Source organism: Paenibacillus sp. FSL P4-0127 (assembly GCF_038007325.1).
Classification (GTDB): Bacteria; Bacillota; Bacilli; order Paenibacillales; family Paenibacillaceae; genus Fontibacillus; species Fontibacillus macerans.
Genome location: NZ_JBBOWY010000001.1, coordinates 3,950,603 through 4,065,945 on the forward strand (window position 1 = coordinate 3,950,603; position 115,343 = coordinate 4,065,945).

Sequence of the window (115,343 nt, forward strand, 5' to 3'; positions counted from 1 at the left end):
AAATCAAACCGAACGATATCATTTTAGGAGGAATACCCGATTGAATTTGACCAATTTAGGATGGAATCATGAGCGGGAAACCGCATTAAAAGGGCTGAGCCTTGGGCAGGTATGGCCGGGCAGAGTCGTGGCCGACCACGGACGCAAATACCGCGTGGCTACGGAGCGGGGCGAAGGCTGGGCGGAAATGTCCGGCCGCCTGCAGCATGAGCTTGGCGAGCGCAGCGAATTTCCGGCGGTAGGCGACTTTGTGGCGCTCCGTTTTCTGGCGGACGACAGCCAGGATGCGGTGATACACGGCCTGCTTCCGCGTACCAGCCGGATCTCCCGGCGCGCCGCCGGTTCGGTACCGACCGAGCAAATCGTCGCGGCCAATGTCGATCTGTTGTTTGTGGTGGCCGCGCTGAATCTGGATTTCAATTTGCGGCGTTTGGAGCGCTATTTGATTATGGCGTGGAACAGCGGGGCGTCGCCGGTGATCGTTCTGAGCAAAGCGGATCTATGCCCCGATCCGGAGCGTTACGTCAGCGAGACGGAGGGAATCGCGCCCGGGGTGCCGGTTATCGTGGTCAGCGCCATGGAAAACCGGGGGCGGGAGCAGGTGGATGCGCTGCTTAAACCGGGCGTGACGGTCGCCTTGACCGGCTCGTCCGGCGCCGGAAAATCGACCATCCTTAACTGGATGGCCGGAGAGGAGATGCAGCGGACCCAGAGCGTGCGCGAGGACGACAGCCGCGGCCGGCATACGACGACGCACCGGGAGCTGTTCGTGCTGCCCCAGGGCGCGGTCATGATCGACACGCCGGGGATGCGCGAGCTGCAGCTGTGGGACGATGACGGCGGCTGGGCGGAAGCGTTCAGCGACATCGAGGAGCTGGCCAAGGCGTGCCGCTTCAGCGATTGCCGGCACCAGCAGGAGGCCGGGTGCGCGGTCCGGGAAGCGCTGCGCACCGGACAGCTTGAGCGTAAACGGCTGGACAATTACCTTAAGACGCAGCGGGAGCTTAAATTTCAGGCCGCCAAAGAGCAAAGCCGGCAGCGCGCGGCCAAGGCCGGGGCCGGCAAAAGCGCCGCCAAGGCCGGTTCCGGCAAAGGCGGCGCTCCCCGCGGCAAAGGGGAGCAGCGCCGGCGGTTTGCGCAGGAGTGGGAGTAGTCGGGAGTTGGCTTATGGGTGGGATTGATTTCCGGGAAATCTCCCGACAAAGTCAGTTAGCCATCCATTCGTATGGAGTTAACGACCCTGCGTCTCTGCGTCCCGGATCTCCAGTCTTTCGCTAGACGGTTGTGATCGGGCTTATTTCGTCGAAAAGACGCGGATTCAATTTCTAACGGTTATAATCCGCCCCTAGCGTTGCATTAACTTTTGCCAAAGATTTCACGTAAAAGCTTCTCGGAAATCTAACGGTTGCAGCAGCGGCTATTTTACGAAAAAAGACCTTTTCTAAATTGTAACGGTTGTGAGCGCCGTTATTTGCCTGAATCTGAGCAAAATAGCCGGATTTAAGTGAAATAAGCGCCATGGCAACCGTTACAATTTGAAATCAACGTTTCATAGAACAAATAGCGCTTGTGGCAACCGTTAGAATAGTTGTGTGGCTAGAACATGTATCTAGTCAGATCAGATTTAATGCAACGCTTGTGGCAACCCAACATTAAAATGACGGGGCCCGCAGCGGCAGCCATTGCAGCACGTCTTGGATTTTGGCGTCCCAGTATCCCCACTCATGTTCGCCGGGGCCTTCCTCATAGGTCAGGGGGATTCCCAGCCGGACGCAGGCTTCGCGGAACGTCCGGTTATCCGCGTACAGAAAGTCTTCCGTGCCGCAGCACTGGTACAGCCGGGGCACCGGCTTGCCGTCTTTGCCGGTCTGCTCGAGCAGCGCCAGCAGGTCGTTTTCGCTGTTCTGCGGACCGGCATCTCCAAAGATGCGGCGCAGCAGCGCAAAGTTCGCGTCGTCCAAACGAAATCTTGCATTCATGTCCAAAGCCCCGGATAAGCTGGCCGCCGCGGCGAACATCTCGGGTTTTCGCAGGGCCAGCTTAAAGGCTCCGTATCCGCCCATCGACAGGCCGGCGACAAACGTGTCCTCCCGGCGTCCGGACAACGGGAAAAACGAACGGCAGAGCCGCGGCAGCTCCTCGCTGACGAATGTCCAATACCGGTTGCCTTCGGCCATATCGGTGTAGAAGCTCAAATCGACCTGAGGCATGACGACGGCGAGCCCCATGCCCGATACATAACGTTCGATCGACGTCCGGCGCAGCCAGACGGTGTCGTCGTCGGACATGCCGTGCAGCAGGTAGAGGGCCGGATAAGGACCTTGAGCTCCTTTGGCGGACATTCCGATTTGCGACTTGGCGGGCTCAGGCAAAATCACGGTCATCGACGTGCTGAGCCCCAGCACTTCGGAATAAAAGCGGCATTGAAACAGTGCCATTTAACATGCTCCTTTGCTTATGCGATTCGGAAAAACGCCGTGCCGCTTCGCGTAAGCGTTTTCCTGAACGCATGATTGGAATGAAGCCATACCTGGCCAACTCTCGTCTGCCTTTCATGGCTATAGCTCAATTATAACGCCGGACAGGATTAATTTCTTCATCTTTCCAAACGTTCCGCTGAAATCGTGCTACAATAAGAAGGACGGGTTAGTTCCAGGGTATCGAGGTGACAACGCTGGGGGTGGGAAGATGAAATTCCCCTGGAAAAGAAATCTGTACGTGCTGTGGATCGGGGTGTTTTTTTGCAGCACTGCTTATTCCATGGTCATTCCGTTCATGTCTTTGTTTATCGCGCATGATCTCGGAGTGACGAAGAATTTGACCCTTTGGTCGGGCTTTGCGTTCGGCATTACGTTTTTGGCCGGGGCTTTGATATCTCCTTATTGGGGATCGCTGTCGGACAAATACGGACGCAAGCCGATGCTGCTGCGCTCGGGTTTTTCCTTGTGCGCCGTATATATACTTAACTCATTGGTTCAGGATCCGTACCAGCTCATCGCCGTACGCATCCTCTCCGGGTTATTGGCCGGGTACGTGCCGTCGGCGATCGCGCTGGTGGCGACGAATACGCCGGAGAAGCAGGTGGGCTACTCGCTAGGAATCATGTCGACGGCGGGGGCGGCGGGCGGCATTATCGGACCGCTGGTCGGGGGCTCGCTCAGCAAATTTATCGGGTACCGCGAATGCTTTCTGGTTGCGGGAGCGGTGGTGTTGTTTTCCGCCTTGATCGCTTTGATTTTTGTGAAGGAAGAGAACTTCGACCGCAACCGCGAACGCTCCCATGTGCTGGACGACTTAAAGGAAGCTTCGGCGAACCGTCCGTTTATGGGCCATCTGCTCGTGGTGATGCTCGTCACGGCTTCAGTCATGGTACTGGAGCCGCTGCTTTCGCTTTATGTGCTTGATCTTGGCGCCTCGGCGTCCGACGCCTCCTTCAGTTCGGGCATTATCTTCTCGGCGGTGGGCATCGCGACCGTGATCGCCGCGCCGATTTGGGGTAAAATCGGCGGCCGTATCGGCTACAAGAATACGCTGATGATCGGCCTGATTGGCGGCGGTCTGGGCAATATTCTGCAGGTTCTTTTCCACAATCAGGTTGGCTTCGGGGCGCTTCGTTTTGTGTACGGCCTGTTTTTTGCCGCGGTGTTCCCGGCTTTGAACGCGCTGATCGTTGAGGTGACCAAGCCGGAGTTCCGCGGCCGGGCCTTCAGCCTGAACCAATCGGCCAGCCAGCTTGGCAATATGGTCGGGCCGATCGCAGGGGGCGCCCTTGGCGGCTGGATTTCCATTCCGCTGGTTTTTGTGCTAAACGGCGCATTGCTGGCCATCACCGCGGTGACGCTGCGCCTGAAGCCGCTGCTCCAAGCCAGACATGCCGGCAAAAGCCCCGGCTCAGCCGCCGGCAGATCGGGATAAGATAAAAGAAACTCCCCCTCTTAGCGTAATGAGCTAACGAGGGGGAGTTTCTTTTGCCGCGGCTTCCGCCAGATTAATAGAGTGAAAGCGCCAGCGTGTCGAATTCGCTTTTGCTGTGAAGGATCGCTTCGGAACCTTCGATTTCAATGCTGATCAGCGAGCTCAAACATTTTTTCAAAGCTTGTTTGCCGTTATAATATTTGTACTCGAGCGCGCTGGTCAGCAGTTTTAAAGTACGCTGTACAGGTTGCTTGCTGTCGACGTTAAAGTAAACGGGTACGAGATTGTTTTGGAAGTTAATGAGAATTCTCATAGTAATCACCTCTATACAGTGGTTTCATAGTACAATACTATAGTAAGAAACTTAAAAAAACATTAAGAAAACATTATAATTCGATTAATGTTTGATGACATAATATCACCGGGGAGGGACGGAAGTCTCTCTTTTTTGCGCTTACCTTAATTACGAATTCAGGATTAAAAAAGTTTCATCTCGCTCAAAAATATGCTTCATGCCCTATTTTTGTGGGTATATTGTAATAGAATGGGAAAAATTTCCGCGCATTGCAAAATTAATAAGTGTTATGATTACACCAAAGGAACGAAAATGAAGCTTTGATCCTAATGAGGAGGTGGACAGATGTTGGTCTCAAGTGCTGTGCGGAAAGGCACAGTGAAGCTGGATGCATACTCTTGGTTTTATTTGACGAAGACTTTAGGACCAGGAGATCTGCTTGAAGCGGACCATCCTTTTTTAAAATATTTGCATAGAGGGCTGCGCAAAAACGAAACCCCCACACCGCTGATCGAGAATCTGCCAAGCTTGCCCCTGCACGTATCGACCTGTCTGACTGCTGCGTTTCTGGCGGGCAAAGCCTGCTGGCTAAATTTTCGGGCCGGGACGAAGAAATATGAACAATATTTATATTTGGCCGGAAAACAAATGGTTAAAGTAGAGCGGCTTCACGAGGAATCGCCGCGTTTGCTGCTGGAAAGCGCTGGCGGGATGCAGCAGTGGTGCGAGGACCTGACTTTGAAAATGAGATGGAATTCGCGAACGCTCCGCGTCGAGCTCCCCGCTTTAATGATGTCCAGACGCCGGTTTGAAGAGATCGCCGGCCAAATGGACAAGCTGGATCTGGAGAAGTTGACCGGCGCGCTTACCGCGCTGACGAATGACGAGGAAGGCAGCATCGCGCTTGCCCGCTGTCTGAAAGCTCCCTTGGCGCAGGGAGAAATGCGTTTTTACGCTAAGGCGGGGGATGCTTGGGAGCTGCAGACGGTACATTTTCTGAACAATGAACATATTAACTGGCTGATCCGATTCAGCGCCAATGAGGAAGAAGACTGGCTGATCGCCACGCCGACCCCGCGCCATCAATTTCAGGACATGCTGCACATGTGGTTTCGGCAACCGCCGGAAGCCCAAAAGGAATCCCGAGAGGAAGTCCGCGCCAAGTCCAGGTGATTCGTCCGGCCGGAAATAAGATCAGAACGTCCCCGCGGGGACGGCTTTATAAGACGAGGTCAAACGGGATAATCCCGGTTGGCCTCTTTTTGTCGTTTTTAAACTCAGGGGTTGATTTTTTATGTGTGAGTGTATATATTGTATATATACATTGTTGACAAAGTATACAACAAAGGAAAGATGTACAATGGATATTTTGCTATCCCATTCTTCGGGCGAACCGATTTACTTGCAGATCGTCCGGCAAATCCGGGAGAGCATCCTGCAGGGGAAGCTTCCCCCCGGTACGGCGCTTCCTTCCATACGCCAGTTGGCCAAAGATTTGCAAATCAGCGTCATCACGACGAAAAGGGCCTATAACGAGCTGGAGCAGGAGGGCCTCATCGATTCCGTGGTGGGAAAAGGCTCCTTCGTTGCCGGCGGAAATCAGGAATTTATCCGCGAACAGCGGCTGAGAGCGCTTGAGAACAAGCTGAGGGAGGTCCTGGAGGAATGCCGCAGCATACCGGTGAGCATGGAGGAACTGATCGAATGGATGAAGCTTTTGGACAGCGAAGGAGGAGCAAAGAAATGAACGCGATACAGGTTGATGGATTTTCGAAACGGTACGGAAGCTTTGCATTATCGGACGTGAGCTTCGGAGTGCCGAAAGGCTACATTACCGGGCTGATCGGTCCCAACGGAGCCGGAAAAAGCACGCTGATCAAAGCGGTCATGGGCATGGTGCTGCCGGATCAGGGCAAAATTTCGGTGCTCGGTGAAACGGCGGGTTCGGAGCATGCCGGGTACAAGCAGCATGTCGGCTATATATCAGACGAAAATATTTTTTATGATTATTTGACGATGGAGCAAATGAAGCGGATCGTTGCCCCGTTTTATCCCGGCTGGGACGAGGACGTTTTCGAGCGGTACATGGACCGGTTCGAACTGCCGAAACGCAAGAAGATCAAGGATTGCTCCAAGGGGATGAAAATGAAGTATGCGATCGCGCTCGCTTTGTCGCATCATCCGGCGCTGCTTATTATGGACGAACCGACGGCGGGGCTCGATCCCGTTTTCCGGCGCGAGCTGCTGGATTTGCTTGCGGAGTATATCTTGAGCGGGGAGAATACGGTTTTGTTCTCCACGCATTTAACGGCCGATCTCGATCGGGTGGCGGACTACGTTACCTTTTTGAACCGCGGGAGCCTCGTATTTTCCGATACAAAGGACGATGTGCTTGAGCGGTATGTGCTCGTCAAAGGCAGCCGCGGCTTGCTCGATGCCGATGTGCGCCGGGCCCTGATCGGGGTGCGGGAGACGGAGGTTGGATTCGAAGGCTTGGCGCCGGATCGTGAACAAGCCCGCGAGCTGTTCGGCGGCGAGGTGCTGTACGACCGGCCTACGCTGGAAGAAATCATGTATTTTACGGTGAAGGGTGGAAAAGCAAATGTCTAGCATCGTTCGATTGCTGCACAAGGATCTATTGCTGATGAAGCGTTATATCGGAGTGTTGGCGGTTTATGCCATCGTGTTCTCCGGTTTTATTCAGGCGAACAATTCGTTTTTGTACGGAATGCTGCCGGGGATGGTGCTGATTTTGACGCTTAGCGCCGACATGCAGCTGCCGGTTCAGCAGTTTCTGGTCAACCTGCCGGTGCGCCGCAGCCTGCTCGTTTTGTCCAAATATGCCTCCGCGTTTATTTTCATGCTGGCGGCGTTCCTCTTGAGCGTTGTGCTGGATAAAGGAGCCGCTGTGCTGCAGGGAGGTTCGGTTAGCTGGGAGCCTTCATATTTGCTCGGCGTGTTTGCACTCCAGATTCTGGTCATGTCTGTTTATATTCCGCTTTATTTTTGGCTTGGTCCGAAAGGGGCCCAATTTTTGAACATCGCCATGATGATCTTCTTTTTTGGAGTCAGCTTTACCGTGTACAACGTACTGGGCAGCGAAAGAGCGATGGGGATGATCGCCCGGATCGGAGCGCACCCCTATGTCGCCGGCCTGATGGGGATCGGCGTTGCGGCGCTTGCCGTATTCGTTTCCTATAAAGTATCGTGTCTGATTTTCGCAAAACGGGACCTGTAAGAAAAACATCGTGACTAAATCACACCCCTAGATGGGCAATCTGGAAAGAGGCAGAAAAATGACTTTTTGAACTACCTCTGATAGGAGTGTGAGCAGATGATGGAAGGACATCAAACAAACAAGCGCGGGCGTTTTGAGGGAAAAACGGCGATCGTGACCGGAGCCGGCTCCGGCATCGGCAAAGCGGCGGCCGTTAAATTGGCTGCCGAAGGCGCGAAGGTGGCGCTGTTCGATCTGCTGGATGAACGGACCGGGCAGGCGGAGCGGGAAATCAACGGCCTCCACGCCGGGGCGGCCCGGGCCTTCGATGTGGATGTGGCCGATCCGGCGCGTATGGAGAAGGCGGTCCGCGAGGCGGCCGGGCATTTTGGGGGCATCGATATCGTCTTCGCAAACGCCGGCATTAACGGGAGACTGGCCCCGGTGGAGGATTTTAGCTTTGAAGAATGGGAAAAAACGCTCAGCGTCAACTTGAACGGCACTTTTTTGACGGTAAAAAACGCGGTCCCGTATTTGAAGCAGCGCGGCGGCGGCAGCATTATCATCACAAGTTCCATTAACGGCAACTATAAATTTTCCGGTTTCGGCATGTCGGCATACAGCACCACCAAGGCCGGGCAGGTCGCTTTTGCCAAAATGCTCGCCCTGGAGCTTGCCAAGTTCAAAATCCGTGTCAACGCGATTTGCCCTGGAGCGATCGCCACGAATATCGACGCTTCCACGGAAAAAAGCAAGGAGCTGCAGGAAATCATCATTCCGGTCAAATATCCTGAAGGCTCGCAGCCGCTATCCGATGGGCCGGGGCAGCCGGAGAACGTCGCCGATTTGGTCGCTTTTTTGGCCTCCGACGAAGCGATTCACATCACCGGCGCCCAAATCGTCATCGACGGCGCGGAATCGCTGCTGTAGCCAAAAATTTAAAATGGCATTTCAGGCGTTTGCTTCCGTCCTTGGGGCGGAAGCTTTTTTTTGCTATCCCCACTTTGGAAAAAATCCAATAGATTGATGCTGATCGCCCGTAATTGGGGCAGAAGGCAAGAAAGGGAAAGGGGTTAATACTCCGAATTAAGGCGGCGGTGATAGGGGATGACGCTTTTCCTGGCGCGCCTTTCCGTATACACGGCGGCTGGCCGGACCGGAGCTGGTTTTCAGCGGGGCCGAACCAATGTATAATCGCAAGTAAAACCGGTGTTTAGCGTGAAATCAACTTTGCTAATTAAGACTCAACCTAATAACCAGCGCTTGACAGGGAGGGCGGTAACCGATCGTGGCAAGAAATATCGGCAGATCAATATCCGCTGTCCGGACGCTTTGCACGATTATCCCATTTGATCCGGAAGCAGAGAGGAAGAGAATTTAGGAGAAGAAAAAAGGTTTGGGAGCAGCAGGCATGTTCGAGATCGTTAGTTCGAGATCGTTAATTTCGAGATCGTTAGACAGGCTTGTGAGAAGGAGGTTGGAGAAGTGAAACAGACCTGACGGAGGAATGGGGCAAGACGCCGGGAAAAATGAAAGGACCGTGATTAGCCCCCACCCTTTCCCCCTGAACAAAAGGGAGAATCGTGCAAAGCGCATGCAGGGATACCTAAACACGAACGCAGATGTGCGAAACTTGTTGGTATAGAAGGGTATTGGCAAATAGGTGCGAAGGAGGAGAAGAAAATGTTGTCTTGGCTCGCTGAGCAAAAAATAGCCGAAGCGATGGCGCGCGGGGAATTCGATCATCTGCCCGGGAACGGGCGGCCGCTGCAAATTGAGGATTTGTCGTCCGTTCCGGAAGATTTGCGGATGGCCTACAAATTACTAAAAAACGCCGGATGCGTTCCGGAAGAATTAAATCTGCACGGCGAATGCCTGCGGTTGGCCGATTTGATCGCGGCCTGTCAGGATGAGGAAGAGAAGCGGGAGCTGAAGAAAAAGCTGTCAGAGCAGCAGCTGCGGCTGAACATGCTGGCGGAACAGCGGGGGCTGACACACAGTCCGGCGTTCCGCCAGTATGAAGATGCGATCCGTCGGAAGCTGGAGTAAACTCGCGCCGCGGCTGGAGACATGGGCTCGGCCGGAGCGGCCGGAGGCCGGTATGCTGCTCAAGGCAGCTCAAGGCTGCGACACGGCAGCGGTTAGGGCAGCAGCTTACGCACCATCGCCTCCGTTAGAATAAACGGCTCGCGGGTGATGTTGTCCAGCCGGAACTCGCGGACCAAATCGCCCGCGGCGGCGGGTTCCGGCCGATCGGTCAGGCCGCTGATGTACGCCAGCCAGCCGATGACGGTCTCCGGCCGCGTACCCGCCTGGCGCAGCGCGCCGATGCCGAGGTCGCCGTGCCGCTTGGCCAGCCGCCGCCCGTCTTCGCCAAGGATGAGCGGGGCGTGGGCGAAGGCGGGCGGCGTCCATCCGAGCGCGGCGTACAAGTGGAGCTGGCGGGGCGTGGAGTCCAGCAAGTCGTCGCCGCGCAGCACGTCGGTGATGCCCATCAGGCAATCATCGACGGTGACGGCCAGCTGGTACGAGAACAGCCCGTCCGCCCGCCGCACCACAAAGTCGCCGCCGCTGCCCGGCGGGAACGACTGCGGCCCGGCGATGCCGTCCACGAAGGCGAGGCCTTCGCCGCCCAGCGCGAAACGAAGCGAAGGCGATTTCGCCTGCGCTTTGATCCGGCGTTCCGCCGGGGTTAAATGGCGGCACGTCCCGGGGTACGGCGCGCCTTCCGAGCTTAACCCGTGCGGCGCGCCGGCCACGGCTAGCAGCTCCGCGCGGCTGCAATAGCATGGATACAGGCGGCCGTCTTGGTCCAGCTTGGCCAAAGCCTCCTCGTACATCGCCGTCCGGCGGCTTTGCCAATACGGGCCGTACGGACCGTCCGCACCGGGGCCCTCGTCCCAATCCAGGCCAAGCCAGCGAAGATCGGCGATAATCCGTTCGGTAATTTCCGGTTTTGAGCGCTGGATGTCGATATCTTCAATCCGCAGCACAAACGCTCCTCCGGCCGCCCGCATTTGCAGCCACGACAAAAGCGCGATTTTGGCGTTGCCCAGATGCATGTCGCCGGAAGGCGTCGGCGCAAAGCGTCCGCGTCTCATGGTGATCACTTCCTTATGATGTTGTGCATGATGTTGTGCATGATGTTGTGTGTAAGCTGTAAAAGTTGTGAAAGTTGTGTAATCTGTAAAATTCGTGAAATTCGTGAAATTCGTGAAAGCCGTGAAAGCCGTGAAAGCCGTGAAAGCCGTGAAAGCCGTGGAAACCGTAGAAGCACTGGTGCTTTTTTAAGGGAATTACCCCATCCGCCGGAAGTTTAACGGTTGAAACAGCCGCTATTTTACGAAAAAAGGCGGTTTCCAATTTCTAACGGTTGTGAGCATCGCTATTAGTCTCAATCCAGGTAAAGATAGCCGAGTTTCAGTAAAATAAGCGCTATGGCATCCGTTAAAATTTGCAATCAACGTTGTGGGACCAAATAGCGGCTGTGGCAACCGTTAGAAAGTTATCGTGTTAGAAACATTTGTTGCATCAGGTGTTGCATCAGGTGTTGCATCAGGTGTTGCATCAGATTAGCCTTTACAATCGTTCCTGGGGAGCTTCTTCCGGAAGCACGGGAATCTCGATCCTTTCGATTTCGATCTTCCGGATCCGGCTTTCTTCCCGTTCCAGCACCTTAAAACGGAGATCGCCGTGCGTAAGTTCCGTTCCTTCCTCGATGTCCATGTTTTGCCCGTAAACCCATCCGCCGATCGTATCGGTTTCCTCTTCCTCCAGGTCGGTCAGCAGCAGTTCGTTAATCAGCGAGACGGACACTTTGCCGTCCACAATGAGATGATTCGCCGCAACTTCGGTAATTTCCTGCTCTTCCTCAGCATCGAATTCGTCGCGGATGTCGCCGACGATTTCCTCCAAAATGTCCTCAATCGTCACCATTCCGGATGTTCCGCCGTATTCGTCGATCAAGACCGCGATGTGGGAGCGCTCCTTCTGCATTTTTTTCAGCAGCTTGGGCAGCGGAATATTTTCCGATACCGTCATCACGGGCCGGACAAGCGAGTCCAGGGAACCCCGAAACGTCTCCTCATCGGACAAAAACAGCGTCTTCGTGTTGATCATTCCGATGATATCGTCCTTGTTTTCCCGGATCACGGGGTAGCGGGTATACTGCTCTTCCTTAATGATCTGCAGGTTTTCCTCCCGCGATTTGCCGGCGTGCAGACAAACCATGTCGGTCCGCGGCACCATGATGTCTTTGGCGAGCTTATCGTCAAACGCGAATATGCGGCTAACAAAACTGAATTCGTTGGTGCCGATTTGTCCGCTTTCCAGGCTTTGGCTGAGCAGGGCCCGCAGTTCTTCCACACTGTGCGCTTCGTTCCATTCCGCGGGCGGCTTAAGGCCAAGCAGTGAAACGATCCAGCGGGAAGAGCGGTTAAGCAGCCAAATCATTGGAGAGAGCAGCGTCGCGAACCAGAGGAGCGGCCGGGATGCGGCCAGGGCGAACAATTCCCCCTTTTGGGAGGCAAGCACCTGCGGCACCAGTCCGCCCAGCACGACATGCAAATACGTGATGATAATAAAAGCGATTAGAAAGGAAAAAAACGATTCCACCGGCTCGGACAAGCCGATATAAAAAAACAGCGGCCGCAGCAGCCGGCGAACGGCGGGTTGTCCCAGCCAGCCAAGCGTTAAGGAGATCGCCGTGATGGCGAGCTGGCAGGTCGACAGGGCTTGATCCATGCGGTCGGCCAGTCTTTTTAACGCGGCTGCGTTTTTGCGGCCTTCTCGCCTCAGCGCGTTCACCCGACCCGGGCGGAGCGCGCGAAGCGAAGATTCGGCAACCACGAACAAGGCGGTGAGCGGGATTAATGCAAAGATAACCGCCAGTTTGATCAGATCGGTTCCGTACACACTCATCTTTTCGAAAACTCCTTTGGACCTTGAAAAGTAATTATTTCAGCTCAAACCTAGAAATCGGCGCTTGACATCCGGTCAAGCGGAGCAACGAATCGCGGGGCTGTAAAATTGCGGAACTTAACGAATCGCAGGCCTGCAAAATAGCGGCATTTTATGTATTTATTATCCGGCGCTCCGGCATGTTCATCCCCATTAACGGCATTTTTTGTCCTTATTATTCTGGATCAATGGACCGGAACATAGGGCTGGAGTTTATGTTGCTTTATTAAGGTTGTTCAAAAAAGGCGGTTTTGATCACACCTAAGGGGAATGTGGTAAAATCGATACGAATAGAGACTTGAGGAGAGAACGATGACGAAGCTGTCTGAACCTAAACCGATGCCTATAGATGAAGCGATTCCCGCGTTAAAAGACAGCCTGCGTAAGGCAGGCGCTGCCGTTCTGCTGGCCGAGCCCGGAGCGGGGAAAACGACGCGCGCGCCGTTGGCGCTGTTAAGCGAGCCGTGGCTGGAAGGCCAGAGCGTTATTTTGCTGGAACCGCGCCGTCTCGCGGCCCGTTCCGCCGCCCTGTATATGGCCGCGCAGCTGGGCGAACGGGTCGGCGAAACGGTGGGCTACCGGATGCGCGGGGAGAGCCGCGTGTCGCGCAAAACGCGGATTACCGTTGTGACGGAAGGGATTTTGACCCGGCTGCTGCAGCAGGACCCGGCGCTGCTGGGGACGGGACTCATCATTTTTGACGAATTCCACGAGCGCAGCCTGCACGCCGATTTGGGGCTGGCGCTGGCGCTGCAGAGCCGCGAGCTGCTGCGCGATGATTTGCGGCTTCTGATCATGTCGGCGACGCTGGACGCGGAGCCGGTCGCCCGGCTGCTCGGCGATGCGCCGGTCGTTCAAAGCCGCGGCCGCATGTATCCGGTGGAGACATTATACCTTCCGCAGGCACCGGCCGCGAAAGAACCGCTCGAAACCGTGGCGGAGCGGGCGGTGCGCCGCGCTTTGGCGGCGCATGACGGCAGCCTGCTCGTGTTTTTGCCCGGGGCCCGGGAGATCCGCCGCGTCGAGTCGCTGCTTGCGGGATCGCCGCTGCCCGAGGGCGTGCTGCTCACGCCGCTTTATGGGGCGCTGCCGCAGGAGGCGCAGCGGCGGGCGATCGAGCCGGCGCCGGCGGGCCGGCGCAAGGTGGTGCTGGCCACGTCGATCGCCGAATCGAGCTTGACCGTGGACGGCGTGACGGTCGTCATCGACAGCGGCCTCCGGCGGACCACCTTGTTTTCCCCGCGGACCGGGATGAACCGTCTGGTGACGGTCCGCGCCGCCCGCGATTCCGCCGACCAGCGGCGGGGCCGCGCCGGGCGAACCGCGCCCGGCGTATGCTACCGCCTCTGGAGCGAGGCGGAAGACCGCGCGCTGCCCGCGCGCACGCCGCCGGAGATCCTCGAGGCGGACCTGGCGCCGCTCGCGCTGGAACTGGCGGCGTGGGGCGCCGGCTCGCCGGACGAGCTGGCTTGGCTCGACGCGCCGCCGCCAGCGCCTTACGCCAGCGCCGTCCTGCTCCTGCAGCAGCTCGGCGCGCTGGATGCGGCCGGCCGCATCACCGGGCACGGCCGGCAGATGGCCGCGCTCGGGCTGCACCCGCGGCTGGCGCATATGCTGCTGCGGGCGCGCGAGCTTGGCCTGGCCGAGCCGGCCTGCGCCCTGGCCGCGCTGCTCGAAGAGCGCGACCTGCTCAAAGGCGCCGCCGGCCCGGACGGCGACCTGCGCCGCCGGCTCGCGCTGGTGCTGGACGCGGCCAAGGGTGCGCGCGGGGCCGGCTCGGCGCTCGAGGCGGACCCGGCCGCCCTGCAGCGCGTCCAGCAGCTCCGCCGCCAATGGGAGGCGCGGCTGCTGGAGCTGGATCAGCCGGCCAACGAAGCTGCCGCTGAAGGCTTGGCCGCGCCGCCGTCCGCCCAGGCGCCGGCGCCCGGGACGCTTCCGCCCCAAACGCCGCCGACTCAAGCGCCGCCAGCCCAAACGCCGCCGGCCCAGGCGCTGTCTACCCAAGCGCCCACGGCTCCTCAGCCGCGCGCCGATCTTGACGCGCAGCAGCCGGACCGGTATTGCGGCCTGCTGGTCTCTTTCGCTTACCCGGACCGCATCGCCATGCGCCGCCCGGACGGGCGGTATTTGCTGCGAAGCGGGCGCGGCGCGGTTTTACCGATGAAAGAGTCCCTCGGGGCCGCGGCTTTTCTGGCCATCGCCGATGTCGACGACGAGGGGGCGGAAGGGCGGATTCTTTTGGCTGCTCCGCTCGACGAAACGGACCTGTATCGTTATTACGGCAAAGAGATTGCCGAGGAGCGCAGCGCGGCTTGGGACGACGCTTCCGGTGCGGTGCGAGCCCGAATCCGCCAAACGTTCGGCGCGATCGTCCTGAAGGAGCAGCCGGATCCGCAACCGGGTCCCGAGCAGATTACCCGCGCCCTGTTGGATGCAGTTATCGTCAAGGGCGTGGGCATCCTGCCGTGGACGGACAGGGCGCGAATGCTGCAAGAGCGGCTGCTGTTCTTGCACCGCTTGGATGAGCGATGGCCGGACGTTTCTGACGAGACGCTGGCGGCGACGGCAGAATCGTGGCTGGCTCCGTATTTGTCCGGCGTGCGCAAGCGTTCCGATTTGCAAGCTTTATCGTTGTACGGCATCCTGGAGAACCTGTTGGACTGGCCGTTGCGGCAAGTGCTGAACGCCGAGGCGCCAACGCACTTGCTAGTCCCGAGCGGCTCCAAAATCCAAGTTCACTACGATGGGCCACAGGCCCCGTATGCTGCAGTACGCCTGCAGGAGGTATTCGGGATGATGGAGACCCCGCGAATCGGCTTCGGCCGGGTGGCGATCACCCTGCATCTGCTGTCGCCAGCAAGTCGGCCGGTTCAGGTGACCGCGGATTTGCGCAGCTTTTGGGAGACGACCTATTTCGAGGTCAAAAAAGACCTCAAAGGCCGTTACCCCAAGCATTATTGGCCGGATGATCCCATGGAGGCGACGGCTACCCGCAAGGTGCGTCCGGACGGGCAACGATAGCCGGACGTTGGATGAACGTGATACAGACTGCAATCTAATCGCATTGACCACAAGCGCGGTGATCTTCCGGGATCGCCGTGCTTGTTTGTCGTTCCACCAGTTTTATTTCGGCGATTATCTCATTTCTCACAGGCAAGATTCGAACAAATAGTAGAAATTTATCCTTTAATCGCCAAGAAGAGTATGATTTAATAGAATTGTAACCTATGGCAGATATTTCCTTCGGATGTCAGAGGGAAAGGGACACATCGTTTGCTTTCGTCTCTATACAAATAATGATTTGGGAAGCACCAGATTGCGCTCTTTTTGCTTGGTTTATTTCATTTAATTTTCTAGTGAAAGAGGGTTTCAAATTATGCATTCGATGAGAACCCACCGATTCTCCCAAAAGTGGAAGCTATTTGCCATGACCTGCTTGACATTGTCTCTGTTGCTTCAGGGAGGTCTCCGACAGCCGACGGCCGCAAAGGCGGCGGATTCACACAAAGGCGGCGTGACTCCTCCTCCAGCACGCTAACGGAATTGATGGATTCGCTCAAGACGCTTCTATGGAAGCCGTGGGATAAACTCATTGCCGCACTGAACAGGACACCCAGTCGAACCTCAAATGGGCGATAGAAAAAGCAGAAGTCGGTCGTTGCGGCAGAGTAAAAAGACTCGACAACTAACCGTGTCACCGTTTATGCAACACTACTGATGTAATTTTACGGAAATTACAGAAACTTAGAGTAAATAGGAGGCGGATTAAATGGAAAATCAATTGTTGCCTGGAATTGTTGTTTTGAATAGAAATTATTTTCCTGATTCCGAAATGAGTGCTTATAAAGTAGGTGCTACTCATTTTGCGCTTGAAATAATAAAGTGTCTAAATGAGAATGGTTCTTTACTAGGAATTATATTATATAAGCGAGATGAAACATTATCAGAACCAGCAATTAAAAACGAAACTCTAAACGGTTACAATACAATAACATTATTCTTTAATTTTAGAATGAATGACGAGAGTGTTATGGAAGCCATAGACAGGGCTATTGTCATGTTATACAGAAGTGAAACGGATAATCTGATTGTCTATTACCATACAGATACAATTATACAGTACCATCCTAAACATATTCCCGCTTGCTTAACTCATCATGGACCTTTTGTTGAAGATTTTATTGAAAATTATTCGTTAATCGAGGCTTATAAGGCATTTGAAAGTAACGAAAAGGTGCATCATATGTTAGAACAGCAAAAACGAGGTTTGACTACGTTGCTAAGCAATGAAAATATCTTTGTTTTACAGCATTCAAATATGCAAAGCAGGTTCTTAAGAAATAAAGGAATTAGGCAAGATTTAATTAAGGCGATTATTCCTCCAATCATTCCGATAACTGTAAGTGAAGTTAATTTAGGTGAAAAGTTACAATATTTTTTGAAGAACATTTCTGAAAATGAATTAATATTAACATCGAATGCTGCAAGGATTGATTACTTTAAAAATATGGATTTATTAATACACTCGGCTTTAGAATTAACAAAAAAGAATATTCCGGTAAAAGTAATCATAACAGGAGGATCAAAGGTTGATGAGCATAAAAGAGAAGCTCTTTATAAACTGATACCAGAGAATCTTAGATATAGATTTATGTTTACTGAAAAATTGTCAAAACTTGAACTTTATGCGCTCTTTAAAATAATGAAAAGAAAGGGGATTTTCGTATTTACTTCTAGATATGAAACACTTGGAATAACACCATTAGAAGCTGTCTTAAGTGGTGTATGCACTATTATGCCGGATTCAGATCTGGTGGAAACATCCAGATTTTTTCCGCAAAAATATAAATTTTCTCCCTCGCTTGAAATGCTTGTAGATAAACTTAATGAGTTATATTTCAGTAAGGACTATAAAACAAATGAAGTGAACAATTATGTTGGTAGCATTATTTCTGAAGAGAATTTTAAAAAAAGTTTTATAAATATGTGGAGTGAAATAACTACTATAGTAAATGAAAAAAAGTATTCAAAAAGTGCTTCCTGTAAATAAAATTTTCACTGGCCTTCCCTGTTCTCAAGCTTTCAACGCCCTTCCGCATTTCTTGCCAAGATTGATTGTACTTGACTCTCAAACACTGATTATTAGGTTGAGCCATAAGAAAGTATAAGTTTCGGAGCCTCTGCTTCCTTAAATCGTAGTACAAACTACCGCTAAACGCGGTCTGGCTTCTTCAAAGATACGTCGATAAACGTTTTTTCTTACGGATCGGCCCCCCGTTCATTTTTTCGCCAAAGCTTGCCAGCAAACGGCAGGTAAAGTATATTCGGTGGAGAAAGAGATCGATCGCGGAGGCCTTGTATGTCATATAAAATCACGAAATGGATGATCCTAATAGTTCCGACGCTTGTCGTCGGTATATGGGAATATGTGCGCCATCAATTTTTGATGCCTTATCTTTCCATGGAGCTGGGGAACATCCTTACGCCTTTCATCTTGTTCGGGGTCTGCGTGCCCCTATTGCACCGCTGGTTTTCCTATCTGGAACAGATGCAGGAGGAACTGCAGCGGGAGCGGGCGCTTAAAGCGCGCCTGGAGCAGCGGGAACAGCTGGCCCGGGAGCTGCATGACGGGATTGCCCAGTCATTGTTTCTGCTGTCGGTGAAGGTCGACCGGGCCGAACGGCAGCAGGCGGAGGCCGGACAGGCTTATGATTGGCACGAGCTGCGCAAGACGATCCACGAGGTGAACCGCTATGTCAGGGAGGCGATTTCCGATTTGCGCGTTCCTCCGGACTCCCGGCTCTCCGAACGCGGAACCGCCGATTTTCCGGGGCTGATCCGGCAGATGGCGGAGGAGCGGCAGCTGGGGCTGCGTATGGATTGGCGGTTGAATGAAAAAGACTGGTCCCCCAAGACGCGAATGGAGCTGTTGGCATGTATCCGGGAGGCGATCGTCAACGCGGGCAAGCATGGCGGGGTTCAGGAAGTTTCCGTGACCGGGACGGGCGATGCCCGGCGGTTTCGAGTGTCCGTCATGGATGAAGGAACCGGTTTTCAAGCGGATAAACCGCAAGCCAAAGGAAGGTACGGACTGCAAATTATTAGGGAACGGGCGGAAGCTATGGGGTGGACGCTGCAGGTGACATCCCGGCCGGGAAAAACGTCGGTTGAAATAGCGGGAGGAGACGGTTTGGATGAAGGTACGCGTACTGGTCGTCGATGATCATCCGCACGCGCGGGAGGCGATCGGCGAAATTTTGGCGGAGGACGACGGGTTTGAAGTGATCGGTTATGCCGAAAACGGGGAGCGGGCGGTTGAACTGACCGAGCTGTGGATGCCGGACCTGATCCTGATGGATATTCAGATGCCGGGCAAGGACGGGCTCGAAACGACGCGGGAAATCAAGCTTCGGTACCCGTATGTCAAGATCGTCCTGATTACCGTTTCGGATGATGCCGCGCATCTGTTTGAGGCGCTTAAGCAGGGCGCGCAAGGTTATTTGCTCAAAAATTTGGAGCCAGGGACATGGCTGGAATATTTACGGGCTATCGCCAGCGACGAAGCCCCGCTGTCCAGCGAGCTCGCGCTCCGCATTTTGCAGGAGTTTCCGCTCACAAAAAAAGATGCGGCCGGCGAACCGCCGCTTACCGCCCGGGAGCGCGAAATTCTCGGCTGGGTGGCGAAAGGCATGACCAATCGCGAAATTGCCGGCGAACTGCAAATTTCCGATCAGACGGTGAAAAATCATTTGAAAAATATTTTACACAAGCTGCATTTGGAAAATCGCGTCCAATTAACGCGCTACGCGTTGGAACGGGGATGGATCGATACGCGAAAAAAATAACGCAGGGCCGGCTGCAGGCTCGGGTTTATACTTAAGTAACTGTTGTTGACAAAGTTTTAGTTAGCCGTTATTATAAACAATAGTTACGGCTTAATATTAAGTAGCTATTAAATAGTAAGTTAATGAATGAAAAAGTGGAGGGAATACAGATGGCTAAAGTTTTATTTGTCAAAGCGAATAACCGTCCGGCGGACCAATCCGCTACGGTTAAGCTGTATGAAAGCTTCTTGAAAACGTACAAGGAAACGCATCCGGAAGATGCGGTTACCGAACTCAACCTGTTTGACGCCGAGCTTCCTTACTATGATTTGAACATGCTGAACGGATTGTTCAAGGTGGGTAAAGGCATCGAGGCGACGCCGGAAGAGCAAAAAGCGGCCGACCTGGCCAACACTTATCTCGATCAATTTTTGGGCGCCGACAAAGTCGTCTTCGCTTTCCCGCTCTGGAACTTCACGATCCCGGCCCAACTGCTGACTTATCTGTTCTACTTGAACCAAGCCGGCAAAACGTTCAAATATACCGAACAAGGACCTGTCGGCCTCGTAGGCGACAAGAAGATCGCATTGCTGCAAGCCCGCGGCGGCGTTTACTCGGAAGGTCCGATGGCGGCGCTTGAAATGTCGTTGAATTACGTGAAAAACACGCTGGCTTTCTGGGGCATCAACAACCCGGAAGTCGTCGTTGTGGAAGGCCACAACCAATTCCCGGACCGTGCCGAAGCAATCATTCAGGACGGCGTAAAACGCGCGGCCGATCTTGCCGCCAAGTTTTAATCCGCTTGTCATAAATAATCTAAAAAAAGCTGCCTTCTTCGGATCTTTGATCCGTGGGGCGGCTTTTTTGTTTTTAAGAACAATTGCACGGAGCAGCCGAATCCAATTATACTCACTTTATATGACTGAAGGAGATGCAGTTCAACATGATGATGGAATGGGAAATGGCCTTTAAACTATGCATGGCTTTATTGTTCGGGCTGTTTATCGGCATCGACCGGCAATTGAAGCAAAAACCGCTCGGCATCAAGACCAGCATGGTGATATGCATCGCCAGCTGCCTGGTAACGATCGTATCGATCGAATCATTTGCGAAATTCGCCACGCCTGAGCATCCGAACATGGACCCGATGCGACTCGCCGCACAAATCGTTAGCGGTATCGGCTTTTTGGGGGCGGGCGCGATTTTGCGCCGGAGCAACGAGGGGATATCCGGATTAACCTCGGCGGCGATGATCTGGGCCGCTTCCGGGATCGGGATTGCGATCGGGATCGGTTTTTATCTTGAAGCGGCGCTTACGACCGTGCTCCTGATCATTTCGGTGAACTTTATTCCCTACGTGATCAAATGGGTCGGCCCATACAAGCTAAGCCAGCGCGACGTGTCGATCAAAGTCGTGATGGAGAATCCGGGCAACGTCACGGAACTGATCCGCATTATCGAGCGGAAGGATGAAAAGAACCGGAGGGACAGGGTAAACCGCCATCGCATTCGCCGGCTGAAAATCAAAGACCTGGAGGATGGGAGACAGCGGATCGACATGGTCATCACCGCGTCGGAGAAAGAATACACGACGGAAATTTACCATTTTCTGCGGACGATCGAGCATGTGCACAGCGTGGAAGTGGAAAATTTATAGTCCGGTGGGCCCGTTTAAATTCAGTTTAAAAAACAGTTATATTCTTTTCCTGAGCTTAAATAGAAGCTTATCCGGGACGGGACATAAGGAAGGGAAGAGAAGAACATGCGTGAGAGAGAAACTTTATACAATGAACCCAATAAGCAGATAGCTAAAAAACGGGGCGGCCTGCGGGCGTTCTTGCGGCTGATCCGCGAGACGAAACCGAACATGGCGCTGCTGATCGGAGCGCTTTTGCTGAGCGTCGCTTCAACGGTTGTGAGCTTGGTCATTCCGATGTTCACGAAAAATCTGGTCGACGGCTTTTCGCTGTCATCAATCAGTACGCAGCAGATCGTGATGATCGGGGCGGCATTTATCGGCATGTCGATCGCTTCGGGGCTGTCGATCTATTTGCTTAATTACGCCGGGCAAAAAATGGTGGCCAGCCTGCGCGACCGGCTTTGGAAAAAACTGCTCCGGCTGCCGGTGTCCTATTACGATAACAACCGCACCGGAGAATCGGTGAGCCGCCTGACGAACGACACGGGGATCATCAAATCGCTGATTTCCGAGCATGTGACCGGTTTTTTCAGCGGTATCATTTCGATCATCGGGGCGGTCGCGGTGTTGTTTTACCTGAACTGGAAAATGACGCTGCTCATGTTTGTCGTCATCCCGATCGCGGCGCTTATTATGGTGCCGCTCGGGCGAATGATGTACAAAATTTCGCTGGGCATGCAGGACGAGACCGCTTCTTTCACGGCGGTTCTGAGCCAGGTGCTGTCGGAAATCCGGCTGGTCAAGGCGTCCAATGCCGAACGCAAGGAATATGAGAACGGGTTCGCCGCCATCGGCAAACTGATGACTTTCGGCATCCGGGAAGGCAAGGTGATGGCCTGGATCAGCCCGTTCACTTCTTTTGTAATGATGATGCTGCTGGTCGTGGTGATCGGTTATGGGGGCATGCAGGTGTCAAGCGGCGCAATGACGGCCGGTGAGCTGGTTGCGTTTATCCTTTATCTGATTCAGACGGTGATGCCGATGACGCAATTGACGACGTTTTTCACGCAATTGCAGAAGGCGATGGGAGCAACCGAAAGAATGCTGGAAACGCTGGACGCGGAGGAAGAGCCGTTTGCTTCGGGCAAGGAAGTGGCGGACGCGAACCAGCCGCTGGCGGTCGAAGGCTTGACGTTCGGGTACAAGCCGGAAGAGCCGGTGCTGGAGGGCGTTAGCTTTACGATGAAGCCCGGCACGGTGACGGCGGTTGTCGGGCCGAGCGGCGGCGGCAAAACGACGCTGTTTGCCCTGCTGGAACGGTTTTATATCCCGCAGGAAGGAACGATCAGGCTGGGAGATGACCCGATCGATGCGTTTTCGCTCCGTTCCTGGCGGGGGCTGATCGGGTACGTATCCCAGGAAAGTCCGATTATCGCCGGCACGATCCGGGAAAATTTATGTTACGGCATCGAGCGCGAAGTGAGCGAAGACGAACTGAAGCGGGCGGCGGAAATGGCCTATGCCGACGGCTTTATCGCCGAATTGCCGGACGGGTTCGACACCGATGTCGGCGAACGCGGCGTGAAGCTGTCCGGCGGGCAGCGGCAGCGGATTGCGATCGCCCGGGCACTCCTCAGAGACCCGAAAATTCTTATGCTGGACGAAGCGACTTCCAGTCTGGACAGCCGCTCGGAAATCGTGGTGCAAAAGGCGCTGAACAATTTGATGCAGGGCCGCACCACCATCGTGATCGCGCACCGGCTGTCCACCGTCGTCGGCGCCGATCAGCTGATTTTTATCGAGAAGGGCAAAGTAACGGGCCGGGGAACGCACGAGGAGCTGCTGCGTCATCACGCGATGTACCGGGAGTTCGCCGCCCAACAGCTGCAGCTTCCGGAAGCCGGTGAACGCGCAGATAAGACCGGTGTACGCGCAGAGGCGATATTGTAAAGGGGTAATTGGCTATGGCAAAAATACTTGTGGTGGACGACGATCAGCACATTCGCGAACTGGTCAAGGTTTTTCTGGAGGAAGCGGGAATGGTGCAGGTGCTTGAAGCGGAGGACGGACGCGAGGCGCTCACCCTGGTGGAAACGGAAAAAGTCGATATGGTCATTATGGATATTATGATGCCGAATATGGATGGCTGGGAGCTGTGCCGCCAGCTGCGGCGGGATTATGACATGCCGCTCTTGATGCTGACGGCCAAAGGCGAAACGAAGCAGGTGGTGAAAGGCTTCGAACTGGGCACGGACGATTATTTGGTCAAACCGTTTGAGCCGGCGGAGCTGGTCGCCCGGGTCAAGGCGCTGCTCAAGCGTTATCATGTGACGCTGTCCCAGGTCGTTGCGATCGGCGAACTGAAAATCAACCGCAAGACATTTGAAGTTTCCGCCCAGAACGAGAGTTTTACGCTGCCGCTGAAGGAATTCGAGCTGCTGTTTAAACTCGGCAGCCACGCGGGTCGAACGTTGACGCGGGAGCAGCTGATCGAAGATATATGGGGTTACGATTTCGAGGGGAACGAACGGACGATCGACGTGCACATCAACCGTCTGCGCGAACGTTTTCCCGAGGAGCGGTACGGGTTTAAAATCCGCACGATCCGCGGCCTGGGCTACCGCCTGGAGGCGGGGGAACGGTGAACTGGTTGAAAAAAATTTGGAAAGTACTGTTCCATATTTTTGGGTCTCTGGCGGTGTTGGCGGTTTTCGGCTTGACATGGACGGCTGCTACTTTTACCACCTCTGTTGTCTATCGGCATTGGGAACCGCCTTTTTCCGACTATGCGCTCGAACTGCTGAATGTGATTCTTGGATTTATTTTGTTTGTCTTCATTGCCTTTCTGATCGGCCAGTTGCTCCATAACAACCAGTTAAAGATGCTCAATTCGGTCATCGCGGCGATCCGACGGATCGCCAAAGGGGATTTCTCCGTCAGGCTGGAGGGTTTTGAGAAATTGAGGGAATTCGAATCGATCGTACACAGCATTAACGAAATGGCCAGCGAGCTGGGGCGGATGGAAACGATGCGCCAGGATTTCATTTCCAATGTCTCGCACGAAATCCAATCGCCGCTCACTTCCATTCGCGGATTTGCCAGAGCTTTACGGAAACCGGGGCTGCCGCAGGAAAAACGGGACCATTACTTGGAAATTATCGAGTCGGAGAGCCGCAGGTTGTCGCAGATGAGCGACAATTTGCTGAAATTGTCCTCGCTTGAGGCGGAGCGCGCCACTTTTCAGGCCAACCGGTTTCGGCTCGACCGTCAGCTTAAGACCGTCGTTTTGGCTTGCGAACCGCAATGGCTGGACAAGAACATCCAGATTAATCTGGACCTGGTGCCTGTCGAGGTGGAGGCGGTCGAGGATTTACTCGCTCAAGTATGGTTGAACCTGCTGCACAACAGCATTAAATTTACGCCGCATGGCGGGGAAATTACCTTGACGCTTTCGCGCGGAGGAAGGCATGCCGAAGTCGGGATCGCCGACAGCGGGATGGGCATCGCCAAAGAGGATCTGGTCCATATTTTCGAGCGGTTTTATAAAGCCGATAAATCGCGGACGCGCAGCGCAGGCGGCAGCGGACTAGGCCTATCGATCGTGAAGAAAATCGTCGAAATCCACCAAGGGAACATTTCCGTAGCGTCCGAACCGGGTCAAGGGACGAGGTTCGTTATCGCCGTCCCGTATGATTGGACCTAAGTTCCAGATTGATGACAATCTTTTATTTGTAAACGGGTGGCGTGAACATGGTATGATAGTACCGATGTGCCATTCCAGTTTTTCAAATAAAGGATGAAATAATCTATGAACAAACAAATTTTAATCGTCGACGACGATGATAAAATTGCCAAACTGATTGAAATTTATCTCGTAAACGAAGGTTATGATGTCGTGAAAGCGGGGGACGGGCTTAAAGCGCTGGACATCATGGAGCGCGAGGCGGTCGATCTGGTCATTCTCGATGTCATGATGCCGGGGCTTGACGGGATTTCCGTCTGCCTGAAGATCCGCGAGACGCGGACGACGCCGATTCTGATGCTGAGCGCTAAAGACGGCGATATGGACAAGATTACGGGCCTGATGACCGGAGCGGACGACTATATGGTCAAGCCGTTTAATCCGCTCGAGCTGGTCGCCCGGGTGAAATCGCTGCTGCGCAGATCCTCTTACGCCGCCCAGGCGCAATCGTCCGTACAGGCGCAGGCGTCCCAGGATCATATGATCCGAATCGGCTCGCTGCAGATCGACAAGGAGACGCATACGGCTGCGGTTGACGGGAATCCGCTGAAGCTGACGCCGATCGAATTCGGAATCTTATATTTGCTTGCCAGCCATCCCGGCCGGGTGTTCGGCTCGGACGAAATTTTCGAACTTATTTGGAAAGATAAATTTTTGGAGAGCAGCAATTCCGTGACGGTGCATATCAGCCGCCTGCGCGACAAGCTGGAGAAAGAGATGGACGGAGAAAAGCTGATCCGTACCGTGTGGGGGGTCGGCTACAAAATTGAAGGCTAGTTTGCGCTTTTTGACCTGGCTGTTTTGGACGACGGTCGCTTCGCTGATTTCGCTGCTGCTGCTCATCCTGCTGGCCAGATTGTTTTACGTGCTGTATCCGGAGATGTCGGTTTATACCTTTATCGTTTGGATCAACCGGAACATCGGCTTTCCCTTGGCCTATTATTTGGCGGGAGTGCCGATTTTGCTCTTGTTCGCGCTGTATTTCTACCGCCGTAGCGTCCGGCGCCACGAGAAAAAGTACCTGGAGCTGCTGATTGAAGAGGTGCATAAGATCGAGGAGGGCTCCGTGCGGAAAATACCGGTGGAAAACGTGGGACAGCTTGGACAGCTGGCCACCGACATCAACCGCATGGTTGAGCGCTTAAGAACGTCGATGGAGGAGGAACGCCGGGCGGAGCAAACGAAAAACGAGCTGATCACCAACGTATCGCATGATTTGCGGACGCCGCTCACCTCCATTACCGGCTATCTCGGCCTGATCGATCAGGACCGTTACCGCGATGAGGTCGAGCTGCGCTACTACGTCAACATGGCGTACGAGGAATCGCTGCGGCTAAAGCAGCTGCTTCAGGATTTGTTTGAGTTTACGCGGCTGCAGAACAAGGAGATGAAGCTGCAGAAAACAAGGATTAATCTGGCGGAAATGCTGGATCAAATTATCGCCCATTTCGGCTGGCAGCTGCAGGAGAGCGGCATGGAATGCCGGCTGTATTTGCAGGGGCGCCACCTTTACGTTCACGCGGACGGGGACAAGCTGAGAAGGGTGTACGAGAACCTGATCACAAATGCGATCCGTTACGGACATGAGGGAAAATACATCGATATTCGCGGCTGGATGGAAGGGGAGGAGGCCGTTACCGAAGTGGCCAACTACGGGGACCCGATTCCCGAATCCGATTTGCCGCATCTGTTCGACCGCTTCTATCGGGTGGAAAAATCCCGGGCGTCGCACACCGGCGGGTCGGGGATCGGCCTGGCCATCGCCAAGCACATCGTTGATCTCCACCAGGGGACGATAGCGGCGGACAGCAACGAATACCGCACGGTGTTTACCGTACGGCTGCCGCAAAATTCCGAATCGTTTAAGAAAAATGAAGAAATTTCTTAAGAAAAACTTAACAATTTCTTAGACGGGACGCAAACTATAACCTTCATAATGAACCATGGAACCAGGCAAGCGCCGGTACGAAACGGGGCGCTGCCGAAATTTCAATGGATAGAAATGAGGGGAAAAAGATGAAAACCCGTTCTATGGATCTTCTTTATCGCGAATATAAAAACGACGTTTACCGCTATTTATACAGTATGTGCCGCAATCATCACACCGCGGAGGATTTGATGCAGGAGACATTTTGCCGGGCGCTCAAGCATTTGGACGGGGCGGAAGGGCGCAAGGCTAAAGCGTGGCTGCTGCGGGTGGCCCATAACGCCTACATTGACAAGCTGCGCAAAGAAAGCCGGTCTTCGTCTTATGAAAATGAATTTTTCTTCGGCTACGCCAGCGATGACACGCCGGAACAACGCGTGCTCGGACAGGAGAGCCGAAAGGAATTGTACGCCCTGCTTTCCGTGTTGGCGCCCAACCAGCAGCACGCGGTGCTGCTGTACGACATACACGGCTTCTCTTATCAGGAAGCCGCCGATCTGATGGGGATTTCACTGTCCCACTTCAAAATTTTGCTGTACCGGGCCAGACAAAAGCTGCGCGGCGCGGGTAAAACGGCATAATTGTATAAGCGCGTTAACGCACGCAGGAACTATGGGCCGCCGGGTAGAAAACCCGGCGGCTTTATCGCGTTGCTGTGGATTGGATCAACTTAGAAATCGGCGCTTGACAGCCAGCTGCCGGCATGGCCGGCCGCTGGCCAACAAGCCCATAAGCCCACCTGCTAACCGGCCGTCAGCCTTCAAAATAGCGGAACTTTATGCCTATTACTGCCGATAAAATGGGAAATAGGCCCTCTGGCAACCGTTACATTTTGTATCCGTTCGTTTTTGCCCAAATAGCGTCGCTCACAACCGTTTAGATTTTTTTCGCATGGCCTTTACGCTATTCTCACTTATCCCGCGCTCAAGCGCTGATTTTTGTTTTATGAAGAAAACGATTGGAATTCGCGGGAGGGTCCGCCATAATAGGAGATACGGAAAATAAGCCCATCTTAAGAATTAGAGGAGGATTGACCGATGCCCAATCATTTGCAGGATACCGTCACATTAAACAATGGAGTCGAAATGCCCTGGTTCGGTCTGGGCGTTTATCAAGCCAAAGAGGGCCAAGAAGTGATTCAGGCGGTCAAAGCGGCGATTCGCACCGGTTACCGCAGCATTGATACCGCAGCCTTGTACCGCAACGAAGAAGGAGTCGGCCAGGCGGTAAAGGAAGCGATGGAGGAAAACGGGCTGACGCGGGATCAACTGTTCATTACCTCAAAGGTATGGAATAGCGACCAAGGTTACGAATCGACGCTGCAAGCGTTCGAAACAAGCCTGAGCAAACTGAACCTTGGATATATCGACCTGTTTCTGGTGCATTGGCCAGTCAAGGGAAAATACAAGGACACGTGGCGGGCGCTTGAAAAGATATACGCGGAAGGCAAGGTGCGTGCGATCGGAGTCAGCAATTTTCAAATCCACCATCTGGAGGATTTGCTGGCGGATGCGAAGGTCGTTCCGGCGGTGAATCAGGTGGAATTGCATCCGCACTTAACGCAAAAAGAACTGCTGCAGTACTGCCGCTCAAAGGGCATTGAGACGGAAGCGTGGTCGCCGCTGGGGCAGGGCCAGTTGCTTGATCATGAAACGTTAAAGGAGATTGCGGCGAAATACGGCAAAACGGCGGCGCAGGTCATTTTGCGCTGGGATCTCCAGGTCGGTGTCGTCACGATTCCGAAATCCGTACGCGCGGAGCGGATCGCCGAAAACGCCGATATATTCGATTTTGCGTTAAGCGAAGAGGACATTCGGGAGATCGACAGGTTAAATCAAAACAAGCGGTTCGGGGCGGACCCGGACAATTTCGGTTTCTAGCGGATTAGCGGACGATGAATCAGACAACTGCTATGAAACCCGCCTCCCCCGCTTTAACGGTCTACCCGATTTTGTTCGCGATCAGTATCGTCCATATGCTGAACGATACGATGCAATCGGCGATCCCGGCCTTGTTTCCGATTCTGCGCGAATCCCTTATGCTCTCTTACGGCCAGATCGGCTGGATTTCCTTCGCGATGAATATGACGGCCTCGGTGCTTCAGCCGATGGTCGGATTGTATTCGGATGTCCGGCCGCGGCCGTATATTTTGCCGCTTGGCGTATGCTTCACTCTGGCGGGGATCGTCATGCTGGCGTTTGCCCCTAGCTACGGCCTGATTTTGCTGGCCGTCACGTCTATCGGCATCGGCTCGTCAGTGTTTCACCCGGAATCGTCGCGCGTCGCCTATTTGGCGGCCGGCCCCCGAAGAGGACTGGCCCAGTCGATTTTTCAGGTCGGCGGAAACATCGGCGCTTCCCTGGGGCCGATTATGTCGGCGCTTATTTTTATCCCGTTGGGGCAGGCAAGCGTCGCCTGGTTTGCGCTGGCCGCCGTGGCGGCGATCGTCATTCAGTTTTTCGTCGCGAGATGGTACGGAGCCCAGGATCTGCAGCCGCGCCGAAAACGAACGGCAGCCGCGAAAGGCGAACCTGTTCGCCATGCCAATCTCAGCCGGGCAAAAGTATTGCTGGCCGTTGCCATACTGGTGCTGCTGCTATTTTCCAAAAACGTTTATTCCATCAGCATTTCCACGTTTTATTCGTTTTTTCTGATGGACCATTACGGCGTAACTAAAGAAGCGGCGCAGTGGTATATTTTCGCCTTTTTGGCGGCGTCCGCGGTCGGAACGTTTTTCGGCGGGCCGCTGGCGGATCGTTACGGGCGACGCAATGTCATATGGGTGTCCATCCTTGGTGCGACTCCGTTCGCCCTGTTGCTGCCGTACGCCAACTTGTTCTGGTCCGGCGTGCTTGTCGTGATTGCTGGACTGATCATGTCTTCCGCCTTTTCGATCATCGTCGTATACGCCCAGGAACTGCTGCCGGGGAAGGTGGGGCTTGTGTCCGGCTTGTTTTTCGGCTTGTCCTTTGGACTTGGCGGGCTTGGCTCGGCGGTGCTCGGCAATTTTGCCGATCAGACCGGCATCCTGTTTATTATGCAGTTGTGCTCGCTGCTGCCGCTGATCGGCCTGCTGACGGTACTGCTGCCCAAGGATAAAACGCTGCAAGGGGCGTGAAACTATGATCATACATTATCCTGAATATGAACCGAGTAATTCCGCGATGAATGATGCCGCAGGTTTAAGGGAAGCGATCCTCCATCAGCCGGAAATGCTGGAGGATTTACGGGCGGTGGCCGAACAAGGGCTGCCGCACGGCTGCATCGCCGCCGGTTACGTGCGCAATTTTGCGTGGGATGTGCTGCACGGTTACACCAGCCGAACGCCGCTGCATGACGTTGACGTGCTGTATTATGACCCCGATGCTTGGACGAGGCGGTCGAGAAAGGGTATGAAGCCGCATTAAGAGCACGCAATCCGCACCGGAATTGGTCGGTCAAAAACCAGGCCCGTATGCATTTGAGGAACGGGGAGAAGGCACCGTACCGCTCGGTTGAAGACGCGATGCGGCACTGGCCCGAAACGTGCACGGCGGTAGGAGTGCGTCTGCATGCCGCGGACGATATTGAGCTCCTCGCGCCTTGGGGGCTGGACGACTTGCTCGCGCTGAAGATTCGGCAAAGCCCGTACTTCCAAGATACCGCGGTGCTCAGGCAGCGGGTGACAGCCAAAGAGTGGCTGCGTTTGTGGCCTCGGCTTCAACTGATCGAAGAATAATGTACCAAGCGCTTTATGTATAGGAGGACAACTGGCCGGTTGCCGCCGCTAACTTGCGGTAACCGGCCAATTCTTTTTTCTGTTTCGTTATTTCTCCCTCAATAGTCCCCACTTACAAACTAGCCCGGTCAATTATCGATGATGGTGAAAAACAGAAATATGGTCTTACTCATTCACGAAGAACAGTGAGCACTCTTTTATTTTTTATGTTCATAGTATTAATAGTCTAGAAGATATTTTTGGTGTCCAAGAACTCATTTTTAATTTTATTTATGAATACCTTAGATTAAATCCGGATGATTACTTCTGGGTTGTAGACTATGATTGGATATACAACTGGGAAGATATGAAGAAATTAAAATCTTTACCTTATGATTCCGATTGGTGTTATAAAGATCCCAAAATTAATTGACTTATCTTAAATAAATCTAATTTTTGGGGCTACCCATTGCCGATTGAATCACCATTCAACCAATAATATATAACCAGTATTAACCGTACAAGATTTAGTTATTTTATTTGTAAGTACATCAATGCTTGATTTTTCTCCCCTAAATTATACTTTTCCATTACATTGAACAGGTCAATTATGGTCAGATACCTTCATGATTAACCTGTTTTTTCTTAATGCGATTTATCTGGAAACACTTTGTCTTCAACCGAAACAATAACTGGTCCACCGTGATGTCCAAGGTCTCGCAGATCTGCTCCAAAGTACGAATGTAAACTCTGTCGACAGAATCGGAACACAGATGGTTTATGGTTGGGTGGCGAATCCCCATTCTTCGGGCAAGTTCTCTCTGGGAGATGCCCTTCTCGGTAAGGATTTCTTTTAATCTTAACCTGATTTTCATAGACGCTCCTCCGAAGCCGGTCTTTATAAGCGAAAATAATTGAATAAAGCATGGCATAGGCCAGAAGAGTGAAAGATTTTAAGAGAAAGACGGAAGCCAGGTGTTCCCTTATTCCACGGCCTATGCGCCGAATTATACTACGCCAACTATAATTAGCCGATTAAAATGTGTGACATAAATTTTACGAACCGATTAATATAAAAGTAAATAGAAAAGGAGAGTTTCCATTCTTGAAACTAATTGATGCAAGAAAACGAAAGGGATTGCCACTGGAATTTTTGTCAGCCGATAATTTTAATTTGGGGGGTGAAAGTAAGCTTTAAAGTGTTGCAGTCGATACGAAGGGAAGATGAAAAATGAAAAGTATGCTGGAAGCATTATATTATGGCGAAATTCATCCAGAAGGAAATATCGTTCCAAGAGATCCCGAATACCGTAAAATTAACAGAAGTATATCCGAGGCCATGGAAATATGGAAAGAGAAACTATCTGCCGATGATTTTAACCAGCTTGAAGCTATGCTCGATTTGTGCCGCCAGTCCGAGTCGATGTATGCTACATCTACTTTCACAGACGGGTTTCAGCTTGGGGCGTTAATGATGATAGAAATATACGCGGCTATGGAAGAACTTCTGTATGATTTAGGGTAATTTTCGGTAACACATATTTAAAATTATATGATTTACGAAAAGCCTGTTTCTATATTTGTCTAAGTAGGAACAGGCTTTTTTCGCCAGGAGGTAAAGCAATATAAGCTTCCTGAAAAAAAAGCAGCTTCGGAAGCATATGCTTCAGCAGGCCTTTTTGACCGGAGGAACATTTCACCCGGCTGCCTCTACCCGTACGATCATTTAGTTCAACGCCCCCGTCCGGATTTGTGATAAAATTTGAGTGACCCGCATACGACGCTTCTTAGAATACTTACTGATGGGGGAATGAAGCGATGAACAACTCGAAAGGATATTTTTATTATTTGGTTTGGATCGTTGGGGCGATCGTGCTGGTGTATTACGGACAACAGTTTACCCACATGATGGATCAAAAGACCGGCACGTTGTACAGAATGGACTACAGCTTGCTGGGGGATATCGTTTATTCTTTTGTTTTCGGACTATACTTGAGCTTTTTGAGCGGATGGCCGCGCCGGAAAAGCTTGCACCGCCCGCTGTTCTTTTTCGTATTTTTGCCCAGCCTCATCCTGCTGTTGTACCCGCTGATAACGATTTATATCAACCAAATCCGTATTGCCGGATACCACCAATGGGTGGGGCAAGTACAATTGTTCTTTATTGGTCTGCTTAGCGGCTACTCTTTGATGAAAAGCCTGTTTTCCAGCAAATAAACTCATTTAATATCGGAGGGCATAACGCATGGGGAAAATATTGGTGCTGGGCGGTTCGCGATATTTCGGAAAAAGGCTCGTCAGCCTGCTGGCGCTTTCAGGCGAGCATGAGGTCACGGTAGCCACGCGCGGCTTGACGGCGGTCAATGCGGAAGGCAACGTCCGTCACTTAAGAATCGACCGCGGCGATGAAGCGTCGTTGCACCAGACAGCGGCTGAGGGACCTTGGGATGTCGTATACGACAATATTTGCTTTACACCTAACGATGCCTTGGCGGCCATACGGGCCTTTGACGGAAAGGTTCGGCGTTATGTCCTGACGTCTACGATGTCCGTTTACGGCTTTAGCGAAAATCCGATTTCGGAGTCCGGTTTCGATCCTTATATTTATGAGCTTAAACCGGGCGGCCCGGATGATTTCGATTATGGCGAGGGGAAACGGATGGCGGAAGCGGCGTTTTTTCAGCGGGCCGACTTTCCGGTTAGCGCCCTGCGGATTCCGATCGTGCTAGGCCCGGATGATTACACCCGCAGGCTGCATTGGCATGTGGAGCGGATTCGGCAAGGGCTGCCTATCGCCATGCCGAACCCGGACGCGGCGATTTCCTTCATTTCCTCGGGGGAAACCGCGGACTTTCTGGCCTGGCTTGGACGAAGTGAAGCGACGGGACCGATCAACGCCTGCTCCGACGGAAGCATAACGATCGGCGGCATCATCCGCCTGATTGAGGAAATCACAGGGAAGCAAGCCGTTGTCCATGGCGAAACCCCAGTCGACAACGATAATGCTTCTCCGTTTGGGATTCCGTCCTCCTGGGTTCTGGACAATGGCAAAGCGAAGGCGGCGGGTTTCCGGTTTGAAGCATTGACCGATTGGCTTCCGCAGTTAGTACGGCAAATTGCGGCAGAATGACAAACGGGAGTGAATAACATAACATGTCTTTTGAACAATTGACGGTTATCGTGACGGGCGCCGGGCAAGGCATCGGCCGAGGCGTCGCGGAAGCCTACGCCAAGGCAGGAGCTTCGGTCGTCCTGGCGGAGCTTGATCTCGAAACAGGGGTTAAGGCAGAAGAGGAGAGCCGGCAAATAGGCGGAAAAGCCTTGTTCGTTCCCTGCGATGTCCGGAAGGAAGATGACATCATACGGCTTATGGAGACGACGGAGCGGGAATTCGGGAGCATTGATATTTTGATCAACAATGCGGGAGTTTCCCGCTTTAAACCGCTGTTTGAGCTGACGGTGGAGGAATGGGACGATGTGCTGAACACCAATGTGCGGAGCTGCTTCATCGCTTCCCGCGAAGCGGGGAAACGGATGCGGTGGAGCGGCCGCGGCGGGGCGATCGTCAACATCGCCTCGACCCGGGCGATCATGTCCGAGCCGGGTTCCGAGGCGTATGCGGCCTCCAAAGGCGCGATCGTGTCGATCACCCATGCGCTTGCCGTATCGCTGGGACAGGATGGAATCCGCGTCAACTGCGTAAGTCCCGGGTGGATCGAAACCGGCGATTACGGAGCGCTGCGCGGAATCGACCACGACCAGCATCCGGCGGGCCGGGTCGGAACACCGGCGGACATCGCCCGGGCGTGCCTGTATTTAACCCATCCCGACAATACTTTCGTGACCGGGGCGCATCTCGTCGTGGACGGCGGCATGACGCGCAAAATGATTTACGAGCCGTAAGCCCAGCCAAGCAGAACGCCGCCGCCGGCGCCGGCGAGGACGGCGATCCAGGGGGGCAGTTTCCAATGCACGAGCAGCGCGAATAAGGCGAGCACCAGGACAACGTCACCGGTATGCCGGACGGAGGAGGTCCAGATCGGATTGTACAGGGCGGCGAGCAAAATCCCGACCACCGCGGCGTTGACGCCTTGCAGCGCGCGGTGGATGTTCGGCATGACGCGCAGGCGGCTCCAGAACGGGAGCACCCCGATGACGAGCAGAAAAGCCGGTAAAAAAATCGCCACCGTAGCCAGCACAGCCCCGAATACTCCGCCGATCACCGCCCCCAAATACGAGGCGAACGTGAACAGCGGCCCGGGAACCGCCTGAGCCGCGCCGTATCCGGCGAGGAAATCCGCTTCGCCGATCCATCCCCGCGGCACGACTTCGCTTTCCAGCAGCGGGAGCACGACGTGGCCGCCGCCGAATACGAGCGAACCGGCCCGGTAGAAACCGGCGAACAGCTGCAGGCCGGGGGAAGGCCATAACCAACCGCTGAGCGGGAGGATCACCAGCAGCCCAAAGAAAGCCGCCAGAGCGGCAATGGCCCGCTTCTTGCCGAGAACAATGGCTGTGGATGGCTCCTCGTCCACGCGCGGGGACGGCGCACCGGGCAAGTCGCGGTAAAGCCATATGCCGATAAGTCCCGAAATCAAAATAATCAGCACTTGCGCAAGCCCGTTTGGCCATAACAGGGCGGCGGCGGCCGCAAGCACGGCGATCGTAGCCCGGCTGCGGCCGGTGGCGAGCTTTTGGCCCATGCTCCATACGGCTTGCGCCACGATCGCCACGGCGGTGAGCTTGAGGCCATGGAGCCAGCCGCTGTGCGCCAGTTCCGTCCCTTTTAGCAGCAGCGCGAACAGTGCAAGCAAAAAGGCGGATGGCAGGGTGAAGCCGGCCCAGGCCGCTAATGCACCAAGCACGCCGCCGCGGTACAAGCCGATCCCCATCCCCACCTGGCTGCTTGCCGGGCCCGGGAGGAGCTGACACAACGCGACCAATTCCGCATATTTTTGCTCGCTAAGCCATTTGCGCTTGTTTACATACTCTTCATGAAAATAACCGAGATGGGCGATCGGCCCTCCGAACGAAGTAACCCCCAGCTTGGCGGAAACGGCCAAAATCTCCACGGCGCGGCGAAGTGCGCTGTGCGAAGGAGGTGCGGGCGCAGTAGAATCTTGCCCTTCTTTTTCCATAGGTACCGCTCCTTTCTTTTTGCTGCCTCCCCATCATGGTTCAGGCGTTTCCCACCACTTTATCACATCATTGTTAACGCAGAGCAAATTGTCTGGAGAGCTTGATGCGCTTGAAAACCAATGCTAAAATATCCCGAGTTAACAATTAACCGCAAAAGGGGATTCATATGAGACCGATTTGATCAATGTCCGACTTCAACCGCCAACCAGAATGTTGTATTTATTTGAAGCCCGGGAAATCCCGGGGATCGGATGGAAGAGGAAGGGCAGAAAGAGAATGTTTAAAAAGTCATTTTACTATTTATGGGGTTCGCAGACCCTGTCCAACGCGGCGGATGTTTTATATTTAGTGGCATTAACGACTTTTGTGCTGGACCAAACCGGTTCGGTCGTGTTTGCGACGCTGGTGCCGTTTATCCGCGTCACGTCCCAGCTTATCAGCGGTTTGCTGGCGCCTTTAATGATCGCCCAATATCGGCTTCCTTTCCTGCTAACGTTGTCGCAATGCGGGCAATTTCTGCTGTTCGGGTTTATGGCGGGATATGTCTCTCCGTGGTTTGGAGGCGCCAGCCTTTGGATGCTGTATGTATTTATTTTCGGCATTTCCTTCCTCGACGGATGGACGACGCCCGCGCGGAACGCGCTGGTGCCCAGGCTGGTCGCCGATGAGGCGCTGTTAAAAGCGAACGGAATCATGGCCGCCACCGATCAGATCGTGCAATTTGCCGGATGGGCGGTGAGCGGGCTGGCGGTTGCCGTGTTCGGCTCTTTTCCCATCCTGCTTCTGGTGGCGGCCGGGTACGGGGTGGCGATGCTGGCCACAACGGTCATCGTCGATCCGACAGAACCTCCGCGCCGCCATCTGCTGGATGTTCGTACGGCTGCCGGCGCTGAAACGATAGAATGCCAGGGCATGGAACCGGCGGCGGGAAACATGCGGAAGCCATCGCGCCGGGAAACGCTGAAGCAAGGCTGGGTTGCGCTGTGGCGCTCGCCTCGGCTTCGTTCGCTGACGCTGATGGAGATCACGGATATGATCGGCGGCTCGGTATGGGCCGGAGCGTTTCTGCTCGTCTTCGTCCGGGAGGTATTGCTGAAAGGAGACGAGTGGTGGGGTTATATCAACGCCAGCTATTTTGCCGGAGCCGTATTGGGAGGACTGCTGATCGTAGCCCTGGTGGCGCGCATGGAAAAACGCATGTTCGCCGCGATGCTCGTCGGGATGCTCGGTTACGCCGTTTTAACCTTTTGGTTTGCGCTAAACCGGTCGGCGTTATTAACTTTGCTGATCGTGCTGCTGACGGGTCCGTTTACCGAGTTGAACGGCGTCATCCGCCAGACCTTTACCCAACGCAGTGTCGATAAGGATTTGCTGCCCAAAGTTTTGTCGGCCAAATCGGCCTTGCAAAACTTCACGTTTGGTTTCTCCGTCCTGTTTATGAGCGGTGTGGCCGAATTATTCGGGATTGTCTGGGTTTATTTGCTTGCCGCGCTGTTAAGCGCGATTTCGGTTTGGGTAGGCATCGCCAGCAGACGGGCGTATGCTGCGGCAAGCGGCGGCGAACCGTGGGACCTGGCGAGATGAAACAAAACCGCCGTTCAGCACGTACTTAAAAGCATAGGTGCATCCAAGGGAACATCGTGCAGCAAGAGATGCCGGCGCTTTGTACTCTTTATTTGGAGGGATACTTTTGTTTGAGGACTTAACCGGGCAACTGGCGGAGCTGAAGGAAAAAGGGCGGAACGAGGAAAAATGGAGAAAACGGCTGGAGCAATACAAACAGGAACTGGCTGAAGCGGAAGTCGCCAGGGATCGGTGGCGGCAAAAGCTTGCCCATGAGGAAGAGGATGTCCGAAAGCTGTCGGGGATGTCCTTGTCCAATCTGCTGGCGACAATTCTTGGCAACAAGGCGGAAAAGCTGGATCGCGAGCAGCGGCAGGTGCTGGAAGCGAAGGTGAAATACGACGAGTCCGATCGCAAGGTACGGAGCTTGGAGCAGCAAATAGCCCAGCTTGAGCGGCAGTGGCAGGAGGTCCGCAATTGGAAAGCGGCCTATACCCGTGTGTTTCAGGAGAAGGAGCGGCAGGTCCTGACGCAAAACGAAGAGCTGGCGGAACTGGCCGACCGGCGGGCCGAGCTAAGCGTACAATTGAAGGAACTGGAAGAGGCGATCCTTGCCGGCCAATCGGTGCAAAGCGATTTAAGCGCCGCCGAGGATGATCTTCACTCCGCCAAAAATTGGGGCACGTACGATATGCTCGGCGGCGGCATGTTATCCACGCATATCAAGCACAACCGGATTGACGAGGCGATGGATCATATCTATCAGGCTCAGCGCAGCCTGGCCCGGTTTGAGCGCGAGCTTCGCGACGTGGGGGGCGGGCTCCCTGTCGAAATGGAAATCAGCGGGATGCTGACGTTTGCCGACTATTTTTTTGACGGCTTGATCGCCGATTGGCTGGTGCAAGGGCGGATTCAAGATACGCTGGCGCAGGTTGAACAGAAGCAGTCCGAGGTGGGCCGTCTAATGCAGAAGCTGGACGCCGCCCAACGAAAAGCCGAAAGCGAGCTTGCCGAGTTAACCCGAAAATATGTGCGGATCGTAGAGAATTACGGATAACGGTTTGTCGCTTCAACCCGGGGATTGCAGAGATCTCCGGGTTGTTTGTTCAAAACGGGGCTTGCCGCGCCGGCTTCCCGGTTATACAATTCGGCCCCGAGGTTAATAGTGATATTACAGGCCGGATACGGAAACCGAAAGATATGGAAAGGGCGGCAAACATGAAGCGAACCTGGTGGAAGGAAAGCGTAGTTTATCAAATTTACCCGATCAGCTTTAAAGATTCGAACGGGGACGGTATCGGCGATCTGCGCGGCATCATATCCAAGCTGGATTATTTGCAGGATCTGGGTGTCGACGTGGTGTGGATCTGTCCGATTTATAAATCGCCCGGGCACGACAACGGGTATGACATCAGCAACTATTGCGAGATAAAACCGCAGTTCGGCACGATGGAGGATTTCGACGAACTGCTGCACGGGCTGCATACGCGCGGGATGAAGCTGATGATGGATTTGGTGCTGAACCACACGTCGGACGAACATCCCTGGTTTCTGGAGTCGCGGCAGTCCCGGAACAATCCGAAACGGGATTATTACATTTGGCGAAAAGGGAAAAACGGCGGCCCTCCGAACAACTGGGAGTCGTATTTCAGCGGTTCGGTGTGGGAATACGACGCGCGGACGGACGAATATTATTTGCATTTATACTCCAAACATCAACCGGACCTGAACTGGGAAAACCCGGCCGTCATCGGCGAGATGCACAATATGATCCAGTGGTGGCTAAAAAAAGGGGTGGACGGTTTCCGCTTCGATGCGATCGCGCATATCGTAAAAGCGAAAGGGCTACCGGACGCCGACAATCCGGACCATTCGCCGACCGTGCGGGCGTACGGCATGTTTTCAAATTTGGACCATGTCCATACGCTGCTGCAAAATTTGCACGATGAGGTGCTGTATTTCTATGATATCATGACCGTAGGGGAAACCTCGGGGCTGGGGCCCGAGCAGGCGCTCGATTACGTCGGGGACGGGCGGCGGGAGCTGAATATGACGTTTCAGTTTGAGCATATGTTCTTGGATGCGGCTTCTCCCGGCAGCGGCAAATGGGACGTCGTGCCCTGGAAGCTGGCCGACCTCAAGCGGGTTATGACAGGCTGGCAAACGATCCTGCACAAGAAGGGCTGGAACGCCAACTATCTGTGCAATCACGACCAGCCCCGCTGCGTGTCGCGGTTCGGAAATGACGGCCCGTACCGGATTCCTTCGGCAAAAATGCTGGCCACGTTCATCCATACGCTGGAAGGGACGCCTTATATTTATCAGGGCGAGGAGCTCGGGATGACCAACATCGCTTTCGATGCGATCGACGATTACCGGGACGTGGAAACGCTGAATTTTTATAAGGAACGGGTGGAAGCCGGGGTGCCGGAGCATGAGATCATGCGGGCCATTCATCTGAAAAGCCGGGACAACGCCCGCACGCCGATGCAGTGGGAAGCTGGCGGCCAGGCGGGCTTCACGACGGGGACGCCGTGGATCGCCGTGAATCCCAACTGCAAGGAGATTAACGCGGCACAGGCGATGCAGGACCGCGATTCCGTGTATCACTATTATAAGGAATTAATTCGTTTGCGAAAGCGGCATGAGGTGTTTGTGTACGGCGAGTACCGGCTGCTGCTGGAGGATCATCCGGAGATCTACGCCTATACCCGGACGCTTGACGATACCCTGCTGCTCGTGATCCTGAACTTCTTCGCCGGCGAACCGGTGTTTGAATGGCCCGATTCCGTAAAGATCGAAGGGATCGAGCTGCTGATTTCCAACTATAAGCCGGACGAATGGGAAGATCTCCGCCAGCTGCGGCTCCGGCCTTATGAAGCAAGGGTGTATTTGCAACAAGGCAGCCGCGGATAAAACGTTTGAAATTGGGGTGAGGACATGGAGAAATACGAGAACAACGGCCTGGCCTCGGTGCTTGGCCCATGAAGATCGGCATCGTTTCGGATACGCATCTGCCGCGCCGGGGCAAGGAGCTTCCGTCCGCCCTGCTCCGGCAGTTTGCAAGCTGTGATCTGATCCTGCATTTGGGGGACTGGACAACGTTCGAGGTCTATGAGCAGTTGTCCGCGCTTGCGCCGGTCGAAGGCGTGGCCGGGAACAACGATCCCGCGGACATCGTCCGCCGGTTCGGCTACCACAAAGTGCTGGAGCTTGGGACGAAAAAAATCGGTCTGACCCACGGCCACTTGCCGGGAGGCGGGCATAACGCCTTCGATAACGCCAAACGCGTATTCACCGGCAAGCGTCTCGACGCCGTGCTGTTCGGCCATTCGCACAAACCGCTGCTTGCCCATAGCGGCGGCGTGCTGCTGTTTAATCCCGGTTCCCCGACCGACAAACGGCGTGAGGAGAAATACAGCTTCGGGATATTGGAAATTGGGGCAAAAGGGCTGAGAGCAAAGCATATTTTTATAAAATAATGAGCGGCGGTTTCCAGAATTGGCCGGAAGCCGCTTATTGACGGAAAATTGACCACCATTTAATATAGAAGTCATACTCATGTCCTAATCGGGGCGGCGTATTCAAGTTCCCGCTCGCTTTATCACTTTCATCTATGAAAGCGTCAACGGGATCGTGCATTACAGCTCTATTGTAAAGGGCCTGATCATGGTTGAAAGGGGAAAATGAAGATGAGGAAGAAAATCGGACTATTTTTCGCGGTATCTCTCATGCTGCTTAGCGTCATTGGCTGCGGCAGCAACAGCGCAAGTTCGGGAAGTGGCGCAAACGCTCAAAACAATGGAGCGGCCGAAGCCGGCAAGGCGCAAAATGCTGGTTCTGGGGGCGGGACGGACAATAAGACATACAAGATTGCCATCTCGCAAATCGTCGAGCATCCGTCGCTGGATGCGACCCGCGAAGGTTTCATGGCGGCGCTGAAGGACGCGGGGCTCGTGGAAGGCCAAAACCTGCAGGTGGATTACAATAATGCCCAAGGCGATCAACCGAACAATATGGCCATCGCGCAAAAAATCGCCGGCGGAGATTACGACCTGGTCTTGGCGATTGCAACGCCTCCGGCCCAGGCTGTCGCCCAGCAGGTAAAAAACTCGCCGATTTTGTTCGCGGCCGTGACCGATCCGATGGATGCCAAGCTGGTCGATAATCTTGATCATCCCGGCGGAAACATTTCCGGCGCTTCCGATACCAATCCCGAAGCGATCACGAAGCTGATGGACTTTATCGCCGCGAATTTTAAGGATGTCAAAAAAGTCGGCGTAGTGCTGAATCAAGGGGAACCGAACGCGGTCATCATGACGGATCAAGCCGAAAAGGCGCTGAAGGCCCACGGCATCGAGCTCGTTAAAGCTACGGTCACAAACACCTCGGAAGTAAAGCAAGCGGCGGAATCGCTGGTCGGACGCGTCGACGCGCTGTACATTACGCTCGACAACACCGTCGTTGAAGCCGTCAGCACGATCATCCAGGTCGCCAACGATAACGACATTCCTTTCTTCTCCAGCGACCGCGACACGGTGGAGCACGGCGCTTTCGCCACCGTCGGCTTCAAATATTACGACCATGGTTACCAAGTGGGACAAATGGCCGTGGATGTGCTGAAAAACGGCAAAAAGGTCGGCGACATGAAGGTGACGGTGCCGGATAAGCTTGACCTCATCCTGAACCTGAAGGCCGCCAAAGAGCAAGGCATCGAAGTAACCGACGCGATGAAGGATCAAGTGGTCGACAAAGAAAACAACATTATCGAATAAAGGCTCCGCAGGTTCGGGGGAGGTACTAATATGTTAAATTCACTGCTGGGAGCGCTGGAATCCGGACTGCTCTATGCGGTGATGGCGCTGGGCGTATACATTACGTTTCGGATTCTGGATTTTCCGGATTTGACCGTGGACGGCAGTTTTACGACCGGCGGCGCCATCGCCGCCGTAATGATTTCAGGGGGAATCTCCCCCTGGATCGCCACAGCGGCCGCTTTCTTCGGCGGGATGGCCGCCGGCGCCCTGACCGGGCTCATTCATACCAAAGGCCGCATTAACGGTCTGTTGTCCGGGATATTGATGATGATCGCGCTGTACTCCATCAATATGCGGATTATGGGCAAACCGAACGTGGCATTGCTCGGCGAAGATACGATTTTCACATCGGTTTCGCCGCTTGTGCTGATGCCGTTTGTGGTAATTGCGATCAAACTGCTGCTGGACCTGTTCCTGCGCACCGAGCTTGGCCTCGCGCTGCGGGCGACCGGGGACAATCAGCGGATGATCCGCAGCTTCGGCACCCACACCGACAACACGATTATTTTGGGCCTCAGCTTGTCCAACGGTCTCGTGGCGGTGTCGGGGGCGCTGATCGCCCAGCAATCGGGATTTTCCGATATCTCTTCAGGGATCGGGATGATCGTCATCGGCCTCGCTTCCGTCATTATCGGCGAAGCGATTTTCGGATCGCGCACGGTATTTTGGGCGACGCTGGCCGCCATTCTCGGTTCGGTCGTTTACCGGGTCGTCGTGGCGCTTGCGCTGCGCGTCGAATGGCTGGAACAAACCGACCTGAAGCTGATCACGGCGATCATCGTCATTATCGCTCTGGTGCTGCCGACCGTGAGCAGATCGCTTAAGCAAAAAAGCCTGGCCCGGGAGCGGGCCGCCGAAATCACCGGTTCGTCCGGGCGGAAAAGCTTGGGAGGTGGGCTCTGATGCTGCAGCTTTCCCGCGTGTCCAAGCTGTTTCATCCCGGAACGCCGGACGAGAAAATCGCCCTGATCGACATTAATCTGCATTTGGCCCCAGGAGATTTCGTGACGGTCATCGGCAGCAACGGTGCAGGCAAATCGACGCTGATGAACGTAATTTCGGGCGTCATTAAGCCCGACGCCGGCGAAATCCGCATCGGCGGCGCCGATGTCGGACATCTGCCGGAGTACAAACGGAGCCGCTGGATCAGCCGCGTGTTTCAGGATCCGATGGCCGGGACGGCGCCGCATATGACGATTGAGGAGAATCTGGCGATGGCCTATGCCCGCGGCAAGCGGCGCGGCCTGGGCTTTGGCGTCACCGCCAAGCGGCGGGCGATGTTCCAGGAGCAGCTAAGCCGGCTCGGGATCGGGCTGGAAGGCCGGCTGCGCGCTAAAGTCGGCACGCTGTCCGGCGGCGAACGCCAGGCGCTCAGCCTGCTGATGGCGACGTTCACCGAGCCGCAGATTTTGCTGCTCGACGAGCACACGGCCGCGCTCGACCCGGCCCGCGCCGAGCTGGTTACGCAGCTGACCCGCGACATCGTCAGCGAACTTAAACTGACGACGCTGATGGTCACGCATAATATGGAGCAGGCGATTCGCCTCGGCAACCGCCTGATCATGATGGACGGCGGGCGCATCATCCTCGATGTGGACGAGTCGCGCAAACGCGACCTGACCATGGAGCGATTGCTCGGCGAATTCGAGCGGATCAGCGGGCATAAGCTGTCCGACGACCGCGTAGTTTTAGGAGGCTAGCCATCGCCTTAAAGAATAAAAAGCCTGCCCGGCGGAGCATTCGCGGGGCAGGCTTTTTTTGTTAACGGAGCGGTGGGACCAACTGCAAAAGCGCATTTGAATTTCTGTTCAAACTCCGTTTTTCGGCGATTGAAATGCAAAAGAACATCTGAATATCAGCGATTTGATCAAAAAGTGACTTTAGCCGGAAATGAACTGCACATTTGCATTTGAACCTCCTGTTTCGGGGAGTTTCGACGAAATTCGCCTGCACTTTTGCATTTCGTGGGATTTTTCCCCCTTAAAAGTACGTCGCTTGGCGTTTTCGGGTTTAATATTTTACCCCCGCACTCGTACGCTGCTGTCGTTCCGGATGCCGTCTTTGAGCAGCCACCGGTGAAAGAAATATTCAAACACGCCGACAACGACGGTGATGGCCAAAATCTCCCCGGGCGAAAGCGTCCACCCCGCGCTGGCGGCAATCGCCCATAACATCAGATACACAAGCACGGCGTCTACCAGCGTGGCGATGGCGTTGTTGGTACGCGGGAGAATAAACAAGTCCCCGAATAAATAAGCCAAAATGGCCAACGCTATAGCTGTCATCAGCGCCCCGACCAGCGATGCGTTGCTCAACCACAGCAACATGGCCACGACGATAATGCCGTTTCCAAGCAGTTTGACGAAAAATTTACTCACGGTAATGCACCTCCTTCTGCCTGCCGTTAATTTCCCCGGCTTAAAGGCGGAGTATGCGCGAAATAAACGAAGGAGCGACTAATAAATTGTTAAGGGGCGAAGCGGCCGCGGCAATTTCGATTCATAAAGCGCTTAGTCCGTGCTATAATCAGCCTTACGGAGGAGATGAGGAGAATGATTCTTGAAGTAGCGGAACTACACGTAAAACCCGGGATGATCAACGAATTTGAAAGCAATTTCCGCAAAGCGTCGAAGATTATCGCCCAGACGGAAGGCTATATTGAACACGAGCTGCATAAATGCGTGGAAACGGAAAACAAATATATTCTGCTCGTGAGATGGCAGTCGATTACGGCGCACGAGGTCGGGTTCCGAAAGTCGCCGCATTACGAGGAGTGGAAAGCGCTGCTGCACCACTTTTACGATCCTTTTCCGACGGTGGAGCACTACGTTCAGATCAGGCATGAAACGGATTAACGGAATTACGGGAGAAAGGAAGTCGGGAGCGGATACATATGCCTACGGACATGGAATATACGGTTGAGGACGCAACTTTGCAAGATTTGCCGGCGATCGTCGCCATTTACAACGAAACGATTGCCGGGCGGATGGTCACCGCCGATCTGGAGCCGGTTACGGTGGAAAGCAGGCGGAAATGGTTTGAGGAGCACTCCCTGGATTCCCGCCCCCTCTGGGTCATGAAATCAGGCGGACGCATCGTCGCCTGGCTCAGCTTTCAATCCTTTTACGGCCGCCCGGCCTACAACGCTACCGCCGAGATCAGTATTTATATTAGCGGCGAGTATCGTTCCCGCGGTATTGGCAGTATCTTGCTGAACAAGGCAATTGCGGCTTGCCCGGGCATTCGGGTGAAGACTTTGCTTGGTTTTGTGTTTGCCCATAACGAGCCGAGCTTGTCCCTGCTGCGCAAATTCGGTTTTGAAGAGTGGGCGTTTTTGCCGCGGGTAGCCAATTTGGACGGGGTGGAGAGGGACCTTGTCATTTTGGGAAGAAGGGTTGAAGCGTAGCGAAATTTTTGCGATTGGGGAAAAAGAAGTTGAACGAATGGATTAAACAAATCACGGATTGGTTTCTGCAGACGACAGGCTTGACCGGTTATTCCATCCTGCTGCTGACGATACCTTTAGCCGTCGTGCAAGGGTTGTTCGGCTTTTTCCCGTTCGCCACGATCGTGATGCTGCATATCTCGCTGCTTGGCATCGCCGGCGGCCTCGCGGCCAGTTGGATTGCCGGAAGCGCGGCGGGAATGATTGTTTATTTGCTGTGCAGGTATTTGTTCACCGATTGGTTTAACCGGAAATGGATGAGCCGTCTGAAAAAATACGAGAAATGGCAAACAGGTTTGGATCGTTACGGGGTGTGGGCCGTTATTTTTCTCCGCACGGTGCCGATTATGCCGAACAACTTGATTTCGTTTATGGCGGCAATTTCCAATTTAAAGCTGTGGTCATACACTTGGTCGAACGTGGTCGGAAACTTGTCCAGCATCTGGCTGTTCGGGATCATCAGCGCACCGATCGTGTTCCCGGGCGTCGATTTGCGGCAGCTGATCTTGTTATACGCCGCGTTTTTGCTGGCGCTTGGCGCCGCTTTTTACCTGAGAAACCGGAAGATGGCTGGAAAAGATCGCGGCATGATGACTTAGATGCTTACGGATAGGGGGCAATGAATATGAATGCCACAACAGGGGACGCCATAGATACGAAATCGGCGCCCAAACAAAGAAAACTGCTGCTGAGCGCCGGTCTCAGCTGGATGTTCGACGCCATGGACGTCGGCATCATCTCGTTTATCGCCGCCGCTTTGGCGGCGGAATGGAGTTTGACTCCGGAGCAGACCGGATTTTTTACGAGCATCAATTCGGTCGGAATGGCCTTTGGTGCGGCGGTCGCCGGGTTTATGGCGGACAAGTTCGGGCGGAAATCCGTGCTGTTGTGGACGCTGCTTATATTTTCGGCGGCGAGCGGCTTGTCGGCGGCGGCAACCGGTTTTGCCGTACTATGCGTGCTGCGCTTTATCGCGGGGTTTGGGCTCGGGGGAGAGCTGCCGGTGGCCTCCACGCTCGTTTCCGAGTCCGTTCCCGCCAAAGAGCGGGGGCGGGCGGTAGTGCTGCTCGAAAGCTTTTGGGCGGCCGGCTGGATTGCGTCGGCACTCATTTCCTATTTCGTTATTCCCAAATGGGGTTGGCAGGCGGCGTTCCTGATCGGCGCGGTCCCGGCGCTTTACGCGTTATATTTGCGCAAATCGATTCAGGAGCCGGTACGCTACCGGGAACAGGCCGCCGGAAGGAAAGGGCAGGCGCCGTCCTTCGGCAAACGGTTCGCCTCCGTATGGGCAGGGCCGCACCGGCGTTCCACCGTCATGCTGTGGGTGCTGTGGTTTACCGTCGTTTTTTCGTATTACGGCATGTTTTTGTGGCTGCCCTCGGTAATGGTGCTCAAAGGCTTCAGCCTGGTCAAAAGCTTTGAATATGTCTTGATCATGACGCTGGCCCAGCTTCCCGGTTATTTCACGGCTGCGTACTTCATCGAAAAGTTCGGCCGCAAATTCGTGCTGGTGCTTTATTTGCTGCTGACCGCCGCCAGCGCGGCCTGGTTCGGAGCCGCCACCAGCGAAGGGATGCTGATGGCCGCCGGCATCTGTCTGTCCTTCTTCAATCTGGGAGCATGGGGCGGCATGTACGCCTATACGCCCGAGCTGTATCCGACCTCGGTTCGCTCCACGGGAGTGGGCCTGGCCGCGTCGTTTGGCCGGATCGGAGGGATCATTGCGCCTTATCTCGTCGGCATGCTGGTTGCCCGGCATGTGGCGGTCGGTTCGATTTTTTGGCTGTTTTTCGTGACGATCGTGATCGGAGCGATGGCCGTATGGTGGCTGGGGACGGAAACGAAGGGGAAGGAATTGGCGGACTGAACTTGGATGTTTTAAAAAAACAGGCCCTCGGAGGATACTTTAGGTAAGTATCGGCCGGGGCCTGCCTCTTAATGGGCGTTTAATTCCATGTCTCGGTATTCAGGGTTTGTGTCGGCTTTAAGAAGTGGCCTTGAATGCCGATTTTCTGCAATTCGGAAACAAAACGTTCCCCATCCTGGCGGATCAGCTCGAAGGTATTGTAGTGTACCGGGACGACATGTTTGGCATTGACCCACTCGGCCGCGACCAGCGCGTCCTCCGGTCCCATCGTGAAATGATCGCCGATCGGCAGAAACGCCAGATCGATTGGCCGGCGGCCGCCGATCAGCTTCATGTCGCTGAACAAAGCCGTGTCCCCCGCATGATACAAGGTCAGATCGCCCAGCTCCAACACGATGCCCGCGGCGACGCCAAAATAAAGGCTGACGCCGTCCTCCCGAGTCACCGACGTGCTGTGCAGCGCCGGCACCCATTTCAGTTTGCCGAACGGCAATTGGATGGAGCCGCCCAGGTTCATCCCGATCGTCTGCAGCCCGGCATGGGCGAAATAGTTCGCCAGCTCGACGATCGCGACGATGGGGGCATGGTTGCGTCTTGAAATGCTGTCCGCATCGCTGATATGGTCGGAGTGCCCGTGGGTCAGCAGGACGTAATCCGCTTTGATCTCATCGGCCGCCGCTCCCGCCAGCGGGTTGCCGGTCAGAAAAGGATCGATGATGATTTGATGTTTTCCCGTATCCAAATGGATGCAGGAGTGCCCCAAGTATGTGATTTTCATGCCTATCACCTCATTGGAAAAGATATCCTTCCTAAATTATTATACCCTCCGCCCGCGGGCCTGTCACATGCCATAGAAGTTTCATACCAAAAACCTAGTCGCAAAGCAGGATATGTCTATGAATACCCCGAATATAACCATAGCGGATTTTGTCATTATTTTGAATAAGGGGAATTTAACAAATGGCTTTGATTGATGTAGTCAAATACGACGGATCTCCGGATGTTTTCGCCTGGAAGCATCCCGAGGCGGAGCTAAGCACTTGGACGCAGCTGATCGTAAATCAGTCCCAGGAAGCGATTCTGTTCAAGGACGGCAAAGCGCTTGATTTGTTTGGTGCGGGAAGACATACGCTGATGACGGCGAATATTCCGATTTTAAACAACATTATCAACCTCCCGTTTGGAGGAACTTCTCCGTTTGCGGCCGAGGTCTGGTATGTCAACAAAGCAAGCTCGCTGGATGTAAAATGGGGAACGCCCAAACCGATCCATGTGCAGGATCCCAAGTACAATGTCCTGGTTCCCGTAAGAGCTTTTGGGCAGTTTGGGGTGCAGATCGCGGATTCCCGGAAATTTCTGGTGAAGCTGATCGGCACGCTTGCGGAATTTAACCAGCAACATTTGGTGGAGTATTTTCGGGGCGTCGTCACGATGAATATCAACTCGACGTTAACCTCTTATTTGGTACATAAAAAAGTAAGCATTTTGGAGATCAACGCGTACATCGGCGAAATGTCCGCGCATTTTCAAGCGGCAATGACCCCTGTACTTGAGGAATACGGCATTAGCCTGCTCAATTTTTACGTCAACAGCATCAATGTGCCCGAGGATGACCCGTCCGTCGTCCGTTTGCGGGATGCTTTGGCCAAAAAGGCGGAAATGGATATCATCGGCTTCAGCTATCAGCAGGAAAGAACGTTTGATACCCTGGAAGGCGCGGCCAAAAATGAAGGAGGCGCCAATGCGGGACTGATGGGGGCCGGTATCGGAATGGGCATGGGTTACAGCATCGGAGGTCCGCTCGGCCATGAAATGTCCCGCATGACCCAAGTGCTGCGCGCATCGGGGGAATCCTGCAAATGCCCCAATTGCCAGCATATGAACCCGGATCAATCGATCTTTTGCAGCCAGTGCGGAGCATCGCTGGCCGGAGCGGGAGGGAAGCCGGAGGCGGAACCGGTCATCGCTTGCAATCGCTGCGGCACGGCGTTAATGAAGGGCTCCAAGTTCTGTCCAAACTGCGGAGACCCGTATAACGCATGCCCCACTTGCGGGGCGGATAATCCCGAGAACGCCGCCGAGTGCGTCAAGTGCCGGTCTCCTTTGCCGAAACGCTGCCCCAAATGCAGCCATCAGGTAAGCGGGGACAGCAAATTTTGCGGAAACTGCGGTTCGGAATTAACGTTAAAATGCTACAACTGCCAACATGAGCTTCAGCCGAGTCAGAAATTTTGTCCGGAATGCGGCTCGGATCAAACGAAGGGAAGGGAGGGATAATGCGGTTGCGACGGTATGCGGCCGCTTCACTCATCGTATTGATCCTGTACCTTGTTGGACTTGTCTCCACCATTTCGGTATTCGCCATCATCCGGCAGGGGAGAATGGATTCTTTTTCGGCGTGGATTTCCCTGGGTGCCCTGATTTTGGCCGAAACCGTGATGTGGCAGTATGTTACCTATTGGATAAACCATAACGAACGCGTAAAGAGAAATATTCCCGGTTTTCTGGCACTCGGAACCATCGCCGCCGCTTATTTGATCGCCGTTTTTTTTTATTCATTTATTGCGGGGATCGATGGCCGGTTTTTGAGCGGATTGGTGCTGCTGCACATTCTAACCTTGACGATTGCCGTGCTGCTTGGAGGAGCGGTTTTGCTGTTCCTGAACTACACGCTGAAAAGCGACGAAACCACTCAATCGCAGCTAATCCATTTGTATGAGATCGAGTCCGGCCTCAAAAGCCTGCTGATGAAGATCGAGGCTTACGGAGAGGCGGGAACCGGAGACATCAAATCCTTTCTAACGAAACTGATCGAACAAGTTCGTTTCAGCGATCCGGTCGTCCCGGATACGCTGGCCTATCTGGACCAGGATCTTTTGTTCCGCATCGATATGCTCAAAGAGGAGCTGCAGCAAGGGGAGAAGGAGCAGCGTCTCGCTCCAGAGTCCGTTCTTTTGCGTCTGCAAGAACTAAAGCATCTGCTGGACGATCGCAACGCCCGATTGCTGCTGTCCAAATAGTTATGTGTACGGTTGATTAGGAGGACCACATGAAATCATTCTTTAAAAATTTGTTCGGAGTTATTTGCACGGTCCTGGCCGGCCTTTTAGGAAGCATATTTTTAATCGTTCTTCTCGCCGCTGAAGATCCGGATACGATATTAATCGTAGCTTTAGTTTTGCTGATTCCGGCAGGCCTATTTCTCTTTCTTGGCATTCTTTTGTTTAAAGGCTCCAAGAAAAAAGTGATTCCAACGTATTCAGGGCCTCCCGGATCCCGTCCTTATCCGCAGCAAAGACAAAGACCGGGCTCGCCATCGCCGGGGGCTTCTTCGCCATCATTTACGCCTATTGACTTAGACCCTGAGGTGGTCAAAGGCGCCGCCGAATTTATGAGTTCCCTTTTTGGCGGGCAGCAAATGGATGTAATAGAGAAACCTCCTGCTCCAAAAGAGCCTGTTTCCCTCGATTGCCCGGGCTGCGGGGCCAAAACGGTGGTGTATCCCGATAAGCCGGCGACTTGCGAGTACTGCGGTACGGTGATTCCATATAAGGATTGATAAATGACAAGGGACAAACCAAGAGGTTTGCCCTTTTTTTATGCGAAGTGAGAAAAAAGGTTGGTTGTAAGAGCTAAAGGGCTCCATAGGGACCTTATTTGCGGAAAAACGGAGGTTTGCAAAATGTAAAGGACAGATGGAATAGCGCGCAAGGTGTACCAGAGATTTTGTGTAGGCGTTAATGCAACGCCAGTGGAAGGTAGCCGGAAAATAGGCGGATAAGGTCGCTGAAGTCTGTTGCGCGCCACAAATTTGAAAGAGCCGAAGTACCAGGTGGTGCTGCTTAGGAAAAAGGGGGAAGGGTACTACAACGTATGGGTTTACATGACAAAGGACCTCGTCAGCGGTGAGTTTTTTTATCTGATCTGATGTGATCAAATTTATAGCATTTTTAAAAGTAACGCTAGACTAACCCGCCGCCGGCAGATAAACTAGAATTGGAAATTTTAACTGGATAGGTCCTTGAAGCCCCAAAGAAAGGTGGTCCGGATGACAGAACGGTATCCCGAAATCGATGAGGTTATCGCCTACATTCAGCAGAACATTCACGAGCCGCTCCCGTTGTCCAAATTGGCCAAATATGCGGCGTACAGTCCGTTTCATTTTTCGCGCATTTTTAAAGAACGAATGGGACTGCCCCCGCTGTATTACGTCTCCGCCATGCGTTTGCAAAAGGCAAAGGACCTGCTGCTGCGGACGGACATGACGATCCGCGACATCGGTTTGGAAATCGGCCAGCAGAGCCTTGGCACCTTCACGACCCGCTTCACCGAACGGGTTGGCATGACTCCGTCGGATTTTCGCAATTCCACCCGTCATGCCGGCGATCTGCTGCGCTCGTTGCAGCATTTTAATGAAGGCAGGCTAAGAGGCTGGAAGATGAACCGGCCGGGGAATATCGGTGGGACGGTGCAGGCGGCGTCGGCTTTTTCCGGGGTGATCTTTATCGGGCTGTTTGCCAAACCGATTCCGGAAGGACTGCCCCTTTACGGTACTTTGCTGTTTTCCTTGGGGGAGTTTTGCTTCACCGCCGTCAAGCCGGGCACTTATTATCTGATGGCGACTTCTCTCGATTGGGGCACGAATGCCAATGATATTTTGCTGCCGCAGCGTACGCTGCGGACGCGCTTTCACCATCCGATCGCCGTTAAACCGGGGATTCCGGTGCCTTATCAAGAGGTTATGCTGTACCCTCCGCGGGCCGACGACCCGCCGATTCTGATATCGCTTTCCGTGCTGATGAATCGTTTTTTAAGGAGATCGCTGCAAAAAAGCAATCGGTAAGAAATTTTTGGCTCGGAGAAAAGGTACAATGTTACGGGACATACTGATGAGGAAGTCAGAATCCAACACCAAAGGAGCACGTACAATATGACAATGCGGTTAACCCCTTATCTCGTGATGGACGGCAACGCCAAGGAAGCCATTTCATTTTACGAAAAAGCTTTGGAAGCTAAGGTCATTATGCTTCAATCGTTTGGAGAAATGCCGGAAAATCCCGAATTTCCACTGCCGGAGGCAGCGAAGGACCGCGTCTCCCATGCGCTGCTGAAAGTCGGAGAATCCGAGATGATGTTTTCGGACACGTTTCCGGGCCAGCCTCACCAAAGCGGAACTCAGGTGACGATCTGCCTGACGACAAATGACGCCGAACAGGCGAAACGTATGTTTGAAGCGCTGGCTGAGGGCGGCCAAATTAATATGCCGCTTCAGGAGACGTTTTTCAGTCCGGCCTACGGTTCGCTGACCGATAAGTTTGGCGTTACGTTTCAAATTTTCGTGGAAGGAAAAATTTAATTATCCTTCAAGGCAGGCGGGACGCCGGAGCTAAAATTCCGGCGTTCTTTTTTTCATAAATGCTTGAAATTACCATATGATTTTGGAGTAATGTTTCATTTTGCGGCGGGTTGAAGCTTCCGAAACGGGGTACGCTTAAAAAAGGACTGCAGCATAGGGAGGCGTTGGCGGAAATGAAAATTATCATCACGCAAAGCGAAGCCGTGGAGAAAGGAATCTGGCCTGAAGTCAGAAAGCGGTTCGGCTTGTCCGAAGAGGATGAGGTATGGGAGCGGGAGGAGTTCATTCTCACGGAGGAAGAAGCGCGGAATTACGGGTTAATCCATTAAACGGGCCGAAAATCCCCAAGGAATGGATTGCATTACGCGGGAGCGGGCGGTTAATATGGGGTATAGACTAAGCGCCGCATGCTTTTCCGCATGCGGACGGCTTCTTGGTGGGAGGAATGAATGATGAAAATTGAAGTTTGGTCGGATTTTAGCTGCCCGTTTTGTTATATCGGGAAAAGACGTCTGGAGAAGGCGCTGGAAGCTTTTGAGCACAGGGAAGAAGTACAGGTGGTGTACCGCAGCTTTGAACTGGACCCGGAAGCTCCAAAGGACGCGGAATTAAGCATCCACGAGCTGCTGGCCGTTAAATATGGCTTAAGCCTGCTCCAGGCCAAGGAATCGAATCAGAACGTGGCGGCCCAAGCAAAGGCCGAGGGGCTCGATTATCATTTCGACACGGCCATTCCGACAAATACGTTTGACGCTCACAGGCTTTCGCATTATGCCGGGGAAAAAGGGAAGGCTAAAGAGATGACGGAAAGATTATACCGGGCTTATTTTACGGACTCATTACATATCGGCGACAGGGATACGTTGGTTCGGCTGGCGGAAGAGGCAGGGCTGGACGGCCGGGAAGCCGGGGAGGTATTGGACCAGAACCGGTACGCTGATCAGGTGCTGGGGGATGAGCGGGAAGCCCGACAGCTTGGCATCCGCGGCGTTCCGTTCGTCGTGCTGCGCGGCAAATACGCGGTGTCCGGAGCACAGCCGCTGGAAATTTTTCAAGGAGCGCTGCTGCGCGCTTGGGAGGATCAGGCATAGCTTGGAATGAATACAATGGAAAGACAAAAAACGCTGATCCGTTAAGGATCAGCGTATGTTTAGCTTTATGTAAACGACACATAAAAAATAAAACTTGTATTACTTCAATTTCTATGATAAAATGACGGATAGCCAAATCACATATGCTTCATACAATAATCTACTCAATAATAGCATAATATCAATGATTTGTCAAATGGATTTGGGCGACCCAGATAGAAAGACTTGGCAATTATTTATTTAGGGTGGGGGTCTGAAAATGACGGAGGACTTGAAGCATAATGAAACGGAATTTACCGACGACCTGACGCTGCCGCCAGGAATAAAAATCGATGACCCGGTACGTATGTATTTGAAGGAGATCGGGCGTGTTCCTTTGCTATCCGCCGAAGAGGAAATCGAACTCGCGCAGCGGATCGAAAACGGCGATGAGGATGCCAAACGCCGTTTGGCCGAAGCGAATTTACGGCTCGTCGTCAGCATAGCCCGGCGTTATGTCGGGCGCGGCATGGTTTTTTTGGATTTGATTCAAGAAGGCAATATGGGCCTGATTAAAGCGGTCGAAAAATTCGACTACTCCAAAGGCTTCAAGTTCAGCACCTATGCAACGTGGTGGATTCGCCAAGCGATTACGAGAGCGATCGCCGATCAGGCCAGAACGATCCGGATTCCGGTGCATATGGTCGAAACGATCAACAAATTGATCCGGGTTTCCCGGCAGTTGCTGCAGGAAATCGGACGGGAACCAACGCCGGAGGAAATCGCCAAGGAAATGGATATTTCGCCGGATAAAGTACGCGAAATTATGAAAATCGCCCAAGAGCCGGTTTCGCTGGAAACGCCGATCGGCGAGGAGAACGACTCGAACCTCGGCGACTTTATTGAAGATCACGACGCCCCGGCGCCCGCGGAAGCGGCGGCCTACGAACTGCTCAAGGAACAGCTGGAGGAAGTGCTCGACACGCTGACCGAACGGGAAGAAAACGTGCTTCGGCTCCGCTTCGGAATGGACGACGGGCGGACGAGAACGCTCGAAGAGGTTGGCAAGGAATTTGGCGTTACCCGGGAGCGGATCCGGCAGATTGAAGCCAAAGCGCTCCGCAAATTGAGACACCCCAGCCGCAGCAAACGGCTGAAAGACTTTATGGAATAAACCAAAGAAGCGGTCCATCGGGATTTGACCGATGGACCGCTTCTTTTTTTGCCTGCAATTATTTTCGCGTTGAACGAGAACGCCCTCTTATCAGGCTAATTTGCCCCAGGACTTTCGAGGTGAGCGGGCGAACGCTGCGATAGTTCACCTTCCGGCTCCGCTGCGCGCGAAGAAGCGCGGATTTGCCGGGACGGGCTACTCGCGATCCGAACACCTGCATAAACCAATGCACCGGATAGGAAATCGACAGGCGGCCGTTTTCGGAACCGGCAAAATTGACGGCCGCCGCCAGATTGCCGCGCTCGGTCAGCCAGACGGACCCGGAGTCGCCAGCCAGCGATACCGGGCGTTTGCCGCGAATGACGCTTTGGTCCTTGAAGGTGATCGTCCCGAGGTTGCCGTAATCGCCGTAATCGACCCGGATGTCCGTATGGATCGACTCGACGGTGCCGGTGACGCCCCCGGTGGTCCGCCCGATTTTTTTGAAGCGGTCCCCGACTTTATAGGTGACGACATGCCCCGGGACGGCTCCGAAAACGGCGTAGGCCGGTTTGAGCAAATCGCGACGCAGCGGTTTCGAGGTCGCGGCATCCAGATAATTGGCGCTTTTCTTGCGGAGCTTGACAAAGCGGTCCAGACTTCCGATCCGGTCCTTTGGGCCGCGGCCGCCGTCCGCCCCTCCCGGCTGAAGCGTTGCCGAGTATCGCGGCGTGTTGTTGTTTGCAAGCACGTGGTTGTTGCTTAGGATATAGCGGCCGCCCCCGGAACGTTTGTCGCTGACGATCAGGCCGGCGGTTCCCGATGCGGCGGAAGTACCGACGCTATACCCGGCGACGACCGGGCGGATGCGGCCGGTGAAGGTTAGCGTGGAGCGGGCGCCTGGTTTACCGTGTTTGCAAAAGCGCCGGCAACGAACGATGCGAAACGGCACGCCGGATGCGGATTTTAGCTGGAGCGGCACAGCGGGCGGCCGTTTTTTGACTTTTCTTTTTTTATGGGCGGTGGACGAAAGGGCTTCGGCGTAAACGATGATGGCGGCGCCTTTTCGCGGGCGTTTGGGATCATGCAGGCCGATGCCGACGCCGTGGATGCCTTTTCGTTTGAGCAAGCGTTTGGCAATGCGCTGCTTCAGCAAATAAGCTTTACGAAAACTGGCCAATAGGTATCACCTTTTCTCGCGTTTTTGCGGATTTGCTTTATCATATGCAGCGGCGGGAAAGGTTGACTGTCCGTGAGTTTGCCGGCTTGTTGACCTAACGGACGCACATATTGCCCAGCCAGGCAAACAGAACGCCCAGCAAAACGGAGGATATGACGTAAACGGCGGCGTTTCGCTTCCGCCCTTGCTCGATCAGGCCGATCGTTTCGTAACCGAATGTGGAAAAAGTCGTATAAGCTCCGCAAAAGCCAACCCCGAACATGAGCCAGCTCCATTCGGGCATCCCGCGATGATTATGTAGGGCCGATAAAAGACCGAGGAGAAAGGAACCGCTAAGGTTAATCGCCCAGGTCCCGTACGGGAATCCGCCGCCCATTTTGCCGGATATCCATTTTCCCAGATAATACCGCAGAAGCGTCCCCAATATGCCGCCTGCGCCAACGCCCAAGATGCCGATCATGCCGCACCTTCCCCTTGACGGCGGCGGTTCTTTCCGGCGATCCGCACGCCGAGCCCGGCCATGAGCAGGCCGCCGATCACGTTCGCCAGCGCGTAAGCGGCCGCCGTTCCGGGGCGGTTGGAGCTTAGTGCTTCCAAGGTCTGTACGGAAAAGGTGGAGAAGGTCGTAAATGCTCCGGTAAAGCCCGTTCCCAGGCCAAGGCGCAGATGGGAAGGGATTTTCCGCAGCGGTGCGATGGTAAAAAACCATCCGAGGAACAAACAGCCGGTCAAGTTGATGATGACGGTAGAGAGGGGGAAGGATCCTACAGAAGGAATCCCAACCCCTAATCCATAACGCAGCAGCGAACCGAAAAATCCGCCAACGATCAGTGCGATTACATCCAAAAGCGATCAGCCTCCTAAAAATAGACAGACCCCTACCAGCAGCAACTGGTAGGAGTCATTAGCTCGGGGAGCGGTTCAGGCGAACTCCATCGCCTTTAATACTGGGTCCATTTTAGTCGATGGAACGCGGGGAGTCAATATTACACTTTAAATGGGCGCTTTAAGTGGTAATGGTAATCGTGGGGGCGGAGATTGTGGGCTGCGTCGTAATCGTGGACGTGACATCGCCGAAGCTGTTGACTTCCAATTGAACGGGAACGCCTGCGCTGATATCCGTCGTAGCCAAAACCAGGCTTGCTGTCGTCAACGTGGACAGTGACTGCTGCTGGATCACGCCGTTGACATACACATTAAAGAAGTCGCTCCCGGTCAAGGCGGGCAAAGCGGTGACGGCCGTGTCCGTGTCATCGACGAAACTCCCGGCGGGAATGGTGATGTCCGTGGCTCCGATCATTGCGGCCGTAATCGTGGCGAAAAAGCGGGTGACGGTCGGGGAAACCGTCGTGGTGATAGCTCCGCCCGATGCAACCGGAGCGGTGGCCGTGGCGGTAAAGACGGGTTTTACTACCGGCATGGTATTACCTCCTAATCTAGAATGTTATCGAGAGACTCGATATATCACATATAATGATCAGGTTGACTTAATAGAAGCGGCGCATCTTCATCGGCAAAATATGCAATTTTTTGCGGGGGAGCAGGATATTTGTCTATTTCGCCTCTACACGAAAGCACGTATGATAATGCAGGCGAATAACGAGGCACAATACAGCATTTCCGTGTGGGAGGAATGGCAAGTGGGGAAAGGAAAGTGTGCCCCAGGGGGAAAAAGAAAGAGAGGCACGAGAAGCCGCAAAAAGAGGGCCGCCGCATATTATGCTCTGCGTGCACAAAACCGGAGATTGCGCGGCCGTCTTATCATATGCTGGAAACGGATGCGGCGGATAGAGCATCTGCTTCATGAGCGCCACGGGCAAATGGAACGCCCGGGAGCGGGTGGCTGCTCCGGCGTCCCCGGTTTGCCGGGGGCGAATGGCCCGGCAGGCGCTCCGGGGGGACCGGGTCCCACGGGAAATACAGGGCCGGCCGGACCGCATGGAGCTCTCGGGCCACCGGGAACGATCGGGCCGGTGGGCCCGCAGGGACCGGCGGGAGAAGCGGGTGCACGGGGGCCGGTGGGCATGCAGGGACCTGTGGGAGAAGCGGGTCCGCGCGGTCTGGCGGGTCCGCAGGGACCTGTGGGAGAAGCGGGGGCGTACGGTCTGGCGGGTCCGCAGGGACCTGTGGGAGAGGCGGGGGCGTACGGTCTGGCGGGGCCGCAGGGACCTATGGGAGAAGCGGGGGCGTACGGTCTGGCGGGTCCGCAGGGACCTATGGGAGAAGCGGGTCCCCAGGGGCCGGTGGGACCGCAAGGGCTAGCGGGCGATCCAGGTCCGCCGGGGCAAGTGGGTCCGCAAGGGCCGGCGGGGGATCCAGGGCCGGTGGGGCCAGTGGGACCGCAAGGGCCGGCGGGAGAAGCGGGGCCACAGGGGCCAGTGGGTCCGCAAGGGCCGGCGGGAGATCCAGGGCCGGTGGGAGAAGCGGGTCCGCAGGGGCCGATAGGCCCGCAAGGCCCCGAGGGGCCTCCTGGCCCCCCCGGACCTCCCGGCGGCGCGATTCAGGTAACGCCTACCGTGTTCCGCTACTTTTATTTTCCTCCTGCTAATTTACAAGGGGATGTCACCGTCCCGGCGAGCGAGTTTACGGATGACCAGGGAAATCCGCCGGCCGCATTTTCCGGGCTTGGCAGCGAATCATATGCCAATTTGTATATAAACGGCGTAATGCAGGAAGGCAGCCTGTATACGCTGTCCCCCCAGGCTTTGACGCTTTTGCTCGGTCAGGATATGATATTGGCGGGGACGCCGATTATTATCGAAATCGTGCAGATTACGGCCCAAGCCATAATCTGAAAATCATTTTTATCACATAATGCGTGCCGCATAAAGGGCGAGGCGTTATGGCCTTGCCCCTAATTTTTGCTGGGAGGAGCCCAATGGATATTAAGGGAATTAACCATTTCTGCTTTTCGGTAGCCGATCTGGAGCGGTCGATTGCTTTTTATGAACAGGTATTTGACGCAAAAATGGTCGTGAAAGGGAGGAAACTCGCCTATTTCGATTTACACGGTTTATGGATCGCTTTGAATCAAGAAGACATCCCCCGGGACAAAGAGAACCGTACATACACGCATATCGCGTTTACGATCGAAGAAACGGATTTTGACGCTGTTCTGGACAAGCTGCGGCAATTGAGCGTAGAAGTGCTGCCGGGGCGCGAGAGGGATGTGCGGGACAAAAAATCGATTTATTTTTTCGATCCCGACGGGCATCTGTTTGAATTCCATACGGGAACGCTGGCGGATCGTCTCGACTACTACCGGGCGGAAAAAAGCCACATGACCTTTTACTGAAAAGCTTCGGCGTCTTTAGAGCATTTTTTGTTGGGCTTTTGCCCCGTATCAGCTAGAATAAAGACAAGCCCGGAAATTTAATGGTTATAGCAGCAGCTATTTTCCGAAAAAAAACCTTTTCTACACTGGCGTTGCATTAACGCCTACACAAAATCTCTGGTACACCTAGCCCGCTATTTCATTTGAGATCACGCCAGAAATCTAACGGTTGTATTAGTCGCTATTTTGCCAAAAAAGCCCCTTTCTAAATTTTAACGGTTGTGAGCGCAGTTATCTGCTCAAATCTGATTCCAAATATCCGGGTTTTAGCTAAATAAGCGCTATGGCAACCGTTAGAATTCGAAAACGGCGATATTGGAGCAAATAGCGGCTGTGGCAACCGTTAGAATGTGGTGGCGAGAAAATGTATCTTGTCGGATTTAATACAACTAGTGCGGACAAATCCCGAATACTAAATCAAAGTGAAGTAGGCTCAAGTACATGAAAAAGTTCAAAAAGTTTTATATCGAAACGACCAGCATTTGCAATTTGGCGTGCAGCTTTTGTCCGCCGACGCACCGCAACGCGCAGTTTATCAAAACGGAAGACTTCAGCAAAATTTTGGACGACATTAAACCTCATACGGATTACATTTATTTCCACGTTAAAGGGGAGCCGCTGCTGCATCCTAAAATCGACCGGCTCCTGGACATCAGCCACGAAAAAGGATTTCAGGTAAACATCACGACCAACGGCACATTGATTCCGAAGGTTAAGGGTAAGCTGCTCGGCAAGCCGGCGCTGCGTCAGATGAATTTTTCGCTGCACAGCTTTGACGGGCATGAAGGCTCCGCGGACCGGGAGGGTTATTTGTACTCCATTTTGTCTTTCGTCCGGGAGGCCGTCGCTTCGTCCGATCTGATCGTTTCGTTCCGGCTCTGGAACTTGACGAAGGACAACGAAACGAACTTGCAACGCAAACGCAACCGCGAGACTTTGGAGATCATCGAAAAAGAGTTTGGCCTGGACTACCGCATCGAGGAGAAAGTCGTACCCGGCAGCGGAGTTCAATTGGCCGAGCGGATTTACTTGAATCAGGATCATGAATTCGCCTGGCCGGATTTAAAAGCGCAGGAGGACGACGGCAAGGGCTTTTGCCATGCGCTCCGCAATCAGGCGGGGATTTTGGTCGACGGTACGGTGATCCCTTGCTGCCTCGACGGCGAAGGGGTGATCAATTTAGGCAACGTGTACAAAACCCCGTTTTCGGAAATTATCGAAGGGGAACGGGCCAACCGATTGTACGAAGGGTTTTCGCGCCGGACAGCGGTGGAAGAACTGTGCCGGAAATGCGGGTACCGCCAGCGTTTTGGCGGTGGAGCTTAGGAGCCGGACTCAAGTAAGAGAAAAGGGGAAAATGAAAGGAGCCTGTACGGCTCCTTTTTGAGTAGATTTGGGGAGGGTCGACGCATAATTAGCATATCCGCCAAGTGGCCGGCGCTTCTATCTCAGTTTCGCGGGGTCCACCTTCGGGACGAGCCCTTCGGCCGCGGCGCGGTCGAGCAGGGCGGCCACGGCGGCATAGCCGTCTTCGCCCAGCTCCGCCGTATAGCGGTTGACGTACAGATTGATGTGCGCCTGCGTCACTTCCGGCGACATTTCCTGCGCGTGGCTCATCACGTAATCGGCGGAAGCTTCGGGATGCGCCCAGGCGTATTCGACGGATTCCCGCGTCCAGCCGGCAAGGGCCGCCAGGTCAAGCGAGCGGCGGGCGATGATGGCGCCCAGCGGAATCGGCAGCCCCGTATCGGATTCCCACCAGCTGCCCAGATCTTGAAGCATCTTGAGCCCGTAGTTCTGATAGGTGAACCGGGCTTCGTGAATGACCAGCCCGGCGTCGATATCGCCGCGCTGCACGGCCGGCATGATCTCGTCAAACGGCATGACGATGATTTCGCCGACGCCGCCCGGGACATGTTGTGCCGCCCACAGGCGGAACAGCAGATAGGCGGTCGAGCGTTCGCTCGGGACCGCCACCCGGCGTCCGGACAGGGCGGACGCCTCGTCCGCGCCGCCATCCGTTCCGGCGGTCAGCACAAGCGGCCCGCAGCCGCGTCCCAAAGCGCCGCCGCAGGGCAGCAGCGCATATTCGTCCAGCAGCCAAGGCAGAGCCGCGTAGGAAACTTTAAGCACATCCGGTCCGCGGCCGGATGCCGCAAGGCCGTTCGTTATGTCGATATCCGCATAAGTCACGTCCAACTCGGGCGCGCCGGGGATCAGTCCGTGCACCCAGGCGTGAAAAACGAAAGTATCGTTGGGACAAGGGGAAAAAGCGATGTTCATGATTGCAGCACCTCCGGTAGTATTGAGCAGGCTTGTTCCAGCGCCTGCAGGGCGTCGCCGATTTTCCACAGCTCGCGCCGGCGCGGGCCGACCGCGTTGGAAATGGCCCGCAGCTCCAGCGACGGAAGGCCGAACTGGCGCGCCGCTTCGGCGACGCCGTAGCCTTCCATCGCTTCGGCTCCCGCGCCGGGGAAGCGGGCCCGCAGCGCTTCGGCCGTTTCCGCCGTACCGGTCGCGGTCGACAGCGTCAGGACCGGCCCGCAATAGGCCGGAAGCCCGGCAGCGGCAAGGGCGTCCGCCCAGCGGGCGGCAAGGCGGCGTTCCACCGCGATCCGCGCGGAGCCGAAGCCGAGCTCGTCCACGCTCGCAAAGCCGTCCGGCGTTTCCGCGCCCAGATCGGCGGCGATGATTTCGCTGGCAACGACCAGCGAACCGACCTCGGCGGCCCCGCGAAATCCGCCGCCGATGCCCGCGCTGATGACGAGCTCGTATTCGCCGCCAGCCGCAGCGAGCGCTGCCGCCGTCGCCGCGGCAGCCGCTGCCGGGCCAACGCCGGCGAGCCGCACCTCGGCCCCGGCATGTCCGCCCAGGCCGCGTTGCACGGCATCCCGCTCCGCCTCCACCGCCGTCATGATCAGGACGCGCTTCGGCGCACGAAACGAAGCAGTGCCGGCCGGGGCGAGCCCGGGACGATTTATTGAATCAGAAAGGTTCATAACAGCTTGACAACTCCTTAACCAAACTCACTCTTCAAATTATATAGCTTTCGTCCCGGGAAATCCAAGCGGGGCTCGGCCAGGCCCGCCGAATTCAGGGCCGATCCGCGGAGCAACTGCAGCGCTTGGCAGCGGGCCGTACCGGCCGGGGCCGAGGCGGCAAAAACCGGACCTTGAGCCTACGCAAACCTGCGTACAAAAGCTCAAGGTCCGGTTTTAGAAAAGCGGCTTTTACCACTCCCCGGCGGCGGTCAGGCTCTCTGGTATTGAACGGGACGCTCCAGCGTGGTGCGCAGTTCCTTGGCCGCTTCGTAAGGCCAATAAGGATTGCGCAGCAATTCGCGGCCGAGGAACACAAGGTCGGCGCGGCCGTTCCCGATAATTTCTTCCGCTTGGAGCGGGCTGTTGATCAAGCCGACCGCCCCGGTAGCAACGCCTGCCTGGGCGCGGATTTGATCCGCCAGATTTACCTGATAGCCGGGGAACACGTCGATCGGCGCCGGCACGAGCCCGCCGGAGCTGCAGTCGATCAAATCGACGCCCTGTTCCTTCATCCGCCGGGCATAATCGATATATTGATCCAGTGAGTTGCCTTCCGGGGCGTATTCATTTGCCGAAACCCGCACGAACAGCGGGCCGTCCCATACGCTTTTCACCGCGTCGATCACTTCGCCGAGCAGGCGGTAGCGGCCGTTTGCGTCGCCGCCGTATTCATCTTCCCGATGGTTCGAAACCGGGGAGAGGAATTCGTGGATCAGGTATCCGTGAGCGCCGTGGATTTCGATCACATCGAACCCGGCTTCCTTCGCCCGGCGCGCCCCTTCCCGGAAGCCTTCGACGATCCGCCGGATATCGCCGGCGTCAGCGGCTTTTGGCACTTTCATGTCCGGGAACGGGATGGCCGACGGAGCGACGATCGTCTCGTCCAGCACCGCTTTTCTGCCGGCGTGCGCGAGCTGAATCCCGATCTTGGCGCCGTTTTGGTGAACAAGGTTCGCGAGTTCCTTCAGCCCGGCGATATGCTCGTCGCTCCAGATGCCGAGGTCGTCATAGCTAATCCGTCCTTCGGGGGCGACGGCGGTCGCTTCCACGATAATGAGTCCGACGCCGCCGACGGCCCGGCTGGCGTAGTGAACCCGGTGCCAGTCGGCGATTTTTCCGTCCTGGTTCGGGGAAGAATACATGCACATAGGAGACATGACGATTCTATTTTTTAAAGTAACTTGCTTTACCGTCCATGGGGAAAACAGTTTGGCGCTCATGATAACCACTCCTTTATATTTTTTAAAAAACCCACCTATTCTATCGTAATTCATGCCATACCGAGTTACAAGTACGCACATTTTTGTTGTATAGTATACTTTTTAATACTTAAAAATAAACGGGAGCTCAAGGAGATGCCGCTCAGGATATTTTCCGGACTTTCATGCTGAAGTTGTTCTCGCATCAGGGGGAACTCCGCCGCCGCAGCCGCCCTAAACGCTAAAAACCGCTTCGTCCGGCATTTTTGCAGTCCGGAACAAAGCGGTTTGCGATTTGGAATCGATTTGGAAAGCTCAAGCCTTTTTGCTGGCCTGGGCAAAACGGTCCTTGATTTGTTTGTTGTTGCGTTTCATCGCCGAGCGCTGATCGCGCAAAATTTGGGAGGAATTTTTATCCGAAGGGGCAAACAGCAGCGCTTCCTTCGGCTGAAAACCGATGGCTTTGGAGACGACTCCGTTTTTGGATACGAATACGCCGCGACTCAAGACGGCATCCCTCCTAAACATAGTTTGACAAATTGGATGATGACCGGATTTTTACTCATTATAGCATGATTGGCGCTCTCTTTGTAGCGGATGAATTTCCTGTAGTCCCATGACGGGTCGGCCGGGAAGTGCAGCGTCAGCACATATTCTCCCGAGCGGATGCAGTAATAGAACATGCTTTTCGATTCCGTGAAAAAAACCTGCTCCTGCTGGTTCCCCAAATGGTAGGTTAACACGGCGTAGGAACCGTTGTTGTCGAGGGTGTATTCAACCGGCCCGTTCGCCTCGCCGGCCTGAGCCACGGCCTTTAGCCTGTCGTCCGACCGGACGTATAGCGTGGCCGCGCTGCAATCCTTGTAGTAACCGACCTGCTCGGCTATATACTGTCCGTAACGGTGTGCGATCATTCCGCCTTCAAAAGGGGAGATGAGTCTCTGAAGAAACGCCTCCGGCTCCCGCAGGCCGCCGATTTCCAGCTGCGGAAGCAGGCCGCTGATCAGCTCGAACGCATGATCGAACTGTTCCAGACGCTCGCTGTTCTGCTCGATTGACGGCTCCAGCGGCAGCAGCAAAGCGCCGCGCCTGAGCAGGTCGCTGAAATACCCGCGCCAATCGATCGGAACGCCCAGCGAAAGATCGTCAATGTATATTTTGCGTATGGCGATGTCGTAAAGCAGAAGCCATATGTAAGGATCGATATGATGAGGCAGGCCGGGCTCGGCAGCGAGGATATCCATCATTTGCCGGGAGCTCGGAAAACGTTCTTCCCTGGCGATAAACCGGTCGATGAACGGTTCAAGCAGCGGCTTGACGCTGCCGAAAAACAACGATTTAATCTGTACGTCGCCAAAGACGAGAATCGTTTTCCCGGCTTCAAACGCTTTGATGAATTCGAGATGAGTGACCGTTCGATCGGCATCGGGCTCGTAAGTCCCGGCTTTGCTGCCGATAAACAACAGATAAATGTCGCATTCCTCCACCGCCTCGAGGCAGCGTAGCACAGGATCGGTTCCGGCCGGCCACGGACCGAGATTCTCCTCCCACATGACCGGTTCATGCCCCATAGCGGCCAGTTCCCGGAACGCGTTTTTGCGGAGAGGCTTCAACCCGTCTTCGTTCACGGAGCTAATGAAAACCTTTGTTTTCGCCACGGCTAAATACACTCCCGGATCGGTATTTCCAGCATTTTTTTCCATTATACCCCAGCCTGCCGAAATAGGACATCATTGATTTATCCGGTTGGCAGCGCAGAGGTCAACCAAATATCCTTAAAATCCATCCAGCCGAGATTGTTGATCGCGAGCCCCCGAATCGACGGGTGGACGTAAGTGTGCAGCTTTTGATGAACCAAAAACATCACCTGCGCCTCTTCCTGCAGCCGGAATTCGATTTGCCGAAGCAATGCCTGGCGCCGTTCCGCGGAGGAGGAAGCCAGCAGCTCGGACACCATGCCGAACACCCAGCGGGTCAGTTCCGGGGGCATTGTCCGGCGCAGGAAGCTGTTATCCATCAAATAGCATTCCAACTCGCAAACTTCATCTTCGGCGAAGACAAGGCAGGACAAAACGCAGTCCGCTTCCCGGGAAAGATCGGCCGTGTTGGCCATATTCGATTTGTCCGCATAGCGGATTTCCACAGGAATTCCGATCGTGGCGCATTGCCACCGGATCCATTCCGCTTCATCGCGGTCCAGATAATTGGCGACAAGACGAATTGGGGCACCGTCGTATCCGGACTCCTCCAGCAGCTGCCGGGCCGCCGCGGGATCGTGGCGGTGGATGCCAAGCGCGGCATCTTCGGTAGGGCGGAAACTGCGGGCCGGGTATCCCGGTTTTCTGGTATGCGCGAGCATGCCGGGACGGTCGATGATCAGATTGACCGCCTGGCGGAAAGCCAGCGACTGCTGGGGCCCCTTTTTGTTGCGGTTCCAGTTGATCAGGCTGCATCCTTTGCAAAGCTTCTCGATCCGTTCCCAATCCGTGCCGGCGCGATCGGGAATGCGGGTATCGCCTCCGATAATCTGCTCCCATTTGATTCTGGAGGAATTCGGGATGTTGTCGGGCAGGAACACGAGGGTCACGCCGTCCAGATAAGCTCTGCCGAGAAAATACGCCGGGTTCACCTCCAGCTCCATCCGGCTGTCGCTCCAGTGCGTCAGGCGAAACGGGCCCGTGCCGCTCGGCTGCGTCCAAAAAGCTTGCTCATCCCGGCCGAGCAGGTCGGAGGGAAGAAGGGAAGCGCAGGATGAACAGAGGAGGCGGGGAAACAGCCAGTTCGGCTGGGTCAGGAAAAATTTGACCGTTCTCGGGTCAGGTGCCTCCATCCGTTCCACGGTAGCCAACAGCCAGAGGTTGGCCGAACCGTCTTTCAGGCGGCCGAAGGTGAACATGACGTCTTCCGCGGTCAGCTCTTTGCCGTGGTGAAAACGGACGCCTTTACGCAGGTGGAACGTCCATTCGTCACCGTTTTCGTTATGCTCCCAATGGTGCGCGATCATCGGCACGACTTCGCCAAGCGTTCCGTCGAATTGGACCAGCCGGTCGAACAATTGCCGGACCAAATGCGAGTCGAACCCGTAAAACAGGTTGGCCGGATCGAGCGTCATCGGCTTCTTGTAAACAGGCAGCCGGAAAATGTCCCTGCAGCTTTGGCCGGCGGCGAGTTGCTCGATCCCGAATTGCTCGTTCATCCATAAAATAAACTGCTCCACCACCGGCTTATCCTCCTCGTGCTGATTGAGGAACTCAAACGCCTCCCGGTATTCCCCCTTTTGCGCCAGAGTTTGCGCCAGCTGCAGGAGAAAAGCGGGCCGGCCGATGCGGAAAACGAGCCGGGAACGGTGGCCGCGGCCCCGGCCGGGATGCCACTCGATCAGCTCTTCTTCCTGCAGCTTGCGGATAATCAGCTTGACGTTTCGCTCGGTGCAGTGAAACAGCTCCGTCAAATCCTCCAGCGCCACCTCCACTTCCCGCATTTCCGTCGATTCCGGCCCGGAAAAATGATTAAGCAAAGTTACATAACGTTCTGCCGTTAACATATGCGATCGCCTCCACAGCGGATATTATCTTGATGCTTGCAAGTACAAAGAACCGTAATTCCCGGACATGTCCCGCTTGTTTCCCTAAAAGGGGAAGTGCTTTGGCAATAGTGTACACTTTTTCTTCCTGCTTTTAAAGCGGATAATGAGAGCAGTTTAAACAGCTAGAATCAAACGGGAAGCCGTAAGGAGGTCATACGCATGAGTTTCGATGAATTTTACCGCAGGGAGCGGGAGCTGAAACAATTTCATGAAACAAAAAGCAAGCTTTACGAAGCTTGGCATATAGACGTCAAGATCATTCGGGAACGGTGCGGCAAGGGCAAAAGGGCGCAAAACGCGTGGGTGAAGACGCTTCGTTCTTTTTTTCAAATGGTCAAATGATAGAACTCTAAATTCGGCCTTTGCCCCGCAGCAACCAAAGCTCCGGACGCATATGGTGAATAAGCCATCTGATCCTATGCGTAAGGAGGATAAAATGAACATTTTAATGGTTGCGCCCGAGCAGATTCCGGTTCCGGGGAACGGATCGGTGGAAATTTGCATGCTGGCGATCGCCAAAGAGCTGGCCGACCGCCATACCGTTACGATCCTCAGCAGAAAGTCGAAAGGTTTGCCGCCGGTGAGCCGCACCGGCAAATTAACGATCGTCCGCGTGCCTTCGGGCAGTCCGAACCGATATATCGTTTCCGTGCTGAATTATTTAAAAGGCAGGAACTATGACCTGATTCAGGTCGACAACCGGCCCCATTACGCGGCCAAAATCAAAGCCGCTTTTCCGCGCACGCCGGTCTCCCTGTTCCTTCATTCATTAACTTTTGTGAGAAATACGTCCGCGGTGGCCGCCAGCATGGCCAAACCCGATCTCATCGTCGCCAACAGCGATTCGCTGAAAGCGAAATTGTCGGAGCGCTTTGACCGGTTGGCGGGCAAAATATATACGGTGCATCTGGGAGTTGATACCGAGCGTTTTAAACCGCCGGCCCGGCGAACAGTCGCTCCGGGTCAATTCCGGGTGCTGTTTGCCGGAAGGGTCATCCCCCGCAAAGGAGTCCCCGTTCTGATCAAAGCCATCGAACTGGTGCGGCGGGAATGCGCCGGAGCGAGCCTGATGGTCGTCGGAGGGGGGAAAGCCGGGTATTTGCGGGAGCTGCGCCGGTTGGCCGGCAAGCATCGGGTGCCCGTCCGCTTTGTGGGGAAGGTTCCGCATCGGCAGATCGACCGTTATTTCCGTCAGGCCGACTGCTTTGCTTGTCCTTCCCAAGAGCACGAAGCGTTCGGCCTCGTCAATGTAGAGGCGATGGCCTCCGGGCTGCCTGTCGTAGCCTCCAATATCGGGGGCATCGGGGAAATCGTAGGCCATGGCCACAACGGTTATTTGGTAAAGCCCTATTCGGACCCCCGGGAGCATGCCAAGTGGATTTTACAGTTGGCGAAACATCCGGAAGCGGCTGCAAAAATGTCCAAACAGGCCAGACGCGATGCGGTAAGCAAGTTCGGCTGGAACCAGACGGCCGCGAACCTGATGAAGATTTATAACCGGTATGTATCCTGAAAACACGGGCGGAGGATTGCTGCAGGCATCATGCGGCAATCCTCCGCGTTTTTGGATTAGAGCTATTTGCGCTGAACTCTTCCGTTCGCACGGGAATAGCGGATGACCGTGCGGAATATGTTTTTGTCCTTTAACTTCCTGAATATATACGGGTCCGGCGATGTATTGACTTCGAGGATCCAGGGACGCAGCTTTTGGTCGACGGCAATATCCGCGCCGATTTCGCGGATCCCGGGAAAAACCTTATGAAGGTGGTTGGCGACGTCTTCGCCAAGGTCTTGCAAGTCTGTGCAATATGCCTTGATTTTGGGGCCTTTCATATGTGGGGAAAGCAGTTTTTCCACAGGCATTAGCGTGCCGTCGCTATGATAGTTGGTGACGATTTTTTTAGGGTGGGCCAGCCTGCCGATGTAACCGGTTGTTTTCCAGACTTTTTGCGGCGTTTTTTGGACCATGACCCGCAGATCAAACGTGCGGTTTTGGTAGGTGAGCAGGTGAATGCCTTGTTGAACGAGGTAGTCCCCCTTTCGTTTATGCTGTTGGATAGACACATAAAGTTCGTCGAAAGTTTTGAAGGAACGGGCCTTGGTTTCGAGCTGGTACCGGTACGGGACGGCGCTTGCCGCCGGTTTCAACTCCACTCTCATCACTCCTCTTCCCAGGGAGCCGTTAACCGGTTTGACGTAAACCATTTTGTGCTTCTTAAGCATGTTAAGCAGGTTGGCCCGGCTGAACTTGCGCATCTCCGGCAGGAAGGGCCTTAGTTTTTTGTTTTCCAGGAGCGCTTTGTTTTTTTTCCATTTGCTGATTACATGGCGCGGATGCCGGCCTGGTTTCATGGATTAAATTCCCCTTTGCGGCGTTTTACTGGCAGTGTATTCGCGGCTATGTCCGAAAGGAAAGGATAATGACCTATGCAGCGGAAAAAATCTGCCGGCGGCTTTGACAAAAAAAGTTAGCTATAATATAATTGTTATAACAACTAATTTGCGGAAAGGGAAGTATTGCGGATGGAGGCGGATCAACGCGGGGCCGACTTGGCGGTCGGCTTCATTATGGGCGTGACCTACCGGAAAATCGCGTCATTGCTGCAGCATCGTTTGAAGGAGTACGACATTACCCCGGAGCAGTGGTCCGTGCTTAATCAGATTGACCAATCCGAGGGTTTGATTCAAAAAGAAATCGCCGACCGCTGCGGCAAAGACAAGCCTACGACCACGCGCATCCTCGATTTATTGGAAAGCAAGGGCTTAATCTACAAGCAGACCGGAAAGCAGGACCGCCGATCCTTTGCGGTGTTCAGTACGGAGCGCGGCAGGGCGTTAATCCGGGAAACAATCGCGCTGGAGCAAGGGGTCACGGAAGAGGTGAAGCGCTGCATGTCCGAAGAGGAGTACCTCATGCTGCTGAATTTGCTGGAGCGGGTCAACGCGCACATTTCCAGGCAGCTGGAGCACAATCAGATAGAGAGTGGGAGAAATCAGAGATGAAAGCATCAATTCAATCCGAGCCATTGTGGACGAGGTCGTTTATTTCGTTAACGATCTCTACTTTTTTGCTGTTTTTAAATTTGCATATGCTGCTGTCTTCATTTTCGGCTTACGTCAAAAACGAATTGGCCGCCACAGATTTGCAGGTCAGTCTGGTGACCAGCGTGTTTGCGGCTTCCGCCATCGTTACGCGCTTTTTGGCGGCGGCATTGTTAAAAAGAATGTCTTCGAACAGCTTGTTGTTCATCGGCCTGGCCATCGCGGCGGCCACGACTGCGCTGAACAGCCTGGCCGGTTCCGTCGGGGGGCTGCTGATCGTCAGGGCCGGATACGGGGTCGGCTTCGGGATCGCCAGCACGATTCTGCCGACGCTCGTTTCGCAAATCATACCGGTCCGGCGGATGGGGGAAGGCATCGGGTATTTCGGTTTGTCCACCAGCTTGGCGATGTCGGTTGGCCCGATGATCGGACTTAACGTGATGGGGCTGTTTGGATTCGGCACATTGACGCTGGCCGGTTCGGCAGCGGTGGTGATCATGATTCCGCTTTTGCTGCTGACCCGGGCGCTGCCGCCCGCATCCCGCGGCCAAGCAGCGGGCAAGGTTAATCAAGAGGAGGCGTCCGGCGGCCGAAAGGAAGGCGAAGGCAAGATAACCCGCGGCTTCAACCGCAAGCTCTTGTTCCCCGCTTTTTTAAATGTTGTATTGGCGATTACCTACAGCGGGTTGCTCAGCTTTATCGCGCTTTACGGAGAGTTTGTCCATTTGTCCCAGGTTGGCCTGTTTTTCCTGTTTAACGCCTTTACGATCGTCATTATCCGCCCGATCTCCGGCCGCATCTTCGACAGCAGGGGACATGCCGCCGTTCTTTTGCCCGCCGCCGTGTCGGTGATCGCCAGCATGGTGATCCTATCGTTCACAACGTCGCTGGGCATGCTGATTTTGTCGGCATTGCTGTACGGGCTTGGCTTTGGCGCGATTCAGCCGACGCTACAGGCCTGGATGATCCGAAGCAGCTCGCCCGAGCAATACGGTGCGGCCAACAGCATGTTTTACAATTCCACCGATTTCGGCGTTGCGATCGGATCGGTTATTCTGGGAGCGATCGCTTCCGCTACGGATTACGCCGTAATGTACCGGTATTCCGCCGGGTTTATGGGCATGTTCATGGTCATTTATTTGCTGGTCATGGCGGCGGCGCGGAGCGGGCAAGCTAGGGCAACCTCGAAACCATTGAACGATAAACTTGAGCGGGCAAGCGAAAACTAAAAAAACATTATTGACAAGAGCGGGGCGCAAAGGAATGACCTTTGTGCCCCGCTCTTTTTGGCTTTCCTTGAATCGAATACAAATTATGGATATAGGCCATATTACTGTTAGTTCACGGGTTGGAGGCGCGTTATGAGGAAACTAGGCCGAAATCTACGAAAAGGAAGCCGGGGGAGAGCCACGGCCCCTGCGGATCGGGAAATGGGTCAAAGATTAAGCGATGGCTTGGGCGGCTCATTATCCGGTACGCTTGCTTATCTCCGCTCAAAAATGGGGGGCAGCTCCGACGTCGTCATTCGCCGGCTGCAAAACCGCGGTCCGGAAGGAGAGGACATCGCTATCTGTTATGTTGGCGGGCTTATTGATCAAATGCTTTTAAGCGAATTGATCGACGATTTGGACAAGCGTTTTTTTGCTGCGGATCGGGACTATCAGCACCGGCCGATCGCCGAACAAATCAGTACCGGAAACGTAAAGCGGATTACCAGCGGCAGCGATCTGATCTCCTCCTTATTGACCGGTTCGGCCGCGATCATTATCGACGGGACGGAAGGCGCCATCGTTGCCCCCATACCGGGGGGACCGCGCAGATCGGTCGAAGAGCCTTCGACCCAGACCGTCATTCGCGGGCCAAAGGAAGGATTTACCGAGGAGATGTCCACGAATATGGCTTTGCTGAGACGAAAAATCAGGTCCCCCGATTTGCGTTTCGAAAGCAGAACGGTGGGGACTTATACGCAAACGAAGGTTGTCGTCGCTTATATCGAGGGAGTTGCCAGTCCTGCCGTGCTTCAAGAGGTACTTAACCGCCTTGATGCCATTCATACGGACAGCATTTTGGAAGGCGGTTATATCGAGGAATTTATCCAGGACAAAGTGTTCACCCCGTTTCCGACAATCATGAACACGGAGCGTCCCGACGCCGCGGCGGGAAGTTTATTGGAGGGACAAGTTGTCATTCTGGTGGACGGGAGTCCGTTTGTGCTGATTTGCCCGGTCACGTTTTTCAAATTTTTCTTGTCCAGCGAAGATTATTATCAGCGTTACGATATATCGACCTTTTTGCGCGGTATCCGGCTGCTTGCCTTCCTAGTCGCTATGCTGCTTCCTTCCTTGTATATCGCCGTGACCACTTTCCATCCGGAAATGCTGCCGACTACGATGCTGATCAGCCTTGCGGCGCAGCGTGAAGGCACCCCCTTGCCGGCCCTGCTGGAGGCTTTGTTGATGGAAATTACGTTTGAAGTCATTCGCGAGGCCGGGGTTCGCATGCCGCGGGTGGTCGGGTCGGCGATTTCGATCGTCGGCGCGCTCGTCTTGGGGCAGGCTGCGGTGCAAGCCGGTTTGGTATCCGCCGCGATGGTCATCATCGTATCGTTTACGGCCATCTCCAATTTTGTCATCCCTACGTTCGGCATGTCGTCCGCGGTCAGACTAATCCGCTTCGGATTAATGCTCTTGGCCGGAACGTTTGGATTGTACGGCATTTTGGCCGGCCTGATCCCGCTCCTGATGCACCTGGTCTCCTTAAGATCGTTTGGGGTCCCTTATTTATTGCCGATCGCCCCTTTAAGCTTTGCAAATATGAAGGATGTCTTTATTCGGGCGCCCTGGCCGAAGATGAAGCAGCGTCCGGCGTACATCAATGAAGACAACAAAACAAGACAAGGCTCCGTACCGAACGACGGGCTGATTAAAAAGTAGGGGAATGAGCGTCAATATGCGGATGTTTTTGTTGTGCTGCGCTGCAGCGGTCCTATGTCTTACTGCAACCGGATGCTGGAATCGTACAGAACTGAATGAGCTAGGCATCACCGTAGCCACGGGGTTTGACCGGTCCGGAAACGATTGGGAAATATCCTATCAGATTGTCGTTCCCTCCGCCACGGGGGCAAGCCAGGGAGGGGGCACCGGCGGCGGCGGCTCCCAGCCCAGCGTGTCCGTGTTTACGACGAAAGGCAAGACGATTCGGGAAGCGGCCGCTTTAGGGTATGTGGAGAACCCGCGCCGGCTTTACTTCGGTCATACAGAAATTACGGTCATTGGCAAAGAGGCGGCGGAAACGGGGATAAACCAAATTTTAGATTTATACTTCCGCAATGTCGAAGCGCGTGAAACTGTGCTGGTTGCCGTAACGGATCGCAAGGCTTCGGATATTTTGAGAAATATGGTGCCTCCGGAGAAAATTCCGGGCAGCGCCCTGGCGGATATTATGCGCAAGCAGCAAAACAATTCTTCCTATTTTCCAGTCATTAACTTGTTTCAACTGGCGCAAAAAATTTCGTCCGACTCGCGGGCGGCCGGCGTTCCGGTTGTAAGCGTTCCGGAAGGCAGCGAAAAGCCTTTGGAATCCCTGGATATCAACAAAACCACCTCTCCTCCCGTTAAAATGAAAATCGTGCGGCTGGGAGTATTCAAAGGCGATCGGCTGGCGGGATGGCTGAACCGGGCGCAGAGTTACGGCATTGCCTGGCTTACCGATCAGGTAAAGGGCAGTACTCTGTCGTTTACTTGTCCGCGGACCGATTCTAAGGGTTCCCTGCGTATTATTACAGCGAAAACGAATATAACGCCCGTAAAGGCGGGGGATCATTACAAAATGAAGGTCAACATTCAAGCCAGCGGAGATTTGATGGAATATATGTGCGAGGGCGATCCCTTTAGTCCAAAGACGATACAGGCGCTCGAGCGGGAAGTTGGCGTTACGATTATCGATACGGTTAATACGGGTTGGGAAGCCGCGCAAAAAATGCGCGTGGATTTGCCGGGATTTGCCGGAAAGATTCATCGGAAAGATCCTAAAGCCTGGAGACAGCTGAAGGATCACTGGGAAGAGGAACTCTCCAAGATCGAACTGGAAGTGCATGTGACGGTAAAAATCGAGCGTCCCGGCTTATTGAAGAAATCGTTTAAGCAGTTGTCCCAAAAAACGGCCCCAGGTGGCGGATGAAGCAGGAAGAAGGTAAATCATGAAGCAGGAGAAATCCGGACTTGCCGAATTTATAAGCGGATTTGTTTTGTTTGAGGTCGGGAGCACCACGTTGTTTCAAATCGGCGGTGAAGCCGGGCCAGATGCGTGGGCAGCCATGGCCATCGCCGCCGTTGCCGGGTTCATTCTTTTAATGATGTACTGGGCCATTCACCGCCGCGATCCCGACCTCGATCTGTTTGAATTGTGCCGAAAATATTTGGGGAAAACGGCAGGTTCGCTGCTTTCCGCCTTGTTCGTCGTTTATTTTGCTTATGAAGCCTCACGTAATTTGCGCGATTTGGGAGAATTGGCCGCTTACGTACTGCTGAACCGAACCCCGCTGGTGGTCATTATGCTTATCGGGATCGCCATCGTGGCCAGCAGTGCCAGATACGGCCTTCGGGTCGTGTTTCTTTGCGGTCTTGTCTTGTTTCCGTTCGTTGTTTTAAGTTATATGACACTCATTTCGATGATCGGGGGACTGGGGCTAATGAACTTTGAAAATATGCTCCCCGTATTGGAAAACGGCTTAAAGCCCGTTTGGAAGGAAGTCCCGAATATCATCTCTTTCCCTTTCGCTCAACCGGTGCTGTTTCTGGTATTTTTTTCGCGGCTGAAAACGAAGCAAAATGCCCGCAAGGCGCTTTTGATCGCCTATGGGAGCACTGCCGTGTTCCTAATGGCCGTCAATCAAATCAACGTGCTGGTGCTCGGCCCCAAACTGGCGAACGCGGTAGCCTTTCCGCTGCTGCAGACCGTGCAACTGATCGAATTGGCCGAAGTGTTTGAGAGGATGGATGTGCTGTTTGTCGTTGTTTTGTTCATCGGGCTAGGCGCCAAATTGCTTCTGTTTTATATCGGCGCCGTACAGGGATGCGACCGGGTTACCGGAGTTCCTTATAAAAAATGGATCATTCCGGTGGGCGTAGCGATTTTTGGTGCTGCTTTAACATCTCCGAATTATTCGCATTTTATATGGGTCGGCCTCGAAGTTGTGCTGAAGTGGTACCCGCTGATTCAAATATGCGCTCCGGCGCTGCTGTTCATGGCGATGCTGATCAAGCGCAAAAAAAGGCCACAGCAGTAAGAAAAAATCCGGCGATATCCTAAAAAAAATCCGCCATGGCCAGCGGCCAAGCGGATCTTTATCGGCGATTTATTGTTTTGCGGAATCGGTGTTGGCAAACGGCGCCGGTTTGGCCACCCATTCGTCGGCTTCCGGTTCGATGTCCACACCGCTTTTCATTTTCTTTTGCTCGGCCATAGAGTCGCCGGCGGGATCGATTTTATTGCGAAGTTTGGCTTCGTCGCGGGAGTGCTGTCCATTGTGCTGTTCCATGCTGTTCCTCCTTGTTGTTTTACTCTGTTAATGGTAGTTTGCCTTATTTATCGTTTCCCGATCCGCGCAATTACAAACATTTTCGCTTTCCGTCTTGCTTTAACTTCATGTTCAATTGTAATAAAATACATTTAAGGACATTCTTGCTATTCATATCCGACAACCGAAAACGTAAGCCATGATTTACACTTTCGATTCGAGGAGGAATGATGATGCGTTTGACAAGGAAAGCCGCAGTACCTGCTCTAAAGCTTCAAAGGTTATGTCTGCTGCTTATTTGCATGACGGTGTTCGTTTCGGCGGGATGGCTCGGTCCGGAACGGCGTGCGAGCGCTGCCGGAGAATTAAAACCTTTTCCGCAGCAGGTCAGCTACCCGGGGATTATTAAGCCGAATCACGTGACGCAAACGGAGATGAACCAAGCCGTGGCGGAGTATTACGACTATTGGAAAGCGAAATACCTCAAACATGACTTAAAATCATTGCCGGGCGGGTATTACGTGAAAGGAGACATCACGGGTGATCCGGACGGCTTTACCGCATTAGGTTCCTCCGAAGGTCAAGGGTACGGGATGATCATTACCGCGCTGATGGCCGGCTACGATCCCGACGCCCGGACGATTTACGACGGTTTGTTTAAAACGGCAAGGGCTTACAAAAGCTCGGGCAATCCCAACCTGATGGGCTGGGTCGTGGCGGACGATCCGGCCGCGCAAGGGCATTTCGGTTCGGCCACCGACGGCGATCTCGACATCGCTTACTCGCTTATTCTCGCTCACAATCAATGGGGATCGGGCGGACCGGTCAACTATTTGCAGGAAGCGAAAAAAATGATCACGGACGGCATCAAAACCAGCTACGTGACCAAGACCTACCGCTTGAACCTGGGCGATTGGGATTCCAAAGACGCTCTCAACACGCGCCCTTCGGACTGGATGTTCAGCCATCTTCGGGCTTTTTACGAAGTGACGGAGGATGAAACCTGGATTCACGTCATCGATAGTTTATACAATGTGTACCGGCAATTCAGCGAAGCTTATTCGCCAAACACCGGGCTGATCTCGGATTTTGTGGTGGGGAATCCGCCCAAGCCGGCGCCGGAATGGTATTTGGACGAGTTCAAGGAAACCAACCTGTATTACTATAATGCAAGTCGGGTTCCGCTGCGCGTCGTGATGGATTACGCCTTGTACGGGGACACGCGGGGCAAAGCGATCACGGACAAGCTGGCGGCCTGGATTCAAAGCAAGACCGGGGGATCGCCCGCAGGTATCAAAAACGGGTACAAGCTGGACGGCTCGGCGGTCGGGGACTACGCCACGGCGGTGTTTGCCGCTCCGCTCATCTCGGCGGGAACGGCCTCCAGCGCCAATCAGGCATGGGTTAACGCCGGGTGGGATTGGATGATCCATCAGAAAGAGGACTATTTCAGCGACACCTACAATTTGCTGAACATGCTGTTTCTTTCCGGCAACTGGTGGAAACCGGAGGCCCAGACCGTGCCGCCTTCGACGCCCAATCTGGCCTTAAACAAGCCGGCGGTGTCCAGCTCTGTGGAAGGCGTGGGATTTGAGCCGGCCCAAGCGGTCGACGGCAATCAAATGACGAGATGGGCCAGCCGCGAAGGCAGCGACCCGGAATGGATCTACGTGGACCTGGGATCGGTCCGGCAAATTACCGGCATTAAGCTGCGCTGGGAAGATGCCTATGCGACGCAGTATAAAATCCAGGTATCCACCGACAATGGCGATCCCGAGCACTGGACGGACGTCTACACGGCGACAAGCGGAGACGGGGGCGTGGACGAAATCCCGCTGGACTCCAAGCCGGCCAGATACGTAAGAATGTACGGGATCGAGCGGGGAACCCCATACGGCTATTCGCTATACGAGTTTGAGGTTGCCGGGCAGTAGCGCGGCAAGGATAATCGCTGGTGACTGGTGACTGGTGACTGGTGACTGGTGACTGGTGACTGGTGACTGGTGACTGCTAGCCGCTAACCGCTAGCCGTTGGCCGTTAGCCGCTAGCGCTTGGCCGTCAGCCTCTGGCCGTTGGCTGCTGACGGCTGGTCGCTGCCCCCTGGCCCCTGGCCACTCACGCTGGCCGGCTGTCCCGTTGTCCGGGAGCCCGCGGAAATAACGGCATAAAATGTCCTTATATTCTACAAAAAAGGGAGAATAGCATAAATAGAGGATTTTTTTGTCGCTATTCTACACAGATGGGGGTAAAAGGCGCTGTTTTCCAAGCTTGATCTTCAAATAAGGACCAAAAGTACCGCTATTTTTCGCAGGAGAGGTAAATCTCGAAAATAGCGACATAAATTGCTCTTATTTCCGGCAATATAAGCTGCGTAACATAAGCTACTGAACATAAGCTGCGTAACATAAGCTACTGAACATAAGCTGCGCAACGTAAGCTACCCAAGTTCCTACTTCACCTCTCTACGCCAAAAGCATGGATTTGCACATGAAAAATCCGCCGGAGTGAATTCTACGGCGGTTTTTTTCATATCATCAGAATTTCCCGGATTTCCTGCTCGGTGAGCGCCGAGAACGATTCCTCGCCAGGCTTGAGCACTTCCTCCACGAGGTTCTTTTTCTTCTGCTGAAGCTCGTACATTTTGTCTTCGACTGTCCCTTGCGCGACCAGGCGGATCACCTGCACGATGTTTTTTTGTCCGATCCGGTGGGCGCGGTCGGCGGCCTGCTCCTCCACCGCGGGGTTCCACCACAAATCGTACAAAATGACGGTGTCCGCGCCGGTCAGATTCAGGCCGGTGCCGCCCGCTTTCAGGGAAATCAGGAACAGATCGCGCTCGCCCCCGTTAAACCGGCTGCAGAGCTCCACCCGTTCGGAAGCGGGGGTTTTCCCGTCCAGATAGAAAAACGGCAGTCCCCGGTATCCCAATTCGCGGCCGATGAGCCCCAGCATTTCCGTAAACTGCGAAAAGATCAGCACGCGTTTTCCCGCGCTTTGGCATTCCTCCACCATTTCCATCAACTGCTCGAATTTGGCCGAGCCGCCTTCGTAACCGTCGACGAACAGGGCGGGATGGCAGCATAGCTGGCGCAGCCGCGTGAGTCCGGCCAAAATACGGATGCGGTTTTTCTGGAAGGCGTCCTCGTTTAAATGCTTCAAAGTTTCCTGCTGCAGCTTGGCCAGATAGGCGACGTACAGCTTCTTCTGTTCAGGCAGCAGTTCGGTCGCCTGCAATGACTCGATTTTTTCCGGCAACTCCTTAAGCACGTCGGTTTTTACGCGGCGCAGCAAAAACGGGCGAATCCGCTTTGCGATCGTATCCCGGGACAGCTCGTTAAACGCTTGGCGGCTTGGGAAAAGCTCCGGGAACACGGCGCTGAAAATCGACCATAACTCCTCCAGCGAATTTTCGATCGGCGTCCCCGTCAAGGCAAACCGGTGCCGCGCCTGAAGGCTTTTGACCGCTTGCGCGGTTTGGCTGGCATAGTTTTTAAAGCTTTGCGCTTCGTCCAAAATAAGCGTATGGAACGACAGTTCGGCAAATTGCTCGATGTCCCGGCGCAGCAGGGGATAGGAGGTGATGATCACATCGGCTTCGGCCGCTTCCCTGAGCGCCCTCACCCGTTCGGCTTTGCTGCCGTCGGCGATCACCGCCTTGATTTCGGGAGCGAACTTCTCCAGTTCGTTTTTCCAGTTGTAAATCAAGGAAGCGGGCGAGACGATCAAAGCCGGCTGCCCGGACGCGGCGATCTCCGGGAGCACCGATACGATAAAAGCGATTGATTGCACCGTTTTGCCGAGGCCCATATCGTCGGCCAAGATCCCGCCGAAACGGTAATGGGCCAGCGTCTTTAACCACTGGTAACCGTATGCCTGGTAATCCCGCAAAACGCCGGAGAGCTGCGCCGGAACCGGGAAGTCCAGATGATCCGGATTCCGCAGGTTATGGAGCAGCTGCCGCAGCGATTTGCCAAGCTTGATCGGGCTTCCCGGCTCCGTCTGCTCCTGGAGGTGAATCCCGCGGCTGACTGGCAAACGGAATTCGCTGCCTTTAATTTCATTCCGGCGAATGCCGAACTCGTTCATAAATTTGACGATTTCCTGGAATTCGGCGCTTTCCAGCGGCATCAACGCTCCGTTCGGAAGGCGGTAGTAGCGTCTTTTTTCTTCGATAGCCAACAGCAAGCCGCGAATTTCCGATTCATTGATCCCGTCCATGTCAAAGCGGAACTCCAGCCAGTCCGTACGCTCGTCCAGCTCCACGGAAATTTTGGGCGGCCGCAGGTCGGACAGAAGCCTAACCTTCACGGCCGATGTGGCATAAATTTCAAGCAGCTTCTCAAGCTCGGGCACGACATGGTACAGAAACTCATATTCCGCTTCTTCGTTGTCCAGAAAATAGCCGCTTTCCGTTTTCGCGAACGAGCTTGCTTCCATCAGCTCGAGAATTTGCCGTTCCTTTTCGCTGTCCCGCAGCAAAATCAGGTCGCTTCCCCGCTTGGGGCCATGTTCTTCCAGGGGGTTAAAAATAATGTCCCCGTATTGGAACTCCAGTCCGGCGAGCAGGCGATCCTTCACCCGGTCCAGATACAGCTTGGCTTTAAGCTGCGTGCGGACCATCCGTCCGGCAACGTTGTCCTCGATTTCGATTTTGCCGAGCTTGGCCAGTCCGGGCAATACTTTTTCCGCAAAAGGCTCGATCTGCTCCGGCTGAACGATGATCCGCTGCTTGCGGGCCGTCGCCAGCAGATGTTTGATTTCCGCCAGACGCCGGCACTCCGCCGCCGGCTTTTTTATGATTTTGCCTGCGGTCAGAATGACCCCGTAATCTTCCAAAACAATGCAATCGTCAAGACCGCGGACGGCAAAATGAAAGTGGTTGTCCCCGGCTTCGCCCAGCTCGAATTGCAGCGGCAGCGGTTCATCGGAAACCGCCAGGCGGGGCCAGGTTTGTCCATCCTGCTCCAGCTCGGCAGCCGGGGCTTCCGTCAGCAGAGGCAGCACGCGGTCCCAAAAAAACGGCGGGATCGGCAGCAGCCGGTCCCCGTTCCCGTATTTCTTGGCAGGCATATAACCGCCCAAGGTTTCCGTGTACATCCGCTCGTTGCGGTTAATTTCAATGAGCTGCTGCAGCAGCTGCTCGTCGGCCGGCAGAAAACTGTGGCGGTCCGGATCGTAGCAGAAATGCTTGGAAAAGACGAACGGTTCGCGCCGGCCTGCTTTATCGAGAAAGTCCCGGATGTTTTTGACGATATAAGGCCGTTTCTCCCCGACTTTCATCTCCAGCCCAAACATATACTTCCGGTACCCGTAAGGTACGGGACGCAGCGTAAAAACGGCTTGCAGCGGCGTTCTTGCATCGAAGCGGGTTCCGGCGCGCAGCGGCTGCTTCGTGTTGTCCTCGAACAAATGCATCATGTCGCGGGCGATCCAGATGTCCCGGGAAGAAATTTCAACCGGACGCGCTTGGGAAGCGGCGTTCCGGGCCGCGCCCAAAGCATCGTCCGCCCCGCGCTCCCCATATCGCTCGTCCTCCTCAAGTCCCGTATGCAGCAGGGAAGGATAAGAACGCACCGGGGGCTTGCCGTTTTGCTGCAGATCGTGCACGCCCAGCAGTACCGCCGCGATATGTTTGCAATAATTGGTATAGGTATAAAAAGCCGGACAATTGCACTCCGCGTGGACGTCCCCGTGTTGATCGATCTGCACCGATACGTGATACAGGCCCGTTCCCGACACATCCGCTGCGTAGACGCGGGAGGCGTGGTCGATTTGCTGAAAGATTACTTTCCCGGCCCGGTAATAGGCCTCTCCGCGCTCGTAAGAAATGCGTCCGCACAACAATTTGATCACACGCTGCGTTAGTTGAAAGCTCATGGTTTATTTCCTTTCTCCGTTCGACAATGATCTCCCATTATGATAACAGAAAAGGGACCATCGGAAAAACGCCCGGCCCATTTTGCTCGCGCCAACGCCATCAGTCAATTGTCAGTGTATTGTTAGCCGGGTTGCCATGTTGCCCGCCCGCAAATTAAGATAAGATGATGATGTTGCATGGAATGGAGGGAGCAGGGCTGGATACTTTCGCCTGTATTTATATTCTTCGGGGGGAGCCGTTCCGCCCCGGATCGTGCGTAAATTTATGCCAGAACGTTATGGAGATCGGCCGCGCCTCTTCCGGGAGCGCCCCGGATCTGGCGTTCACGAATATCTTCATTTCCCGCAAGCATTTGACCCTGCGGAAAGAGGGGGACCGGGTCGTGGCATACGACCGCGGCAGCCGTCACGGAACGGAGCTGAACGGGGTGCGGATGATTCCGAATGCTCCCTATATGCTGGAAACGAACGATATCCTTAAGCTGGCAAGAGGAACGGGCGTGCTGCATTTTTCGTATTCGCCGGGGGAGCAGACACTGGAATTCGAACCGCCGGATGATCTGCCGTACGGGCAAGAGACGGAGGGCGAGGATGTCGTGATTCATTGGGAAAAACGGGAATGCATCGTGGGCGGCGTAAAAATTTCGATGTCGGAACGGGAGTTTTTGCTGCTTCAATTGCTCCATGAGCATCCCAATCGTCTGGTGGCGATCCCGGCGATCAAACAGCGGGTTTGGTATGACCGGCAAAGCGGCCCGGACGGCCTGCCGGACGTCGCGATGGACGAATTAAGCACGCTGATCTACCGCATCCGCAAAAAGTTCGGCAGGGACACGTTCCAGATCAGCGCGGTCCGGGGCAGCGGGTATATTTTGGAGAAGGAGTCATAACATGCTCAGAAAGATGATAAGGCGAAAAAGGACGTGGCTCCTGCTTGCTTTTCTCGTTTTCGTTTACATAAACAATTCATCGCACTTCACGGCTTCGCGGGGCGGCGAGCCTAAATTGCTGGCCCACCGGGGACTGGCGCAAACTTTTCCGCTGGAGGGCGTTGAGAACGATACCTGCACCGCGGAGCGGATTTACGAGCCGGAGCATCCCTTTTTGGAAAATACGATCGCTTCCATGGAAGCGGCGTTTGCGGCGGGGGCGGATATGGTGGAGCTTGACGTCAAGCCGACTAAGGACGGGCAGTTTGCCGTGTTTCACGATTGGACCTTGGATTGCCGGACCAATGCGCCAAGGACGACGAAGGATTATACGCTGGCCGAGCTGAAAATGCTGGATATCGGCTACGGGTATACGGCGGACCAAGGGGCGACGTACCCGTTCCGCGGCAAAGGCATCGGGCTGATGCCGTCGCTGCCGGAGGTGCTGGAGCATTTTCCCGGCAAAGCGTTCCTCATTCACGTCAAAAGCAATGATCCGGAGGAAGGAACGCAGCTGGCGGATTTCTTATCGACAAGGCCCCCGGAGGAGCGGAGCTTGCTGACCGTTTATGGCGGCGACGAGCCGATCCGCACGCTGCAGGAGCAGTTGCCGGACCTGCGGGTCATGTCCAAGGCGGCGCTGAAGCGATGTTTGCTGTCGTACGAGGCTTCCGGGTGGACGGGATACATTCCGGCCGCTTGCCGGAATACGGAACTGCACATTCCCGAGAAAATCGCCCCGTGGATTTGGGGGTGGCCGGACAAGTTTCTGAACCGGATGGACTCGGTCGACACGCGGGTTGTTGTGGTCGGCGGCGACGGCAGCGATTTTTCCAGCGGCTTCGACACGGCGGAGGACCTGAAGCGGCTGCCGGCCGGATACTCCGGCTGGATCTGGACGAACCGGATCGATAAAATCAGCGCGGAACTGGGCAAGGATTAAGGATTGATGTTGAGTACGGCTATCCATATACTTAAAGCTAGTACATAAGTATATCGATAAAGCGAGATGTCGGAACATGAAGCAGGCGAAAAATGACTTGAAACTAAGCAAGCTGGGTGAGTTATCATTCCGGCTTCGTTCCGTTGAGAACGTAAAGGGCGATACCGGAAGTGTCTTAAGGCAGCAACTGGCCATGGCGTTTGTTTTGATCGTGGCGGTTCGGGGCAGCGTGCGGCTGATCATCGACCAGGAGCCGGCGGAGCTGGACCGGAGCAGCGTTTTCCTCGCGGTTCCGGGGCAGACGTTTGGCGCCGCCGAGCGGAGCGGGGAGGCCGAGTTGTATGCCTTTTACTTCGATGTGTTTGCCTGCCCGCAAAAGGGTCACAGCGAGGGGCGGAGCATCCTCCGAATAGACCGTTCTTCCGAAGCGCTGCCGCGTTCGGGAAAAATGTTCGTTTATCCAAACGATCAGCTGGCGGCGATGAGCGCCGATCTGTATCGGACATGGCATGGCGAGGACGAGATGGGGCATTTCCGCTGTCAGATCGATTTGCAGGAAATGCTTTTTCACATTTACCGGAACCGCCGGTCAAAGCCGGAAAACGCTGGCGCGGCCGTGGAATACGCCAAACGTTACATCGAGGAGCATTACGCCGAGCCGATTACGATCGAGCGGCTGGCCCGGATCGCGGAGCTAAGCCCGAAATATTTTGTGGAGTTATATAAGAAAAAATATGGCAAAAGTGCGATCGAATACGTTACGGAACTGCGTATGCGGCAGGCGAAGCGGCTGATGGCGCAGTCCCCGGCCAAGCTGCGCGACATCGCGCACATGATCGGCTATACGGATGAGTTTTATTTCAGCCGCAAGTTTAAACAGGAGATCGGCGTATCGCCGAGCGCCTATATGCAAAGCAGCCGCCGGAAGCTGGCGGCCTACAGCCCGCCGGTGCTCGGCTATCTGGTGCCGCTGGGGATTTTGCCGCACGCGGCGCCGCTCCATCCCAAGTGGACGGAATACTATTACCGCGAGTTCAGCGGGGAAATTCCGGTGCAGTTCAGCGCTTACCGGTACAACGAGGACTGGCGGGCCAATTTGGAGCAGCTTCGGCAAATTTCCGCCGATCTGATCCTCGCCGCCGATACGATTTCGCCGGAAGAACAAGCCGAGCTGGAGCGGATTGCTCCCGTGAAGCTGCTTGCCGTTTCCCGTCTCGACTGGCGGGAGCAGTTTGCGTCGCTGGCCGGGGAATTGGGCGAAACATGGCAGGCCGGAACATGGCTGGAAGATTATTCTTTTCAATTGAAGCGGACGAAAGAACTGCTGCCGCTTGCGCTCCGCCAGGGAACGGTGGCCGTGATCCGCATGGTGGACGAAAGCCTGTTTCTCCACTGCAATCGCGGCATGGCCGGGCTATTGTACGGCGATTTGGAATTGCTTCCCGCTTATGCCGGGGAAACGGACGTTTACAACCGGCCGGTAAGCCTGAAGGAGCTAAGACGAATCAACCCCGATCATATTTTGATGATAGTGCGTCAGGACAGCGAGACGATCGATGCGTGGGGAAGATTGCAAAAGCGCCGGGAATGGCTGGCGCTCCCCGCCGTTGAACGGCAAAAGGTGCGCATGCTGACATCGGACCCGTGGCTCGAATATTCCCCGCATGCGCATCTCCGCATGCTGGAGCAGCTTGCCCGGTTGTTTCCGGGAGAATGTCCATAATTGTTCCGAAGATAATCCATGGTAAAGCGGAAGTCCTCTTTTTATAATCGACAATGATAATCATTATCATAAATAAGCGATGATGATTTTGTCCGCATATGGAAAGGGGTCTACGGAGAGATGAAAAAATTGACTTGGGCAGCGTTGCTTATCCTGCTGTTTACATTGGCGCTGACGGCGTGCGGGTCGGGGAAAAGCGATGAAGCGGGGGCGGGGCAAAACGCTGCGGGGAACGCGAATGCCGCTTCATCGAATGCGCCGGCGAATCCGGCCGCGGATGCAAATGCCGCCGGGAATGGGCAGGCAGCCGGGACGGGAACGCGCACGCTTGAATATTTGGGCCAGACCTATCAGGTTCCGGCCAAGGTGGAGCGGATCGTCATTACCGGATCGATGGAGTCGATGGAGGATGCCCTGGTGCTGGACGTGCATCCGGTAGGCGCGATTTCGTTCGGCGGAGCTTTTCCGGAGCGTTTTGCCAAGGTAACGGATCAGGCGGAATCGATCGGGGAGAAAATCCAGCCTAATTTCGAAACGATTCTGAAGCTTAAACCGGACGTTATTCTCGGCTCGACGAAATTTCCCGCAGAGGTAGCGGAGAAGCTCGGCAAAATCGCGCCGACCGTCCTCGTCTCGCATTTGGCCGTCGACTGGGAAGCGAATTTGAACCTGCTGGCGGAGCTGACGGGGAAGCAGGCGGCGGCCGACAAGGCGATTTCGGAGTACCAAAGCGATCTGGAGAAAGCCAAAGCGGAACTGACCGGGAAACTCCAGGATCAAAACGTGCTGACGGTGCGAATCCGTACCGGGAAGCTGTTTATTTATCCGGAAACGGTATTTTTGAACCCGATTTTGTATGAGGATCTTAGTTTGAAGGCGCCGGCGGAGGTTGCCGCGGCCAAAGCGCAGGAAGAAGTGACGGTCGAGCAGTTTGCCGCGATGAATCCGGACTATTTGTTTATTCAGTTTGCGAGCGATGAGAATCAGGAGACGAAAACGGCGCTGGACGAATTTTTGAATGACCCGATCGTCAAAAACGTAAATGCGGTGAAAAACGGCAAAGTGTTCGTGAACGTGATCGATCCGCTGGCGGAAGGAGGCCCTGCGTGGAGCCGGATCGAATTCCTCAAAGCGGCGCAGGAACGGCTTGCCGAAGTAATGGAATGAGCGGGAATATTCGAACCGGGACGCCGGCGGGAACACGCAAGCTGAGAATAGCGGGCCTCCTGACTCTGGGCATTCTGCTCATCGCCGTCACGATCGCGGGGTCGGTGCTGCACGGAACGAAGCCGATCACCTACGATAAGGTATGGGACGCGGTCGTTCATTTTGATGCGGGCAACATCGATCATCAGATCGTCCGCGCGTCCCGGATTCCCCGGGCGCTCGGCGCGCTGCTGATCGGCGCGCTGCTCGCCGTTTCCGGCGCCTTGATGCAGGGAATTACCAGAAATCCGCTGGCCTCGCCTTCCATAATGGGGATTTCGGACGGTTCGGCGTTTGCGGTCACCTTGTGCATGGCGTTTATGCCGGGAACGACGAACATGGGGATGATCGGGTATTCCCTGGCCGGCTCGGCGCTAGGCGCGTGTCTCGTGTTCGGCTTATCCAGGGTGCTGCCCGGCGGTTCCTCCCCCGTCATGCTGGCGGTGCTGGGCACGCTTTTGGGCACTTTTCTCGGCGGGGTGTCCCAGGCCCTGGCCAGTTATTTTCAGGTATCGCAAAATATCAGCTTCTGGTACAACGCCCGGCTGCACGATATCGCACCGGAAATGCTGTGGCTGGCCGTTCCTTTCGGGATCTTCGGACTGCTGCTCGCCCTGCTCTTGGCCCGTCCGGTAACGGCGCTTGCGTTGGGGGATGAGCTGGCGTCGGAATTGGGGCTGAACGTCAAGCTGATCAAAGCGGCGGCAATGCTCGGCGTCGTCGTCATGACCGGCGCCGCCGTGGCGATCGCGGGGAAAATCGCCTTTGTCGGTTTGATCATGCCGCATATTACGCGGCTTTTGGTAGGGCCGGATTACCGGAGGGTGATTCCGTTTGCGGCGCTGCTTGGCGCTTTGTTTTTAGCTTGGTGCGATTTGCTCAGCCGCTTTCTGAATCCGCCGTTCGAGGTGCCGGTCGGCGTCGTTACCGCGCTGTTTGGCGTGCCTTATTTCCTCTACTTGATCAAGACGAGAGGAGGGGAAAGAAGTGAGTAGGCCTTATTCTTCGGCGCGGTTTTGGCTGGTGTTTTCCGTCTGTTGCGGCCTTGCGTTATGCGGGATGTACCTCGGCCTTACAAACGGGTCGTTTGACCTGTCGGTTCGCGATGTCTTCGGGACGCTGCTCCGCATCGATCCGCAGCGGGACCGCGACCTGGTCATCTTCGAATTCCGGCTGCCGCGGATCGTGATCGGCGCTTTGGTCGGCTGCGGGCTTGGCGTGGCCGGCGCCGCGCTGCAGGGGATCACGCGAAATCCGCTCGCCGATCCCGGCATTTTGGGCATTCATGCCGCGGCGGGGACGGCGGTGGTTTTGTTTATGTTTTTTGTGCAGGGGACGGTGAATGGCGGCGGTTTCGGCTCGGTTTTATCGATGCCGCTGTTTGGCTGGATCGGCGGTCTCGCCGCGGCAACGCTGCTCTATTTCTTTTCCGGCCGGAATGGAATCATCGACCCCCAGCGCTTGATCCTCGTCGGCATCGCGCTTGGCTCGGGCTTTGGCGCCATTACATTGTACGTATCCCTGAAGATGAATCCCCAGGATTTCGAAATGGCCACGGTCTGGCTGACGGGCAGCATATACGGCGCCAGCTGGGAGCAGGTGTTGACGACGCTGCCGTGGCTGCTGGTGCTCATCCCGGTCATTTGGCGCAAAGCGGGCGTGCTCGACATGATGCAGTTGCATGAGACGAGCGTTATCGGCCTGGGCGTCCGGGCGGGAGCAGAGCGGCAGTGGCTGCTCGTTTGCAGCATCGGGCTTGTCAGCGCCTGTGTAGCGGTGTCGGGCAGCATCGGCTTTGTCGGGCTGATCGCCCCGCATATCGCTCGGCGGCTGGTCGGCATCCACTACCGCTATGTGATTCCCGCCTGCGGCGCGATCGGGATGGCGATGGTCATCATCGGCGACTTGATCGGCAGGACGGTGTTTGCGCCGGTGGAGTTGCCCGTGGGCATCGTCATCTCGATCATCGGGGTGCCTTATTTCGTTTACCAATTATATCGGGCAAGAAGAAGTTAGGAGGGGGCCATCATGAATCAGACGCTGGAGAAACAGCCGTTTTGTATCCCCGGGGCTAAGCAATGGAAAATGAAGAGCCGCGGCGGACGCGATTACCGCATCATGCTGTGGAAGCCGGACGGGCCGGCCCCTGAGGGCGGCTTCCCGGCGATTTATTTGCTCGACGCCAACGCCTGTTTTGGGGCGATGGCGGAGGCGGTGCGCATGCATGCGCGCGGACCCCATCGGCTGGAAGCTTCCGCCGTCGTCGGCATCGGGTATGAGACGGATCAGCCGTTTGACACGGACGCCCGTTTCTATGATTTTACGATCCATGCTGATCATGAGGAGCTGCCGCAGCGCCCGATTGATGTACCGTGGCCGCAAACCGGGGGAGCGGAGCAGTTCCTGGCGTTTATCGAAGAGGAGTTAAAACCGCTTGTCGAGCGGGAGGTGCCGATTAACCGCACCCGTCAAACGTTGTTCGGCCACTCGCTGGGCGGCTGGCTGGTGCTTTACACGCTGTTTACGCGGTCCCGGGCTTTTCAATATTATGCCGCCGGAAGCCCGTCGATCTGGTGGAAAAATCGCTGTATCGTGCCGGTCGCGGAACACTTGATTCGGCAATGGAGGGAAGCGGCGGGGCCGGGGCCGGCCTCAGATGATGGTTTCGCCGGGGATTCCCCGGTAACCGTGAACTCCCCGGCAGGGGAGGCGAAGCCGCCCAGCGGGCTTTATCTTGGCGTCGGCAGCCTGGAAAAGTCGCATATGATCGAAGACGCCAAAGCATTGTACGAACGGTTGAATACCGCCGGCATCCCCGGGTTCCGCGTATCCTACACATGTTTCGCGGAGGAAACCCATCTATCGGTACTGTTTCCGTTTATCGTCCGGGTGATTCGCGATATGCTGAAGCCATGCGTTGGGGAAACATTAAGCTTGCCGCCGCGGTTACCGTGATACGCCCGAGCCCGCCAGCCTAGCCGGAACTCTAACGGTTGCCGCAGCGGCTATTTGCCGAAAAAAGACCTTTTCGAAATTCTAACGGTTGCCAGCGCCGTTATTTGCCTGAATCCAAGCAAAAATTACGGTTTTCGGCGAAATAAGCTCCATGGCAACCGTTACAGTTTGAAATCAACGGTATTAGAACAAATAGCGCTTGTGGCAACCGTTAGAATATTGGTGTAGCTAGAAAATGTATCTTGTCAGATTTAACGCAACGCTAGTGCCAGGGCAACCGTTAGAACGGTTCTAGGTTCAGATTTGTTGCGGCGCTAGCGACTTTTGTCCAGTACTTTGGAAATCCGCGATTCACACATCCCCCGTGCAACACTTCATCACGCTTGATATACAACACCTTTTACTACTCCCTGTGCTATTCTCAGTGTTACGTCCTGTACCTATGCCCTGTACTGCGCCCCGCCTTTCTTCGGTATAACCGCCCGCCTCACAGGCTTCTCGCCAACCGCTTTTCAGACTAAATTTTGTATCGGCGCAACCTTCCCCCTCTTTTTTATACTTTTTTAAGTATTCGTTTAGAGATGTTTTAGACCTGACGGTTATGCTTAGTGACAGGAAGTTCAGTCAGGCGTGCCGCGCTTCCGAACATCCGATAGAAGAATGCGCTTATAAGGTCTGGTGCTTTGGTGGAAGTTACTATATAATTTTTAGCGGGCTAAAATTTATATACAAGCGAGGGATGACATGGCTGCCATTGAAGTGCGCGACTTGCGCAAGACGTTTAAAGTGCAGAAAAACCGCGAAGGCCTCAAAGGGGCCTTTCTTGATTTGTTCAAGAGGGAGTACAACGAAGTGGCCGCCGTTAAAGATATTTCTTTTCAGATTCCGGAAGGGGAGATCTGCGGATATATTGGGGAAAACGGGGCCGGGAAGTCGACGACGATCAAAATGCTGACCGGCATTTTGGTGCCGACTTCGGGACATTTGAAGGTAGGGGGCTTTGTGCCTTATGAGGAGCGCGAGAAATTCGTGCAGCATATCGGCGTCGTGTTCGGGCAGCGCAGCCAGCTGTGGTGGGACATCGGCGTAATCGAATCGTTTGAGCTGCTGCGCAAGGTGTACCGCGTGCCGCAGGCCGATTACAAGAAGCGGCTCGACGAGCTGGTGGAACGGCTGCAACTGCAGGAGCTGCTGAACCGCCCGGTGCGCAAGCTGAGCCTGGGGCAGCGGATGCGCTGCGAGCTCGTGGCCGCGCTGCTGCACAACCCGTCGATCGTGTTCCTCGACGAACCGACGATCGGCTTGGACATCGTGGTCAAATCGGAAATCCGCGATTTCCTGAAAGACATGAACCGCGAGCACGGAACGACGATTTTGCTGACCACGCATGATTTGCAGGACATCGAGGCGCTGTGCTCCCGGGTCATCATGCTCGACGACGGCCGGATCATTTACGACGGCGGCCTGGAGGAACTCAAAAACCGCTGGGGGACAGGCAGGGAGGTGCTGTTCCAATTCGGGATGGCGACCAAGCTGGATCAGCTCCGGTCCTGGACCGGTTCGCTGCCGGTCGTTTGGACGGCGGAAAACGATTTGAACGCCAAGGTTTGGATTCCCCTCGACATCGGCGTGTCCGAGGTGCTGGGGCAAGTCGTCGGCAAAGCGGACATCACCGATATCAAAATCATCGAGACGAACACCGACGAAATCGTGCGCAGCATCTACCAGGCCGGTTCGGCGGAGAAAAAACCGGACGAGCCGGCCGAAAGCGAAGGTGCGGTGGTCCATGTCTAACACCTTAGGAGCTTACATCGATTTTATCCGCATTCGTTTTCTGACCATGCTGGCCTATCGGGTGAATTATTATTCGGGCATTTTGATTTATACGTTGAACATCGGGGTTTATTATTTTACGTGGAAAGCGATCTATGGCGGAGGTGGGGAACTCGGCGGCTTTACCGCCTCGCAAATGACCACGTATCTGGCCGTATCGTGGATGGCCCGCGCGTTTTATTTCAACAATCTCGACCGGGAAATCTCCACGGATATCCGCGACGGCAGCATCGCCATCCAGTTTATCCGCCCTTATAACTATTTGATGGTCAAAATGATGCAGGGCCTTGGCGAAGGGATGTTTCGCTTCATGATGCTCATGATCCCCGGCATGGCCATCGCCATGCTGCTGTATCCGGTGAAGCTGCCGACGGCGCCTTCCGCTTGGGCGGGTTTCCTCGTGATGCTGTTTTTCAGCTTTCTGATTAATTCGCAGCTCAACGTGATTACCGGGCTGATGGCTTTTTTCGTGGAAAACAACGAAGGCTTCATGCGCATGAAACGCGTTGTCGTCGACCTGTTTTCGGGGCTCATCATTCCGATCAGCCTGTTTCCATCCTGGCTTTCGGGGATCATGAATTACCTGCCGTTTCAAGCGATCACCTATTTGCCGGGCTCCGTGTTTACGGGCCGGATTCAAGGCGCCTCGATCTGGAGCGTGCTGGGCATTCAGGTCGTCTGGTTCGTGATTTTGCTGATTCCGATGGTTTGGCTGTATCATGCGTCGCGGCGGCGCCTGTTCGTTCAAGGAGGTTGAGAACAATATGTACTATTTGGGCCTCATTGGCGAATATTTGAAAAACTATATGAAAACCCGGCTGACCTACCGCGCCGATTTTTGGGTGGAGGTCATTTCCGATTTGCTGTTTCAGGCGACGAACCTGATCTTCATTTTCGTCATCTTCATGCATACCGACAGCCTCGGCGGCTGGAGCGAAAGTGAAGTGGTGTTTGTTTACGGCTTTTTTATGGTGCCGTTTGGGGTGTTCAGCTGCTTCGTCAACATGTGGAACTTTAGCGAACGTTATATCGTCAAAGGCGAAATGGACCGGATCATGACTCGGCCGGCCTACAACCTGTTCCAGATCTTTCTGGAAAACGTCGATCCGCCGGCGCTCGTCGGCTCGATCATCGGCTTGATCATCATGGGCGTCAGCGGGGGGCAATTGGGCCTCGATTTTGAGTGGTGGACAATCCCGGCCCTGATTTTGTTCACATTAAGCGCGGTTGCCATTTACACCGGGATTTATACGACGCTGACCTCGCTGTCGTTTTATTCCGACGCGCCGACCGGCATTTTGCCGCTGATGTACAACGTGCAGGGGTACGGCCGGTATCCGGTGACGATTTACAACCGGGCGATTCAAGTGCTGCTGACCTGGATTTTGCCGTTCGCTTTCGTTGGCGTCTATCCGGCCTCGCTGTTTTTGCAGCGGGAGGAGATGCAGATGATGGCCTGGCTCACTCCGGTCGTTGGCGCGGTTTTTCTGGCGATCGGGATCACCGCTTGGAACTATGGCATGAAGCGGTACCGGGGAGCGGGGTCTTAACTTTTGCCTGTAAGAGGTTGTTCCAAAAGTCATCTTTTGAAGATATAAGGAAGAGTTGACTGCTAAGTACCGGCTTCCTTATATCGCAAGAAAAACTACCGCTAAGCACGGTCTGTCTTCCTTGAATATACGTCGATAACGTTTTTCTTATCCGAATCAGGCCAGGAAGCGGTCTCGACGACGAATCTTGAATTCAGCCGGGCCGGGCTTATGCTTCCGAAGCATGTTTCTTACGGAAACATTTCAGGCGCTCACGTACCCAAACGTACGCTCCGCTCCTGACGTCGCTAGCTTTATCCAACCTAAAGCGTTATGAAAAAACGCATATCGTAAGCATAAGCTTCGGTGCTGAAAAGCCGGCTTTTTGAACACGCACTAGAAGCGAATATGTCATTCGGAAAAGCCGGATTATTGGTTATTCGTAACCAGTAATCCGGTTTTTTTAGCCTTGACCAAAACAGAAAAACACCGCTGCCTATTTATTTCACCTTATGAGCTGGGAGGATGGCGGAAAAAAATGTGCTTGGATCGGCCTAGCTCTGACCATGAATTGCAAATCATACAACTGACTTTATATCCATTTACCCAATCAATCGTTTAATTGTATTTCATACAGGTATTTCCTCGTCTCTTTGCTGCTGTTCGAAATATAGCGTAGGAATTGCAGGTTTTACATTTAATCAAGCGTTGTGGCAGCATTTCCGGATAAGTAAATGTATATTTTGCAACTATCTCTTCCAGTTCTCGGCGGGGCTGTATATAGTTGTAATGACTTTGTAACCGCCAGTGTAACCATTCTGTAAGGACAAGTCGCTCTCTTTTATATTATTCTAATAATTGGAAAATAGAGAGAGGAAACAAGAATATGAACCTGACAATCCATAAGTTGCCCCTTGGAAGAGACAGTTATATTGACTTTGATAAGTCTATTTTCATGAAAAATGATCTGCCATGTGCTTTATCACATAGCGAGATTCTGTTGTTAACACGATTAACAGAGAACTTAGGTCATATCGTTCGGTATAATGAGCTTTTATCTGTACTTTTTACTGAAATAAGCGTAAGTGATTTGCAGGTGTACATAAGTCGATTGAGGAAAAAAATTGAAGTAAATCCAATAAAACCAAAATATTTAATTTCAATAAAAGGCATCGGATATATGCTAACGGCAAATAGGGAATAGGCATTTTTGTCGAATAACTTGAATGATTGAAAGAAATTCGACATGAAATGGTTGTTATAATGAACGTGAAATAAATAACAGGAGATGTAGAAAATGGGGTGATCTATGAAAAACTCATTAGCTGTAACTTTTGGTAGAAACCATTTGTTAATGTGGTGTAGGTGTCTTTTGCTTACTAGGAGAGAATTGCAAGCTGTTCGCAACATCATGAAAAGCCCGAGGCGTCGAAACTCAAATAAAGGAGATGCAGCAAATTGCAGGTTATTAAAAATATGTTCAAAATTCTATCTGCAACTTGCTTAGTAGGTCTCTGTATTACATCGATGGTTTCGGCTGAATCTCAAAATGACCAAGTCCCTGATAGAATGAATGCTGGAACCGTGATTGAATATGATGCGAATAATCAGATGGTGATCGTTGAAGAGGGAACACCTGTAACTGAATCTAATTCCAGTGTGAAGCCATTGAAATCCAACCTTACCCCGGACGAACAAAAGGCGCTTGATGAAGAAAATCAATTAGTAAACGAGATTAAAGCGGAAGCGGCAAACTATCCGGTATATAAAATTGAAAATCCAGCACCGCAACCCGGTTTGCGAGTTGAGTATGACGGCGAAGGCTATATTAAACAATTTCTTATCCAAGACGATGGTGTCTTTGTTCCTTTTAAATATAAGGCTTTGCCAGAAGGAACCAGAAAGCCGGTTGGAACCTACACCTATGGTAAACATGATAATACGATAATCATTTCAAAAAGCAAAGTGCAAGGTGAAGGGCGAATTACCAATTTTACGGATAAAAAGGGAGAAAAGGAACGTAAATTACAACATGGCGATGCGGCTACTCGGGGTGACATTGATAATCCAGAACATGGAACTAAACTGAATGTTAGAAATTTGGATAATGACAAATCAGGTACTGTAGAAAAAAGGGATAATGGTTCTCTTCCTGATGCGGTTCTGGATCTTTGGAAAAAGACCGTAGAAGATTTTGGGGTAGATTGGTCAGAATACGTATCTTTTAGTGGGCGGTATTATTATAGTTTTTAATACAATAAATAGGTTGCACCCGGGGACAATGTTTTGTTCCCGGGTTTCATAACAAAGGTGGGGAATATGGGAAGAATAAACGTTGGTATGAAATTAGTTGTATTGTTTCTTTTAACCGCTTCATTGGTCAGTTGCAGTCCTATGTACAGCAAAACATCCGATAAGTCCCTAGATAAAAATATTGATTTAAGCGACTATCTGAGCATCACCTATACCAAGTATACGAACGGGACGGATACAAACGATGGCATGACGATGGAGGTGTACAGTTAAAAATGCCGGTTTCCTGGGATCAGGAGCCCGGTATTTTTTGTAATGGAACCGGAGGAAAGGCGTATTAACTGTTGAATTACTTGGCCAGGTAATACATTGGCGAAAGGAGATTCTCAAGTGATGCAAGACCGCGCGCTGCTTCACCCTTTCATGCAGGAGGAGATCAGGGAAGAGACGGAAATAGACAGGCTGTTTACAGAGATTTTTGAAGCCTACTATAAACGGATTTTCAACTATATCGGCTATCGTGTGAGCAGCATTCATACGGCCGAGGATCTGACGAGTGTGGTGTTTGAGAAAATATTAAGCAAGCTGGATACGTATTCGCAAAACAAAGCTCCTTTTGAGGTATGGATGTTCGCGATCGCCAGAAATGTCGTGAACGACTACTACAGAAGGCAAAAAAGACGGCAGTTTTTCTCGCTGGAAGCGGTCAGGGAACTGGTATCAAGCAAAAAAGACCCGGAAAACCTGATCCTGCGGGAAGAGCGGAGCGACAAACTGATCGGTGCGCTGAACAAACTGGATGAAAGAGAGCGGAATCTGGTGGCGCTGAAATTCGGAGCCTGTCTCCGGAACACGGAAGTGGCTCAGATTACCGGGTTGTCCGAAAGCAATATCGGAGTGATTCTCTACCGTGCCATGAAAAAACTGAAAGCTGAACTTGGGAGTGTGGATCAGTTATGAGACTCAAAGGCAATAACGATAAGTTTTTGCGCGATATGGAGGCTTGCCAGCACGGTGCAGTTCCCGGTGATCTGGCCGATACAAAAGAAAACCGTGAGCTGCTGGAGCTCGGCCAAGCGCTGTCCGGCAAAGATTTCAGCCAATATTCCAATCGCAGCGCCGTGCTGTTTAAAGTACGGACCATGAACAATAAACAGGAGGCAAACATAATGAAAAATAAACGCGGATTCAAACGTCCTGCCATCGCGCTGAGCGCGGCACTGGCTGCCGGAGTGCTGAGCATAGCCATTGCCCAGCCTTCCTTTGCACAGGATATAGTAGATAAAGTGCTGGCTTCGTTCAATCTGGGGCATATTGAGGTGGCGCTGACAGAACCTCAGGTGCAACCGGCAGAATCAACGGGCAAGCAGTCTGTTAAAAAGGAAGAGCGGGACCCGGACATCGCGGAGCATATACTCAGCATAAAGGACACAACGAAGCTGGCCGACTATGCCGACTTTCCGGTAAAGCTCCCGCAGTATTTGCCAGAGGGATACGCCTTTGACAGCGCGGAATTCTATCGTGACGCGGAGGAGGTAAGCGGCAAATATGTCACTCTCCATTTTACAAACGAGGAGACAAAAGGCAGTATCTACATGCAGCAGCGGCTGCCTGATGAAGAAACCGCGTACGGCACGGGTACGGAAGGCAAGCTTGAGGAATTGCAGTTGAATGGCGTTAAAGCGATCCTGATGGATGACAGAGCTCTGCTTTGGGAAACCAAGGACGCATTATATTTCCTCTCCAGTCGTAGTGTAGACAGAAGCGAAATCATCCGCATTGCCGAGTCGATCCGCTAATTACTAAATCGAAAGACGTTCACTGGATTTACGCAATATGCTCAAATCAAGATGATTGGCCGTACGGGATTTTGGTCCTGTGCGGCTTTTTTTCTATGGCTAACTATTTATCAGCCCCCCTTCAATGGTCCTCACTAAGCAAAAGAGGGAGCAGCTTGATACGTGTATGCGAATTGGACAGCCTTTGCGTTGCTAAGACGGACCCCAGCGATCTTAAACGGTCCATAACAGGGGCTGCAATCCTTACGTTATATTAAAACCTATACAATATTGACCGATATAGGGATATATAGAGATTTAATGGAACTATATGGATTTTTATTAAAAAATTAATACAGGCAGGTGGAACATGGACGGAACGATTACGCTTAGCCAAATCGAAATTATGCCTTACCAATTGATACATCTTCATGAACTGAAAGTCGTAAAAACGGCGAACGATCATGCCCGCTTGATTTTTGCCGGGACGGTTGATGAAAACTTACGCGACTATTACATGAAGGCTTCGGATGAAGAGACGCAGGTGAAGGTTTTTGTTAAAGATGGGGAAGGGGGCCGGCATGCTCTGTTTCGGGGAATCGCCCTGGACGTTAAGGTCAAGACGGTTAATGGCATTAACTATATGACAGTTGAGGCCATCTCCCATACGCGCCAACTGGATATGAAGCGGCGGAAGCGGTCGTTTCAAAACCCGCGGCTGACCTATACCGAATTAATCAAAAGCATTGTGGCGGAGTACGGAAAAGAAGCCGATGTGTTGGACGTCGCTTCCGGCGGTAAAGCGATCGGCACGTTTGTGATGCAGTACGATGAGACGGATTGGGAGTTTTTGAAGCGCTTGGCTTCCCATTTCTACTCACCGCTAATTCCGGCTGTCGGATACGGGGTGCCCAAGTTGTATTTCGGGATGCCGATGGGCTTAAGCAAGGGGGAACTGCAGGTCCATAACTACAAAGCCGTAAAAAGAGTCTCCGCCTACCAGACGGCTGCGGAAAACCGCATTCCCGGGGTACGGAACGAGGATTTTCTGCAATATGAGGTGGAGGCGGACAAGCTGATGGAGCCGGGGCATGAGGTGCTGTTTCAGGGGCGGCCGTGGCTGGTCGCCGAAGCGGTAAGCGAGCTGCGGCAAGGCTTGCTGAAGCACAGCTATAAGCTGAGCCCGCGCAGCGGACTGCGTCCGATCAAAATGTTCAATCGGGCGATTATCGGGGCGTCCATTCACGGCAAGGTACTGGCGGTGCGGAAGGACAAGGTGCAGGTAAAGCTGGATATGGACGAGCAGGTCGATCCGGCCACCGATTTCTGGTTTCCTTACTCGACCATCTATGCATCGGAGGGACAGACGGGCTGGTATTGCATGCCGGAGGTCGGCGACCAGTTGCGCATCTATTTTCCCAGCTACAAAGAGGAAGAAGGCTACGCGATCAGTTCGGTAAAACGGACAAACCCGGCTTCGGCACCTTTAAAAAGCCAGACGTCCGCAGCTGCGGCAGCCCCGGGAAAAGCGGCGGCAGCCTCAGCCTCCGAGCCGCATAGCTCAGACAATGGCGAGGATGTGATGGCCGATCCGGCGGTGAAAACGCTGCAAACGAAATACGGCAAAAAAATCGTGCTGGCCCCGGACAAAATCGTGATCTCCTCGGGCGGAATGTCCATCATCATCAGCGACAGCGAGGGAATTACGATCAAAAGCGACAAGGATATCGGCATTACGGCGGGTGGAGAGCTGGTATTGTCCTCCCAGATGCTGCAGCTGTCGGCGGACAAAATCGAATTATCCGGCAAGGGCAGCACCTTGTCTTTGGAAGAGGAGATTTTATTGTCCGGGTCGGAAATCAAAATGAACTGATGCGAGGAACGCCTATGAATAAGCAGGATGCGTTACGGCAACTTTCGGAAGAAAAAGTACTCCCTTTGCTTGGTGACTGTCTTCAGGAGGCGGAGCTGGAGTTTTTGCATAACCGGCAGCGGCTGACGGAACAACTGAAAGCGTCTTTTGCTGCGTTATGCCGCCAGGCTTCCGACATGCAGCAGCGTTCGCAAAAAGCGCCGATCGCCTATATTCATTATTCCATGCTGCGCACCTCCTTGCTGGATCAATCCTTTACGTATTTGCTAGCGGCCGATTCGCGCGAATTTTATTTTGACGAGGCCGAGTGTGCGGTTACGTATGACGCCGGCTGGGCCTACCGGAGTTATTCGCGCCTTTTGGCCGAATTGGAACGGGAAAGCAAGAAATATATGGGGCTGCTGAGCGGGGCCGATGCGGAGCGGCTGGCGCTCGAGTGCGCTCCCGCGTTTGACCAATACGTCACCGCTTTATTGCGGACAGCTATGCCTGAACTCGTAAAAGTTCCCGAGTTTGCCGCGCTCGACAAAGCCGACCGGCTGCAGATCAGGACGGGGGAACTGATGGACCGGGGCGAGATATTGTACTGGGAGGAGAAGCAGGCGGGCGAGGCGGAAAAAATACAGGCTCTTCTCGAATCGGATGAGGGGGATCGCGGAAGGCTGGCTTATGCCCATTTTCGCAGCTTGTCGTTAACCGGGCAAAGCTTTAACGGAAAGAAGATGCCGTATTCCGATTTCAGCCGGGGCTACCTTAGTTTCTGCCGCTTTGTGGAATGCAACTTGGTCGGGACGAGTTGGCGGGGAGCAAACCTAAACGGGGCGGAGTTCCGCGGAAGCCTGCTTACCGACGCCGATTTTACCGATAGCGATCTGCAGGGCGCGGTATTCGTGAATATCGGCCGGCTGGAGCCGCTGGATTCCATTTACCGCCTGCCGGGACTGCTGGGCTTGCGCTTCGATCGGGCTAGGCTGGACGGGGCGGATTTTACTGCGGCGGGTTTAAACGGAAGGGTCAGCTTTCACGAGGCTTCGCTGGAAGGCACGCGCTTTCGCGCTTTGGACCGGGAGAAATTGGACCTGAGCGAGGAGCAGGCAGGATCGGTTCATTGGATCGAATAGAGAGGGGATGATGAGGCTGCCTGACTATTTTGTGATGAAAAACGATCCGCGTATAGCACATAAACCGGCCGTGCTGCAGATCGACTTGTTGAAGAAGCCCTTTCATGAGCTGCCGCCGGTACAGGTGCTGGAAGCCAGGCCGGACCCCGCGATGGAAGCGGTGGACTGGATCGCCGATCCGGTACCGCTTTACTCGGACGCGCTGAAAAATATTGCGGAGAAATACAACATATTTATCCGGTTCAAGAAGGTCTATATCGTTGATCCTTCATCCGGGAATGACCTGGTCTACTGGCTCGCCGATTATCCGTCCGTGGACGTGTTGTCGCCCGCTACGGAATACCACGTCCATGACGGGTCGGTGAAACGTCTGGTGCTGGACCGGGGCAAGCTGCGGGGGCATCACATCGTGCAGATTCGCGGACCGAGAAGGGGAGAAAGCTACCTTGCGATCAGCCTCCATGCCGCCGAGAGTTTTTTGCGCCGGGGGTTAAGCGGTTTTGTTTTGGAAAAGACCGAACTGGATGGAGGGTATGCTCTGTGACCGAATATTTGGATGAACAGTATTTGACGGCGTACAATCAGCGGCTGATGCACCGGAAGCTGACCGAGGCCGCCAACGACGATTCGTGGATGAGCGTCGGCATGGACGAATGTCTGGAAGGCCTGGAGCGGGGAACGATTGACTTGCGCGACGGACAAACGATCGGCGTCGCAGGGCGGAGCGCGTTGGGCGGACAGTTGGCGCTTTTGATGCCGGAATCGTTTCACCCTGACATTCCGATCGGGCAAGGGAGGCCGGATCCTACGCGTAGTTACTTTCTGGATCGCACGGCCGCCGCAGGCTTTGGAGTGAAATGGCTGGACATCAAGCTGGGTGAAGCGCAGCTGGAGGCGGTGCGCGATATGATGCTTACGAACAGCTTGTTTGCAAAACCGGAAATGAAGGTTCAGGGAAAGGGCGTTTACCCTGGGAAGAAGCAGCCGTTTGCTTATTATGAGGCGCTTTTTTTGGCGGGTGCCAAGCCCTTTTACCAGGTAGTGCTGGTTGGTTACTGTCAGCGTGAAATGGAAGGGAGCAGCGGAAAAGGATTGATGGCCAGTGTGCAGTTTCCTTTGCCGGAAGCGGGGCTTTATTATCCGCTTGCCTTTGCTATGGCGGGGGCGCTGCGCTGGGAAAAAGCCGAAAAGGAGGTCAGCCGATGAACCTGCAGCAATTATTAATGGCATACAGCTTCGGGGCGTTAAACGCGGAATATTCTTATGTGGTTCGGGGGGCCGAACTCGAATGCGATCGAGGGAATCGCCCGGGGGTGCTTAATTTGCCGCTCAGCCACGGCGTATATGTCAAAGGCAAGCCGGTGATGAATATTGCCGATTGCGTCTGCGGACCCGATGCCAACATTAGCAATGTGGGCGCTTTTGGCATGTGTAAATTGTTAAACAATATCTGCAAGCCGAAAATCGACTTCGGGTCGAAATGGACGGATGGCAAGGAGGATGTTCTGATCGAAGGGGAGCAGGCGCTGCTGAGCAAATCGACGCTGCGCTGCACATGTAAAAGCCCCGGGGGGATCATTACCATTACGAACGATGGGCAGGGCGGCTGATTTCGAGAGGAAAGGAGGGGAGGAACGTGGCTGCAATCACCGATAACGTCATTACATATGGGCAGTTAAAAATGATTTGGCCGTACGGCGCGCTTCGCCTGGTTGGAGTGGAAATGTGCCATTCGGCCGGGGAACATGCGCGGCTAAGCATTCAAGGAAGCGCCGATCCGGCTATAGAAGAGACGATCCTAAGGCAAACGAGTCCGGATGATTTGATCGAGCTTTGGCACACCGATGATGCGGGGCAGGATCAGCCGCTTTTTAAAGGGCAATTGTACGATATCGAAATTTCGAAGGCGATGGACCGGCTGGATATAAAACTGGAGGCGGTGTCGCACAGCTTCAAGCTGGACACGACACTCCAAAACCGCTCTTTTCAGCATGTGGGTCAAACCTACGTCGAGGTTATTCGCCAAGTGATCGGCGGGTATCCCGGCGCGGATATGATCGATGAAGCGTTTGACAAACGGGCGACCGGACGGTTTATCTTGCAGTATCAGGAGACGGATTGGAGTTTTTTGCAGCGTTTGGCTTCGCATGCCGGGGCGGTGCTGGTCCCGAATATTACGGCGCACCGGATTCAGTTCTGGGTGGGGCTGCCGCAAGGCCGGCGCCGCTTGAAACTGGAGAATGTCCCCCTCGTGTACGAGCGGAAAATGATTCCGCTGGCATCGTTAAGCGCTGCAAATGAAGCAGCTGCGGACGAAGAAGTTATTCGGCATACCGGGTATACGTTCGAATGGCCGGAAATTTTGCAGCTTGGCGATGAGGTGGAGTGCGGGGGAGTAACCTTTGCCATTTACAAACGCACGGCCCGGATGCGGCAGGGAGTTTTGACTTGGAGTTACGAGTGCGGACGTCCGGAAGGGCTGATCGTTCCGAAGAAATATAATTCCACGGTGATTGGCGCGGCGATCGAAGGGAAGATTTTGCAAATCAGCCGCAACCAGGTGCGTATTCATCTGGATATGGACGAACGGCAGGATCCGAAAGATGCCCAGTGGTTCCCTTATGCCGCCGAAGGCAGTCAGGTTTGGTATATGATGCCGGAAATCGGCAGCCGGATCAAGCTGTATTTTCCCAGTGCGGACGAGGATGAGGCGATGGTCATTCAGTCGGTGCGGATGGAGCCTGCTCCAGCGTTTAATCCTGTGGTTGGAGGAACCAGGGGTGCGTTACCTGCGGAGAGTTTGCCGGAGAGTCCGGCGGACAAATATGAGCGCAAAATGCAGGACCCGGGCGTCAAATCGTTCGGCAACCCGCAGGGCAAAGAAATCGTGCTCGGCGATGCGGACTTGTTGATCAGCGCACAGGAAGAAACGCTGTATATCGGGATGAACCAGTCAGGCGGAGTTCGTTTTCAGAGCTCGCTAAAAATAAACATCAGCACCGGGAAAAATTTGTTTTTGCGGGCGGGCCAGATCCGGGTGGAAGGAACGGACGGTCTCGATGTAGAAGCAAAGAACAGTAAGGCACAGCATAATGAATCCGCTGAATTCAGCGCGCAGAAGGTCGAGTTGGCCGGAAGTCTGCACCAAACGTATGAGAAGCTCTTGTCTCCGTTTGAGCAGGTGCTTAAGGAGAAAGGGGCGGCATATGCCGTCGGGGAAGTTGCCCTGAACAATATTGGGGCGACTTTAAAAGGGGAATGGGATGGAGCCGTAGACTTCGTTAAAGGTTTATGGAACACGGCCAGCGATATCTCGGACGTGCTTTTGACGCAGCAATTTGGAGATCCTCTGGTCAGATCATACTACGGACTGTTTACCGACGAAGAGGTCAAGCCGCTGGCGGAACGCAATGAGACGGTGAAATCGGCCATCAATACGGGACAATACGTACTGGAAGCGGTGACGTTTCAAAAATCGGTCCCCGAACTGCTGCATGATGGCGGAGAGACCTTAAAGGAATTCGTTAACCCGTTAGTCAAATGGTGGAACAACGGCTTGCCGAACCCGCTCACCGACCGGGAAGACGAGAGCTATAAGATTGGGTATGACTCGATTGAAGCTGCGGGTTTGGCGGTGGATATCGGCCTTACCGCTGCTGGAGGAGCTGGAGCCGCCAAAAAAGCGGCCAGCATGTTGAAGGCGAAAAGTGCGGCAGGCCGGGCCCTGGGGAACGCAGAAATGGGCGCGGCCGGTGCAGCCGGAGGCCTGGGGCTCGCAGGAAAATGGAAGTCATTTTTCACCGATGAACACGGAGTTCCCAATCTGGGGGACGGCAAGCTAAAAACCGGAAGCTTGAAATCTTTGGAGCAAGCGGCGGAAGCTTTTGAGGAAATCCTGGAAGGCCTCTCCCTAAGCCTGCAAGGCTGGATGAGCGGCATGGGCGGAAGACGCCTTGGCTTCGCAGGCAATGGCGGCGGAGGCCTAGGACGTCATTTTGAGGTGGAGTATAATAATGATTACCGGAAACATCATGGTGGCGGGGGAGATGAGAGGAAGGATAGAGGTAATAAAGAGAGACAGGAAGAGGAAAGACGGCGAAGAGAAGAAGAAAAGAAAGAGAAAGAGGCTGAGGGGACGGGTAATAATCAGAGACTTATTCCTGGAAGCCCAGGTGTAGTAACTGGGGGTAATTCGACCAAATTAGGTAAGAATATGATGGAGGAAATGGGATTAAAACGTTCACAAAAATGGTCTGGTTATCAGGCTCAACACGTTATTCCTTCAGAAATGAAAGACCATGCAGTTATCAAAAAAATTGGAATGGATTTTGACCATGCTTCAAATGGGGTTTTCCTAAGAGTACCTGACAACCAGATTAGTCCTATGGCTAGACATCAAGGATACCATTCCGTTTATAATGAAGTAGTTGAAAGGGCATTAAATCGAATGGATATTAACGAAAGCGTCGATGTATTACAAAAGCAGGTTTTTGATTTGCAGAAGAATCTTAGGTACCTTCAAGAAAAAGGATTGCCTCTCTATCCTAACCAAGGAGCAACAGTAGAACTTTGGGAACGGAAATTGAGTCAATTGATGAAGTAGCTCCATTATTGTGAAAGGATGGAAAATAATAATGAATAGCGAGGAATTACAGTATCTAAAAGAACTGTTATACAATGAAGATATTCATAGTATTCGTGAAGGAGTCAAAAAAATAAAGAATCCAATATTTCTACATATATTTGCCGCTAACTATAACTGGAATAGTGGACTTGAAGTTCCTAAGGCTATTCTGGACAATGAAAATTGTGACTTTGGAACTGGTTTACTAATGTTTTATCGTGCTGATGGTTATCGTTTACTTGAATCAAATGATGCTATTTCGGGGTCTTCTTTTGGGGAGTGGAAAGAGTTCATTAACAACTTGTACAAGAAATTACTTGATGGCAACTTCTCAGATAAGAGTATTTCTTATGCTCCTCCATTAACAAAAGTACAGGTTTTCAAACTGAGAAAATCAAACCCTAATATTCCCGATGTCTTATTGGATAAATCTCCTGGTAATGACGTGGAAATTCCAGTCCTCTAGTATATCATGGGTGGGGCTACCCAGTGCCGAATGAACCAAGTTTTCATGAATAAAGATGTACGTACTGAATGTCTGTAAAAAGTATACCTAATTTAACGTAATAGCGTTATGCGAAACAGGTCAATTATGGTCAGATACCACCATAAAAGACCTGTTTTTTGTTATCTTCGTTTTCTTACGGTTTTTTCAAGTTGGTTTTTGCTCCGAAAACTCGTAAGAATACGCTGAGAATTGAAGCCTACCGGAAGTCGCTTGTTTACTTTCGTCATTGGCTTAAACAATCCGGGACTTTGCAACCAAATCTAGTATGCTGAAAGCGAAAAATGCGGCAGGCCGGGCCCTGGGGAACGCGGAAATGGGTACGGCCGGTGCAGCCGGAGGCATGGGGCTCGCAGGAAAAATGAAGTCATTTTTCACCGACGAACACGGAACTCCGAAACTGGGGGACGGCAAGCTAAAAACCGGAAGCTTGAAATCTTTGGAGCAAGCGGCGGAAGCTTTTGAGGAAATCCTGGAAGGCCTCTCCCTAAGCCTGCAAGGCTGGATGAGCGGCATGGGCGGAAGACGCCTCGGCTTCGCAGGCAATGGCGGCGGAGGCTTAGGACGTCATTTTGAGGTGGAGTATAATAATGATTACCGGAAACATCATGGTGGCGGGGGAGATGAGAGGGAGAGAAGGAAGGGTTCGGATGAGAGGATCGAAAAAGTTGGTAGTCACAATAAATTAACAGAACCATCATTACCTAAAGGCTCAAAAGTTACAGATCAAGAGCTTAAGTTGTTCGATTCCAAGAGAAAAGATCCTGGATATGAAAGGGAGGTAGATACATTTAAACTCTTAAAAGCTGAGGGATATGATATAACACCGTTAAAAGAAATACCTGGTGGAAATGGCTGGGGAATAGCACCTCAATCAAACCCAGACTTTATAATAGAGGGTAATGTATTTGATTGTTATTCTCCTCAAGGTATCTTATCAGATAATAAGGTTAGAGAAATATACAAGAAAACGAAAAAACAAGCAAATAGAATAATCTTAAATCTTGATGACTTTAATGTTGATGATATAGGCGACTTAAAACAAGGAATACTGAGAAAAGCTAACCCTAATGGTGATTTGAAAAATTTGAAGGAGTTACTTGTTGTTAAAGATGGTAAAATAACAAGATGGTTTTGGAAAGGAGATTAAATTGGAAATAACGTATTATTTTAAAAACCATTTTCATAATAGAGAGGAAATTGAAAGTTTTCTTCTGCATCAGGTAAAATGCATTGCTGGATCCGAAGGGAATTTCAGCTTTACAAAGCAAGAAGAAAGTGAGGAAGGTGAAGAAGATGATTTGTATGTTAAATGTCCATTCTTCAGCTTCAGTACTTCGCTTTATGATGTGAATAACATTTCTAGGGTCTATGATCTCCATATCAATTATAGTTTGTATTGCAGTGTACATACAGATGGAGAAAAGAAATTTCTAGAGTTTTTAAGTAATATGCTTAAAAGTTGCAGTGGAGATGCTTTGCTATTAATGGATTCAGAATATAGAGTATTGGAAAGAAAAAGGAATGTTTTATATGCAGACAGCCACTTTTTTAATGATGATCATAAGGTATTAAATCTTTCTTATAAGTTGGGAGTATATAAAAATTTCGTGTTACGAGTCGAAGGTAGTTTTGCCAAAGAAGAAATCAAACTGAAAAGTCTAGAAATTTTAGAAGACTCTGAGAATGAAGACAAGGCTAGGGTAGTAGAAGATTCTGATGACTCACCTGGAATTACTATCGTTTGGGATGATTTACAAATACATGCTATTAAGGTTCGAACTGCAGTAAATGTAATGTGCGATCATATTTTTACTTCTGATGATGTTGCGAGGTTAAAGAAGATGTTAAGCTTTTTTAAAAGCGTTACTACCAGATTTGCTGGAGATTATCAATTAACGAGAGTGCAGGGGTATTGGAGGGGATATCGTAAAGAAAGTGTACTTTTAGAAAGAAAAAATGGCAGAGTAACCGTTAATGACCAAGAAGAGGAAGCATATTTGTTGTACGGGTTTAATTTTAATTAAATGACGCATGTATTTTAGTATAAGATGTATGCACAGAATTATATGAGAAAAATATACACAGTTTTAACAGAATAGCATTACTTGAACAGGTCGATTATGGTTAGAACCACCAATATCGACCGTTTTTGTTTAGGGTTATGGAGGTTTATAAGGGGATGGCTCTAGAATACTCACTTATGTTAGAGGATATGCAACTATCTAATACCATGATTATTAGTGAGGTAGAAAAAAATGAAACCAAGCAAATTCGATTACTTTTTCCCTTCCTAAGTACAGCGTCAATATCTGTTATGGTGGAAGTGGAAAGCCCAGGAAGAACTAAATGTCGTCACTGCATCATGAGGGAGAACGAATTCATGAAAAGGATCATTGTCTTTGACTTTGATTTTGGTGAAATAGAAATTATGGCAAGCAGTTTTAAAGAATATTTAGAAAAAGCGCTCCGTGAAAAATTGAATATATAGTTTTATCAAGTCTGTATCATGGAGTTGAAGTTATTCATAATGATGGAAATAAAATTCCAAAAAAAATAAGAGGTGATTCATATGGCGTGGCAATATCAAGATTTAATAGATGAATTCTATAGGGATGTCGAAAGGTGCAAAAAAGATTATTATAGTCACGACGAAGCAATAAAACCTTCAATATCACAAATGAGCGTGTAATCATCTTCTTTTTCATTTTTTCTATTTATTTTATAAATCAAAACAATACTCATTACCTCCATGATATATATCGTACAAACCAACGCAAGTACACATTCCTGGATTATTTCTCACTGAAGCATCAATAACACCTTGCAAGATCATGCATATTGGTACTAATGAAACCGTACTTTCCATATGCTTTAAAAGAAAAAAGGAGGGAGTGTAAAGCTAGTTGAAAAAAGTTAAGGTTAGTTTACAGCCCCTTGTAAGTAGGATAAATTTACCTACTGTTTTGAAAATAGCTATACTTCCGGGTGACTCCATTGAAAGATTATTTATTGCAACCCAGGTTGGAGAGATCTTTTACATAGGAAACGGAGTTATAAGGACTTTTTTGGATATTCGCCTACGAATCATAAAACTAGGCACTTCTAGAGGCGGATATGACGAACGCGGATTAGTAGGGCTGGCGTTTCATCCCGATTTTTATTATAACGGCCGGTTTTATCTTCATTATTCCGTGGCCGGAACACAAGGTCCGGGTGCTTTTCCTAAACCTTTTCAGCCTGACCCGTGTGATCCGGAAACTTTAAACTTACAGTGGATGAATAGGGAAACGCAATATGATCACATTGATACCGTTGAAGAATGGATTTTACAGCCGAATGGGCAACCTCAAAAACAACGGACATTGCTTAACATAAGAAGACCATTTTTTAATCATAATGGCGTTAATAGTTTAAACTTTTCACCTGAAAATGGAAAACTAATTTTAACAACCGGAGATGGCGGAGCGGGTTACGACCCATTTAATCTAAGTCAGGATGATATGGAAATCGCCGGAAAAATAATTGAAATCGATGTGGCTAAGCATACACTTATCGAAAATCCGCCTGTAGTCACACGTTTTAATGAACTTCCGTCACCTATTCAGGAAACGCTTACGGTAATGGCCAAAGGGGTCCGCAATATTCCGGGGGTTTCTTTTCAAAGGTTCTATAGTCAGTACATTAAATATGTAGGAAAGTCGGACAAGATTTGGTAGAGTCAATTTTTTCATTCACCCATTATAAACCCATACCGGTTACTCAGCTTATTCAAGCTTCTTTAATGAACGTTGAGCTTGACCCGGAAGAATTTATTAATTTTGGCTGGCGAGGGTGGGAAGGTGCTTTTCCGACTTCGATTATAAGAGATTGTCCCTCGAACCCGGCTTTGGATGAGAAAACAATCGCTTATTACGATGAAGCAGTACAAACTTCAGTGCGGCGTCTTCAGCCTTTAACCAGTTATTTTCATAAAGACCCCCGTCCCGATAAGTTTGGAGGAACTTCACTTACAGGCGTCCAGTCATATATGGGGAATGGAATCCCCGATTTGATGGGAAGCGTTGTGTTTACCGATCTTGCCCGAAAAGAAGAATCTCGACCTCCGGTTAATGGGGTTCTGGCTTACACTAGGATAAGAAATGATTGCCAACTAAATGATTTTGGTGTGATTGAAACCAATTGTAACTTTGGGTCTCAATCCGCTTATTATGTTAGTTTGGGGACGAATCTGGATCAGAGCAGGCTATATTTAGGGGTGCATAGCTCTATGAAAGTGACTGATTTTAATCAAGGTACTGTTTTTGAAATTGTTCCTTAGTCCGAATAATGGATAACCCAGAGCTCATAATTGATGAGTATGACTTTTATGCGCCGAGGAGGGAGGATCTTGCCTGGCGAAATATGTTTTGGGCGACAAGTACCGCAATGGCTAAAGATCCAACTCCGTTCTTCCTAATGTTGAACACGGGACAGCATATAGAGTGTTTTCTCCCATGGCTTGGACACGTATTAAAGGAATCATCGAAGATGTGGTAGGAGGGGGTTACCTAAGGTTACGATGGAAACGGACACATTTTTTTCCTTATTATTTATTGACCAATGTTTCAATAAACTATATCATTAGGAATATATGGTTGATAATTCCATTGTTGAACAAAGGAGGTGTTCGTATGAAGCCGGCAAGCACGATTCGCTCTCAATTGGAGAACTATTTAAAAAACAAGAAACTCTCGCTTAATCAGTTCACCGAGCTTACAGGGATCAATTCCGGGACGTTAAGCGGGATCATCAACGGCCATCGTCCCATTGCCATGCAGCAGCTTGACCGGATTACGGCGGGAATGGGGTTGCCCGAAGGTTATTTTTACGATTTGTATGTTGACGAGTGTTTCTTTCAGGCCGCGCCCGACTGGCGCAGATTAGGGCCCTTCTTGCGGCGGTGCGCCGAATTGAACAAGCTGGACTGTATCGAGCGGTCAATACGCTTAATGTTGGACAACCTATCTTACATACCATTGCTTTTTCACTTGGCCGAGCAGTTTTTTCATGAAGGCCAACGAGAAGCGGCCATCTTGCTGTACGAAGCGGTAGCGGAAGGTGAACAGAAGCAGCATTCCGAACGGCTGGCGCTGTGTCAATACCGGTTGTTCACGTTGCGGCTGTCTAAAGATCAGAACCGGAATTTATTGTTGACCGTGCAATTTGAGCCTTTTGTCGACCGGCTGGACGAGCCCTATCAACTGGATGCACTGAATGATTTAATCAATGTGTTTGGTTCATTACGTCACTGGGAAAAGGTCAAGGAATTAGCTGAAAAACTGAAAATAAAAGCGACCATTCATTATGAGTTAAACGGGAGCCAAAAATCACCGGAAACCCAAAAGCAGATTGTTTTTTACATTTTGTATTCCTATTTGGTATTAGGTGCAGCTCATTTTTTTTAAAAGATTATGAGAAGGCACTATATTACGTCTCCTTGTATACGGATTGCAGTTGGGTCAAGAACCCTACTGAGGACGAGAAAGCAGTGATTGAGCAGTTTCAGGAATGGGCTGAGGGCAACCGTTACATGTATCAATTAGTGTCCGGGAAAGTTGAGGTTCTGCCGGAATACGAAAAATATATATCCACCCGGGAAAGCGAAATATTCGCCGCTTTATGCGAGATCGTGATTGCGGCAAACCGGTTCAATATCAATATTGATTTCGTGCTGGAGAAGTACAAGCCTTATTTCGATTACCGGGAACAGCACTCCCGTATCAAGAAAATTAGCGAGCAATACACCGATGATCGATATACAAACTTATTAGCGGGACTGGGACTGTATTATCTAAACAAAAATGATTTTGGTCGAGGACTGAGGTATATTCTGGATAGTTTTGCGTTTGCTATAAAAATACACAATGGAGACGCAATGCTGAAGTGTGTCGAGTTATTTGGCCAATATCGGAATGTTGCTTCCGAAGCGATGAACCGGGAGTATAAAACTTTACAAGAGAAAGTTGGCTATATGGATAGCTGCATGTAGTTTATTGCGTCATTATCACCACGAATATTCACGGATTTGGTTGATATCAAACTTTATAAATGTAAAAAAGACCACTTGGCTATTATGCCTCGCTGGTCTTTTTTTACGGCTTTAATGCATTTATGAATCCCGCATCTAAACTAATGTTTCAACTTTCGCAGAACCCAAATCGGCTCCTATTTAATTTCGCCGGGCCGGTTGACACGCAAAAGCGTGCTTGACCGGCTTGGCTCTGACCATTAACTGTAAATCGTACAACTAACTTTACGTTCATTCACCCAATCATCTGTTTAATTGCATTTCATACATTTATTTCCTCGTTTATAGCCTCATTCTTCGAAAGATAGCGGAGTAATTGCAGGTTTTACACTTAATCAAGCGCTGTGGCAGCATTTGCGGAAAAGTAAATGTACATTTTGCAACTATTCATTCAACAATGGACCAGGAAAGCTGAAGGGGATATGCCACGCATGCGTATTTCGGCGCCAAGCTGCGTCGGGGCGGTAATCTCGACGAGCGATCGCTTTACTGCAACCGCTGGAGCTGATCCACAAAATCGCCTCCGAAGTCGCCTCTGAAATCGCTTCAAAATGTATAAATCGGGCCCGTCAGTAAATCCGATAATTTCCGCTTAAGGCCAGCAGGCTAAAAAAATACAGGCAGTTATCGTAATAACGCCGTTGGCCGGTGCGTAAAGGTGTATTCCAAAGCAAACGGACAAAATGACTCGCTTCCGGGCCGTCGGCGGCGAGCGAAGCCATCGCGTTGGTCGCCAGCAATCCTATCGGGTGCAGCGCCGGTTCGTCGAAGGGCTGTCCGTCTATGGTATACCGGCGGTAATCGGAAACTTCAATGTTCCGGAAAAAGCTTTGAATCCGGTTGGATTGCCCGATCTGCCAGGGGTCTTTTTGGAACCATGCCCAATCCAGCCCGATATTGGCGGCAACCCGGTAAGCGTCGCTGAAGAAATGGCGGAAATCGCCATGCGGCTGCGGCTCTGCCGGGGTTCCGTCAAAATTCGCGTATTCGGGGGCAAGACCGGTTTCCGGCTGGCATGCGGCGTGAAGGTAGGCGCGGCTGGCATCCGCCGCTTGCTTCCAAAACGCGCTGTCCCGTTCGTCGGCCCGAAGGGCGAACAAATCGTAAAAATGCGGCAGGTGGTAAGACGGATCGCTGAAAGGGGATTCCGGTACGAATTTGATTAACTTCGTTTCCGGGTCCCACATCGGATCGCCGTTGCCGGCTTCACCCTGATGCAGGCATGCACGCAAAATCGTTCGCGCCTGCTCGGAATAGTTATAAGGTTCCGGCCCGTCTCCCCAACGGCTTGCGGCGAAAAACAGGGCCATTGCGAAATATTCTTCCCCGTCCGGCGCGGGCCCCTGGGAGATGCGGGTACCGTCAGGCTTGCAATGCCAGGCAAAGTAATGGGTGTAACGGCCTTCTCTATGCTGCATAAACGTCTTCGAGAAGTTCCACAACCGGTCAAACTCTTCTTTTTTGTTCATTTGCACGGCCATCATCATCCCGTAGGACATCCCTTCCGTCCGAACGTCCAGATTGCCGGTATCGAGAATATAGCCTTTATCGTTGCCCAGCGGATAATAGATCCGCACATCCGGAGCTCCATAAAACAAATCGGTCCATGTCCGCTCGAGCCTGGCGTCGATGTCCGCTTCGGGATAGCCTAGCTCCTTGAACAGGTTCCTGTATTCTTTCGTATGAAAAGCGCCCTGTTGGATGATTGACATAGAAAAATCCTCCATATATTTCTATTTTGCTATATCATAGCACAATAGGAGGTGAATAAATTAAAGCGTTTTCCCGAAAAAGTATAGTAATTACAACTCTTCATAAGGAGGGGGCTGAATGTATTCCGTCATCATTGTGGACGACGAATTGTTTGTCCGGAAGGGCTTAATCGAAATGATCGATTGGGAAAGCAGCGGCTTTAAAGTGATTGACGAGTCCGATAACGGAGAAGACGCCCTGGCGATCATCCAGGCGAAAAAGCCGGATCTGGTCGTGACCGACATCCGTATGCCGGTGCTGGACGGGCTCGAATTGATCGAGGCCGCGAGCAAGCTGCAGTTGGAAACGGAATTCGTCATCATTAGCGGGCATAACGATTTCCGCTATGCCCAGCAGGCGGTGCGGTTCGGCGTGCAGGATTATGTGCTCAAGCCCATCGATCCGGACGATATTCAGCAAGCGCTCGTTAAGCTTAGAGACAAGCTGTCGGCAAAACAACGGTTGCGGGATCAAAACCGCAGGCAGATGGGCGAAAAACTGATCGAAACCCTGTTGCGGGGCGAGATCGACGAGGCGGTGTTGGATGAGTGGGGTCAGGTTTCGTTTTTCGCTGATGCGAAAATGTTTTCTTACGTATTGCTGGAGGTTAACAATGTCGTACCTTGGAAAAATGCGGTTTGCCCGGCAAGAGACCGGCTAATGGAAGCCATCCGGGAAACGGTGCAAGAACTGGGCGCTGCCGCTTCGCCGCCGATCGTGTATGAGCATCGCCGTACGTATGGCTTCATTGTGCCGGATACGTACCTCATCCCTTTCGGCGGAGATGTCCGTCTTTTTATGAGGTCCGCGCTTCGGCGGCTTAAGGATGCTTTCGCCCTGGAACTGCGAATCTATACCGGCCAGTCCGTCGAATCCTTAAACCGGTTGAGGTTCTCCTATATCAGCGCGAAGGAAACGATGCAGCACAAATGGCTTCGTCACAACACCCATGCGCTGCTATACTCGGACATCGCCGGCGCGGAACTGAACTATTTGCATCTTCGCGAACCGTCGATCCATGCTTTGATCGAAGCGGTCGAAGCGTCGGACAGGGACGGCATTCGAAGCGCCATCGACCGTATCTTTGCGGATTTTCTGGAGCGGAACTTCTCCATCGAAGCGATCAAAACGTCGATCATGCAATGCGTTCTGGGCATCGTGCACTCCGTCAGAAGCCTGGAGGGCGACGAGAAGGAACTCGGCCTGATCGAGGCGATTCTGGGCTGGCACGACTATAATCTCACATTGGAAGAATTGCGCGGATTATTTGGCGAGTTTGCGTCCGAAGCCGCGGAACTCGTCAAACAGCTTTATAATTCCAGCGGCAAGAGCGGAATTCATAAAATTAAATCGTACGTGGACCAGCACTTCCAGCAAAATTTGAGCTTAAAAAGCCTTGCGGCGCAGTTCTTCATGAACCCCGCGTACATCGGGCAATTGTTCAAGAAGCATTATGGCGTTTATTTTAACGAATATTTGCTGCTGCTGCGGATCGAAGAGGCCAAAAAACTGATGAGGCAAAAGGATATGCGCGTTTATGAAATCGCCGAGCGAGTCGGATTCAACAGCGCCGAGTATTTTGTCTCCCAGTTTGAGAAGGTCGAGAAGATGACTCCTACGGAATACCGTAATCGCATGAGCAATCGGTAGCGGAAGGGGGCGGCGCGCTATGAACCGACTGCTTCATAATACCCGGCTAAGGAACAAAATGCTGCTGGTGTATTTTCTTTGCATCTTTACGCCGATGATTGTGACTAACGCTATTTTTTATAGTCTCATCTCGAATAATGTCAGGGAGGGGAGAATCAAGGATATCGACCTGGCGGTGGAGCAAATCAAAAACGAATTCCGGTCCCAGGTTGACGATGCGGTGGGCTTGTCCTCATTTTTTTACGCCGACCTCAAGACCAATGAAATTCTGGAGCGGAATTTTGCCAATACGGAAGATTACGTCGAAGCTTATGACAATTATTTAAGACGGGTGCTGAACAGTTATCACCCCGTTTCCCTGTATCTCCAGAACATGATGATTTACGTGAACAACCCGACGCTGCTGAATTCCGGAAACATCGGCTACCTGTCGGATGAAATCAGGTCGGAGGATTGGTATCGAATGGCGGCGGGCAGCGATCGGACCCAGCCTGTGTTTGCGCGCACGAAAACGGATGACGGGAGTTTCGCCAGTTTCTCGCTGATCCGGCGTCTGGACTATTTTGCGAACCGGATGTCAAAGGAAAAGCTGCTCAAAATCGATTTTAAAACGATCGATCTGGTGTCCCTGTTTTCGAACTTAAACGTACAGGGAGATATGTATCTGATCAACCCGGAAGGCGGGATCGAGTATACGACAAACGGGGAAATCGACTGGCAGGGCGGGAATGAAACCTCGTTCGCCTCGCTCGGATCGGACAAAACGATCCGGTTCGTGAAGGAATACCGGGGGGGCAGTTATCTGGAAGGATGGAAGATCGCCGGCATCGTCAGCGAAGGCGAAATCGTTAAGGAAGTCCGCGAGTCGCGTGATTTTATTTTATGGTCCGGCTGCGTGATGATGATCATTCCGACCATAATTATTCTTATCATCACCCGGTCGATTAACCTGCGCATCATCCAAATCCTGAAGCAGATGAAAAAAGTAAAAAGCCAAAGTTTTGAACCGATTCAAGGCGAGGCCTATAAGGACGAAATCGGTCAATTGACGCTGGAATTCAACCGGATGATCCTGCAGATCAGAAGCTTGATCCATGACGTGTACCTGGCGGAAATCCAGAAGAAATCGTTGGAGCTGGAGCGCCGGAAGGCGCAGTTGAATGCATTGCAAAGCCAAATGAATCCCCATTTTCTGT

106 protein-coding genes, 4 pseudogenes and 1 riboswitch (1 of these 111 cut by a window edge) are annotated in these 115,343 nt (G+C 53.1%); of the genes and pseudogenes, 88 read left to right on the forward strand and 22 right to left on the reverse strand.

Features of this window, described 5'->3' with window-relative positions; all coding sequences use genetic code 11:
- The first annotated feature begins 40 nt into the window (after positions 1–40).
- Entirely contained in the window at positions 41–1,153 is a 1,113-nt protein-coding gene (gene rsgA, locus NYE74_RS17825; protein ID WP_341005047.1) for a ribosome small subunit-dependent GTPase A, read from the forward strand.
- A gap of 499 nt (positions 1,154–1,652) precedes the next feature.
- On the opposite strand, the gene NYE74_RS17830 is transcribed toward rsgA, so the two are convergent.
- Entirely contained in the window at positions 1,653–2,438 is a 786-nt protein-coding gene (locus NYE74_RS17830) for an alpha/beta hydrolase (protein WP_036622459.1), read from the reverse strand.
- A 250-nt stretch (positions 2,439–2,688) separates the two neighbouring features.
- Here NYE74_RS17830 and NYE74_RS17835 point away from each other — a divergent pair, with 250 nt between their 5' ends.
- Positions 2,689–3,915 (forward strand): MFS transporter, encoded by a 1,227-nt coding sequence (locus NYE74_RS17835; RefSeq protein ID WP_036622460.1) that lies wholly within the window; start codon positions 2,689–2,691, stop codon positions 3,913–3,915.
- 73 nt (positions 3,916–3,988) lie between these two features.
- Here the strand turns inward: NYE74_RS17835 and NYE74_RS17840 are convergent, their stop codons facing one another.
- Entirely contained in the window at positions 3,989–4,228 is a 240-nt protein-coding gene (locus NYE74_RS17840; protein ID WP_036622462.1) for a hypothetical protein, read from the reverse strand.
- Between the two features lie 327 nt (positions 4,229–4,555).
- Between NYE74_RS17840 and NYE74_RS17845 the strand changes: the two genes are divergently transcribed.
- The 6 genes from NYE74_RS17845 (at position 4,556) to NYE74_RS17870 (ending at position 9,476) form a co-directional block, all read left to right on the forward strand.
- Positions 4,556–5,383, forward strand: a complete 828-nt coding sequence (locus NYE74_RS17845; RefSeq protein WP_036622464.1) for a hypothetical protein — start codon at positions 4,556–4,558, stop codon at positions 5,381–5,383.
- A gap of 187 nt (positions 5,384–5,570) precedes the next feature.
- A complete protein-coding gene (locus tag NYE74_RS17850; RefSeq protein WP_036622466.1) occupies positions 5,571–5,957 on the forward strand; it encodes a GntR family transcriptional regulator in 387 nt (128 codons plus the stop codon).
- Positions 5,954–6,820: an ABC transporter ATP-binding protein gene (locus NYE74_RS17855; RefSeq protein ID WP_124332755.1), complete on the forward strand. Its 867-nt coding sequence runs from the start codon at positions 5,954–5,956 to the stop codon at positions 6,818–6,820. The genes NYE74_RS17850 and NYE74_RS17855 overlap by 4 nt, the downstream gene beginning before the upstream one ends.
- Positions 6,813–7,448 carry an ABC-2 transporter permease gene (locus tag NYE74_RS17860; protein WP_036622470.1) on the forward strand — a complete coding sequence of 212 codons (636 nt, stop codon included), beginning with the start codon at positions 6,813–6,815 and terminating at the stop codon, positions 7,446–7,448. The genes NYE74_RS17855 and NYE74_RS17860 overlap by 8 nt, the downstream gene beginning before the upstream one ends.
- 99 nt (positions 7,449–7,547) lie before the next feature.
- Positions 7,548–8,357, forward strand: a complete 810-nt coding sequence (locus tag NYE74_RS17865; protein WP_115311278.1) for an SDR family oxidoreductase — start codon at positions 7,548–7,550, stop codon at positions 8,355–8,357.
- A 753-nt stretch (positions 8,358–9,110) separates the two neighbouring features.
- The gene (locus NYE74_RS17870; RefSeq protein ID WP_036622474.1) at positions 9,111–9,476 is read left to right on the forward strand and encodes a DnaJ family domain-containing protein; all 366 of its coding nucleotides are present in this window, start codon (positions 9,111–9,113) and stop codon (positions 9,474–9,476) included.
- A gap of 92 nt (positions 9,477–9,568) precedes the next feature.
- Here NYE74_RS17870 and gluQRS read toward each other — a convergent pair whose 3' ends face one another.
- Both gluQRS and NYE74_RS17880 read right to left on the reverse strand, forming a co-directional pair.
- Entirely contained in the window at positions 9,569–10,528 is a 960-nt protein-coding gene (gluQRS, locus tag NYE74_RS17875; RefSeq protein ID WP_124332756.1) for a tRNA glutamyl-Q(34) synthetase GluQRS, read from the reverse strand.
- 478 nt (positions 10,529–11,006) lie between these two features.
- The gene (locus NYE74_RS17880; RefSeq protein ID WP_270619023.1) at positions 11,007–12,347 is read right to left on the reverse strand and encodes a hemolysin family protein; all 1,341 of its coding nucleotides are present in this window, start codon (positions 12,345–12,347) and stop codon (positions 11,007–11,009) included.
- A gap of 351 nt (positions 12,348–12,698) precedes the next feature.
- On the opposite strand from NYE74_RS17880, the gene hrpB reads away from it, so the two are divergent.
- From hrpB to NYE74_RS17955, 15 genes and pseudogenes are all read left to right on the forward strand, one after another.
- Entirely contained in the window at positions 12,699–15,407 is a 2,709-nt protein-coding gene (hrpB, locus tag NYE74_RS17885) for an ATP-dependent helicase HrpB (RefSeq protein WP_124332758.1), read from the forward strand.
- 748 nt (positions 15,408–16,155) lie between these two features.
- Positions 16,156–17,436: a glycosyltransferase gene (locus NYE74_RS17890; RefSeq protein WP_341005049.1), complete on the forward strand. Its 1,281-nt coding sequence runs from the start codon at positions 16,156–16,158 to the stop codon at positions 17,434–17,436.
- Positions 17,437–17,745: 309 nt separating this feature from the next.
- Positions 17,746–18,609 (forward strand): sensor histidine kinase, encoded by an 864-nt coding sequence (locus NYE74_RS17895; protein ID WP_328269563.1) that lies wholly within the window; start codon positions 17,746–17,748, stop codon positions 18,607–18,609.
- Positions 18,581–19,231, forward strand: coding sequence for a response regulator (locus NYE74_RS17900; protein ID WP_036622486.1), 651 nt, complete (start codon positions 18,581–18,583; stop codon positions 19,229–19,231). The genes NYE74_RS17895 and NYE74_RS17900 overlap by 29 nt, the downstream gene beginning before the upstream one ends.
- Before the next feature lie 149 nt (positions 19,232–19,380).
- The gene (locus NYE74_RS17905; protein ID WP_328269564.1) at positions 19,381–20,007 is read left to right on the forward strand and encodes an FMN-dependent NADH-azoreductase; all 627 of its coding nucleotides are present in this window, start codon (positions 19,381–19,383) and stop codon (positions 20,005–20,007) included.
- A 146-nt stretch (positions 20,008–20,153) separates the two neighbouring features.
- Entirely contained in the window at positions 20,154–20,867 is a 714-nt protein-coding gene (locus NYE74_RS17910) for an MgtC/SapB family protein (RefSeq protein ID WP_227872861.1), read from the forward strand.
- Between the two features lie 105 nt (positions 20,868–20,972).
- Entirely contained in the window at positions 20,973–22,799 is a 1,827-nt protein-coding gene (locus NYE74_RS17915) for an ABC transporter ATP-binding protein (RefSeq protein WP_124332761.1), read from the forward strand.
- Positions 22,800–22,813: 14 nt separating this feature from the next.
- Entirely contained in the window at positions 22,814–23,494 is a 681-nt protein-coding gene (locus tag NYE74_RS17920; RefSeq protein ID WP_036622491.1) for a response regulator transcription factor, read from the forward strand.
- The gene (locus NYE74_RS17925; protein ID WP_227872862.1) at positions 23,491–24,552 is read left to right on the forward strand and encodes a sensor histidine kinase; all 1,062 of its coding nucleotides are present in this window, start codon (positions 23,491–23,493) and stop codon (positions 24,550–24,552) included. The genes NYE74_RS17920 and NYE74_RS17925 overlap by 4 nt, the downstream gene beginning before the upstream one ends.
- Positions 24,553–24,657: 105 nt before the next feature.
- Complete coding sequence (locus tag NYE74_RS17930) at positions 24,658–25,368, forward strand: response regulator transcription factor (protein ID WP_036622493.1); 711 nt, start codon at positions 24,658–24,660, stop codon at positions 25,366–25,368.
- On the forward strand, positions 25,358–26,479 hold the full coding sequence (locus NYE74_RS17935; RefSeq protein WP_124332762.1) for a sensor histidine kinase: 1,122 nt from the start codon (positions 25,358–25,360) through the stop codon (positions 26,477–26,479). The genes NYE74_RS17930 and NYE74_RS17935 overlap by 11 nt, the downstream gene beginning before the upstream one ends.
- Before the next feature lie 128 nt (positions 26,480–26,607).
- Positions 26,608–27,099: an RNA polymerase sigma factor gene (locus tag NYE74_RS17940; RefSeq protein ID WP_036622497.1), complete on the forward strand. Its 492-nt coding sequence runs from the start codon at positions 26,608–26,610 to the stop codon at positions 27,097–27,099.
- Positions 27,100–27,555: 456 nt separating this feature from the next.
- Complete coding sequence (locus tag NYE74_RS17945; RefSeq protein WP_036622499.1) at positions 27,556–28,398, forward strand: aldo/keto reductase; 843 nt, start codon at positions 27,556–27,558, stop codon at positions 28,396–28,398.
- A 14-nt stretch (positions 28,399–28,412) separates the two neighbouring features.
- Positions 28,413–29,636: an MFS transporter gene (locus NYE74_RS17950; protein WP_341005051.1), complete on the forward strand. Its 1,224-nt coding sequence runs from the start codon at positions 28,413–28,415 to the stop codon at positions 29,634–29,636.
- 94 nt (positions 29,637–29,730) lie between these two features.
- Positions 29,731–30,236 (forward strand): annotated as a pseudogene (locus NYE74_RS17955) (nucleotidyltransferase family protein).
- A 593-nt stretch (positions 30,237–30,829) separates the two neighbouring features.
- On the opposite strand, the gene NYE74_RS17960 reads toward NYE74_RS17955, so the two are convergent.
- Positions 30,830–31,147 carry a helix-turn-helix domain-containing protein gene (locus NYE74_RS17960; RefSeq protein WP_371861007.1) on the reverse strand — a complete coding sequence of 106 codons (318 nt, stop codon included), beginning with the start codon at positions 31,145–31,147 and terminating at the stop codon, positions 30,830–30,832.
- A 299-nt stretch (positions 31,148–31,446) separates the two neighbouring features.
- Between NYE74_RS17960 and NYE74_RS17965 the strand changes: the two genes are divergently transcribed.
- The 4 genes from NYE74_RS17965 to NYE74_RS17980 all read left to right on the forward strand — a co-directional run bounded on the left by NYE74_RS17965 (position 31,447) and on the right by NYE74_RS17980 (position 34,118).
- Positions 31,447–31,740, forward strand: a complete 294-nt coding sequence (locus NYE74_RS17965) for a DUF6809 family protein (protein WP_036622503.1) — start codon at positions 31,447–31,449, stop codon at positions 31,738–31,740.
- Positions 31,741–32,033: 293 nt separating this feature from the next.
- Positions 32,034–32,432: a hypothetical protein gene (locus NYE74_RS17970; RefSeq protein ID WP_036622507.1), complete on the forward strand. Its 399-nt coding sequence runs from the start codon at positions 32,034–32,036 to the stop codon at positions 32,430–32,432.
- 28 nt (positions 32,433–32,460) lie between these two features.
- Positions 32,461–33,345 carry an NAD-dependent epimerase/dehydratase family protein gene (locus NYE74_RS17975; protein ID WP_036622509.1) on the forward strand — a complete coding sequence of 295 codons (885 nt, stop codon included), beginning with the start codon at positions 32,461–32,463 and terminating at the stop codon, positions 33,343–33,345.
- A gap of 23 nt (positions 33,346–33,368) precedes the next feature.
- The gene (locus tag NYE74_RS17980; protein WP_036622511.1) at positions 33,369–34,118 is read left to right on the forward strand and encodes an SDR family NAD(P)-dependent oxidoreductase; all 750 of its coding nucleotides are present in this window, start codon (positions 33,369–33,371) and stop codon (positions 34,116–34,118) included.
- Here NYE74_RS17980 and chrA read toward each other — a convergent pair.
- Positions 34,106–35,353 (reverse strand): chromate efflux transporter, encoded by a 1,248-nt coding sequence (gene chrA, locus NYE74_RS17985; RefSeq protein WP_278739649.1) that lies wholly within the window; start codon positions 35,351–35,353, stop codon positions 34,106–34,108. The two genes, NYE74_RS17980 and chrA, sit on opposite strands and share 13 nt — an antisense overlap.
- A 277-nt stretch (positions 35,354–35,630) precedes the next feature.
- Between chrA and NYE74_RS17990 the strand changes: the two genes are divergently transcribed.
- From NYE74_RS17990 to NYE74_RS18020, 7 genes are all read left to right on the forward strand, one after another.
- A complete protein-coding gene (locus tag NYE74_RS17990; RefSeq protein ID WP_341005052.1) occupies positions 35,631–36,938 on the forward strand; it encodes an MFS transporter in 1,308 nt (435 codons plus the stop codon).
- A 106-nt stretch (positions 36,939–37,044) separates the two neighbouring features.
- Positions 37,045–37,974, forward strand: a complete 930-nt coding sequence (locus NYE74_RS17995; RefSeq protein ID WP_341005054.1) for a hypothetical protein — start codon at positions 37,045–37,047, stop codon at positions 37,972–37,974.
- 161 nt (positions 37,975–38,135) lie between these two features.
- The gene (locus NYE74_RS18000; protein WP_341005055.1) at positions 38,136–39,833 is read left to right on the forward strand and encodes a glycoside hydrolase family 13 protein; all 1,698 of its coding nucleotides are present in this window, start codon (positions 38,136–38,138) and stop codon (positions 39,831–39,833) included.
- A gap of 68 nt (positions 39,834–39,901) precedes the next feature.
- Positions 39,902–40,399 (forward strand): metallophosphoesterase family protein, encoded by a 498-nt coding sequence (locus tag NYE74_RS18005; protein ID WP_036622515.1) that lies wholly within the window; start codon positions 39,902–39,904, stop codon positions 40,397–40,399.
- A 210-nt stretch (positions 40,400–40,609) separates the two neighbouring features.
- Positions 40,610–41,692 (forward strand): ABC transporter substrate-binding protein, encoded by a 1,083-nt coding sequence (locus tag NYE74_RS18010; RefSeq protein WP_036622517.1) that lies wholly within the window; start codon positions 40,610–40,612, stop codon positions 41,690–41,692.
- 30 nt (positions 41,693–41,722) lie between these two features.
- Positions 41,723–42,637, forward strand: a complete 915-nt coding sequence (locus NYE74_RS18015; protein WP_036622519.1) for an ABC transporter permease — start codon at positions 41,723–41,725, stop codon at positions 42,635–42,637.
- Positions 42,637–43,434 (forward strand): ABC transporter ATP-binding protein, encoded by a 798-nt coding sequence (locus tag NYE74_RS18020; protein ID WP_036622521.1) that lies wholly within the window; start codon positions 42,637–42,639, stop codon positions 43,432–43,434. Before NYE74_RS18015 ends, NYE74_RS18020 begins: the two co-directional genes overlap by 1 nt.
- Positions 43,435–43,752: 318 nt before the next feature.
- Here the strand turns inward: NYE74_RS18020 and NYE74_RS18025 are convergent, their stop codons facing one another.
- Positions 43,753–44,112, reverse strand: a complete 360-nt coding sequence (locus tag NYE74_RS18025; RefSeq protein WP_082207750.1) for a DUF2512 family protein — start codon at positions 44,110–44,112, stop codon at positions 43,753–43,755.
- 174 nt (positions 44,113–44,286) lie between these two features.
- Between NYE74_RS18025 and NYE74_RS18030 the strand changes: the two genes are divergently transcribed.
- From NYE74_RS18030 to NYE74_RS18045, 4 genes are read left to right on the forward strand one after another with little or no spacing between them, the layout of a single operon-like run.
- On the forward strand, positions 44,287–44,589 hold the full coding sequence (locus tag NYE74_RS18030; RefSeq protein ID WP_036622525.1) for an antibiotic biosynthesis monooxygenase family protein: 303 nt from the start codon (positions 44,287–44,289) through the stop codon (positions 44,587–44,589).
- 38 nt (positions 44,590–44,627) lie between these two features.
- Positions 44,628–45,140, forward strand: coding sequence for a GNAT family N-acetyltransferase (locus tag NYE74_RS18035; protein WP_316561698.1), 513 nt, complete (start codon positions 44,628–44,630; stop codon positions 45,138–45,140).
- 29 nt (positions 45,141–45,169) lie between these two features.
- Positions 45,170–45,778, forward strand: a complete 609-nt coding sequence (locus NYE74_RS18040) for a TVP38/TMEM64 family protein (RefSeq protein ID WP_124331968.1) — start codon at positions 45,170–45,172, stop codon at positions 45,776–45,778.
- 26 nt (positions 45,779–45,804) lie between these two features.
- Positions 45,805–47,046 (forward strand): MFS transporter, encoded by a 1,242-nt coding sequence (locus tag NYE74_RS18045; protein WP_341005056.1) that lies wholly within the window; start codon positions 45,805–45,807, stop codon positions 47,044–47,046.
- A gap of 79 nt (positions 47,047–47,125) precedes the next feature.
- On the opposite strand, the gene NYE74_RS18050 is transcribed toward NYE74_RS18045, so the two are convergent.
- A complete protein-coding gene (locus tag NYE74_RS18050; protein WP_155619460.1) occupies positions 47,126–47,824 on the reverse strand; it encodes a metal-dependent hydrolase in 699 nt (232 codons plus the stop codon).
- Positions 47,825–48,006: 182 nt separating this feature from the next.
- On the opposite strand from NYE74_RS18050, the gene NYE74_RS18055 reads away from it, so the two are divergent.
- The 8 genes from NYE74_RS18055 to rpoD all read left to right on the forward strand — a co-directional run bounded on the left by NYE74_RS18055 (position 48,007) and on the right by rpoD (position 54,646).
- The gene (locus NYE74_RS18055; RefSeq protein ID WP_124331970.1) at positions 48,007–49,323 is read left to right on the forward strand and encodes an SPFH domain-containing protein; all 1,317 of its coding nucleotides are present in this window, start codon (positions 48,007–48,009) and stop codon (positions 49,321–49,323) included.
- A gap of 5 nt (positions 49,324–49,328) precedes the next feature.
- Positions 49,329–50,066, forward strand: coding sequence for a hypothetical protein (locus NYE74_RS18060; protein ID WP_124331971.1), 738 nt, complete (start codon positions 49,329–49,331; stop codon positions 50,064–50,066).
- A gap of 29 nt (positions 50,067–50,095) precedes the next feature.
- Positions 50,096–50,605: a hypothetical protein gene (locus tag NYE74_RS18065; RefSeq protein WP_036622535.1), complete on the forward strand. Its 510-nt coding sequence runs from the start codon at positions 50,096–50,098 to the stop codon at positions 50,603–50,605.
- A gap of 489 nt (positions 50,606–51,094) precedes the next feature.
- Positions 51,095–51,889, forward strand: coding sequence for a helix-turn-helix domain-containing protein (locus tag NYE74_RS18070; RefSeq protein WP_036622537.1), 795 nt, complete (start codon positions 51,095–51,097; stop codon positions 51,887–51,889).
- Between the two features lie 87 nt (positions 51,890–51,976).
- On the forward strand, positions 51,977–52,402 hold the full coding sequence (locus NYE74_RS18075) for a VOC family protein (protein WP_316561592.1): 426 nt from the start codon (positions 51,977–51,979) through the stop codon (positions 52,400–52,402).
- A 173-nt stretch (positions 52,403–52,575) separates the two neighbouring features.
- Positions 52,576–52,731, forward strand: a complete 156-nt coding sequence (locus tag NYE74_RS18080; protein WP_164815249.1) for a hypothetical protein — start codon at positions 52,576–52,578, stop codon at positions 52,729–52,731.
- 123 nt (positions 52,732–52,854) lie between these two features.
- Positions 52,855–53,493: a DsbA family oxidoreductase gene (locus NYE74_RS18085; protein WP_036622543.1), complete on the forward strand. Its 639-nt coding sequence runs from the start codon at positions 52,855–52,857 to the stop codon at positions 53,491–53,493.
- A gap of 259 nt (positions 53,494–53,752) precedes the next feature.
- Positions 53,753–54,646 carry an RNA polymerase sigma factor RpoD gene (rpoD, locus tag NYE74_RS18090; RefSeq protein ID WP_036622545.1) on the forward strand — a complete coding sequence of 298 codons (894 nt, stop codon included), beginning with the start codon at positions 53,753–53,755 and terminating at the stop codon, positions 54,644–54,646.
- Positions 54,647–54,704: 58 nt separating this feature from the next.
- Here rpoD and NYE74_RS18095 read toward each other — a convergent pair whose 3' ends face one another.
- The 4 genes from NYE74_RS18095 to NYE74_RS18110 form a co-directional block, all read right to left on the reverse strand.
- Entirely contained in the window at positions 54,705–55,805 is a 1,101-nt protein-coding gene (locus NYE74_RS18095; protein ID WP_124331972.1) for a hypothetical protein, read from the reverse strand.
- A gap of 94 nt (positions 55,806–55,899) precedes the next feature.
- Positions 55,900–56,265 carry a fluoride efflux transporter CrcB gene (crcB, locus tag NYE74_RS18100; RefSeq protein WP_124331973.1) on the reverse strand — a complete coding sequence of 122 codons (366 nt, stop codon included), beginning with the start codon at positions 56,263–56,265 and terminating at the stop codon, positions 55,900–55,902.
- Positions 56,262–56,651, reverse strand: coding sequence for a fluoride efflux transporter CrcB (gene crcB, locus NYE74_RS18105; RefSeq protein WP_124331974.1), 390 nt, complete (start codon positions 56,649–56,651; stop codon positions 56,262–56,264). Before crcB (NYE74_RS18105) ends, crcB (NYE74_RS18100) begins: the two co-directional genes overlap by 4 nt.
- 42 nt (positions 56,652–56,693) lie before the next feature.
- Positions 56,694–56,754, reverse strand: a riboswitch (Fluoride riboswitch).
- A 57-nt stretch (positions 56,755–56,811) separates the two neighbouring features.
- A complete protein-coding gene (locus NYE74_RS18110; protein ID WP_036622552.1) occupies positions 56,812–57,225 on the reverse strand; it encodes a DUF4183 domain-containing protein in 414 nt (137 codons plus the stop codon).
- 358 nt (positions 57,226–57,583) lie between these two features.
- Between NYE74_RS18110 and NYE74_RS18115 the strand changes: the two genes are divergently transcribed.
- The 3 genes from NYE74_RS18115 (at position 57,584) to NYE74_RS18125 (ending at position 60,465) form a co-directional block, all read left to right on the forward strand.
- Positions 57,584–58,600 carry a DUF4183 domain-containing protein gene (locus NYE74_RS18115; RefSeq protein WP_341005058.1) on the forward strand — a complete coding sequence of 339 codons (1,017 nt, stop codon included), beginning with the start codon at positions 57,584–57,586 and terminating at the stop codon, positions 58,598–58,600.
- A gap of 83 nt (positions 58,601–58,683) precedes the next feature.
- Positions 58,684–59,100, forward strand: a complete 417-nt coding sequence (gene fosB / locus NYE74_RS18120; RefSeq protein ID WP_036622554.1) for a metallothiol transferase FosB — start codon at positions 58,684–58,686, stop codon at positions 59,098–59,100.
- 480 nt (positions 59,101–59,580) lie between these two features.
- Positions 59,581–60,465, forward strand: a complete 885-nt coding sequence (locus NYE74_RS18125) for a radical SAM/SPASM domain-containing protein (protein ID WP_036622556.1) — start codon at positions 59,581–59,583, stop codon at positions 60,463–60,465.
- Positions 60,466–60,582: 117 nt separating this feature from the next.
- Here the strand turns inward: NYE74_RS18125 and NYE74_RS18130 are convergent, their stop codons facing one another.
- The 6 genes from NYE74_RS18130 to NYE74_RS18155 form a co-directional block, all read right to left on the reverse strand.
- Positions 60,583–61,422: a 1,4-dihydroxy-6-naphthoate synthase gene (locus NYE74_RS18130; RefSeq protein ID WP_036622558.1), complete on the reverse strand. Its 840-nt coding sequence runs from the start codon at positions 61,420–61,422 to the stop codon at positions 60,583–60,585.
- Positions 61,419–62,138 carry a futalosine hydrolase gene (locus NYE74_RS18135; RefSeq protein WP_036622560.1) on the reverse strand — a complete coding sequence of 240 codons (720 nt, stop codon included), beginning with the start codon at positions 62,136–62,138 and terminating at the stop codon, positions 61,419–61,421. Before NYE74_RS18135 ends, NYE74_RS18130 begins: the two co-directional genes overlap by 4 nt.
- A gap of 251 nt (positions 62,139–62,389) precedes the next feature.
- Positions 62,390–63,400, reverse strand: coding sequence for an NADPH dehydrogenase NamA (gene namA / locus NYE74_RS18140; RefSeq protein ID WP_124331977.1), 1,011 nt, complete (start codon positions 63,398–63,400; stop codon positions 62,390–62,392).
- Between the two features lie 294 nt (positions 63,401–63,694).
- Positions 63,695–63,886, reverse strand: a complete 192-nt coding sequence (locus NYE74_RS18145; protein ID WP_036622564.1) for a hypothetical protein — start codon at positions 63,884–63,886, stop codon at positions 63,695–63,697.
- On the reverse strand, positions 63,883–65,037 hold the full coding sequence (locus NYE74_RS18150) for a DUF4062 domain-containing protein (RefSeq protein WP_240751820.1): 1,155 nt from the start codon (positions 65,035–65,037) through the stop codon (positions 63,883–63,885). Before NYE74_RS18150 ends, NYE74_RS18145 begins: the two co-directional genes overlap by 4 nt.
- 80 nt (positions 65,038–65,117) lie before the next feature.
- A complete protein-coding gene (locus tag NYE74_RS18155; RefSeq protein ID WP_316561640.1) occupies positions 65,118–66,923 on the reverse strand; it encodes an SgrR family transcriptional regulator in 1,806 nt (601 codons plus the stop codon).
- A 201-nt stretch (positions 66,924–67,124) separates the two neighbouring features.
- On the opposite strand from NYE74_RS18155, the gene NYE74_RS18160 reads away from it, so the two are divergent.
- Positions 67,125–67,307 carry a hypothetical protein gene (locus NYE74_RS18160; RefSeq protein ID WP_124331980.1) on the forward strand — a complete coding sequence of 61 codons (183 nt, stop codon included), beginning with the start codon at positions 67,125–67,127 and terminating at the stop codon, positions 67,305–67,307.
- Positions 67,308–67,401: 94 nt separating this feature from the next.
- Positions 67,402–68,478, forward strand: a complete 1,077-nt coding sequence (locus NYE74_RS18165) for a glycosyltransferase family 4 protein (RefSeq protein WP_316561641.1) — start codon at positions 67,402–67,404, stop codon at positions 68,476–68,478.
- A gap of 62 nt (positions 68,479–68,540) precedes the next feature.
- Here the strand turns inward: NYE74_RS18165 and NYE74_RS18170 are convergent, their stop codons facing one another.
- A complete protein-coding gene (locus tag NYE74_RS18170) occupies positions 68,541–69,317 on the reverse strand; it encodes a YheC/YheD family protein (RefSeq protein ID WP_036622574.1) in 777 nt (258 codons plus the stop codon).
- A 171-nt stretch (positions 69,318–69,488) separates the two neighbouring features.
- On the opposite strand from NYE74_RS18170, the gene NYE74_RS18175 reads away from it, so the two are divergent.
- From NYE74_RS18175 to NYE74_RS18195, 5 genes are all read left to right on the forward strand, one after another.
- Complete coding sequence (locus NYE74_RS18175; RefSeq protein ID WP_036622576.1) at positions 69,489–69,968, forward strand: MarR family winged helix-turn-helix transcriptional regulator; 480 nt, start codon at positions 69,489–69,491, stop codon at positions 69,966–69,968.
- The gene (locus NYE74_RS18180; protein WP_316561642.1) at positions 69,965–71,236 is read left to right on the forward strand and encodes an MFS transporter; all 1,272 of its coding nucleotides are present in this window, start codon (positions 69,965–69,967) and stop codon (positions 71,234–71,236) included. Before NYE74_RS18175 ends, NYE74_RS18180 begins: the two co-directional genes overlap by 4 nt.
- 132 nt (positions 71,237–71,368) lie before the next feature.
- Complete coding sequence (locus NYE74_RS18185; RefSeq protein ID WP_316561643.1) at positions 71,369–72,940, forward strand: spore germination protein; 1,572 nt, start codon at positions 71,369–71,371, stop codon at positions 72,938–72,940.
- 4 nt (positions 72,941–72,944) lie between these two features.
- Positions 72,945–74,186 carry a Ger(x)C family spore germination protein gene (locus NYE74_RS18190; protein WP_341005060.1) on the forward strand — a complete coding sequence of 414 codons (1,242 nt, stop codon included), beginning with the start codon at positions 72,945–72,947 and terminating at the stop codon, positions 74,184–74,186.
- A 19-nt stretch (positions 74,187–74,205) separates the two neighbouring features.
- On the forward strand, positions 74,206–75,294 hold the full coding sequence (locus NYE74_RS18195; RefSeq protein WP_051985408.1) for a GerAB/ArcD/ProY family transporter: 1,089 nt from the start codon (positions 74,206–74,208) through the stop codon (positions 75,292–75,294).
- 69 nt (positions 75,295–75,363) lie between these two features.
- Here NYE74_RS18195 and NYE74_RS18200 read toward each other — a convergent pair whose 3' ends face one another.
- Positions 75,364–75,546: a hypothetical protein gene (locus tag NYE74_RS18200; RefSeq protein ID WP_036622582.1), complete on the reverse strand. Its 183-nt coding sequence runs from the start codon at positions 75,544–75,546 to the stop codon at positions 75,364–75,366.
- A gap of 332 nt (positions 75,547–75,878) precedes the next feature.
- On the opposite strand from NYE74_RS18200, the pseudogene NYE74_RS18205 reads away from it, so the two are divergent.
- Positions 75,879–77,033: pseudogene (locus NYE74_RS18205) on the forward strand (glycosyl hydrolase family 8); the annotation flags it as partial.
- A gap of 66 nt (positions 77,034–77,099) precedes the next feature.
- Entirely contained in the window at positions 77,100–77,459 is a 360-nt protein-coding gene (locus NYE74_RS18210) for a discoidin domain-containing protein (protein WP_227872773.1), read from the forward strand.
- A gap of 593 nt (positions 77,460–78,052) precedes the next feature.
- Here the strand turns inward: NYE74_RS18210 and NYE74_RS18215 are convergent.
- Positions 78,053–81,403, reverse strand: a complete 3,351-nt coding sequence (locus NYE74_RS18215) for a DEAD/DEAH box helicase (RefSeq protein ID WP_326045635.1) — start codon at positions 81,401–81,403, stop codon at positions 78,053–78,055.
- Positions 81,404–81,573: 170 nt separating this feature from the next.
- Here NYE74_RS18215 and NYE74_RS18220 point away from each other — a divergent pair, with 170 nt between their 5' ends.
- The 28 genes and pseudogenes from NYE74_RS18220 (at position 81,574) to NYE74_RS18350 (ending at position 110,706) form a co-directional block, all read left to right on the forward strand.
- Positions 81,574–82,293, forward strand: a complete 720-nt coding sequence (locus tag NYE74_RS18220) for an FHA domain-containing protein (RefSeq protein ID WP_244927432.1) — start codon at positions 81,574–81,576, stop codon at positions 82,291–82,293.
- A gap of 1 nt (position 82,294) precedes the next feature.
- On the forward strand, positions 82,295–83,275 hold the full coding sequence (locus tag NYE74_RS18225) for a glycerophosphodiester phosphodiesterase family protein (RefSeq protein ID WP_316561624.1): 981 nt from the start codon (positions 82,295–82,297) through the stop codon (positions 83,273–83,275).
- A gap of 76 nt (positions 83,276–83,351) precedes the next feature.
- Positions 83,352–84,998, forward strand: a complete 1,647-nt coding sequence (locus NYE74_RS18230) for an AraC family transcriptional regulator (protein ID WP_051985410.1) — start codon at positions 83,352–83,354, stop codon at positions 84,996–84,998.
- Positions 84,999–85,118: 120 nt separating this feature from the next.
- Entirely contained in the window at positions 85,119–86,165 is a 1,047-nt protein-coding gene (locus NYE74_RS18235) for an ABC transporter substrate-binding protein (protein ID WP_316561623.1), read from the forward strand.
- On the forward strand, positions 86,162–87,199 hold the full coding sequence (locus tag NYE74_RS18240) for a FecCD family ABC transporter permease (protein ID WP_155619445.1): 1,038 nt from the start codon (positions 86,162–86,164) through the stop codon (positions 87,197–87,199). The genes NYE74_RS18235 and NYE74_RS18240 overlap by 4 nt, the downstream gene beginning before the upstream one ends.
- Entirely contained in the window at positions 87,192–88,220 is a 1,029-nt protein-coding gene (locus NYE74_RS18245; RefSeq protein WP_036622590.1) for a FecCD family ABC transporter permease, read from the forward strand. The genes NYE74_RS18240 and NYE74_RS18245 overlap by 8 nt, the downstream gene beginning before the upstream one ends.
- A 12-nt stretch (positions 88,221–88,232) precedes the next feature.
- Entirely contained in the window at positions 88,233–89,159 is a 927-nt protein-coding gene (locus tag NYE74_RS18250) for an alpha/beta hydrolase (protein WP_124331989.1), read from the forward strand.
- 7 nt (positions 89,160–89,166) lie between these two features.
- Positions 89,167–89,244: pseudogene (locus NYE74_RS33340) on the forward strand (PEP-CTERM sorting domain-containing protein); the annotation flags it as partial.
- Between the two features lie 659 nt (positions 89,245–89,903).
- A complete protein-coding gene (locus NYE74_RS18255; protein ID WP_036622594.1) occupies positions 89,904–90,953 on the forward strand; it encodes an ABC transporter ATP-binding protein in 1,050 nt (349 codons plus the stop codon).
- On the forward strand, positions 90,946–91,749 hold the full coding sequence (locus NYE74_RS18260; RefSeq protein ID WP_124331990.1) for an ABC transporter permease: 804 nt from the start codon (positions 90,946–90,948) through the stop codon (positions 91,747–91,749). The genes NYE74_RS18255 and NYE74_RS18260 overlap by 8 nt, the downstream gene beginning before the upstream one ends.
- A 7-nt stretch (positions 91,750–91,756) precedes the next feature.
- On the forward strand, positions 91,757–92,542 hold the full coding sequence (locus tag NYE74_RS18265; protein WP_124331991.1) for an ABC transporter permease: 786 nt from the start codon (positions 91,757–91,759) through the stop codon (positions 92,540–92,542).
- Positions 92,543–93,407: 865 nt separating this feature from the next.
- Complete coding sequence (locus NYE74_RS18270) at positions 93,408–93,725, forward strand: winged helix-turn-helix domain-containing protein (protein WP_051985411.1); 318 nt, start codon at positions 93,408–93,410, stop codon at positions 93,723–93,725.
- 254 nt (positions 93,726–93,979) lie between these two features.
- Complete coding sequence (locus NYE74_RS18275; RefSeq protein WP_124331992.1) at positions 93,980–94,774, forward strand: hypothetical protein; 795 nt, start codon at positions 93,980–93,982, stop codon at positions 94,772–94,774.
- Positions 94,775–95,167: 393 nt separating this feature from the next.
- Positions 95,168–95,734 carry a sigma-70 family RNA polymerase sigma factor gene (locus NYE74_RS18280; RefSeq protein WP_036622600.1) on the forward strand — a complete coding sequence of 189 codons (567 nt, stop codon included), beginning with the start codon at positions 95,168–95,170 and terminating at the stop codon, positions 95,732–95,734.
- Positions 95,731–96,573 (forward strand): DUF4367 domain-containing protein, encoded by an 843-nt coding sequence (locus NYE74_RS18285; protein ID WP_155619440.1) that lies wholly within the window; start codon positions 95,731–95,733, stop codon positions 96,571–96,573. Before NYE74_RS18280 ends, NYE74_RS18285 begins: the two co-directional genes overlap by 4 nt.
- Before the next feature lie 349 nt (positions 96,574–96,922).
- Positions 96,923–98,425: a phage baseplate assembly protein V gene (locus NYE74_RS18290; protein WP_124331994.1), complete on the forward strand. Its 1,503-nt coding sequence runs from the start codon at positions 96,923–96,925 to the stop codon at positions 98,423–98,425.
- Positions 98,426–98,439: 14 nt separating this feature from the next.
- Positions 98,440–99,546 (forward strand): pentapeptide repeat-containing protein, encoded by a 1,107-nt coding sequence (locus NYE74_RS18295; RefSeq protein ID WP_341005064.1) that lies wholly within the window; start codon positions 98,440–98,442, stop codon positions 99,544–99,546.
- Between the two features lie 10 nt (positions 99,547–99,556).
- Positions 99,557–100,090 carry a hypothetical protein gene (locus NYE74_RS18300; RefSeq protein ID WP_051985415.1) on the forward strand — a complete coding sequence of 178 codons (534 nt, stop codon included), beginning with the start codon at positions 99,557–99,559 and terminating at the stop codon, positions 100,088–100,090.
- Positions 100,087–100,752 (forward strand): hypothetical protein, encoded by a 666-nt coding sequence (locus tag NYE74_RS18305; protein ID WP_036622606.1) that lies wholly within the window; start codon positions 100,087–100,089, stop codon positions 100,750–100,752. The genes NYE74_RS18300 and NYE74_RS18305 overlap by 4 nt, the downstream gene beginning before the upstream one ends.
- The gene (locus NYE74_RS18310) at positions 100,749–101,156 is read left to right on the forward strand and encodes a DUF4280 domain-containing protein (protein WP_036622608.1); all 408 of its coding nucleotides are present in this window, start codon (positions 100,749–100,751) and stop codon (positions 101,154–101,156) included. Before NYE74_RS18305 ends, NYE74_RS18310 begins: the two co-directional genes overlap by 4 nt.
- Positions 101,157–101,182: 26 nt before the next feature.
- A complete protein-coding gene (locus NYE74_RS18315; protein ID WP_124331996.1) occupies positions 101,183–104,149 on the forward strand; it encodes an AHH domain-containing protein in 2,967 nt (988 codons plus the stop codon).
- Between the two features lie 31 nt (positions 104,150–104,180).
- A complete protein-coding gene (locus NYE74_RS18320; protein WP_036622610.1) occupies positions 104,181–104,636 on the forward strand; it encodes a DUF4274 domain-containing protein in 456 nt (151 codons plus the stop codon).
- Positions 104,637–104,991: 355 nt separating this feature from the next.
- On the forward strand, positions 104,992–105,825 hold the full coding sequence (locus NYE74_RS18325; RefSeq protein ID WP_341005065.1) for a CdiA C-terminal domain-containing protein: 834 nt from the start codon (positions 104,992–104,994) through the stop codon (positions 105,823–105,825).
- Between the two features lies 1 nt (position 105,826).
- Positions 105,827–106,702 (forward strand): hypothetical protein, encoded by an 876-nt coding sequence (locus tag NYE74_RS18330; RefSeq protein ID WP_036622612.1) that lies wholly within the window; start codon positions 105,827–105,829, stop codon positions 106,700–106,702.
- A 155-nt stretch (positions 106,703–106,857) separates the two neighbouring features.
- On the forward strand, positions 106,858–107,166 hold the full coding sequence (locus NYE74_RS18335) for a hypothetical protein (RefSeq protein ID WP_036622615.1): 309 nt from the start codon (positions 106,858–106,860) through the stop codon (positions 107,164–107,166).
- A gap of 415 nt (positions 107,167–107,581) precedes the next feature.
- Positions 107,582–108,996 (forward strand): annotated as a pseudogene (locus NYE74_RS18340) (PQQ-dependent sugar dehydrogenase).
- Between the two features lie 352 nt (positions 108,997–109,348).
- A complete protein-coding gene (locus NYE74_RS18345; RefSeq protein WP_341005068.1) occupies positions 109,349–110,122 on the forward strand; it encodes a helix-turn-helix domain-containing protein in 774 nt (257 codons plus the stop codon).
- A gap of 83 nt (positions 110,123–110,205) precedes the next feature.
- Positions 110,206–110,706, forward strand: coding sequence for a hypothetical protein (locus NYE74_RS18350; protein ID WP_230876978.1), 501 nt, complete (start codon positions 110,206–110,208; stop codon positions 110,704–110,706).
- Between the two features lie 608 nt (positions 110,707–111,314).
- Here the strand turns inward: NYE74_RS18350 and NYE74_RS18355 are convergent.
- Positions 111,315–112,457: a glycosyl hydrolase family 8 gene (locus NYE74_RS18355; protein ID WP_341005070.1), complete on the reverse strand. Its 1,143-nt coding sequence runs from the start codon at positions 112,455–112,457 to the stop codon at positions 111,315–111,317.
- A 118-nt stretch (positions 112,458–112,575) separates the two neighbouring features.
- On the opposite strand from NYE74_RS18355, the gene NYE74_RS18360 reads away from it, so the two are divergent.
- Both NYE74_RS18360 and NYE74_RS18365 read left to right on the forward strand, forming a co-directional pair.
- A complete protein-coding gene (locus tag NYE74_RS18360; protein WP_341005071.1) occupies positions 112,576–114,147 on the forward strand; it encodes a response regulator in 1,572 nt (523 codons plus the stop codon).
- A 19-nt stretch (positions 114,148–114,166) separates the two neighbouring features.
- Positions 114,167–115,343: the 5' portion of a sensor histidine kinase gene (locus NYE74_RS18365; protein ID WP_341005072.1), read on the forward strand. It continues 572 nt past the right edge of the window; only the first 1,177 of its 1,749 coding nucleotides appear in the window; its start codon is at positions 114,167–114,169; the stop codon falls past the right edge of the window.

Excerpts from the sequence above, each read along its gene's own strand:
- NYE74_RS17830 (WP_036622459.1), bottom strand. The coding sequence starts at position 2,438 with ATGGCACTGTTTCAATGCCGCTTTTATTCCGAAGTGCTGGGGCTCAGC.
- NYE74_RS17835 (WP_036622460.1), top strand. The coding sequence starts at position 2,689 with ATGAAATTCCCCTGGAAAAGAAATCTGTACGTGCTGTGGATCGGGGTG.
- NYE74_RS17840 (WP_036622462.1), bottom strand. The coding sequence starts at position 4,228 with ATGAGAATTCTCATTAACTTCCAAAACAATCTCGTACCCGTTTACTTT.
- NYE74_RS17845 (WP_036622464.1), top strand. The coding sequence starts at position 4,556 with ATGTTGGTCTCAAGTGCTGTGCGGAAAGGCACAGTGAAGCTGGATGCA.
- NYE74_RS17850 (WP_036622466.1), top strand. The coding sequence starts at position 5,571 with ATGGATATTTTGCTATCCCATTCTTCGGGCGAACCGATTTACTTGCAG.
- NYE74_RS17855 (WP_124332755.1), top strand. The coding sequence starts at position 5,954 with ATGAACGCGATACAGGTTGATGGATTTTCGAAACGGTACGGAAGCTTT.
- NYE74_RS17860 (WP_036622470.1), top strand. The coding sequence starts at position 6,813 with ATGTCTAGCATCGTTCGATTGCTGCACAAGGATCTATTGCTGATGAAG.
- NYE74_RS17865 (WP_115311278.1), top strand. The coding sequence starts at position 7,548 with ATGGAAGGACATCAAACAAACAAGCGCGGGCGTTTTGAGGGAAAAACG.
- NYE74_RS17870 (WP_036622474.1), top strand. The coding sequence starts at position 9,111 with ATGTTGTCTTGGCTCGCTGAGCAAAAAATAGCCGAAGCGATGGCGCGC.
- gluQRS (WP_124332756.1), bottom strand. The coding sequence starts at position 10,528 with ATGAGACGCGGACGCTTTGCGCCGACGCCTTCCGGCGACATGCATCTG.
- NYE74_RS17880 (WP_270619023.1), bottom strand. The coding sequence starts at position 12,347 with ATGAGTGTGTACGGAACCGATCTGATCAAACTGGCGGTTATCTTTGCA.
- hrpB (WP_124332758.1), top strand. The coding sequence starts at position 12,699 with ATGACGAAGCTGTCTGAACCTAAACCGATGCCTATAGATGAAGCGATT.
- NYE74_RS17890 (WP_341005049.1), top strand. The coding sequence starts at position 16,156 with ATGGAAAATCAATTGTTGCCTGGAATTGTTGTTTTGAATAGAAATTAT.
- NYE74_RS17895 (WP_328269563.1), top strand. The coding sequence starts at position 17,746 with ATGTCATATAAAATCACGAAATGGATGATCCTAATAGTTCCGACGCTT.
- NYE74_RS17900 (WP_036622486.1), top strand. The coding sequence starts at position 18,581 with ATGAAGGTACGCGTACTGGTCGTCGATGATCATCCGCACGCGCGGGAG.
- NYE74_RS17905 (WP_328269564.1), top strand. The coding sequence starts at position 19,381 with ATGGCTAAAGTTTTATTTGTCAAAGCGAATAACCGTCCGGCGGACCAA.
- NYE74_RS17910 (WP_227872861.1), top strand. The coding sequence starts at position 20,154 with ATGATGATGGAATGGGAAATGGCCTTTAAACTATGCATGGCTTTATTG.
- NYE74_RS17915 (WP_124332761.1), top strand. The coding sequence starts at position 20,973 with ATGCGTGAGAGAGAAACTTTATACAATGAACCCAATAAGCAGATAGCT.
- NYE74_RS17920 (WP_036622491.1), top strand. The coding sequence starts at position 22,814 with ATGGCAAAAATACTTGTGGTGGACGACGATCAGCACATTCGCGAACTG.
- NYE74_RS17930 (WP_036622493.1), top strand. The coding sequence starts at position 24,658 with ATGAACAAACAAATTTTAATCGTCGACGACGATGATAAAATTGCCAAA.
- NYE74_RS17940 (WP_036622497.1), top strand. The coding sequence starts at position 26,608 with ATGAAAACCCGTTCTATGGATCTTCTTTATCGCGAATATAAAAACGAC.
- NYE74_RS17945 (WP_036622499.1), top strand. The coding sequence starts at position 27,556 with ATGCCCAATCATTTGCAGGATACCGTCACATTAAACAATGGAGTCGAA.
- NYE74_RS17950 (WP_341005051.1), top strand. The coding sequence starts at position 28,413 with ATGAATCAGACAACTGCTATGAAACCCGCCTCCCCCGCTTTAACGGTC.
- NYE74_RS17960 (WP_371861007.1), bottom strand. The coding sequence starts at position 31,147 with ATGCCATGCTTTATTCAATTATTTTCGCTTATAAAGACCGGCTTCGGA.
- NYE74_RS17965 (WP_036622503.1), top strand. The coding sequence starts at position 31,447 with ATGAAAAGTATGCTGGAAGCATTATATTATGGCGAAATTCATCCAGAA.
- NYE74_RS17970 (WP_036622507.1), top strand. The coding sequence starts at position 32,034 with ATGAACAACTCGAAAGGATATTTTTATTATTTGGTTTGGATCGTTGGG.
- NYE74_RS17975 (WP_036622509.1), top strand. The coding sequence starts at position 32,461 with ATGGGGAAAATATTGGTGCTGGGCGGTTCGCGATATTTCGGAAAAAGG.
- NYE74_RS17980 (WP_036622511.1), top strand. The coding sequence starts at position 33,369 with ATGTCTTTTGAACAATTGACGGTTATCGTGACGGGCGCCGGGCAAGGC.
- chrA (WP_278739649.1), bottom strand. The coding sequence starts at position 35,353 with ATGGAAAAAGAAGGGCAAGATTCTACTGCGCCCGCACCTCCTTCGCAC.
- NYE74_RS17990 (WP_341005052.1), top strand. The coding sequence starts at position 35,631 with ATGTTTAAAAAGTCATTTTACTATTTATGGGGTTCGCAGACCCTGTCC.
- NYE74_RS18000 (WP_341005055.1), top strand. The coding sequence starts at position 38,136 with ATGAAGCGAACCTGGTGGAAGGAAAGCGTAGTTTATCAAATTTACCCG.
- NYE74_RS18005 (WP_036622515.1), top strand. The coding sequence starts at position 39,902 with ATGAAGATCGGCATCGTTTCGGATACGCATCTGCCGCGCCGGGGCAAG.
- NYE74_RS18010 (WP_036622517.1), top strand. The coding sequence starts at position 40,610 with ATGAGGAAGAAAATCGGACTATTTTTCGCGGTATCTCTCATGCTGCTT.
- NYE74_RS18015 (WP_036622519.1), top strand. The coding sequence starts at position 41,723 with ATGTTAAATTCACTGCTGGGAGCGCTGGAATCCGGACTGCTCTATGCG.
- NYE74_RS18020 (WP_036622521.1), top strand. The coding sequence starts at position 42,637 with ATGCTGCAGCTTTCCCGCGTGTCCAAGCTGTTTCATCCCGGAACGCCG.
- NYE74_RS18030 (WP_036622525.1), top strand. The coding sequence starts at position 44,287 with ATGATTCTTGAAGTAGCGGAACTACACGTAAAACCCGGGATGATCAAC.
- NYE74_RS18035 (WP_316561698.1), top strand. The coding sequence starts at position 44,628 with ATGCCTACGGACATGGAATATACGGTTGAGGACGCAACTTTGCAAGAT.
- NYE74_RS18045 (WP_341005056.1), top strand. The coding sequence starts at position 45,805 with ATGAATGCCACAACAGGGGACGCCATAGATACGAAATCGGCGCCCAAA.
- NYE74_RS18050 (WP_155619460.1), bottom strand. The coding sequence starts at position 47,824 with ATGAAAATCACATACTTGGGGCACTCCTGCATCCATTTGGATACGGGA.
- NYE74_RS18055 (WP_124331970.1), top strand. The coding sequence starts at position 48,007 with ATGGCTTTGATTGATGTAGTCAAATACGACGGATCTCCGGATGTTTTC.
- NYE74_RS18065 (WP_036622535.1), top strand. The coding sequence starts at position 50,096 with ATGAAATCATTCTTTAAAAATTTGTTCGGAGTTATTTGCACGGTCCTG.
- NYE74_RS18070 (WP_036622537.1), top strand. The coding sequence starts at position 51,095 with ATGACAGAACGGTATCCCGAAATCGATGAGGTTATCGCCTACATTCAG.
- NYE74_RS18075 (WP_316561592.1), top strand. The coding sequence starts at position 51,977 with ATGACAATGCGGTTAACCCCTTATCTCGTGATGGACGGCAACGCCAAG.
- NYE74_RS18080 (WP_164815249.1), top strand. The coding sequence starts at position 52,576 with ATGAAAATTATCATCACGCAAAGCGAAGCCGTGGAGAAAGGAATCTGG.
- NYE74_RS18085 (WP_036622543.1), top strand. The coding sequence starts at position 52,855 with ATGAAAATTGAAGTTTGGTCGGATTTTAGCTGCCCGTTTTGTTATATC.
- rpoD (WP_036622545.1), top strand. The coding sequence starts at position 53,753 with ATGACGGAGGACTTGAAGCATAATGAAACGGAATTTACCGACGACCTG.
- crcB (WP_124331973.1), bottom strand. The coding sequence starts at position 56,265 with ATGATCGGCATCTTGGGCGTTGGCGCAGGCGGCATATTGGGGACGCTT.
- NYE74_RS18110 (WP_036622552.1), bottom strand. The coding sequence starts at position 57,225 with ATGCCGGTAGTAAAACCCGTCTTTACCGCCACGGCCACCGCTCCGGTT.
- NYE74_RS18115 (WP_341005058.1), top strand. The coding sequence starts at position 57,584 with ATGCGGCGGATAGAGCATCTGCTTCATGAGCGCCACGGGCAAATGGAA.
- fosB (WP_036622554.1), top strand. The coding sequence starts at position 58,684 with ATGGATATTAAGGGAATTAACCATTTCTGCTTTTCGGTAGCCGATCTG.
- NYE74_RS18125 (WP_036622556.1), top strand. The coding sequence starts at position 59,581 with ATGAAAAAGTTCAAAAAGTTTTATATCGAAACGACCAGCATTTGCAAT.
- NYE74_RS18130 (WP_036622558.1), bottom strand. The coding sequence starts at position 61,422 with ATGAACATCGCTTTTTCCCCTTGTCCCAACGATACTTTCGTTTTTCAC.
- NYE74_RS18135 (WP_036622560.1), bottom strand. The coding sequence starts at position 62,138 with ATGAACCTTTCTGATTCAATAAATCGTCCCGGGCTCGCCCCGGCCGGC.
- namA (WP_124331977.1), bottom strand. The coding sequence starts at position 63,400 with ATGAGCGCCAAACTGTTTTCCCCATGGACGGTAAAGCAAGTTACTTTA.
- NYE74_RS18155 (WP_316561640.1), bottom strand. The coding sequence starts at position 66,923 with ATGTTAACGGCAGAACGTTATGTAACTTTGCTTAATCATTTTTCCGGG.
- NYE74_RS18160 (WP_124331980.1), top strand. The coding sequence starts at position 67,125 with ATGAGTTTCGATGAATTTTACCGCAGGGAGCGGGAGCTGAAACAATTT.
- NYE74_RS18165 (WP_316561641.1), top strand. The coding sequence starts at position 67,402 with ATGAACATTTTAATGGTTGCGCCCGAGCAGATTCCGGTTCCGGGGAAC.
- NYE74_RS18170 (WP_036622574.1), bottom strand. The coding sequence starts at position 69,317 with ATGAAACCAGGCCGGCATCCGCGCCATGTAATCAGCAAATGGAAAAAA.
- NYE74_RS18175 (WP_036622576.1), top strand. The coding sequence starts at position 69,489 with ATGGAGGCGGATCAACGCGGGGCCGACTTGGCGGTCGGCTTCATTATG.
- NYE74_RS18180 (WP_316561642.1), top strand. The coding sequence starts at position 69,965 with ATGAAAGCATCAATTCAATCCGAGCCATTGTGGACGAGGTCGTTTATT.
- NYE74_RS18185 (WP_316561643.1), top strand. The coding sequence starts at position 71,369 with ATGAGGAAACTAGGCCGAAATCTACGAAAAGGAAGCCGGGGGAGAGCC.
- NYE74_RS18190 (WP_341005060.1), top strand. The coding sequence starts at position 72,945 with ATGAGCGTCAATATGCGGATGTTTTTGTTGTGCTGCGCTGCAGCGGTC.
- NYE74_RS18195 (WP_051985408.1), top strand. The coding sequence starts at position 74,206 with ATGAAGCAGGAGAAATCCGGACTTGCCGAATTTATAAGCGGATTTGTT.
- NYE74_RS18200 (WP_036622582.1), bottom strand. The coding sequence starts at position 75,546 with ATGGAACAGCACAATGGACAGCACTCCCGCGACGAAGCCAAACTTCGC.
- NYE74_RS18215 (WP_326045635.1), bottom strand. The coding sequence starts at position 81,403 with ATGAGCTTTCAACTAACGCAGCGTGTGATCAAATTGTTGTGCGGACGC.
- NYE74_RS18220 (WP_244927432.1), top strand. The coding sequence starts at position 81,574 with ATGTTGCATGGAATGGAGGGAGCAGGGCTGGATACTTTCGCCTGTATT.
- NYE74_RS18225 (WP_316561624.1), top strand. The coding sequence starts at position 82,295 with ATGCTCAGAAAGATGATAAGGCGAAAAAGGACGTGGCTCCTGCTTGCT.
- NYE74_RS18230 (WP_051985410.1), top strand. The coding sequence starts at position 83,352 with ATGAAGCAGGCGAAAAATGACTTGAAACTAAGCAAGCTGGGTGAGTTA.
- NYE74_RS18235 (WP_316561623.1), top strand. The coding sequence starts at position 85,119 with ATGAAAAAATTGACTTGGGCAGCGTTGCTTATCCTGCTGTTTACATTG.
- NYE74_RS18240 (WP_155619445.1), top strand. The coding sequence starts at position 86,162 with ATGAGCGGGAATATTCGAACCGGGACGCCGGCGGGAACACGCAAGCTG.
- NYE74_RS18250 (WP_124331989.1), top strand. The coding sequence starts at position 88,233 with ATGAATCAGACGCTGGAGAAACAGCCGTTTTGTATCCCCGGGGCTAAG.
- NYE74_RS18255 (WP_036622594.1), top strand. The coding sequence starts at position 89,904 with ATGGCTGCCATTGAAGTGCGCGACTTGCGCAAGACGTTTAAAGTGCAG.
- NYE74_RS18260 (WP_124331990.1), top strand. The coding sequence starts at position 90,946 with ATGTCTAACACCTTAGGAGCTTACATCGATTTTATCCGCATTCGTTTT.
- NYE74_RS18265 (WP_124331991.1), top strand. The coding sequence starts at position 91,757 with ATGTACTATTTGGGCCTCATTGGCGAATATTTGAAAAACTATATGAAA.
- NYE74_RS18270 (WP_051985411.1), top strand. The coding sequence starts at position 93,408 with ATGAACCTGACAATCCATAAGTTGCCCCTTGGAAGAGACAGTTATATT.
- NYE74_RS18280 (WP_036622600.1), top strand. The coding sequence starts at position 95,168 with ATGCAAGACCGCGCGCTGCTTCACCCTTTCATGCAGGAGGAGATCAGG.
- NYE74_RS18285 (WP_155619440.1), top strand. The coding sequence starts at position 95,731 with ATGAGACTCAAAGGCAATAACGATAAGTTTTTGCGCGATATGGAGGCT.
- NYE74_RS18290 (WP_124331994.1), top strand. The coding sequence starts at position 96,923 with ATGGACGGAACGATTACGCTTAGCCAAATCGAAATTATGCCTTACCAA.
- NYE74_RS18295 (WP_341005064.1), top strand. The coding sequence starts at position 98,440 with ATGAATAAGCAGGATGCGTTACGGCAACTTTCGGAAGAAAAAGTACTC.
- NYE74_RS18300 (WP_051985415.1), top strand. The coding sequence starts at position 99,557 with ATGAGGCTGCCTGACTATTTTGTGATGAAAAACGATCCGCGTATAGCA.
- NYE74_RS18310 (WP_036622608.1), top strand. The coding sequence starts at position 100,749 with ATGAACCTGCAGCAATTATTAATGGCATACAGCTTCGGGGCGTTAAAC.
- NYE74_RS18320 (WP_036622610.1), top strand. The coding sequence starts at position 104,181 with ATGAATAGCGAGGAATTACAGTATCTAAAAGAACTGTTATACAATGAA.
- NYE74_RS18325 (WP_341005065.1), top strand. The coding sequence starts at position 104,992 with ATGGGTACGGCCGGTGCAGCCGGAGGCATGGGGCTCGCAGGAAAAATG.
- NYE74_RS18335 (WP_036622615.1), top strand. The coding sequence starts at position 106,858 with ATGGCTCTAGAATACTCACTTATGTTAGAGGATATGCAACTATCTAAT.
- NYE74_RS18345 (WP_341005068.1), top strand. The coding sequence starts at position 109,349 with ATGAAGCCGGCAAGCACGATTCGCTCTCAATTGGAGAACTATTTAAAA.
- NYE74_RS18355 (WP_341005070.1), bottom strand. The coding sequence starts at position 112,457 with ATGTCAATCATCCAACAGGGCGCTTTTCATACGAAAGAATACAGGAAC.
- NYE74_RS18360 (WP_341005071.1), top strand. The coding sequence starts at position 112,576 with ATGTATTCCGTCATCATTGTGGACGACGAATTGTTTGTCCGGAAGGGC.